This window comes from Ruegeria sp. BJ6 (assembly GCF_056537885.1).
Genome location: NZ_JBQFSG010000006.1, coordinates 54,026 through 166,093, shown reverse-complemented (window position 1 = coordinate 166,093; position 112,068 = coordinate 54,026). Strand labels below are relative to the sequence as shown.

Genomic DNA, 112,068 nt, shown 5'->3' with positions numbered 1-112,068 from the left:
ACCAGATCGGCCAGATCGAGCAGATGCTCGACAGATTCGGCCGGGGTGCCGGGGTTCAGTGCTACACCGGCTTTCATTCCGGCTGCCCGGATCGCCTGCAAGGTGCGATGGGTGTGCGGCCCGGCCTCGATATGCGCTGTCAGGATATCGGCGCCTGCATCAGCATAGGCCTGAATATATGGATCGACCGGCGTGATCATCAGGTGCACATCCATCACGGTTTTCACGTGCGGGCGGAATGCTTTGACCGCAGGGGGACCAAAGGTGAGGTTGGGAACGAAGTGCCCGTCCATCACATCGACATGGACCCAGTCGGCGCCCTGCGCCTCGATGGCCTGAATCTCCTGCCCGAAATTGGCGAAATCGGCGGAGAGGATCGAAGGGGCGATCTTGATCTTGCGGTCAAAGCTCATGGTGGCCTCGTAACATGAATGAGTCGGAGGCGCGTATACCTCTGTTCCGGCAAAAGGGACAGGGCTAGGCCGCGATTGAAGGCAGCCCAGCTTTGCGGCGCCCCTCCTCGGTCTTGAGTGAGAAGTCCGCGCCCAGATATGCGTCACCGCCCGGACCGCAAAGGAAGGCGAGCGCTTTGGCGACCCAATGTGGTGGTATGTGGGCGTCAGGATCCAGTTGGCTGACGGGATTTATCCCGGAGGCCCGGATCGACTTTTGCATCGACGTTGCCACAGTTCCAGGACTCAACCCGATGACCCGGACGCCGTGTGCCCGATACTCCCGATCCGCGCAACGCGTGAGCGACAGGACGGCGGCCTTGGTCGCGCAATAATGGCTCCAGCCTTCGAGCGCGCTGGTGGCTGCCCCGGAAGACAGGTTCAGGATGGTGCCGCCGCCCGCCGATTGCATCATGGGAATAGCGGCGCGCAGCCCGTGATAGACGCCCATTAGGTTGACATCGACGACCTGCCGCCAGTCGTCCGGTTCGCTTTCTGTCAGCCGGGCTATCGGATCGATCATACCGGCGTTGTTGATCAAGACGTCGATTCCGCCGAATTCCAGGCTCGTCTGAGCTATCAGGTTTTCAACTTCAGCCCGGTTTCGGACATCGCAGGATATGGCAATCGCCTGATCGCCTATCTCGCGGGCAAGCTGGTCGATTGCCCTGGTGCTTCGAGCGGCGAGAACGACGTTCGCTCCGAGTTCGGCAAAGTGGAGGGCGGTTGCTGCGCCGATGCCGCGGCTCGCGCCTGTTATCACGGTGGTCTTTCCCTGAAGATGGGTCATGTGCTTCTCCGATTTTCGACAGCCGCAATCTAGAGCTGGCTAATCATGCAGAAAAAGACGTTGAGTAGTATTATTCTCGTGCGTATTTTGCATGAATGGAGTTGAGCGCCCTCAAAACGGTTACGCTGGTCGCACGGCTTGGCAGTTTTGCATCCGCCGCGCGGGTGCTTGATGTTGACCCATCTTCGGTGTCCCGGCTGGTCTCGGGAGTGGAGGGTGAGCTGGGCTTTCGAGTGTTCCAGCGAAGTACCCGGCATTTGTCTCTGACTGATGCGGGTGAAAGTTATCTGAGGCGGATTGAGCCATTGCTGGAAGAACTGGATGCGGCGCAGGATCTGGCGGCAGAAGGAGCGATGCAGCCGAAGGGGCGGCTGCGCCTGACCACATCTGTTGCGTTCGGACAGGTTTGTTTGGTTCCGCTGCTTGAACAGTTTCGCACCACGTTGCCAGAAGTAGAGCTGGAGTTGATCCTGACGGACGAGAATGTGGATTTGATCTCTGACCAGATTGATCTGGCGATCCGGCTTGCCCCCGCGCCGGGTGGAAACCTGATCAGCAGTCGCCTGATCACAACGCGATATCGCGTCTGCGCATCGTCATCCTATATTAGGGCGCATGGCCGGCCGGAAACTCCGGACGAACTGTCAAAGCGGGATTGTCTGGGGCTGGCTTTGCCGAACCACCGAGAGCGCTGGCTGTTTCGTGATGCCGCCGGTTTGGATAGTGATGTTTTCGTTTCCGGGCCGGTAATGATCTCGAACCCGCTGGCACTGCGTGAGGCGGCGTTGTTCGGGTTGGGGCCGGCGTTGCTCGCGGACTGGCTGGTCCGGGACAGTCTGCAACGCGGCGAACTGATCGATCTGTTCCCGGATAGGCAGGTCACCGCAACGACCTTCGATACAGCCGCATGGATGTTGTATCCCAGCAAGGCACATCTGCCCGCGAAGACCCGTGCAGCCGTGGATTTTCTGCGCAAGCATCTTCGGTAGCTTGCGGAGCACCGTTACAAAACTTTCACCCCACTGACACATAGCCGTTGAGTCCAGTCTGTAGCTGACCGCCCAACATGAACTGGGGGTGGCACGTGCTGCGCATAGAAAAACTGACCAAGCGTTTCGGCGAAAATGTTGCCGTGGAGTCTGCGACGCTGGATGTCGACAAGCCATGCATGATCGGGATCATCGGGCGCTCAGGCGCGGGCAAGTCGACGCTGTTGCGGATGATCAACCGGCTTACGGACGCAAGCGATGGTCAGATCCTGTTCGAAGGTCGCGACGTGACCCGGCTGAAGGGTCGGGACAAGCGCGCGTGGCAGGCGGAATGCGCGATGATCTTTCAGCAGTTCAATCTGGTGCCGCGCCTTGATGTCGTCTCCAACGTGCTGCACGGCACGCTGAACCGCCACTCGACGCTGGCCACGATGTTCAACCTGTTCCCGATGGAAGACATCCACCGGGCCATCGACATTCTGGATCGTCTGGGCATTGCCGAACACGCGCCCAAACGGGCCGAGGCCCTGTCGGGTGGTCAGCAGCAGCGCGTCGCCATCGCGCGGGCGCTGATGCAGGACCCAAAGATCATTCTGGCGGACGAACCCATCGCCTCGCTGGACCCGATGAATGCGCAGGTGGTGATGCAGGCGCTGCGCCGCATCCACGAAGAGGATGGCCGCACCGTTATTGCCAACCTGCACACGCTGGACACTGCGCGCCGCTATTGCGACCGCGTTGTTGGTATGCGCGACGGGCGCATCGTGTTCGACGGTCTGCCGGAACAACTGACCACCGGTGTTGCCCGCGAGATTTACGGCGCCGATGCCAGCTTCTCGGAAGAGGCGACCTCGACCGAGATCGAGACGCTGGATGCGACCCAGAAGGCCCTGATGGAAGCCGAGGCCACCATCTGAGCCACCCCAACCCCTTTCATCGCCCGGCCCGATGAGAGGCCGGGGTAATCAAACTGGAGAGAGACAGATGAAAAAACTGATTGCCGCCCTTGTTGCGACAACTGCCATTGCCGCCCCGGCCATGGCCCAAGAGATCAGCGAGTTCCGCATTGGTATTCTGGGCGGCGAAAACGCTCAGGACCGTCTGAACAACAACGAGTGCCTGCGCGTGTACACCGAAGAGGCGCTGGGCGTGCCGACCAAACTGTTCGCCCCGGCCGACTATAACGGTGTGATCCAGGGTCTTCTGGGCGGTACCATCGACGTGGCATGGTTGGGCGCTTCGGGTTACGCCAAGACCTATCTGTCCGATCCCGATGCAGTTGAGCCGGTTCTGGTCAAGGTCAACACCGATGGCGGCTATGGCTATTACTCGGTTGGCTTTGCCCGCAAGGACAGCGGCATCACCTCGCTGGAAGACATGAAGGGCAAGACCTTTGGTTTCGGCGATCCGAATTCGACCTCGGGTTACCTGATCCCGTCCATCGAAATTCCTCAGGCCACCGGCGCGACCATGGACTCGGGCGACTATTTTGGTGAAGTGAAATTCACCGGCGGTCACGAGCAAACCATCGTTGCCGTTAACAATGGCGACGTACACGCCGGTGTGACTTGGGCCGATGGTCTGGGTGAATGGGAAGATGGCTATCAGTCGGGCGCGCTGCGCCGTGCGGTGGATGCCGGTCTGGTCGACATGAATGACATGGTCGAAATCTGGAAATCCAAGCCGATCCCGGAAGGCCCCGTCGTTGTCCGCTCGGAGTTGCCTGACGAAGTAAAAGCCAAGGTAACCGCTCTTTGGGATACCCTGGACGAGAAGGACCGCGAATGCTTCTACGGTGTGGCTGCGGGTGAAGCCAAGAGCTTTGATCCGATCTCCCATGACGCCTACGAAGTCATCATCGAAGCCCGCAAGCTGAAGTCCAACTAAGCTTTCACTCTATGCGGGGTCCGGTGCAAAAAACCGGACCCCGTTTTTCCACTCAGGAGCATTCCATGACAGACCTGACTGCCGGGTCCCCGGGCGTCGATCAGATCCGCGACGAATACACTGCGATGACCCGACGCAAGAGGGTCTATGGTGGTATCCTTCTGATCCTGTTTGTGGCCTTGATGGCCGCCGGTTTCCGCACCGCCGACAGCCGCAACGCCGGAAGCTTTAGCGATGGCTGGCATCGCGTGCTGGATTACCCTTCCGAGGTGCTTGCCGAGGCGTGGGAAAAGATCGGTGAGATGCCCGCGCATCTCGTCACCTTCTTTCCGGCGCTGGTCGAGACCCTGAATATCGCCGCCGCGGCGACGTTGATCGGCACGATCGGGGGTACCTTTCTGGCGCTGATGGCGACACGCGGAATGGCGCTGTGGCCCTCTCTGATCCCGCTGTTCCGGCGCATTTCGGACATTTGCCGGGCCATCCCGGAAATCGTGATCGCGCTGGTCCTGATTTTTGTGCTTGGGGGCGGCCCTGTTCCGGCAATGATCGCCATCGCGATTCACACGGCAGGCGCACTGGGAAAACTGTATTCGGAGGTGAACGAAAACGCCTCACTCAAGCCGGTCGAGGGGTTGCAGTCGGTCGGCGCAAGCTGGGCGCAGCGGATGTATCTGGGCGTGATCCCGCAAGTCGGCCCGAACTATGTCAGCTATGCCCTGTTGCGGTTCGAGATCAACATTCGCGCCTCGGCCATTCTGGGTTTCGTCGGTGCGGGCGGTCTGGGCTATGAGCTGCGCAACGCCATGTCCTGGGGTCAGGGCAAATACGATGAGGCTGCGGCCATTTTCATTCTTCTGTTCGTGACGATCGTGGTCGTGGACCAGATCTCGGGCCTTTTGCGTGATCGCCTGACCCACGGAACCAATGCTGGAGTACGGGCATGAGCACCTTTGCCACCGATCTGCCTGCCGGAACCCTCAAGGACGAGGCCGGGCGCTTGTTCCGGCGCAAACGGGTTGTGAATTTTGGATTGCCTGCGCTAGTTCTGGTGTATCTTGTCTATGTTTTCTTTGCCTTCGACATTCCCGGTCTGGCCGGGCGCGCGAACTGGGAAAACGGCCGGATTCTGGTTTCTGACAGCTACAGCTACAAAACGCATGTGACGCGCGACAACCGCAACGGCGCGGTGTCCGTTGCCATTGAGGGCGAGCGCAAGGGTGCCTATCCCGACGGTCAGTCACCGGATTGGGTTGCGCTGGGTGAAACCACCGTCATCGATCTGGAAGACGGCCATGTCGTGCGGTTCGGGCCGGAAACGGTGGAATATGACATCCCCGGATATGGCACCATCCGGGCCACGCCCAGCCGCTCAGCGGGTGTGCAGGCGGAACTGCCCTCGGGCGATGTGCCGGACTGGATCAACATGTCGAAAAACCGGTTGGCGGTCACCACGGACGCGGGCCGTCTGACAGTAACCCGCAACCGGTCCGAGGTTTTTCGGTATTTCAACGGGTGGGAGCTGTTCTGGTTCACGCTTGACAGCCCCTATTATGGCAAATCTCTCCCCGAACTGATGACGCTGGCCGTAACGGGCGAGGCCGGGGCGATCCTGAATGATTTCTGGACCAACAAGATGTGGCGGCATCAGGATGTGGCCTGGGCGATATTCGAGACCATTCTGATGGCCTTTCTCGGGACCCTCGGGGCCGGAATGGTGGCGCTGCCGCTGGCCTTCATGGCGACGCGGAACTTTAACCCGCTGCGGTCGGTGCGTTTTGTAACTCGCCGGGTATTCGATTTCGTGCGTGGGGTCGATGCGCTGATCTGGACCGTGGTTCTGGCCCGCGCCTTTGGTCCCGGCCCGCTGACCGGCGCGCTGGCGATACTGGTGACGGATACGGGTACTTTCGGCAAGATCTTCTCGGAAGCGCTGGAAAACGTGGACCAGAAGCAGATCGAAGGGGTGCAATCCACCGGGGCCAACGCGCCGCAGCGCTATCGCTTTGGGGTGATCCCGCAGATCACGCCGGTGCTGCTGAGCCAGCTTTTGTACTTCCTCGAATCCAACACGCGCAGCGCGACCGTGATCGGGGCAATCACCGGCGGTGGGATTGGTCTGCTGTTGACGCAGGCAATCATCACGCAGAAGGACTGGGAAGAGGTGGCCTATTACATCGTCCTGATCATCCTGATGGTGATGCTGATGGACTGGTTCTCGGGTTGGCTGCGGAAGCGTCTGATTCAGGGCGAGACCGGCAAAAAGCGCAAACCGCGCGCGGCCAGAGGCAAAGTCTTTCACCTGCCGTGATCTGCAATAAAGGACGACACTGATGGCGCGACTGCGTTCGGACCAGCCTTTCATACATCCCGACTGTCAGATTACCGACAGCCGTTTCGGGGAATATGTCGAGATCGGCGCAGGCAGCCGTATCGCAAATTCGGTGATCGGGGATTATTCCTATTGCGACCGGACGTGCGATATCGCCAATGCCGAGATCGGGAAATTCTCGAATATCGCCAGTTTCACCCGGATTGGCGCGACGGATCACCCGATGGAAAAGGCATCGCTGCACCATTTTCACTATCGTTCGGGGGATTACTGGGACGATGCTGAACATGACGCTGAGTGGTTTGCGCATCGGGCTGGTCGGACGGCCCGGATCGGGCATGACACGTGGATCGGGCATGCGGCGATCATCAAACCCGAGGTCACGATCGGACATGGGGCTGTCGTGGCATCGGGTGCCGTCGTCACCAAGGATGTCGCGCCCTATTCCATCGTTGCAGGCGTTACGGCGAAACCGATCCGTCGCCGGTTCCCGGAACATGTCGCGGACCGGATGATGGAACTGGCCTGGTGGGACTGGGACAACGCGCGTCTGCGCGCAGCCGTGCCGGATTTCCGGGCTTTGCGGGCCGAGGCGTTTCTGGAGAAATACAAGTGACGACCTGACCGGGTCCGCCTGATCGCTTAATCGTCCGCGATGGTCAGCGTGACCCTTTCGCCGGCGAACACGGTCCTGCCGTATTCAACCGGGCGCCCGTCCGGATCGACGTTGACGCCGACCGAAAACAGGACCGGCGCGCCTTCGCTCAGTTGCAGGTGCAGGGCCTGCGTGGCGCTGGCCTGTCTGGCGGTCAGTCGTGTCGAAATGCGGGTGTAGTCCGCGATGCCGTTCAGCTGCAGGGCCTTGGTGACGGATTGCGTCTCTTCCAGTGTGCCCGGCAAATCCGGAAACCGCGACGCCGGGAACACGCTTTGAAAGACTGCGATGGGCTGCCCGTCGGCAAGCGACAGCCCGTCATAGACATGGACGGGATCACCGGTTTGCAATCCCAGTGCTTCTGCCTCGGCCTCGTCGGCCGCGCGGGTGTTGAGTGCCAGTATCTTCTTGCCCGGGATTTTGCCGCTGGCCGAGATGTTCCGGTGATACCGGACCCGTTTGCCAATCGGGTAATCCGTCGGGCGCGCCGCGACAAACACTCCGGCGCCGCGGCGCGCGTGAACCAGCCCTTGTTCGGCCATTTCAGACAGCGCGCGCCGGACCGTGTGGCGGTTGACCCCGTGGGTCGCGGCCAATTGTGCTTCGGTCGGCAGGCGGTCGCCTGTGTCATACCGCCCTTCGGCGATGTCCGAGGTCAGGCTGAGGGCAATGCTTTTCCAGACGGGTGTTCGGCTCATGTCATCAAAACTTCACAAGGTTGAGGATTGCGAGTCGCACCCTCAGGAGTTAATATTTGTCTAGTTGTATAGTAAATGTAGACAACCCGGCCAAGAGGCTTTGATGGCAAAACAGACAGAAATTGCGGCTGAGACGCGTAAGGAGTGGATGGGGCTGCTGGCCCGGGCTCCGGACGGTGCGGTGATGGCAGTGTGGGATCGCATTACGGATCGCCCCACCTTTGAGTGGCTACGCGCGCCCGAGGTGGGTGGCGTGATGGTCCGTGGACGGACCGGCGGCACCGGCGCCCCGTTCAATCTGGGGGAAATGACGGTGACGCGCTGTTCGCTGGTGCTGGAGGATGGCACGGTCGGGCACGGTTATGTGCAGGGCCGTTCCAAGCCGAAGGCCGAGGTCGCGGCCATTGTCGACGCGCTGATGCAGACTTCGGCGGCGGAAAAGGTGCGGGCCGAAGTGCTCGACCCCCTGAAGCGGCAGATGCAGGCGGCAAGAACCAAGCGCGCTGCCAAGGCGGCTGCGACCAAAGTCGAATTTTTCACAATGGTTCGGGGGGAAGACCAGTGAACGCCCAGACGCAATTCTCAGGCGGATTTAGAAACGCGCCCATTGATGCGGCCCATGCGTTTCGCGCTGTCATGACCGTGATGGCGCGACCGGGTGAGATCCGCGCGCTTTCCGGGGCTGAGCCACCTGCGCCGTTGTCCGTGGCGGCCGGTACGCTGTTGTTGACGCTGTGCGATCCGGACACGCCTGCGCATCTTGCAGGACGCGTGAATACGGATGCGGTTCGTCAGTGGCTGACCTTTCATACGGGTGCGCCGCTGGTTGGACCAGCCGAGGCGGATTTTGCCGTGGGGAGCTGGGCTGAGCTTGGTTCTCTGTCCGCATACCGGGTGGGAACGCCGGAATATCCGGACCGATCCGCGACACTGATTATCGAATGCGATGAACTGGGCCAGAGCGGTGCTGTTCTGCGCGGGCCGGGCATCAGGGAAGCCGCATATCTGTCTCTGCCCGATATTCCCGCGATGCAGGCCAACGCGGCGTTGTATCCGCTGGGCTGCGACTTTTTCCTGACCTGTCGGGATCAGGTGGCGGGCCTGCCGCGCAGCACTCAGATCGAGGCGGAGGGATAAGCCATGTATGTAGCCGTCAAAGGGGGCGAAAAGGCCATTGAAAACGCCCATGCGTGGCTGGCCGAAGAACGCCGGGGATCGACCGATGTAGCTGAGCTGAGCCTTGCCCAGATCCGCGAGCAGTTGAGCCTTGCGGTGAACCGGGTCATGGCCGAAGGCTCGCTGTACGATCCGGATCTGGCCGCGCTGGCGATCAAGCAGGCGCGCGGCGATCTGATCGAGGCCATTTTCCTGATCCGCGCCTATCGGACGACATTGCCGCGGTTCGGATACTCGGACCCTGTTGAAACCGGCGAAATGGCCTGTGATCGCCGTATCTCGGCCACGTTCAAGGATGCGCCGGGCGGGCAGGTTCTTGGACCGACTTTCGACTACACCCACCGTTTGCTGGATTTCAAACTGGCTGCGGATGGTGAAGTTCCGGCGGCGCCCGAAGGGATAGCGCGGCAGGAGCCAACGCCCCATATCACCGAATTCCTGAAGGTTGAGGATATCATTCAGGATGAACCCGCCAGCGAGGATGTGCCGGGCGACCTGACGCGCGAACCGATGGAGTTTCCGTCGAACCGCCCGCTGCGCCTGCAATCTCTTACGCGCGGGGACGAAGGGTTCGTGCTGGGCATGGCTTATTCGACCCAGCGGGGATACGCCCGCAACCACGCCTTTGTCGGCGAGTTGCGCATCGGCAAGGTCGCGGTCGAGATGGAAATTCCCGAGCTGGGCTTTGCCATCGAAATCGGCGAGGTCGAACTGACCGAATGCGAGACGGTGAACCAGTTCAAGGGGTCCAAAACCGAGCCGCCTCAGTTCACGCGCGGTTATGGTCTGGTCTTTGGTCAGTCCGAACGCAAATCCATCGCCATGGCGCTGGTGGATCGGGCGCTGCGGTGGAAGGAACTGGGCGAGGACAATCTGGGCGCCCCGGCGCAGGATGAGGAATTTGTTCTAAGCCACGCCGACAACATTCAGGCCACCGGGTTTCTGGAGCATATCAAGCTGCCCCATTACGTGGATTTTCAGTCCGAACTGGAGTTGGTGCGTAAGCTGCGCCGTGAGGCCGAGGAACGGATCGCGCCACGGGAGGCTGCGGAATGAGTTCAGTCCCCGTCGCCGCTGCAATCGCCACCTCCGGCATCACCGCTATCGCCGAACCAACCGCTTGCCGCGTTGCCGCCGGAGCTGTGACGTGGGCGAGGTTGCCGCTTTTGCGTCGGCAGTCGCCATATGTAAGCCGCGAAGGCCATGCCCCCCACGATGAGGGCAATTTCGGTGAAAGAAATGTCCGGCAAAATCAGTCCTCCGCTCCGCTTCTCAAAAGGATTTTGTCGTGAACGGATACAACTTTTCATATCTGGGTAAGCAAGCCAAGCGGGTGCCCCATCAATCTGCACTTAAAAAGTTGGCGGATTTTCGTCGGCGGTTGGATGTTGGTGCGCACCGATCGCGCTCCACTCACCGGATGCATCGCGGCGCATGGCGCGCCGTCGCCGTCTGGCGTGACGCTTATGCCAAAGCAAATAGATCACCATGATCAATAAAAATGAACCAACAACCCAAACGTCCACAAAAACACCAAAAAACAAAGTGATACATCAAATGAACGAGTATAACTTCGCATATTTGGACGAACAAACCAAGAGAATGATCCGCCGCGCCATTCTGAAAGGTTTGGCTGTGCCCGGCTATCAGGTGCCCTTTGCAAGCCGCGAGATGCCGATGCCCTATGGCTGGGGCACCGGCGGCGTACAGGTTTCGGCCGCCACGCTGACGCCCGATGATACGTTCAAGGTGATCGATCAGGGCGCCGATGACACGACCAACGCAGTCTCGATCCGCAAGTTCTTTGAGAACACGGCAGGCGTCGAGACCACCGAGGAAACCGAACAGGCCACGGTCATTCAAACCCGCCACCGCATCCCCGAGGCGAAGCTGCGCGAGGATCAGATCATCGTCTATCAGGTGCCGATCCCCGAGCCGTTGCGCTTTTTGGAGCCGCGCGAGACCGAAACGCGCAAAATGCACAGTCTTGAGGAATACGGGCTGATGCATGTGAAACTCTATGAAGATATCAGCCAGCATGGCGCGATTTCGACCGCTTATGCCTATCCTGTGAAGGTCTCGGGCCGCTATGTGATGGACCCGTCGCCGATCCCGAAGTTCGACAACCCCAAGCTGGAAATGGACGCGATTCAGCTGTTCGGCGCAGGACGCGAGCAGCGGATTTACGCGGTACCGCCGCATACCAAGGTGGTGAGCCTTGATTTCGAGGATTACCCGTTCGAGGCCACCAAGGCCGACCATCCCTGCGATCTGTGTGGGGCCGAAGACAGCTATCTGGACGAGGTGATCATGGATGATGCGGGCAACCGGATGTTTGTCTGCTCGGACACTGATTATTGCCGGTCGCGCCGCGAGGCGGGCCATGTGGGCCGACTGGCCGAGGAGAATGCGGCATGACCCCTCTGTTGCAGGTTAAAAGCATCGAGAAACGCTATGGCGCGCGGATCGGATGCACGGATGTGAGTTTCGATCTCTACCCCGGTGAGGTGATGGGGATCGTGGGCGAAAGCGGGTCGGGCAAGTCGACCCTGCTGAATTGTCTGGCGGGGCATCTGGAGCCCGATGCGGGTCAGGTTGTCTTTGACACCCGTGTCGACGGTCCGGTGGATACGGTGACGATGTCCGAACCTCAGCGCAGGATGCTGGGCCGGACGGACTGGGCCTTTGTGCATCAGCATGCCCGCGACGGGTTGCGCATGTCGGTCAGTGCGGGCGGCAATATCGGTGAGCGTCTGATGGCCGTGGGTGATCGTCACTATGGCGATATACGCGACAAGGCCATCGACTGGCTGGGCCGGGTCGAGATTGACGAAGCACGTGTCGATGACCGCCCCACCGCGTTTTCGGGCGGGATGCAGCAGCGGTTGCAGATCGCGCGCAATCTGGTGACGGGTCCGCGGCTTGTGTTCATGGATGAACCGACCGGCGGGCTGGATGTCTCGGTTCAGGCGCGTCTGCTGGATCTGCTGCGCGGGCTGGTGCGCGAGATGGGGCTGAGCGCCATCATCGTCACCCACGATCTGGCCGTGGTGCGCCTGCTGGCGGACCGGCTGATGGTGATGAAGGACGGCCACGTGGTCGAGGCCGGATTGACCGATCAGGTGCTGGACGATCCGCAACACGCCTATACGCAGTTGCTTGTGTCCAGCGTTCTGCAGGTTTGAGTATTTGGAAAAAGATGAAGTGCGATGATTGAGCTGATCGATGTGAGCAAAAGCTTTACCCTGCACAACCAGGGCGGCGCAGTAATTCCGGTGATGGAGGGTGCTTCGGTGAAGGTCGCACCCGGTGAGTGTGTGGCCCTGACCGGAGCCTCGGGCGCGGGCAAGTCGACGCTGATGCGGGTGATCTACGGCAACTATCTGGCGGCCTCGGGGCAGGTTATGGTCGGTGGTCTGGATGTGGCACGGGCCGAACCGCGCGAGATTCTGGCGCTGCGCCGCGAGACGCTGGGCTATGTCAGCCAGTTTCTACGCGTCGTACCGCGCGTGCCGACGCTTGAGGTGGTGGCCGAGCCATTGCTGGCCATCGGATGCGACCGGCAGGTGGCGCTGGACAAGGCGGCAGAATTGCTTGCGCGGCTGAATATCCCCGAGCGGCTGTGGTCGCTGAGCCCGACAACCTTCTCGGGCGGAGAGCAGCAGAGGGTGAACATCGCGCGCGGTTTTGCGCATGACTATCCGGCGATGTTGCTGGACGAACCGACGGCCAGTCTGGATGCGCGGAACCGGGAAACGGTGTTGTCGCTGATCGAAGAGGCCAAGGCGCGCGGTGCGGCGATTGTCGGTATCTTTCACGATGTCGAGGCGCGGGAACGGGTGTGCGATCGCGAAGTTGATGTTTCGGAGTTCACGCCGGGGATGGCGGCATGAGCCTTGCGCCCGTCATAGCCGTTGTTGGCCCCTCGGGGGTCGGCAAGGACAGCGTGATGGAGGCGCTTGAGGCGCGTGCGGATGGCATTCAGCGGGTGCGGCGGGTTATTACGCGGCCCGCGGGGGAAGAAGGCGAAGACTTTGACCGGGTTTCGGTCGATCTGTTCCAGCAGATGGCACGGGACGGTGCATTTGCACTGTACTGGCCTGCGCACGGTTTGTTTTATGGTGTTCCGAAAGAGATTGAGGATCAGCGGCGAAACGCCAGAGCTGTTTTGGTCAACTTATCCCGGGCCGTGCTGTTGCAGGCGCAAGAGGTATTTGGCGATCTGATCGTGATCTCACTGACTGCGGACGCTGAGGTTCTGGCGCGCCGATTGTCGGCACGTGGGCGGGAAAGCGCGGCAGAGCAGGGCCGGCGTCTGGGCCGGGCCAAGGCACCACTGCCCGAAGGTTTGAGCCGGGTTATCGAGATTGATAACTCCGGCCCTCTGGCGGCGACAGTGGATGAAATCATGGCGCGTCTTCAGCCGGAGAGGGCATAGCGATGGATCAGGTGAAACCGACCATCTTCAGCCTCGCCCATCAGGGCCAGATCATCTATCCGGAACGGGGCGGGCAGCAGGGGGCCGAGATGGGTGCCCAGCGCCGATTGCACGCTTGCCAGTGTTGGTTTGTCCAGTTTGCCGCTGAGCGTGATGTGAAAGCGAAAGGCGTCCAGCACAAAGGGATAGCCCCAGTCTGTCAGGTTGGCATCCTGTTCCGGCGTCAGGCCACTTGCGCGTCGACGGGCCAGTTCAGCTTCGGGTGCGGGCGCGCGGAACCTGTCAAGATCACGGACACAGGCGGCGGCCAGCGTATTCAGGGCCTGGGTATCACCCAGCGGGCGCAAGGCGAGAAACCGGCCAAGCCGCGCGATGTCCAAACCATCCAGCAGGACCGGCGCATGAGACTTCGCGAGGTGCGCGCAGGCGTCCTGCAACGCTGCCAGCGATTGCCCCTCGGACAGGCGGAACGGCGGTTTCATGGTCGCGTGCAGGCCGTACTTACGCGGCACTTCGGTGACTGCGGCAACGTCGATGCCGTTCACAACGGGATGCGCGACCTCGGCCCCGGTTTCCATATCCCAGCCCAGCCAGTTGGTTGCGAATTTCGTCCATTCCGCGTCAGCGGGTGGCGCAAAATAGATCGCGTATCGCGTGAATGTCACATTGGCCTCCTACCTGTGTGGCCGATCCATAGCTCAAACTGTGTGAAGTTCAGATGACAGAAGAATTGATCCTTGCCAATGCCACGCTTGTGCTGCCCGATGAAACCGTCACCGGCAGTGTTCGGATCGTGGGTGAGACCATTGAAGCGGTCGATACCGGCGCGGCTGTTCCCCCCGGCGCAATTGATTGTGAGGGCGATTATGTCAGCCCCGGCCTGATCGAGTTGCATACCGATAATCTGGAACGCCATATCCAGCCACGCCCAAAGGTGGACTGGCCCCATGCGGCAGCCATCATCGCCCATGATGCCGAACTGGCCAGCACTGGCATCACCACCGTGTTTGACGCGATGCGCGTGGGATCGATCCCGTCCGGCGCAGCGCGGTATCTAAAATACGCGCGCGGGCTGTCGCAGGAATTATGGCAGCTGCGCGAGCAGGACGCGCTGAAGATCAGCCACTTTCTGCACCTGCGGGCCGAGGTTTGCTCGGAAACGCTGTTGGAAGAACTGGACGAGTTCGGGGCCGAGGACCGTGTGGGTCTCGTGTCCCTGATGGATCATACTCCGGGGCAGCGGCAGTTTCGCGATATGTCCAAGCTGGAAGCTTATCTGAAAGGAAAGCTTGCGATGGACGATGACACGTTCCTGCAGCATGTGGCCCAGTTGAAAGAGCTGCGGGACCGCCACGGTGACACGCACGAGATCGAAACGGTAAAGGCGGCGCGGCGTTTCGGGGCCGTACTGGCCAGCCATGACGACACCACCGCCGAGCAGGTGCGCGTGTCGGCGGATCATGGCATTCGCCTGGCCGAGTTTCCGACTACCGTCGAGGCCGCCCGTGCCTGTCACGATCACGGTATCAAGGTGATCATGGGTGCGCCAAACCTGATCCGCGGTGGGTCACATTCCGGCAACGTTGCCGCGCATGAACTGGCCGAGCTGGGCCATCTTGATATCCTGTCCTCGGATTATGTTCCTTCGGCGCTGCTTTTGTCAGCGGCCAGACTGGGGGAGGTGTGGGGCGACATGGCGCGTGGGATGAAAACCGTGACCCAGACCCCCGCCCACGCTGCGGGGCTCGAGGATCGCGGGGAAATTCAGGCCGGGACACGTGCCGATCTGATCCGGTTCAGAATGCGCGCGGGGGTGCCCGCGCTCAACGCTGTATGGTCGCGGGGTCGGCGCGTCGCGTGATCAGGTGCGATAGAACAGATACCGGTCCGGGGCGATGGTTTCGGGGCCGGATACCTGTTCGAATCCGACCAGAGGCTGACCCGAAATCAGCAACCCGCCGGGCAGCATGACCCGGGCGATCAGCGGGCTGAGGCGTGCGGCCTCGGCCACGTCTTCTTCTTTGATGCCGCGCCCGAAATCGTAATGCGCCAGAATTACACGGGGGCCACCAGCCGCCAGTTTTTCCAGCATCGGCTCGGCCTCGCCCATCAGGAAATCCTGTTCCGGTGGAGTGCTGGAGGGGTGGCATTGCAGAACCCGGTCCATGACCCAGATTCTCCGCTGGACCAGAATCTCGCGCAGATGGTCGTATGTGCGGCCGTTGCCAAGACCCATATCAAGGACGTCGCCATCCTTGCCGGTTATTTGCATCGCCGCCCAGTTCAGCCCGTCCCGTTGGGCGGTCAGGCGGCGCAGCATTGAATCCAGTCGGCTCATCGACAACTCCTGATTTCAGTCTTTGGGTGCCGTCCACAGGCTGACCGGGCCGGTCAGGAACCTGTGCAGCAATTCCCGGGTAAAGGTCCAGATGTCGTCATCATGGACAAGGTGGTGGGTCAGCAGGCCAAAGGGTTCTGCATTATCCGCTTGCCCCTCGCGGCGATCTCGCAGCAGGGCTGTTGCTTGCATGATCAGTTTGTCCGGCGATACCAGACCGCGCGTACCGCGCCAGTCGATCGGATCGAGATGCGTATTGACCTGTTCTAGCCCCGGCGTGGCAAAGCGCGATTTGCGCGGGGTTGCCGTGGACAGGATGCGAAACCCAAGTCCGGGCAGTTCCTGCGCGATCTCAGGCGCGATCCGGTTCCATGGAGGAACGAACATCGGTCTGAGCTGTCCGCCGAACAACTCTTGCAGGCGGGTCATCCCGGTCTGTGCGTCGGCAATCATCTCCTGTATTGGTCGATGCAGGCGAAACTCGGATTTCTTTTCCGTAGCGGGCGCGTGATTGGCGTGGGCCCATCCGTGAACCACCGGTATCAGCCGTGTCTGGGGCAGATACGCAGCAAGGCTGTCATCCGCGCCCTTCGGGATAATGGCGAGGTGCACCGGGACGCCGGATTGTGCAGATAGGTCAGCCAGTTGCTCAAGCAGGGGCGTGACCGTCACCGCATCATCGTCGCGCCACCAAAAGGGCAGGCGCAGGTCCTGCTTTTCCCACAGGGCGAATTCCTGCTGAAGAGGTGTCCAGTCCGGGTTCATCTTTGTGCCTCAAGCAGCTGTTTCGCGATGTCAACCGAACGATCTGCGCCGTCGAAGGACAGACCAGAGGCGTCCCTTGCGCTGTCTGACACGACTTGTCCGACGGCCTGAACCAGATTTGCACCGGTCAGCCGGGCGCTGGTGACGACATCGATGCCGGGCATGTGGCTCAGGCTGCGTGCGCGCAGTCCCTGTTCGACCTCTTGACCGTCATCGAACGGGATGAAAACAGCCGGGGCGCCGCTTTGCAGGATATCCAGAACCGTATTGTAGCCGCACATGCTGATGGACGCGGCCGCGTGATACAGCATTTGCCGAAAATCCGGGCGGACGGGTTCGATGATTACCGGTGCGCCCTTGGCCATCGCCTGGAACCTTGTGATGCGCGCCTTTGCATCCTGCCCGCCCACCAGCAGGCGCCAACGGCTGCTGGTCATCTTACGGGCGGCCTCGATGGCCGCGTGGAAGATCGGATCGCCAACCGAACCGCCACCAGCGCTGACCAGAATCTCGCCTTCGCCCAGCTTGTCCGGATGGTGTCCCGCAGGGTCGGGCGCAACGTACCCGGTATAGTGGAGTTTTTCGGCCAGACGGTCCGATACCGGCCAGCTTGCATCCAGCGTCGTAGTTCCGGGATCGGAATGCACCAGAACACCATCATAGTAGCGTTCCAGTATTTCGTCGGCGCGCGTTACTTTTGCGGGCTTGGAAGGTGGCGCGAGGATATCGCGGATCGAACTCAGAACAACCGGGCGGCGCGGAAGGGAATGGGCCGTCTCGAGAAGGCTTTCGAACTCCTCAGCCAGCACCCGGCGACCAAACGGGAAAAGCTCGGTGATCAGGACATCAGGTGCAAAATCACGAACCGCAGCCCCAAGCGCAACCGCGCGGGCCTGCAGGTATCCGGCATCCGCAACTTCTCCGCCCTCGGTCAGAAGGCGGGTGAAGTTGGTTCCGTCCGATCGTAGCGGTGGCAGTCCAAGGAGTTCGATCCCGTTACTGTTCAGCTGTGGCGCGGGCATGCCGCCCGAAACGACGAACACAGTGTGCCCGTCGCGGCGAAACGCATGGCCCAAAGTCAGGGCACGGCTCAGGTGGCCGGTGCCCAAAAGATGGGTGACCGCGATCATCACCTTCATGCCGCGCCCTCTGCCGGGATCAGCCGGATTGGTTCGGGTTCCGGGTTCATTGTCGTCAGGTCGATCACAAACAGGCGGTTGCGTTTTATTTTGAACGGGGCGGGGCCGCTGAAATCCCATCCGCATGCCTTGGCCAGAATGATGCGCATGATCCCGATGTGGCAGACGGCAACGGTGTCGCCGTGCAGATCATCGAGCCAGGGTTGAAGGCGCTGCCAGATCTCGGCAGGGCTTTCGCCGCCGGGGGGGCGATAGGACCAGCCCCAGTCTTCAATATGACGATAGCCGCTATCGGGGTCTTCGATCAGGTCAGCGCCGCGCAGCCCTTCCCAGTCGCCCCAGTCCATTTCGATCAGAGCGTCGGAGATCAACGGCTCGTGCCCGGTGACCAGTTTCGCCGTCTCCCGGGCCCGGGCAAGGGGGCTGGACCACAGGTTCGCCTTGTCCCAGGGCGTTGGCAGGCGCAGGCCGGCAAGACCGGTGCTGGCTTCGTCGTCCAGCGGAATATCGGTGCGGCCCTGAATGCGGCCCGCGCGGTTCCATTCGGTATGTCCGTGGCGCAGAAGTGCGAGGCGTTTCAAGTTTCTGCCTCCAGCAATGGGTTGACGGTGGACCAGAAAATCCCCGAGGAGGCAGGCATCAGGTGTCGTTCCCTTACATAGTCGCGGGCCTTTTGCCCAATGTCATGGCGCATCGGAACATTGTTCCAAAGCTGCGTCAATTGGTGGGCCAATGCTTGCGGGCCATCCGTGGCGTCAGGATAGTTGCCGGGCAGAAGAACGTCGCGCACGCCGGGGCGGTCCTGCGCCACAACGGGTACACCGGCGGCCTGCGCCTCAAGATAGACCATTCCGTAGGCTTCGTTCACGCCGGGCCAGACGAACAGCGCCGCCTGTTGGTAGGCCGTCTGCAGGGCATCGCGGTCAAGCTGGCCGAGGAACCGGACCTTGTTTCCAAAGGGGGCCATCAATGCCTCGACCTGCGGGCGGGCAGGGCCATCGCCTGCAATATCCAACGCCCAATCGCCGTCCAGATGGCTGAGGGCCTGAGACAGGATGCGATACGATTGCAGCTTGTCGCCGTCCCGCATCATGCCGACCGTCAGCATCGGTCCGGCCTGTGTCGATGCGGGTGGCAATTCCGTCAGCGGCAGGAAGGGGGGAAGATTGACCAAAGCCTGCTGGCCATAGCGTTCCCGTTCCAGTGTGATGAGATCATTGGCGGTGTGATAGAAAATCACGCGGGCCGCATCGCAGGCATCATGGGCGGCCCGTGCAAAGCCAGACCACGGGCCCGAAAGGCGGCTTGTGGCGCGGGTGCTTTCAAGCTGGACATAAGGAATACCGCGCGCCGCGCTTACCGCAGGTCCGATCAGGTCGGGCGATTTGTAGTAATTGTGGTAGGTCACCCAAAGGGCAGTGTCGCCGGGCAGGGATGCTGTCAGGCGATCAACTTCCTTAGTGGCAGCCTGCCGCAGTTCTGCCTGAATCTGGCTGTCGCCGGTTTTGTCGAAGATGCGCAGTTCCGAAACCAGATCGACCTGTGCGCCCTGCGCCCCGATGGCGCGCATCAGGTTGCGGGCCATTTCCCTGTCGCCCGACGGAACCGGGCTGTTGGGGGACTTCATCGGGGCATAGAAGGCGACACGGGTCATGGGCGGGTATGGGAACACAGCGCGTTCAGCCGATCGGACAGGCGCGCGATTCCGGGGGCCATGCCAAATTCCGATACCAGCCGTTCGCGGGCGGCCTTTGCCATGCGCTCGGCACCCGCCGGGTTTTCAGCGACACTTCTGATGGCTTGCGCCAGCGCATCCGGGTCATCATCGGACAGGATGCCGTGGGTTCCGTTTTCGATGAACTCGGGGATGGCCGAGACCGGCGTCGACAGGATCGGCAGGTTCTGCGAGGCGGCCTCCATCAACACGTTGGGCAAGCCGTCACGGTCGCCGTCGGTTGCGACACGGCTGGGCAGGACAAACAAATCGGCCTGTTGCATGGCCGCGATGACCTCGGGCTGGTCGCAGGCGCCCATCCAGGTGATACGGTCGGCCACACCTGCGGCTTGAGCCTGTGCCTGCAGCATGTCCCGCATCCCGCCACCACCGATATGAACCCACTGCCAGTCAAGGGAGGGCGGCAGCAGGGCAAAGGCCGAGATCAACCGGTCGAAGCCCTTCTTTTCAACCAACCGCCCAACGGACAGCATGCGAAAACCCGCATCAGCTTGGCGGAGCGCGCGGACGGGCGGTGTTGGAAAGCGGGTCAGGTCCAGACCGTGATACACCAGATCAACACGCGCCGGGTCGTCGGCCAGCGCGCGCAGATGCTCGGCGCCAAAGGCCGTGCAGGTTGCGCCAAAGGCGGCGCCATATGTATCGGCGCGCAGTTTTTCGCGCTTTTCCCACTCGGGCGAGGTCCAGATGTCCTTGGCGTGGGCCGAAAAGCTCCACGGTAGCCCGCGCATGATCGCGGCATAGCGGGCTACGGATGAGGGGGTATGCATGAAATGCGCGTAAAGCGCGCAGGATTCCGGCGGCAGTTCGGCAGCCAGAACGCAGGCCTGTCCGAAACGGCGGATGCGGTTATGTGTCGGGTCACGCCTGAGATCGTTGCGCCAGACCTCGTAGGCCGTGTGATAGCCGGGCAGGGTTCGCGCGATTTCGCGGGCGCGCCAGACGCGCCGGGGTTCTTCGTACAGATATTCCGGCAGATAGCGGACTTCGCCGGTGAACCGGTCGTGCAAGGGGTGACGTTTGGTGTCGGTGGGGTGCCGCAGGGACCAGATATCGAAACGATGCCCGGCCTCCTGAAGGGCGACCAGTTCCTGAGCGATAAACGTCTCGGACAGGCGCGGCCAACCTTTGACCAGCACCGCCAGCTTGGGCGCGGTTGCCTTCATGCGGTGGCCTGTCTCATTTCCTGACTCAATAGCGCATCAACCCGGTGGGTGACGTAATCCAGCCCGTCCAGCAGACCGCCCTTGATGGCCTGCGACGGCAGGGATTGTTGCGGCAGAGAGCGTATGGCCTGAATCATGGCGTCGGTTGTCAGCCCGTCGCGCTTTTCGTCCAGCATCCGCACCAGTCCCAGATCCTCGGCGCGGGACGCCCGGATCCACTGTTCCAGACGCGGGGTTGTGCGTGGCACGATCAGCGCGCGTTTGTCAAAGGACAGAACTTCGCAGAACGTGTTGTAGCCACCCATGCAGACAACACCCGATGCGCCTGCAAAAAGTGTTTCGATCTGGGATTCGAAGCCAACTGCGGTAACCCGTTCGTTCAGGGCGGCAACGCGGGTTTCGAAATCCTCGCGCAGTTCACCCGACAGGAACGGCCCATAAACCAGAACCGCGCGCGGCCCCAGATCGGGGTCTTTTTCATAAGCGGACAGGACCAGATTGACCATCGCCTTGCCATCGCCGCCGCCGCCGGGCGTGATCAGGATATAGGGCTGTTCCGGCGGCTCTCCGATGGGGCCGAGATCACGGCGCAGATAACCGGTCCAGTGGATGCGGGACTGCGCATCGGCGCTGAGTGGCAGGCCAGAGGTCGGATCGTAGACCGAGCGCAGCCCATAGACCCAGATTTCGTGATAAAACCGCTCGGTCGCCGAAACGGCATCCTTGCGGTCCCATTCAGCTGCCAGCACGGCAGGTTCATCCAGCACATCGCGCAGACCCAGCACCAGCTTTGTGCGACCCGTGCGTTCAAGATGTTCCAGCGTCGGTATCAGTTCGCCGCGAAAACCGGTTGGTTCCTTGTCGACGATCAGAACGTCGGGATCGTATTGGGTGACAGCGGTCTGGATCAGGCCCGAACGCAGCTCGGTCACTTCGTCGATGCCCATGCCGATCGTCTGTGCGGCATAGGACCCGTCCGCGCGCTTGGTTACCCCCGGCAGCCTGACGTGGTCGACCCGGCGCGGAAAGGTGAAGCGGCCAGCCACCGGAGACCCCGTCAGGATCAGTGCCGATGCTGTCGGATCAGCCCCGGTTATGGCCGCTGCAAGCGCGCGGGACCGGCGCAGATGCCCCAGTCCGAACGTGTCGTGGCTGTAGAACAGGATACGCGGCTCGCGCCCGGACTTGTACGTGTTGTTGTTCTGACTCATGCTTCCGCCCGCAAGCTCGGTTTCTGTGCAGAATTCGCGCGTGAGCACCTGTTATCGTATAATTTTCTGCAGTGCTTGCCAAAGCGAAAGCCGTGAGGTCCCGCGAAGGTGAAGCATTGCGATTTCGCAACAGGGTGAAACGGTGAGATCCGATGGGATGCCCGGCGCCAGGTCCATGAACCGCGGATCGCAAAAACGGATATTGTCACATTGCTGCGGCCAATCATTGCGAGCCCTTGTACTGTCCCATGCGTGTGGTTGTTCCAACTTTGTGATAGCACAAAATTGAAAGGAAACCGGATTTCGCGATTTTCTGCCCCGGTCATATTCAAATTCCGCCGGGTTGAAAACACCAATATCCCCTGCATGACCCGAGGAACACGGTGCGACACGATCTTGCGATAGCCTGCGGGAGGTGTTTGAACAGGACAAGGGCCTCCTGTAACCTGCCCTGCATCATGTGAACTGGACGCAAAACCTTATGAAGCATACGTTTCTTGTCGGACTGGCCCTGACCTTTTGGGCTGTACTGGTGGCACTCTCTCCGGGTGCATCGGCGCAGACATCGCTTATTCCGGGATATCCGCTCGGCGGGTCGAGCGAGGCCGAGACAAAACCCGACGGGGAACTGGCCGCCGCGATCCGTGCCGCCACCGAGGCGGGCGCCAGTGTCATCGTGATCGACAACGCGGGCACTGTGGTTACCGGGGCGACCGGCGCCGGGTCCGGAGCCGGTGGCGAAGCCGCAGATCCCATGGCTGAAGGGTCGCAGCTGATGAAGGCGCAGGAGCGGTTTTCGAAATTCCGCGCATCGCTCGAATCCCGGCTTGAGGCGCTGCCATATTCCGTGTTCGAGGTGCAGTACATTCTGCGCCAGACCAGCCCCGACGGCCGTATTCAGACCTATGCCGAAGTTTTGTTCTGGAACATCCTGCTACTGTTGCTGGGGCGATGGCTATCGGTCGAGATTTACGGCAAGCGGATCGCCAAGCGCTTTGTCGTTGCCCGGATCAAGGAAAATCCGATTGGCTACCGCGAAAAGATGCCATTCCTCGTATTCCGGTTCCTGATGGGAATTGGCGGAACCGTCTTTGCGATGCTGATGGCGCTGATCGTCGGGTATCTGATCTTCGGCGAGGCGGAAGATATCTCGGTCCAGTTCACCATAACGGCGATTTTCACAGCCTATTTCCTGTCGCGCACGGTGTCCGATCTGTGGCGTATGGTCCTGTCGCCGTTCCTCAGTCAGTACCGCCTGCCGCCGTTTTCCGATCGCAATGCCAAGCGCCTTTTCCTCTGGGCATCGGCGATTGCGACATTTGATATTTCGGTTGTGCTGTTTTCGACATGGGTGGCGGACTTTGGCCTGAACTATAACGTATATGCCATGGTTTACGGCAGCCTGACGCTGGTCGGTGCGTTTGCCAACATTCTTATGATCCTGTTCAACGCCCGGGCCATTTCCAATGCGATCCGGGGTGGGCGGGCGCCCGAGCAAGTGTCATGGATTTTGCGCTTCGTGTCGTTCGGGTGGGCGCCGGCATTGGGGGTCTATATCATCTTCAGCTGGTTCCGGCTGGCGTTGGATCTGGTCCTTGAAAATCCGGCACCGGTGCCGTTGGTGGCCAGTTCCTATGCAATATTCATGTCGGTCGTAATCGCCTATGGCGCGATGAACTACATGCTGGAGCGGTATTTCGATCGCTCGCGCAGGATCGAGGAAATGAACGCCGAGGCCGTCGAACCCGGTGAGCTAGGCGAGGCCGAGGAAACACCCGAGGCCGAACAGAGAAAGCACGCGATTCTGACCTATGAGGACCTCGCAAGGCGGGTTGCGGGCATTCTGGCGTTTGTGGTGGGTATCTATGCGCTGGTCGTGATCTGGCATCCCGAAGCAGGCTGGAGCGACGACCTGCCGATTGAACGGGCGCTCGACGTCATGGTGATTATTTTCATCGGCTACATCCTGTTCAATTTCTTCCGTATCTGGATCGACAGCAAGATCGCCGAGGAAACCGACGACGGTGGCGCCGAGGCAGAGCTTGGCGATGAAGGAGGCGAGGGCGGGCAAAGCCGTCTGGCAACGCTGCTGCCACTGTTCCGGGGCGCCATTCTGGCGGTCGTGGTGGTGACCATCGTTCTGATTGTCCTGATGGAGCTTGGCATCAACGTAAGCCCGCTGTTTGCCGGTGCCGGTGTCGTCGGTCTGGCGGTTGGTTTCGGATCGCAGACGCTGGTGAGGGACATCTTTTCGGGTGCATTCTTCCTGATGGATGACGCGTTCCGGAAGGGCGAATATATCGATATCGGCGACGTGAAAGGGACGGTTGAGAAGATCTCGGTCCGTTCGATGCAGTTGCGCCACCATCTGGGCGCGCTCAACACCATTCCGTTCGGAGAGATCAAGGTTCTGACCAACTACTCACGCGACTGGGTGATCATGAAGTTGCCGCTTAGGGTCACTTATGACACGGATGTCGAGAAAGTCCGCAAGCTGATCAAGAAGCTGGGGCAGGAGCTTCTGACGGACCCTGTGATCGGCGACAACTTCATTCAGCCGCTGAAGTCGCAAGGTGTCATCGAAATGCAGGACTCGGCCATGATCATCCGGGTGAAATTTATGACCAAGCCGGGCGATCAGTGGCTGGTTCGCAAGAAGGTCTATCAGGAAATCCGCGAGTTGTTTGCACGCGAAGGTGTCCGGTTCGCGCACCGTGAAGTCACGGTTCGGTTGGCCGATGAAAAGAACCCCGCTGACCTGACGCCAAAAGAGCGTGAGGCCGTGACCGGCGCCGTGCAGGCTGCCATCGACGAGGATTATCTGGACGATATCGGCCCCGGGGGAGATGACCGGTAAATGTGGGCAGGAATACTCCCGCCCCTTTGATCCGCGTCTCTGAAGAGACACAGAACAAAGCGTTGGGCCGGGCCGCGCGTACCGCGCGGCGGTTGCGATTAGTTTGGCGTCTCGGACCAGGCGGGCTTGGCCGTGCCGAGCTTTGTGGCAGGCAGGGGCCAAGTCATTCGGGTTTGTCCCACCTGCAAGGCGGGTGCAAGGCGATGCCCCGGACCCCAGCCGGAATCTTCAGTTGCAGAGGAATAGTCCTCTGCCGCTGTCGAGCAAATCTCATCCCCTTCTTCGGATTTGCTCAACCCCGCCAAAAGCTCGGCGGTGCGGGCAAGGGACAGATGGGCCAGTGCGATCGTTTCGCCGCTGGCAGCGTTGGCCAGTGCGGACAGAACCGCCGCGGCCATCAGATATCCTGTGGCATGGTCCAGGGCCTGAACCGGCAGCGGTGTTGGTTTGTCGGCATTGGTCCAGACGCGGCCTGCATCCGCAATCCCCGCGCTCATCTGTACAAGGCTGTCAAAACCCCGGCGCGAGGACCAGGGGCCGCGCCAGCCATAGGCGTTCAGGGTAACCTCGACGCGGTTCGGTGCCAGCGTATCGCGCGTCGCTCGGTCCAGTCCCAGAGCGTCCAGAGCGCCGGGCCGGTAGCCATGGATGAAAACGTCTGCCTCGGACAGAAGCTGTTTCAGGCGGTCGAGGTTGTCCGATTTTTTGAGATCGAGAAACGCGCAGCGTTTACCCAGTGAGATGTCGGGAATCACGCCCGGCTCATCCCAGCCGGGCGGATCAATGCGCAGCACATCGGCCCCGAAAGCAGCAAGTGTGCGGGTCGAAACCGGGCCGGCGAGAACGCGGGTCAGATCAAGGACACGCAGACCGGCCAATGGGCGTTGTGCCGAAGCCTGAGGGCGGGGGCGGAGTTTGCAGTTGCGCGGATGCCGCCAGTCGATCAGGGGCGAACTGGCAACCGCCCGACCCTGCGGATGGGACAGCCACTCATCGCGGCTGCGCATGGCTGCTGCAACGCCACCCTGCGCCACGATAACGGTTTCAAGATCGTTGATGGAACGGGTCGATACCTCGTTGGCAACGGCATCGCGATCGTGCGGTACCCCCAGTACGCGCAGCGCCGCAGCGCGGTGTTGCGGCAGGTTGGTGTGCAACCTGATCCAGCCATCCGAAGCGCGGTAATCACCGGCAATTGCGTCCCATGCGCCGGGCATCTCCCAACCGTCCGGTTTGAACGACCAGCCATACCAGAGAGAGGCCAGCCGGTGATCGACACTGACCTCGGGCCTTTCGGGGACAAGGTTCAGCGCCACCATAAGCCGGGCCAGTTCCTGCCCGACGGTGGCAAAGGACGCCGATGCAAGTTCACTGACCGCAAATGCGCTGGGCCGATAACCGCCCCCCTTCAACCGATAGGTATCCGGGGCAGGAAGAGAGGACAGCAAGGTCATTGCTGATAGGGGTCCAGACTGTCGCGCAGACCGTCACCGAGGAAGTTGAAGGCCAGAACGATGATGATGATCGGCAACATCGGGATTGCCGTCCACGGATAAATCTCGATTGAGGCAAGGTTCTGAGCATCGTTCAGCATGACCCCCCAACTGACCGCAGGCGCACGCAGGCCGAGGCCAAGAAAGCTAAGCGCGGTTTCGCCCAAAATCATCGCCGGTATTGAAAGCGTGGCCGAGGCGATCAGGTGGGACATGAAGTTCGGCAGCAGGTGTTTTCGGATCACCCGACCCGAGCTTGCGCCCATCATCTCGGCGGCGCGCACATATTCCTCTTCGCGCAGGGAAAGGAACTTCGCCCGAACGGATCGGGCCAGACCCGGCCAGTCGAGAATCCCGAGGATGATCGAGATGATGAAGAACACCGCGACGGGGCTCCAGTTGGACGGCACGGCGGCGGATAGGGCCAACCACAGCGGCAGTTCCGGCAGAGAGCGCAGGATTTCGATCACCCGGTTGATAACCCAGTCGATCTTGCCACCGAAATACCCGGCCATCGAACCAAAAAGGATGCCCAGAAAGAAGGACACTGAAATGCCGATCAGACCCACTGTCAGCGACAGCTGAGCGCCATAGAGGATACGGCTGAAGACGTCCCGGCCAAGCCGGTCAGAGCCCCACAGAAACAGCGTGGCCCCTTCGGGCGCGCAGAACAGGTGCCTGTCGGTTTTGATGAGCCCGGCCAGTTTGTAGGTAGAGGCCTGGCAGAAAAAGCGGATCGGCTTCGGGTTTTCCGTGTCGGGGACGAATTTCCACTGGAAGGTTTCCAGATCGGCTTCGGCCACGATCGGATAGATATATGGACCGACGAACTCTCCTTCGTGGAACCAGTTTACCGATTGGGGCGGCGCATAGAGGTGTTCGCCATTTCTGTCGTTCGGTCCGTAGGGTGCGATGAACCCGGCGAAAGGCAGCATCAGATAGCACAGCAGAAGGAAGATGCCAGAAACCAGCCCCAGCTTGTGCGTTCTGAACTTGCGCCACACCAGCACCCAGTTCGGTGCATCCAGATCCTTACGCTCAAGCTGTTGCAGCGAAGCCTGCGGATCGAATTCGGCGTCGTCGACATAGCGACCGTCGGGGAGTTTCGTCATGCCTCGCGCCCCTCATAGCGGATGCGCGGGTCAAGCATGACCAGCAGAATATCCGAGATCATTGTGCCCACCAGCGTCAGTAGGGCCACGAACATCAAAACAAAGCCCGAAAGGAACTGGTCCTGTGTTTTCAACGCGGTCAGCAGGGTCGGGCCGATGGTCTGCAGGCCAAGCACGACCGAGACCAGAACCGAGCCCGAAACCATCGACGGGAGCAGGTTGCCGATATCCGCGACAAACGGGTTGAAGGCCACGCGCAGCGGGTATTTTGTCAGCATTCGCGACGGCGCCATCCCCTTGGCGATGGCAGTTTCCACGTAGGGTTTGCCAAGTTCATCCAGCATATTGGCGCGCAGGCGCTGCATCATGGCCGACGCGCCGGATGTGCCGATGACGAAGGTCGGTACGATCAGGTGGATCAGGATCGACTTGAGCTTTTCCCAGCTCATCGGCTGCCCCTCGAATGACGGGTCCATCAAGCCCCCGATGGGCAGGTTGAAATAGCGGTGGCCATAGTAGAACAGGATCAGCGCCAACAGAAAGTTCGGCGTTGCAAGACCAAGGTAGCCAACGAAGGCGGATGTGTAATCGACCCAGGTTCGGGACCGCGCTGCGGCCAGAACGCCCAGCGGCAGGGCAACGGCATAGACAAACAGAACGGCGGCCAGATTGACGACAACGGTCAGCCACAGGCTGTCACCGACGATTTCGGACACGGGCCGGTCGAACTCGAAGGACCATCCGTAGTTGCCCTGAATGAGCCCCGAAAACCCGTGTGGACCGGGCATGAAACCCATCCAGATCATGTATTGTTCCCACAAGGGGCGGTCGAGTGCATATTCCTTGCGCAGAAACTCGGCCTTGGCCACGCCCGCGGACTGTCCCGAGGCCTGCAACTCGGCGATCTGATTGCTCAGATAATCGCCGGGGGGCAGATTGATGATCACGAAGATCAGTGCCGATACCACCAGCAGCGTAAGCAGCATGGTGAAAAAGCGGTAGACTGCGTAGCGCAGCATTATCATTCAGCTGCTCCCGTCATTCCGCAAAAAAGAACTCATCTACGCGGTGGACTCCGAAATGCGAACCCGGATCCCAGGCCCACAGCGCTTTTTGCGGCACGTTGCGCAGCCGGTTGGAAACGACGATGGGCTGAGGTGCCCCGTTCAGAATGCCGATGCCAAACACCTCATCCGCGTGGATTTTAAGCATTTCTTCCCACGCAGCGGCGCGTTCTTCGTCTGTGGAGGCCATGTCCCAGTCATGGGCCAGCTCCATCAGCCGTTCGGCCGAGGGCATGTCCGGTTTCTCACCGACCTCACCCCCGGTCTGATGATATTGACCCCATTTTGGCCAGGCCAGAAACACCTGATCGGTGGGAGCCAGATATGCGGGCGAGGTATAGACCTGTGGAATGCCGTTGTCCCAGCCGAACCAGACCGATGCCATTGAGTTGCCGGCAAAGACCCGGTTGCGCAGGATGTCCCGGTCTAGCGGACGCATCACCAGTTTGACACCGACGTCCCGCCAGTTGTCGGTCACGATCTGCAGCGCGTTTTCAACTTCCTGACGTTCACCGGCGGTTTCAATGATCAGTTCCATCGAGCGGCCATCCGGCAGCATGCGGATGCCGTTCTTGTCCCGCTTGTCCAGACCGGCCTCGTCCAGCAACTGATTTGCCGTTTCGGGATCGAACTGGGCCCAGGCCGCCTGATTGTCCTCGTTGTAGAAGGCCGAGGCGGGCAGAACCGACATTGCCCCCGGTTTTGCCAGCTTGAAATACAGGGCCTGGTTGATGGTTTTCCGGTCAATGGCTAGAGACAAGGCGCGGCGTACCCGCACGTCGCGCAGCACTTTTTGCCAGACATCGTCGGTAAAGTTCAGGTTGGGATAAATCGCGATCTGCGAGGCTACACCGGTTTCCCAGAGGTAGGTTTTGTAACCTCCCCCATCCTCACCCTTTTTCAGGATCGAGGCGTCGCGAAAGTCCAATCCTCGCCCCTGAAGATCCGTTTCACCCGCATTGGCCTTGGCCGCGACCAGCCCGGGGGCCACGATCTCCATCTCGATGACGTCGATATAGGGCAGTTGCACGCCTTTCGCATCAACCCGGTGATAATAGGGATTGCGGACAAAGTGGTGACGGATTTTCTTGCCCGAGCTGGCGTTGACCCAAGGCTGCAATGTCGGCAGTTCGTGGTTGTCGAACTTGTACATGTTGTCCAGCTTGTTGTGCAGCGCCGCCCAGCTTTTGACCCGTGTGTCCTCGACCGCCGCTGCCAGCGCAGCCGGTTCCGCATAATCCTCGTGATACTGTTTCAGGAATTCTGCCGGGCGATAGATGAAAGGCGGTCGGGCCTGCGCCAGGCTTTGCAGAAAGTTCGGGTTCGGATCGTCCCATTCATAAACAACAGTTGTTTCGTCCGGGAAGGACACCGAGGGCGGTTTACCGTTCACAAGCAGGAAATCCGGCGGGCCGGAAGGGCTGAGAAAGTCGTTGTTGGCAACGTCCTCCCACCAGTATCGGAAGTCGTCGGAGGTGAAAGGCGAACCGTCCGACCATTTGTGTCCTTCGCGTAGGTGCAGGGTGAATTTCCGGTTGTCTTCGTTTTCGAACGACTGCAGCAGATCCGGGACAAGTTCGTAGTTTTCGTCATAGCCCACAAGCCGCGCATAGCCATAGACAACCATCTGGCGCAAATCCTTGGACCGGGTGACCATGGTCCGCAGTGTGCCGCCTTCGGTGCCGAACTCGCGCCCCTTGGCGGCAAGGTCGACGATCAGCGGTTCAGCGGGAAGTCGTTCCTGAACCGGAGGCAGATTTCCCGCGTCCACTTCGGATTTCCAGAACGTGCCTTCCTGAGCGGGGGGAACGGTTTCCGCCGCAGCCGGAAGGAGGGACGCAAATGCCAGCGCAGTGGCCAGAAGCAGTGATTTTCGAGGGGTCTTAAACATGGCAACGTACCTTATGGCCGGGCTCCATTTCCACCAGCGAGGGTATCACGGACTCGGAAAACCGAAAGGCTTCATCCCAGCTATCGGGAGAGCCCGCACCCAAAGCGACCAGATTCAGGTCGATGGGACGGTTGATATCGGGTTCCGGCTGCGCCGCGATCAGCGCTTTGGTGTATGGGTGTTTGGGGTTGTAAAACAGTGTGTCGGGCGGGGCTTGCTCGACGACCAGACCTTGGCGCATCACCGCAACTTCGTCGGCAATTCGGGCTACAACGGCAAGGTCGTGCGAAATGAAAAGGTAGGACAGGTTCAGGCTGTCCTGAAGCTGTTCCAGCAGGGTCAGGATCTGTTCCTGCACGGATACATCCAGGGCAGAAGTCGGCTCGTCGCAAACGATCAGCGACGGGTCCAGCATCATGGCGCGGGCGATAGACAGACGCTGCCGCTGGCCGCCGGAAAAGGCATGCGGATAGCGTTTCAGCATGTCGGCGTTCAGTCCCACACGTCTTAGCATCGCGGCTGCTTTCTCCCGGTGCTCGGCAGGTCCGCCGATGCCGTGGATTTCCAGCGGTTCGGTCATCGCGTCCTGAATGCGCATGCGAGGGCTAAGAGAGCTGTAGGGGTCCTGAAACACCATCTGGGCCTGCCGCTGGAACGCCGTTCGTTCAGCGCGGCTCATCTTGTGGACAGTAATCGGCTCCTGATCGGGGGTAGGGCGGAACAGAACCTCGCCGCCGGGATCGGGCAATTCGGCGCCGAGGGCGATCCGCGCGGCTGTTGTCTTGCCCGACCCGCTTTCGCCGACGATGGCCAGTGTTTTGCCGCGGGCAAGCCTGAAATCCACACCGCGGCAGGCATGTATCAGTTTTTCCGCCTTCCAGCCCTGACTGGACCGCATGGTATAGGTCTTGGAGACGCCCTTCAGTTCCAAAATCAGGTCTTCGTCGGGCATCGGCAGGCCAACCGTATCCTGATCGGGAATGGCGGGCGCCGCATTAAAAAGCTGCTGCGTGTAGGGGTGGGCCGGGGATTCGAGGATGAGGTTCGCCGCTCCGGCCTCCATCACGCGGCCTTTGTGCATGACGACGACCTGTTCGGCCATATTGGCAACAACGCCCAGATCGTGGGTGACAAGGATCAGGGCCATCCCCGTTTCTCTCTGAAGCTCCTTGATCAGCCCCAGCACCTGCGCCTGCGTGGTCACGTCCAGCGCGGTTGTCGGTTCGTCCGCGATCAGCAGGTCCGGCTTGGACACCATCGCCATCGCGATCATCGCGCGCTGGCGCATCCCGCCGGACATTTCAAACGGATACGAGTTGTAGGCCCGTTCAGGATCGGGGAACCCGACGCGTTCGAATTGTTCCAGAACCGTGCGTTTGGCCTGACGCTCGGACGCGCCGCGATGCAGCCACAGCACTTCGCTGACCTGATTGCCGATTTTGTGAAGCGGCGAGAGCGATCGCATCGGTTCCTGAAAGATCATCGAGATTCGGTCGCCGCGAATATCACGCATCCGGCGCTCGGAAATTTGTGACAGGATCGTCGGTTCTGATCCGCCGCCCAGTGTCATTGTCCCGCTGCGGATCTGGGCGGTGCGGGGCAGAATACGTAGAACCGCGCGGCAGGTGATTGTCTTGCCCGAGCCGGATTCGCCAACCAACGCAAGCGTTTGGCCCGGCTCGACGTCGAAATTGACGTCCCTGACGACCGGGTCCGCCGTGCCAAAGCCGATGCTCAGATCCCGGACAGACAACAACGGGGTCATTCGGGTTTTCCACCCGTCTTGTCGCAGATCGACATCGGCTTTTACAACTCCCTGTTTTTTTATCACAGTTTCGCGCGCTTGGACCCAACTAGTCAAACCCGTTCTTAGGCCGAAACGTCGCGGAATTGTGAAAACTTTCGCTGTGCGACTACACAAGTTCTTGAGTATTTGGCATGAAACTCATCGCCGGGCGCGATCCGGCCCGACCGTATCAGAGGAGAGCCCGCCCTTGTCCGACACCAAAAGTCGCCTTGACGTTTTCATTGATCGCATGGTGTCCCAGCGCGCCTGTCTGGATTTTGCCATCGCGCAAACGGCGCAGATGGGCGGTCCTGTCTTTGAGCTGGGATTGGGCAACGGTCGGACCTATCACCACATGCGACAGCGCATTTCGGGTCGGCCGGTTTATGTGTTCGAGCGCAACGTAGCCTCGCATCCCGATTCCACACCGCCTGACGAGATGCTGATCTTGGGCGATGTGCGTGAGACGTTGCCTGCCTCGGTTGATCGTTTCGGGGCAACGGCCAGTTTAATTCATGCCGATCTTGGCGGGCACAATCTGGAAAAGAACGATGCCTTTGCACGGTTCGTTTCCCCGTTGATCGAACCATTACTGGCAGAAGGCGGGCTGATGGTGTCGAGCGACCGGATGTATTTTGACGGGCTGACCGAAATTTCGCTGCCTGAGGGCGCAGTTGAAGGCCGGTGTTTCGTCTATCGTCGCTGACAGCTACGCAGACCCAGAAACAAGGACGTTTGGAAAGCAGGAGCTGTGATGAACGCAATTCTGACATTGAATGCAGGCAGTTCCTCGATCAAGTTTGGCGTCTACCGGGCCGAGGCTGAGCCCGCGTTGCTGTGGCATGGGCAGGTTGAAAACCTGGGCCCTGTCGCCAGTCTTGTGCTGGAGGGTGACGACGCCCGGCAGACGTTTCAGATAGGTCCGGCAAATCACGCCAACGCGGTCACCGCGATTCTGGAGGCGATTTGCCCACGGCTGGGGCAGAACCGGATTTCCGGTGTCGGGCACAGGATCGTGCATGGTGGCCGAACGTTCAGCGGCCCGACCGTTCTGACTGACCATGTGATGACGCAGCTTGACGCGTTATCCCCTCTTGCCCCGTTGCATCAGCCACACAACCTTGCCGCCGTACGTGCGGCGCAAGAGGCATTCCCCGACGCGGTGCAGGTGGGGTGTTTCGATACGTCCTTTCACTTTGGCCATCCCTTCGTGAACGACGCGTTTGCCATTCCGCGCCGGTTTTATGAAAAGGGCGTCAGGCGGTACGGGTTTCACGGTCTGTCCTATGACTACATCACCGGCAAACTACAGCAGGATTACCCCGAGCTTGCGGCCGGCAAGGTCGTGATTGCCCATCTGGGCAACGGCGCGTCGATGTGCGCGGTCGAAAACGGGCAGAGCATCGGTTCGACCATGGGTTTTTCGGCTCTGGACGGTCTGCCAATGGGTACGCGGTGCGGGCAACTTGATCCCGGCGTCCTGCTGTATCTGATGGAGCAGGGCCACAGCGTCGATGCGATCACGCATATCCTTTACAAGAAAAGCGGTCTTTTGGGGCTCAGCGAAATCAGCCACGACATGCGGACCCTGCTGGCCAGCGATGACCCACGCGCGAATGAGGCGATTGACTACTATGTCTTCCGGATCAAGCGAGAGCTTGGCGCCATGGCGGCCATTCTGGGTGGAATGGATGCGGTCGTGTTTTGCGGCGGCATAGGGGAACACGCCGCGCCGATCCGGGAACGGGTTCTGGAAGGGATGGAATTTCTGAACCTCCGCCTGAATGCCGAAGCGAATGACAGCAATTCGACGGTGATTTCGGACGGCGGCATTCCGATCCTTGTTATCCCAACGGATGAAGAACGGGTGATTGCGCGGGCGGTCTGTCAGGCGATCACCTGAAACTGCCGCAGGGTAACGGCAGGAAACCCTCGCCTTGGGGCGTGGCCTGACCATATCGTGGTGACATCCGGATCAAAGGTTGCCCACACATGATTTTCTACGACTGCTCGACCGCGCCCAATCCACGCCGTGCCCGTATGTTCATCGCCGAAAAAGGGCTTGAGATCGAAACCCGCGATGTCTCGATCGCCAAGGGCGAACAGCTGGGAGAGGAGTTCAGAGCCATCAATCCCCGGGCAACCATTCCGGTACTGGTCACTGACGAGGGCACGGTTCTGGCCGAAAACCTTGGAATCGCCGCCTATCTTGAGGCGCAATTTCCCGAACCTCCGCTGATGGGTCGGACGCCCGACGAAAAGGGGTTAGTTCTGATGTGGAATGCGATTGTCGAGCAGCAGGGCGGTTTATCCGTCGGCGAGGTGCTGCGTAACACGCATCCGGCATTCAAGGACCGGGCCATTCCGGGGCCGGTCAACTATGCGCAGATACCGGAACTGGCACAGCGCGGTTCCGATCGGCTGGCCCGGTTCTTCGATGTGCTGGAGGAGCGTCTTCAGGAAAGCCCCTTTGTTGCCTGCGATCACTTCACCCTTGCGGATATTTCCACCTTTGTTTTCGTCGACTTCGCGCGGGTGATCAAAGCGCGCATTCCCGAAGGAAACACGGCGACGCTGAATTGGTTTCAGGCCGTACAGGAGCGCCCTAGCGCTCAAATCTGAAAAATTTCCCGAATTTTGTGCATTCGAGGGTTTCGCCCAGCACTGTACAGAAATGTCTAGACAGAAGTGAACAGTACGCATAGCGTCTCTTGCGAGTCGTCCAGGGGAGGTCGGGATGAAGTCTCAGTATCGCGTTGTGGTCATCGGGGGCGGCGTCGTTGGCGCCTCGGTTCTGTATCATCTGGCCAGATTTGGCTGGAGCGATGTCGTTATGCTGGAACGGCGGCGGTTGGCCTCAGGGTCATCATGGCATGCGGCGGGGGGTATTCATGCACTGAATGCCGATCCCAACATGGCGGCGCTGCAGGCCTATACCATCGACCTGCTGAGCGAGATCGAAAAGGAATCGGGCCAGAATATCGGTCTGCACATGACCGGCGGTCTGACGCTGGCCGGTACACCCGAGCGGTGGGAATGGCTGCAGTCGAACTATCGCACCTTCCAGTCCATCGGCATTGACGATTGCGAGTTGCTGACGCCGGAAGAGGCGCAGAAACGCTGCCCGATCATGTCCACCGACGGTGTGCTGGGCGCGATGTGGGCCGATCGCGAGGGATACATCGACACAACCGGTACAGTGCAGGCCTATGCCACCGCCGCAAAAAAACGTGGCGCGGAATACTACGAGGAAACCAAGGTCGAGGAACTGATCCAGACCGAAGATGGCTGGCAGGTCGTGACCGACAAGGGCACGATCACCTGCGAACATGTGGTCAACGCGGCAGGCCTCTGGGCCAAGCAGGTAGGGCGCATGGCGGGCATCGAACTGCCGGTCTCGCCGCTCAAGCACCACTATCTGATCACCGATTCAGTCCCCGAGGTTGCAGCGGCCGATTTCGAGATGCCGATGACCGTGGATCTGGAAGGGTTCACCTATATGCGACAGGACCAGAAAGGTGTTCTGGTCGGTATCTATGAGGTCGATCACGAACACTGGGCCATGGACGGCGCGCCGTGGAACTATGGCGAGGAACTGTTTCAGGAACAGCTGGACCGGATCGAGAACGAGTTGACCCTTGGCTTTGAACGGTATCCGTCGATTCAGAATGTGGGCATCAAGACCTGGGTGAATGGGGCCTTTACCTTTTCGCCCGATGGCAACCCTCTGGTCGGTCCGGTTCCGGGCAAGCGCGGGTACTGGTCCGCCTGCGCGGTGATGGCAGGGTTCCTGCAGGGCGGCGGAGTCGGCAAAACGCTGGCCGAATGGATGATCCATGGCGAGCCCGAGGCCGATGCATGGCCGATGGACGTGGCGCGCTATGGCGATTTCGCCCAGAACAAACGTTTTATCCGTGAGACCACGGGCCAGTTCTATTCCCGCCGTTTCGTGATGACCTATCCGAACGAGCAACTGCCTGCGGGCCGTCCGCTGAAAATGGCCCCGGCACATGATGCGATGAGCGAGGCTGGGTGCAAATGGGGCGTAAGTTGGGATTTGGAAGTGCCGCTGTATTTTGCGCCAAAAGGGTTTGAGGAGACACCGACGCTCAAACGGTCCAACGCGCATGATATCGTGGCCGAAGAATGCAAGGTGATCCGTGAAGGCGTGGGTCTGATGGATATCTCGGGCTTTTCGCGGTTCGAGGTCACCGGACCAAATGCACAAGCTTGGCTCGACAAGGTCATGGCCTCGAAACTCCCTGCACCAGGTCGGGCAAAGCTGGCCCCGATGCTGGGCGAGAATGGGCGGCTCAAGGGTGATCTGACCGTGCTCAACTGGGGCGACGGGAGCTGGTGGATCATGGGCAGCTATTACCTGCGCGCGTGGCATATGCGCTGGTTCGACGATCACATGATGGATGGAGTCAAAATCCGCGATCTGGGTGAGGAATATTGCGGGTTCGCCGTGGTTGGTCCGAAATCGCAGGACGTGGTCGAAAAGCTGGCGGAACAGGATATCTCGGGGCTCAAATTCATGGGCTGCGGTGATTTTGACATCGGCCTTGTCCGCGCCCGCGTTGCGCGTATGTCGGTGACTGGCGAAAAGGGTTTTGAGATCAACTGCCGCTATGGCGATCACATCAAGCTGCGCCGCATGCTGCTGGAGGCTGGAGCCGAAGAAGGCATCCGCGAGTGTGGGTTCAACGCGATGCTCTCGACACGGCTTGAGAAAAGCTTTGGCATCTGGTCGGCGGAATTCACGCAAGCCTATACGCCGGGCATGACCGGAATGGACCGCTGGATTGACTGGGACAAGGAGTTCGTCGGCAAAGAGGCTGCGCTGGCCGAGCGTGATGGTAACGGTCCGGCACAGGTGCAGGTCACGCTGGAAATTGACGCGCTGGATGCCGATGCCAGCGGGTACGAGCCGATCTGGGCCGATGGCGAACGCGTCGGGTTCGTGACCTCGGGCGGGTATGGCCACTATACCGGCAAGTCGCTGGCAATGGCGCTGCTGGATCGCGACAGGGCTTCGCCGGGGACTGAACTTTCCGTCCATGTGGTTGGGGTCGAGCGGCCTGCCCGGGTTGTTGCCCCGTCACCTTACGACCCTCAAGGCAAGGCGATGCGGTCATGACGCGTCGGGGCCGCCGGGCGCGCGCTGACGCTGCGGATACGCCACTGCGACAGGTGGATTACCGCAATCTGCGCAATCCATTCCCGCCGATGGCGGCTTTTACAGAGGACCGTATCGAGGCGCTGCATCAGGCGTCTCTGACGGTACTGGAAGAGATCGGGATCAAAGTCCTGCTGCCCGAGGCGCGCGACCTGTTCCGGCAGGGCGGGGCGCGGGTCGAGGACGAGATGGTCTTTGTCGGTCGCGAGATGGTCGATGCGGCACTGGCCTCTGCGCCCCGCTCCTTTGTTATGAAAGGGGCGGTGCCCGAACGCGATATCACGCTGGAACTGGGGCGGCTGGTGTTTCAGCCCGGTGCGGGCGCGCCCCACGCCACCGATCTTGAGCGTGGTCGACGCCCCGGCACGTTGAGCGATTTCCGTGAGATGGTCCAGATCACCCAAGCCTTCGATGTGCTGCACATGGTGCCGCCTCTGGTCGAGGCGCAGGACATTCCGATGCATCTGCGCCACTATGCGATGACCGAGGCGGAACTGACCCTGAGCGACAAGGTGCCGTTCATCTATTCCCGCGGCACGCCGCAGGTCATGGACGGGTTCGAGATGATCCAAACCTTTCGAGGGCTGTCCGATGATGAATTTCAGGCGCAGCCATGGTGTTACACGATCATCAACACCAACTCGCCCCGCGTGATCGACATGCCGATGGCGCAGGGTCTGATCGACTTTGCGCGGGCAGGGCAGATGTCCATCGTCACCCCCTTTACCCTGATGGGTGCGATGGCACCGGTGACGGTTGCCGGGGCTATGACGCTGAGCCATGCCGAGGCGCTGGCCGCTATCACGTTGACCCAGCTTGCCAAGCCGGGCGCGCCGGTCTGTTATGGCACCTTCACCAGTAATGTGGATATGAAGTCTGGCGCGCCTGCGTTCGGGACGCCCGAACATTTCACCGCTTCGCTGGTGGCCGGTCAGCTGGCGCGCAAGGTCGGGCTGCCGTGGCGCTGTGCCGGTGGCAGCGCCGCCAACATAAACGATGCCCAGGCGGCGAATGAGACGCAGTTCGGATTGTGGGGATGCCTGATGGCCGGGGCCACGGTCGTGATCCATTCGGCGGGGTGGCTTGAAGGCGGGCTGACAGTATCGTTCGAAAAAATCATAACCGATCTGGAAGTGCTGCAGATGGTGGCCGAGCTTTGCGCCGGAACCCCCGCGACCGATGCCGACATTGCGTTGGACGCTCTGCGCGAGGTTCAGCCATCGGGCCATTTCTTTGGCGCGGCGCATACGATGGAACGATATCAGACGCAGTTCTATGAACCTCTGGTCGGGGACTGGTCGAATTTCGGTACATGGAGCGAACGCGGTGCCGTCGATGCAAACCATCGGGCCACCGGAATATGGAAGAATATCGTTGAAACGGCGCAGCCACCGATGCATGACGCCGATCGCGCCGCCGCTCTGAAGGATTTCGTCGCCCGACGCAGCGCCGAGGGCGGAGCACCACCGGAGAGTTGAGCAGATGAACACCAAACCAGTCCTTCACCGCGATGATCCCGATGCCGAGCCGTTGGTGGGCAACGTCAAGGTCACGCGCGACGATTGGCTGAACGTGGCCATGGACGTTCTGATCTCGGACGGGGTGGAGCAGGTCAAGGTGCTGAACCTTGCCGAGCGTATGGCCGTCTCGCGGTCATCCTTTTATTGGTACTTCAAGTCCCGGCAAGAGCTTCTGGATGCGCTTCTGGCGCGGTGGCAGGCCACAAATACGGCAGCGTTGATCGCGCAGGCCGAAGCGCCCGCCAAGACGATCACGGCGGCGGTCTGCAATGTGCATCGGTGCGTGGTGAACACGGCCCTGTTCGATACGGCGCTGGATTTCGCGGTTCGGGACTGGGCGCGCCGGTCCGGCAAGGTGCGCAGAATGCTGGATCAGTCCGACGCAAACCGTCTGGACGCACTGCGCGCCATGTTCGCGCGGTATGGGTATCAGGACACCGAAGCGGAAACCCGTGCGCGCGTGCTTTATTACATGCAGATCGGTTACGATCTGGCGCAGTTGAACGAACCGCTGGCCACGCGTTTGGCGCTGGTTCCGCATTACCTGTTCGTCTTTACTGGCGTTGAACCGTTGCCTGAAGAGGTCGAAGAATTCAGCGCCTATGCCCGGCAATACTGGGAAGGGGAACCCGTCTGATCCGGCCGAAATTCTGTTGATCCGGGCTATTGTAAGTCACTTTCCACAGTGACACGCGCCTTGACAAAGCTGTCTTCACGGACCGGACCATAGCCCCGAATGTCATCTGCTGCGGCCAAGGCCTGACGCCATGCTTCCCCGGTTTCGGGATCATAATCCTGCAGCAGGCGATCCAGCAAAGCGTTGTACCAGTCGCGGATATCACGGTGCAGGCGGGCTTCGGCATGATAACCGAAGGGGTTCAATCCGGATCCGCGCAGAGATTTGGCCCGTGCAAGAACTCCAAGAACAGGGCGCAGCCACGGGCCGATAGCGCGTTTTGCCGGGCGGCCACGTGCATCGCGGCGTCCGTTCAGAATAGGTGGTGCCATGTGGTATCTGACCTTGTAATCTCCCTGGAAATGTTGCGCCAGTTCCTGCGCGAAACTGTCCCCGGTCATGAGGCGTGCCACTTCGAATTCGTCCTTTACAGCCATGAATCTGAACAGGTTGCGGGCGATGGAACGCAGCATATCTTCGGGGACATCAGGCAATGCCGTCCGGATTTTGGCCATGCGATCCGTATAGCGTTTTGCATAGCGGGCGTTCTGATGGCCGGTCAGATAGTCAACACGGCGCATGATCATCTGATCCAGCGTTTCGGTTTCAGGCGTCGGGTCTGAATAACCTTGCAACTTTGCCGGATCGGCAGCCATGCAGCGACCGATAGCAAAGGCGAGCCGGTTGGCTTCGACTGCTACACCGTTCAGCAGGATGGCCTGTCCCAAAGCGGTGGCGGATACCGGCACCAGACCTTTTTGCCACGCATAGCCCAGCATCATGACATTGGCGAAAACCGCGTCGCCCAGCAGGGTTTCAGCGGCGGCGTTGGCGTCAAAGCCCGCGAGGTTTTGCGCGCCCACCACGTGTGAGATTGCCTCTTCCCGTGCATCGGTCCGAAGCTGCGCGTCGCGTCGTAGCACCAGATCACCGGTCGGCATTTCAGCCCGGTTCAGCACCACCTGCGTGCCCTTCCGATAATGCGCCGAAGCCTTTGGGGCCGAACTGACGACGATATCGCACCCGATCACCGCATCTGCGGTTCCCTGATCGATGCGGACCTGATTTAGCGCCTCGGGGTTGTCGCCCAGTCGGATGTAGCTGAGGACAGTTCCAAATTTCTGCGCAAAGCCGGTAAAGTCCAGAACGGACGTACCGCGGCCCTCAAGATGCGCGGCCATCGTGATCAGGGCGCCCACCGTGACCACGCCGGTGCCGCCAACCCCCGTCACCAGCAGGTCGAAAGGCTTGTCCAGTATCGGCAGTTTCGGGTCAGGCAGACCGCTTTCAAGTGTGCTCAGGTCCAGTTTGGCAGCTTGCTTGCGCCGGGTTGCGCCTTCGACCGTGACGAAGCTGGGACAAAAGCCGTTCAGACAGGAAAAATCCTTGTTGCAGGTCGACAGATTGATTTTGCGTTTCCGACCCAGCGGCGTTTCGCGCGGTTCGACACTCAGGCAATTGGATTCGACCGAGCAATCGCCGCAGCCTTCGCAGACCAGATCGTTGATCCAGACAAAACGGTTCGGGTCCTCCATCGTGCCCCGCTTGCGGCGGCGGCGCTTTTCGGTGGCGCAGGTCTGTTCGTAGATCAGAACCGTAACGCCCGGGATGTCGCGCAATTCACGTTGCAGCAGGTCCATTTCCGAGCGGTCGTGAAATGAGGTCTGCGCCGGGAAATCCGCGTGATGGAACTTGGAGATGTCGTCCGAGATGATAGCGATCCTCTCGACCCCTTCGGCGCGGCAGGTCTGGGCGATGCCCGCCACGCTGATCGGGCCGTCGACGGGTTGCCCGCCGGTCATCGCCACGGCGTCGTTGTAGAGAATCTTGTAGGTGATGTTGGTTCCCGCAGCGACCGCCTGGCGAATGGCCAGCGAGCCTGAATGATACCATGTGCCTTCGCCAAGGTTCTGAAAGATGTGCTTGCCGCCATTGTATTTCGAAGCGACCACATGCGGCACGCCCTCTCCGCCCATCTGGGCGTAGCCGACGGTCTGGCGATCCATCCACGATGCCATGACGTGACATCCGATGCCGCTTGCCGCCGTCGAGCCTTCGGGCACTTTGGTCGAGCTGTTGTGCGGACAGCCCGAACAGAAATAGGGCGTGCGGGTTGCGCCCGGCACATTGATCAGTTGCGGCGGCGTATCGGTCAGCGCCGTGGCTTTGGCGGGCAGGCCTTCCTCGGGGAAGAACGTGTGCAGGCGCGCGGCGACGATGGGGGCCAGCATCAGGGGGCTCAACTCTCCGGTCCAGGGGAGCAGAGGCTCGCCGTGGCTGTCGTATTTACCGACCATTTTATGCGGCTTGTCGCCGGGCCAGTCATAGAAATACTCCTTGAACTGGCTTTCGATGATGCCGCGTTTTTCTTCGACGACCAGAACTTCGGCCTTGCCTTTCACGAAACGCAGGGCGTTGCGGCGGGCCAGCGGCCAGACCATGCCGACCTTGTAGATGTCGATGCCAAGCTCCCGGCATTTTGCCTCGTCCAGACCCAGAAGGCGCAGGGCCTCCATGAGGTCCAGATGCCCTTTGCCCGTTGTGACAAAACCGAATTTTGCGCCCTCGATATCGTAGATGCGCTGGTCAATTGGGTTTTCTTCGGCAAAGGCCCGCACCGCACGCAGCTTGTGTTTGATCCGGGTTTCGATCTCGGGCGAGGGCAGGTCGGCCGATCGTACGTGAAGGCCGTTGGGAGGTATGTCGATTTCAGGCAAGATGAACTGCCTGTCCGGCCGGAGTTCGACCGACCGGGCGCTTTCCACGGTTTCGGAAATGGCCTTGAACCCGACCCATGTTCCCGAAAACCGGGACAGGGCAAGCCCGTATTCGCCGAAACTCAGATATTCGTCGACCGAGGACGGATTGAGCGTTGGCATGAACCACGCCATGAAAGCCACATCAGACTGATGCGGCATCGAAGAGCTGACACAGCCATGATCGTCACCCGCCACGACCAGCACACCGCCCTTTGGGGCCGATCCATAGGCGTTGCCATGTTTCAGTGCGTCACCAGACCGGTCCACGCCCGGCCCCTTGCCGTACCACATGGAAAACACGCCCTCGACTTCGCATTGCGGGTCCAGCGATGCCTGCTGAGCGCCAAGTACTGCTGTCGCGCCGAGGTCCTCGTTCACGGCGGGCATGAAGGTGATGCGATCCTGTTTCAGACGATCCCGTGCGCGCCAAAGCTCCAGATCCAGACCGCCAAGGGGCGAACCGCGATAGCCCGAGATGAAGCCTGCAGTGTTCAGCCCGGCATCCCTGTCACGGCGCGCCTGATCCATCATGATACGCGCCAAGGCCTGTGTGCCTGTCAGGAAAACCCGGCCCTGTTCAAGTTTGTAGCGATCTTCCAACTGGTATGTCTGAAGAGATGTCTCGTGGCGGCTCATCTGGATAACCTGTTCGGTATTTCTGGTAGATGAGAAATTCTAGGTCATGTATTGTGGAAATGTGATCCAATTTTGCCGAAGTATGGGTTAACAGTCGGAAAATTGTGTCAAAAAGATAGTGGATTCTGAAAGGTCTGACCGAAATGACTGAGCTGGATGACCGCGACCGGCGGATTTTGACGATGCTGCAACGCGATTGCCGCATCTCGAACGCGGACCTTGCCGAGGCGGTGGGCATGTCCGCATCCGCCTTGTGGAGGCGCGTCAGGTCTCTGGAAGAACTTGGAGTGATCGAACGCTATGGCGCGATCGTAAATCCATCCGTCATGGGGCTGAGCTTTGAGGCGATTGTGCACGTGCATCTGACCCGGCATGACCCTGACAAAATCGTCGAGTTCATAAGGTCGGTTGAGAACAGCCCGGAGGTTCAGGAATGTTATGCAACAACAGGACAGGCGGATTACCATCTGCGGGTGCTGTGTCGAGACCTGTCGGCCTATAACCTGTTCCTTGAGGATTTTCTGTTCCGTCTGCCCGCCGTGGCAAGCGCGCAAACAAATGTAGTTTTGCGGACGATCAAGCGTAACCGACCGGTGGAACCCTGAAGCGGAACGTTACCCGACGAACTTGGCCCAGGCCCAAACCATGGCGACATAGGTCAGGTTGTGCAGGCACTGATCCAGACCAGCGGCACGCCAGTAGGCGGCTTGCGTCGGCTGAAGCTTTTTCTTGTCGGAATAGTTGGCCTTGGCGAAATCAATGTTGAAATGAATGATCCATTCCAGTGCCGCGATGATTAGCACGAAACTGAGCGGCGACCCGACGGCCAGAAAAATAACAACCGATCCAATGACATGAACGGCCGCGTGTTGCGCCCGTCCCATATGAAAATACTCGCCCCGACCGGAAAGCATCTTGGGCGTCTGTAAATAAAAATCGGCAAACATATGTTTGATCTGCAAAAGGCAGAGCAACAGAAATATGGTGCCAAGCAAAGCAGGCAAGGCGGCCCTCCCGATATCGTCCTGTTTACAAGACTAGGGTTTTAAAGTGTTTCACGCAAATGAACTCGTTCACATATGGCGCAGAATGGCAAAAAGCGCTAGCATTTGCTTCACTTGACACGAATGCGATAAATTGAACCTGTAAAAATTTGGTGGTCGACGCGAAAATTGAACCACCTGGTTAAGCCGACAGGGGCAGGTCCCATAGAACGTACGTTATTTAGGTTCATCTGGAAGTATTCGAAACGCGATCAGCTGGTTCTGCTGGCCGTGACTTCGACTCTGTTCCCGCTGCTGTATCTGACACTGGAGCTTCCCAAGCGCATCATCAATGACGCGATCGGTTCTGCCAGCCAGACGATTGAATTCTGGGGCTTTTCCTTTGAGCAGACCCAGTTTCTGGTGATCCTGTGTTTTGCATTTCTGGCCGCGGTATTGGCTCATGGCCTGATGAAAATGCGCATCAATACGATGAAAGGCGTTCTGAGCGAACGGATGCTGCGGCGGTTCCGCTATCAGCTCATCAGCCGGATATTGCGCTTTCCCCAACCCTATTTCGAACGCGTCAGTCAGGGCGAACTGGTATCGATGGTCACCGCTGAAAGCGAGCCGATGGGCGGTCTGATGGGGGATGCGATCAGCCAGCCGGTGCTGCAGGCGGGTCAGATGCTGACGATCCTGTCGTTTCTGTTCCTGCAAAGTGTCTGGTTCGGGTTGGCGGCGGTTGCCCTGATCCCTTTGCAGGCGTGGTTGATCCCGAAACTGCAGCGGCAGATCAACCTGCTGAACAAGAAACGCATTCAGGAGGTCCGGGTTTTGGCCGCCCAGATCGGCGAGAGCGCAGCAGGCGCCTCCACCCTGCGCGGCAATGGCGGCTGGCGCTATCGCCGAGCGATGGTTTCAGACCAGTTGGGGCGGCTGTTCGGTATCCGGTTCGATATCTACCAGAAAAAGTTCTTTATGAAGTTCATCAACAACTTCATCTCGCAACTGACGCCGTTCATGTTCTATCTGGTCGGCGGTTATCTGGTTCTGCGGGGCGAGGTGTCGCTGGGTGCACTGGTCGCGGCGCTGGCGGCGTATAAGGACCTCAGCTCGCCGTGGAAAGAGCTGCTGGCCTATTACAACCAGACACAGGACATGTCCCTGCGCTGGGAGGTTGTCATCGAGCGGTTTGCACCCGATGGCATGGTCGATGAGTCCCTGTTTGACGGCGACCCAGCCGAGCGTCCCAGACTGAATGGCGATATCGTTCTGGATCACGTGTCGGTGCGCGATGCCGATGGAAACCATGTTCTGGATGACCTGTACGCCACGCTTCCCGGCGGAGGGGCAATCGGGATCTCGGCGCCAAGCGAGGAAGACCGCCGCGCGCTGGGAGAGTTGTTGACGCGCGAGGTTCTGCCCGGATCAGGCAAGGTGACGGTCGGCGGTTTGAATTTGTCCGAACTGCATCAGGGGGTCGTTGCCGCGCGGATTGGATTTGCGACCTCGCGCCCGGTCATGTTTCAGGGCACGTTGGGCGACAATGTGATGATGCCGATGCGATACCAGCCGGTTGGTGACATTCCGGACGACCCCGATTTTCAGGAAACATTGCGCGCCGGAAACAGCCCCGATCCGTTCGGGGCCGAATGGCTTGACCCGTCACTTGCGGGATTTGACGATTTCGAAAGCCTTAGGGACTGGTGGCTGAAACTGATCGAAGGGATGGGATCGGGCGATACCTTGTTCCGGCGCGGCGCGGATCAGGTCTTTGACGCTGAAGAGCATCCGGAACTGGCGGCAAAGCTGGTGGAATTGCGCCCGCAGGTGCAACAGGCGATCCGGGATGCGGGGCTTGGGCATCAGGCGCTGGTCTTTGACCGCAACGCTTACAACCCCGCCTTGCCGGTGGCTGAAAACCTGTTGTTTGCGACGCCCCGCGTTCCGGTAACCCAGGACCTGCTGGCGCAGCAGACCGTGTTCCTTGGACAGTTGCGAGAACTGGGACTGGACGAGACACTGGTCAGCTTGACGCGCGATGTGATCGAGATGCTGCGCCAGATCTTTGGTCTGGACGGAACCGATCACCCGTTGTTCCGCAAGCTGGGACTCGAAGCCAAAACCTATGAGGCGGCCGTTGAGCTGGTTGAGAAAACCCGCAAGGACGGCGCATCGGGACTGAATGACGCGCAACTGGCCAACTTGCTTGCGGTGCCGTTTGTCATTTCGGCCGAACAGATTGGCCCAGCCTTTTCCGACGGGCTGAAGGGCCGTATTCTGGAACTGCGGCAAACCCATTCTGAAGAGCTTTTGGAACGTCTTCATGATGTTTTCGTTCCCCTTGACCCGGACAGCTTCGCGCCGGGATTGACGGTTCTGGAAAACGCCCTGTTCGGTAAGGTCAGTCAAGTCGGCGGCGCGCGCTCGGACGAGGTGCGCAAAATCATCGCGGACGCCTTGGCTGAAAACGGCGCTCAGTCTCTGGTCATCGAGTTGATCTATGACGTACCCGTTGCGCTGGGCGGGCAGAACCTGCCAGCGGTATTTGCCGAGCCGCTTGCGTTTACGCGGGCGACGATCAAAAAGCCGGACATCCTGATACTGGAAAATGCGCTGGCGAGCTATGACATGGCCACTCAGGTTGCCGTGTACAAAAATCTGCGCGCCCTTTTGCCGGAGACAACGGTAATCTACCTGAATGATCACTTCCAGGACCCCGATGTGTTCGATTTGCACATCGAAGTACGACAGGGCAGAATTGTGTCAGAGGAGGCCCCGATGGAAGTCGAAGAAGACGGCGCGGCATCCGCCGATCTGGTGCGCAAGCTTCGGGCGCTGGAACAGACGCCGCTGTTTTCGGAACTGGATCGTAGACAGCTGCGGCTGCTGGCGTTTGGTGCTCAGTGGTACGAGGCCAAGGCCGGCGAGACGGTGTTCCTGAAGGATGACCAGCCAAGGGACGGCGCCTATATGATCATCGACGGCGAGGCGGGCCTGTATCTGCCTCAGAAAGACGCTGCCGATCAGTTGATCACTCGAGTGGGGGCGGGGACACTGGTGGGTGAATTGGGGCTGATCCGCAAAGAGCCGCGCGCTCTGAGTATGGTCGCGGAAACCGACCTGACCTGCCTGCGCATCGGTGAAGAGGAATTCCTGGCGGTGGTTGAAAACGACGCCGCGACAGCGTTCAAGCTGTTGCAGGTCATCGCAGGATACGTTTCGAATTGACGCCCGTCAGGATTGGGGTTTGCAGAACAGCGTGTAGAGCAGACCGATCATCTGTGCCGTGTTTCCATCCGAAAGCGAATAATAGATCGCCTTGCCGTCGCGGCGCGTCGTGACCAGACCCTCTTCGCGCAGGCGGGCCAGCATCTGACTGACTGCGGCCTGACGAATATCCAGAAGTTTCTCAAGCTGACCAACCGATTTTTCACCTGCTCCAAGATGGCACAGGATCATCAGACGGCCTTCATGCGCCAGTGTTTTCAGAAAGGCGGCGGCCTGACTGGCGCTTTCCTGCATGTCGACGGGCGTTTCAGGTGTAAGGGGATCAGAAACTGTTTCCTGAATTGTCACAATCTGCTCGTGTAGTAGCTAAAAGTTGGAGCAATATGCCCCAACCCAAGCTGTCTTGTCACCCCTCGGTTGCAGGAGCGCCCCCCTGAAATGCGTTCCCGTGTACGTAATCGCAGGGGTCTTCCTGCATTTGCAGGTGCAAACCGTCGCCGGTGTAGGGGTGCGCGCGGGCCAGGTCCTCGTCAACTTCGATCCCAAGTCCGGGCGCGGTCGGAGGCGTAACAAAACCGTCTTCGATCCGGATCGATCCTTTGATCAGTTGATCGTGGAAGGGCGTTTCGATGGTTTCCAGCAGCAGAATATTCGGGATCGAGGCCGCCAGATGGATGTTGGCCGCCCATTCCACTGGTCCGGCATAAAGATGCGGGGCCATCTGGGCGTTGAAGATCTCGGCCATGGCGGCGACCTTTTTCATCTCCCAGATACCACCGGCGCGACCCAGTGCGGGCTGAAGAATCTCGGCGGCTCCGGCGCGCAGAACGGCGCCGAATTCGGCCTTGGTGGTCATGCGCTCGCCGGTCGCGACGGGGATGCGCACGTTACGGGCCACGCGCGCCATGTCGTCGATCATGTCGGGTGGGGTCGGTTCCTCGAACCACAGCGGGGAATAGGGCTCCAACGCCTGGCCCAGCCGGATGGCACCGGCGGTGTTGAACTGACCATGGGTGCCGAACAGCAGATCGGCCTTGTCGCCGACGGCCTCGCGGATGGCTTTGCAAAAGGCTACTGACATCGAGATGTCGGACATTGCAGGCATATGCCCACCGCGCAGTGTGTAAGGCCCCGCCGGGTCGAATTTCACGGCGGTATAGCCCCGCCGCACCATCTCGGCCGCGCAGTCCGCAGCCTGTTCCGGTGAGGTCCAGAAATCGGTCAGATTATGCTGCGGCAGGGGGTAAAGGTACGTGTAGGCGCGTATACGTTCATTCATCCGTCCGCCAATCAGGGCATGAACGGGCCGGTCGCGATCCTTGCCCAGAATATCCCAGCAGGCGATTTCAAGCCCCGAAAACGCGCCCATAACCGTCAGATCGGGGCGCTGCGTGAAGCCGCTGGAATAGGCACGGCGGAACATCAGTTCGATGTTTTCGGGGTTCTCTCCGGCCATATGCCGTTCGAACACATCGCGGATGACATGCTTCATCGCTTCGGGTCCCACGGATGAGGCATAGCATTCGCCCCAGCCGGTTATGCCTGTATCCGTGGTGACCTTGACCAGTATCCAATACCGCCCGCCCCAGCCGGGCGGGGGTGGAGCGGTGACGATGATATCGAGGTCCTGCAGTTTCATCGGGCGTCCTTTCTGCGGCGGTATCAGCCCGCTGCGGTTTCCCGGTCGAAGATGATGACGTTGCGCTTGGCGCTGCCGGTTTTTGTATCTTCAATGGCCTCGTTGATCTGGTCCAGCGTCCAGCGACCCGAGATCAGCTCATCCAGCTTCAGGCGGCCCTGCTGGTAAAGGTCGATCATCCACGGAATATCGCGTTGAATGACCACGTCGCCCATCTTGGAACCGATCAGCCCCTGACCGATGGCGGCAAGGATCACCGGTTCATAGCTGGCCGTTGCCCCCGAATGCGGCATGCCGATCATGATCGCCTTGCCACCGCGCCCCAAATAGCGGGGCGCCTGATCATAGGCCGGGATGGCGCCGACGGTAATCAGGACGGCATCCGCCCCACGCCCGCCCAGAGCCTTGAAGGCGGCTCGCCACGGTTCTTTCAGCGTTGCCAGAACACCGTGGGTCGCGCCGAATTCCTTTGCGATTTCCAGCTTGTCCTCGGTCATGTCAACGGCGACGATGCGGCGGGCCCCGGCAATGCGCGCTCCCTGAATGGCGTTGAGGCCAACGCCACCCGCACCGATCACGACCACATCCTGTCCAGGGCGCAGATTAGCGGCGTTCACGGCTGCCCCAACGCCGGTGATCACGCCGCAGGACAGCAGGCTGGCCACATCCTTGTCCATCGTAGGCGGGATCTTCACGATCTGCCGGTGGTTCACGACGACCTTTTCCGCAAAAGCGCCACATGCCATCGCCTGTTCCAGCGGGCCGCCATCGCCGGTCCGCAGCGGGCCTTTCACCGTGTCATAGGGCGTTTCGCAGATAGTTGGTTTGCCACCGGCGCAGGACGGGCATGACCCACAGGCGCGGATCAGGGTGACCACGACCGAGTCACCCGGTTCAAAGCCACCGGCGGATTCACCAACGGCCGTGACGATCCCGGCGGCCTCGTGCCCGTAGACCGACGGCAAAAAGCCGCCCCATGCGCCGCTGGCATAGGTGATGTCGGAATGGCAGATGGCAACGGCGTCCAGCGTGACCTCGACCTCGCCCATGCCGGGTGGGGCGAGTTGAACCTCTTCGATGGTCAGAGGTTTTCCGAACTCCCTGCAGACGGCTGCTTTGATGGTTTGCATGGCTCTCCCCCATTTGCTCAGAGGCCACGGTGGCGCGTGGTTGAGCGGTCTGCAAGGTGGAAACCGTCATGGACGTGTCGTTGTTACGCCACGACGGGCCGGGCGCGCACAAAAATCACGCAACCGACCAGCATCAATACCAGTGCAAGCAGGAACGGTGCGCCGGGCAGATAGATTGGTGCGTCTTCGCGGATGAACTGGGCGAAGACTGCCGTCATGAATAGGGGCGAGATGACCATCGAAAGCGCGTGGAGGGCCGCAAGCACGCCCTGTAACTCACCTTGCTGCGAATCGGGCACGGATTTCGACATCATCGCCTGCAGGGCCGGGGTGACGACCGCACCCAAAGCCGTGACCGGGATCATCAGCAGGGCAATGAAGCCGTTTGTCAGAAACGCAAGTATGCCAAAGCCGACGATATCGAATATCTGCCCGTATATCACGGTTCCGCGCTCGCCCAGGTAGCGGGTGGCGGGGCGGATCAGCCCGCCCTGAACCATGGCCATGCCGATCCCGTAGATGCCCAGCGACAGGCCGATGATCTGTGGGGACCAGCCGAAGCGCTCCTGCGTGAAATAGGCCCAGATCGCGGGATAGACATATATCGAGACAGAATAGAGGAAATAGACCCAGAGCAGGGGCTTGATGCCGGGAAGTGCTGCAATCGCCCGGATTGCGCCAAACAGGTTGGCGCGCCGCCAATGAAAGGCGCGCCGGTTGGCCTCAGTCACGGTTTCGGTCATCACGAACATGCCGATCAGAAAGTTCAGACCGGCTAGTCCGGCGGCGGCCCAGAACGGGGCGCGGGTGCCATATTCGCCCAGCAGGCCGCCCATCGTCGGGCCCAGAACAAAGCCAACGCCGAAGGCCGCGCCCAGCATGCCGAATTTGGCGGCCTTTTCATGGGGTTTGGAAATGTCGGCCATGAATGCGGCGGCTGTGGAATGGGTTGCGGCGGTGATGCCGCCAACGATGCGGCCCACCAGCAACAGCCAGATACTGCCCGCAATAGCCATGACGATATAATCCAGCGCCATGACGAACAGCGAAACCAGCAGGACCGGACGGCGGCCATAGGCGTCGGACAGGCTGCCCAGAACGGGGCCAAACAGGAACTGCATCGCTGCAAAGGCAGTGCTGAGCACACCGCCCCAGATCGCGGCATCGGCCAGTGTGCCGCCCTGAACCTCAACGATGAGGTCCGGCATGATGGGCATGATCAGACCGATGCCCATTGCATCGATCATCACCGTGCTCAGCACAAAGAAATATGGCAGCCGCATGAAAGCCCGTCCCCAATTCGGTCGGGCTGACCCTAGCGATGCTTGGACCGGTGGGAAAGAACTCTGCCGGGATCAGTCGCGCAGACGTTCCGTCACTTGTGCCGCAAACTGCCGGGCCTCATCCGGGGCGAGGCCAAGTTGCTGGGCGGCGTCGAATATCCGGCTGATATCTAATTGCGGCCATTGACGCGCGACAATATCGCTGAGCGGCGTGCCGGTCTCAGTCGCTTCGCGGCATAGGGCCTTGGTGGCGGCCTGCGCGTCGGGGCGGGGCATGTGATCGGCCAGCGCAAAGCTCAGCGCTTCAGCGTGGATCATTCCCTTGCTTTGGTCCAGCGACGCCTGCATGGCACCTGCGTTCGGAGTGATGCCTGAACTCAACGACAGTGCGGTTTGCGCCGATGCGGCGGCGCCCAGAACGATCTGGGGCAGGCACATCCATTCGCTGAACCATGCGGCCCCGTCGCGTTGATGGCGGTGCAGGGACGCGTTGTGCAGGGTATTCATCAGGCCGGTTTGCTGTTGTGCCAGTGCCACCAGCACCGAGGCCGATACCGGGTTTTGCTTTTGCGGCATGGTCGAGGATGCGCCGCCACTGACGGAAACCTCGGCAATGCCGGTCTGCGCAAGCTCGATCGCATCCTCACCAAATTTGCCAAGGGTCAGAACAGCCCTGGTTAGCCAGTCGCAAATGCGCAGAACTGGTGAGCGGTCCGTATGCCAGCTGCGCCCGGGGTCCTGAAGGTTGAGCAGATCGGCCAGCGCCTTGCGCATGTCCTTGGCTTTTGGTCCCAGCGCATTGCTGGTTCCTGCCGCGCCGGACAGCGAGACCAGCAGACACGTGCGCCGTAACTCAGGCACTTCGTCCAGTAAGGCCAACAGCGGTGCGCCCCAGCTTGCGACAACCGCGCCGAAACTGGTCGGGGTGGCGTGCTGACCATAGGTGCGCGCCGGCATCGGCAGGGTTGCGTTTGCGTCGGCCAGTTGCGCCAGTCGGCGCAGGACGGTTTTGAGATCAGCTTCGATCAGCCCCAATGCTTGCCGCAGCCGAAGCATCAGTCCGGTGTCGATGATGTCTTGAGAGGTCGCGCCCCAATGCACAAAAGCTGCGTGTTCAGGTGCCTGCATTTCGGAACGAAAAGCGGCGACAAGTGCGGGAACGCTTACGCCGTTCTGGCCGGTTGCCTCGGCCAGCGCGCCGGGATCAAGCTGTACCTCCATTGCGGCACGGGTAATGGCCTGAGCGCTGAGTTCGGGGATAACGCCCAGATCGCCCTGAACCTTGGCCAGCATCCCCTCGACCAGAAGCATGGCACGCAACTCGGCGCTGTCGGTGAAAAGGCGGCCCACTTCGCCGGTTGGGAAAAGACGCGCAAACAGGGCGCTGTCAAAGACGGAACCCGCCATCAGATACCCTCCGCAATTCGGTTCAGGACCTGAGCCAGATCCTTGGGGTGTGAGAAAAACGGGGAATGCGAGCTGAAGATTTCTTGGCGCATGTTATCGGGGGCTATTAGGCTCATTTCCTGCTGATATTCGGTGGGAACGCATCTGTCGTCCAGCGTTCGGACATAGGCTTTGGGAACACCGGCGAACCGATCTGTCAACGTCAGAGGGGTCTCCTGCGGTCGGATAGCTTGCGGGCACAGCCGGGGCAGGGCGTAGGACACGGTTTCTTTCGGGCAGTCGTGATAGAACAGCGCCTTTATCTTGTCGGGGCGTGCCATATAGGACAGCCCGTCCGCCGATTTTATGACGGCATCAAGGATCGGTTGGCGCGGTGCCTGCCTGCGCATTTCGACCATCGACGTATCCGGTTTCGGGACGTAGGCGCACAGGTATATCAGGCCGCGCATGGCATCGGGATCGACCTCGGCAGCGGCGCTTGCGGGGTATCCGCCCCAGGAATGGGCCACGATGATGGTTTCGGGTGTCGAGGCCGCAAGAATGGCGTCGCGACTGTTCTCCATGGTCACATCCGCGATCGGGGTCGGGTCCGAGCCGTGACTGGGCAGGTCGATTGCATGGGCCGAATGGCCCAATGCGGTCAGTTCTGGGATCAGGTCACGCCAGCACCATGCGCCGTGGCAGGACCCATGTATCAGAAGAAATTCCGCCAACCCTATCTCCCTCAGATATGGCCAATTTCATGCAGGAACTGCCGCAGCAATTCCGCGTATTCTTCGGGGCGTTCGACGCAAGGCAGGTGCCCGGCCTTGCGGATCAGTTCGAATCGTGAGCCGGGGATCAGATCGACGGTTTCGCGGACCAGATCAGGTGGGGTCGATTTGTCTTCGGTCCCGGCGATACCCAACGTCGGCAGCCGCAATCCGCTGGTCGGGGTGTAGAAATCGGTGCCCGATATGGCGGCAGAGCAGCCGACATACCCTTCGTCCGGTTGCCGGACCAGCATGTTGCGCCAAAGCTCAAGTTCCGGTCCGTTCCTGAAGGGTTTCGAGAACCAACGCTCCATGATCGGGTCGGCGAGGGCCTCGATGCCGCCCGCCCGTACCGCCTCGATTCGATCCTGCCACATGTTGGCGGTTCCGATCTTGGCCGCCGTGTTTGACAGCACCAGCGCACGAATCTGATCCAGCCGTTTGACCGCCAGCCCCTGGGCGATCATCCCGCCGATGGACAGGCCGACAAATAAGCAGTCGCGGACGGCAAGATGGTCCAGCAGGGCCTCGGCATCGCGGACAAGGGCACCCATGGAATAAGGCGCCGGAGGTTGCGACGACAGGCCGTGTCCGCGCTTGTCATACCGGATGATCCGCAGCCCCTTGGGCAAAAGGGGAAGCAGATCGTCCCACAGGCGCAGATCGGTTCCCAGCGAATTGGCGAACACGATCGGCGCGCCGTCCGGGTCCCCGTCGATCCGGTAGTGCAGATTTACATCCCCGAGATTGGCGATCTTCATCGCTTGAGCCTTGTCATTTTGCAGTTCCGGAACTGAGATGTGTTGAGTGTTTGGTATTGGTATACGGCAGCAGCTTACGCCGGTCCAATTTTCAGATCACGTCAGGAATTCCAGCGCTTTTTGGAAAATTTGAGCGTCCACATTGCCACCCGATGCAACCACGATCACCGTGTCGCTTTCGATTTCATCTGGTCGGAACAGGGCCGAGGCCAGGGAAACCGCCCCACCCGGTTCCAGCACGATTTTTAGCCGCAGAAAGGCAAGGGCCATGGCGCGCAGAGCTTCGTCCTCGGTGACGCTCAGACCCGGCCCGCACAGGCGGTGGAGGATCGGAAAGGTGATGTCGCCGGGTTGCGGAGTCAGGATGGCGTCGCAGATATTGCCCGAGGTCGCGTCGTTGTTCAGGATCCGCCCCGCCGCCAACGAGCGTTTGACGTCGTCGAACCCCAGCGGCTCGCACGGGCGAACGCGCATGTCCGGCGCGTGCGCTTCAAGGGCCAGCGCAATGCCCGAGGACAGGCCTCCACCGCCGCAGCACACCAGAACATCAGCGTTGCCCACGTCCATTTCGGCAGTTTGCTGTGCGATCTCCAGCCCGGTGGTGCCTTGCCCGGCGATCACCTGTGGTTCGTCATAGGGGCGGATCAGGGTCAGGCCGCGTTCGGATGCCAAAGCCTTACCTATCTTTTCGCGGGACTCGCTGGACCGATCATACAGAACAACTTCGGCCCCCAGTGCGCGGGTGTTGTCGATCTTCAACTGCGGGGCGTCAGACGGCATGACGATCACCGAGGTAATCCCGTGCCTTGAGGCCGCCAGCGCAACGCCCTGCGCGTGGTTGCCCGAGGAATAGGCGATCACGCCCCGCTGACGCGTTTCCACGTCCAGAGCGGAAATTGCAGACCATGCCCCGCGAAACTTGAAGCTGCCGGTATGTTGCAGGCATTCGGGTTTCACCAACACCCGACGGCCTGCGATTTCGTCCAGAAAGGGCGAGTTCAGGATGGGCGTACGTCTGACGTGGCCGTCCAGCCGCGCGGCTGCGGATTCGATCATTTCCAAGGTGCTCATGCGGTTTTCACTATCCTTCGAATAACGTCCAGGGACTGAGGTTCGTCCAGAAACGGCACATGGCCCCGGTCCGGGACCTCGGCCAGTATCAGATCAGGTTTTCGGGTTTTCATCTCGCTGACGGTTCCGACTCCCAGAACATCTGAATTCGCACCCCGGATGAGGCCGGTGGGGATTGGGGCCAGCGCGTCGAATAGAGCCCAAAGATCAGGTGTCGCGCCGGTCGTGGCCTGTTCGATCAGTGCGGTTCGCAAGGCCGGGTCATACCGCAGATCCAGACCATCGGGTGTTTCGGAATACTGATATTCGGCCTGTCTGCGCCAGGTCTTAAGCGAAACACCGGGGAATTGTGGCTCCATGGCGCTTTGCAGGGCTGCGGCGGACTGGTCCAGCGTTTTTGACGTCGGCTTGTTGCCAACGAAATCCATGATGCGCGCAATCCCGGCGGGTTCAATGACAGGTCCTACGTCATTCAGGATCACGCCGGACAAACGTTCAGGATTGCTGGCGGCCAGCGCCATCGCGATCAATCCGCCCCGTGAGGTGCCGAGTATGGTAACCTTGCCCAGCCCCAGATGGTCCAGCAGTTCGATCACGTCCTGCGCTTCGCGCACGATACTATAGTTCATGTAATCGGGGTCGAAATCCGACCTGCCGCGACCACGGTAGTCCATCGCGATCATGCGCAGGTCGGTCACATGTGGCGCGAGAAAGGAAAAATCCTTGCTGTTTCGGGTCAAACCCGACAGGCACAGCAAAGGCTGGCCAGTTCCTGCGTCTTCAAAATACAGGCGTTTGCCATCGGACGAGTTGAAAAAGCCCATCAGGCGCCTGCCAGTTGCGGGATCGAGGTCAGGTCCGACAATACGTGATCGGGTTTCCACGGCAACCGGTCCATCGGCTCTCCCGACCGATTGACCCAGGCGGTGACAAAGCCATAGCCGCTGGCCCCGGCCGCATCCCAGCCGTTGGAACTGACGAACAACACTTCGTCACGGGCACAGCCGAACCGGCTCTGAACCAGATCATAGACACGGGCATGGGGTTTGAAGACGCCGACGCTTTCTACCGACAGCACATCGTCCAGTACCCCTCCGATACCCGCCGACTGCACAGCGCCATCCAGCATCGGCGGCGAGCCGTTCGACAGTATCGCCGTCTGTTTGCCGGACGCTTTCAGGGCTGCAAGCATGTCCGGAACCTCGGGATAGGCCTGAAGTTCCCAGTAAAGGTCCAGCAGGCGCTGGCGTAGCGTGGCATCGCCGTCCAACCCTGTGGCCTCCAGTGCCCAGTCCAGCCCATCCTGCGTCACGTCCCAGAAGTCGGCATGTGCATCTGCGACAGCCCTGAGCCATGTGTATTGCAACTGTTTGAGGCGCCAGTGATTTGCAAGCTCGGGCCATTTGTCCTTCAGCGCGTCAAATCCCGGTTCCGCGGCGGCCTGACGGGCAGCGGCGGCCACGTCGAACAGCGTGCCATAGGCGTCGAATATGCAAGTTGTGATTGGCATCTGATCCTCCCCTGATCGGGCGCAGGTTGGCACAGGAGAAATCTGTGTGAAAGGGGGGCGGGTTTACATTGGCGTGACAGGCCCTAGGGTGGGGCGTTTATGCCCAGACAAAGGACCGGAGACCCAAGATGAGTGAAATCAAACAAGGCGACACGGTTCGCATTCACTACACAGGCACATTGCTGGACGGAAATGTTTTTGACAGTTCCGAAGGCCGCGAACCGCTGGAGTTTGTCGTGGGGTCGGGGCAGATCATTCCCGGACTGGATTCCGCCATGCCCGGAATGACGACGGGCGAGAAAAAGCGGGTCGAGATCGCCTGTGTCGACGCTTATGGACCGATCAATCCGGCCATGCGGCAGGCCATCCCGCGCGAAGGCATTCCCGATGACATCCCGCTGGACATCGGAACGCAATTGCAGATGCAGGCACCTGATGGACAGGCGTTGCCGGTCACAGTGGTCGAAGTCGATGAGGCAACGGTCACGCTGGACGGCAATCACCCGCTGGCCGGACAGGACCTGATTTTTGATATCGAGGTTGTTTCGATCGCCTGAACCCGCATTCCCGGACGCAGGGATTTCACCCTGCGTTTAGGGAAGCAGTGAGGTGACGGCGTCGCGCACCTGCGGCTGAGTGAGAAAGACGAAGGCGACCAACAATGTGGTCAGCGTCAGCAACATCACACGCGCCCGATTGTTGAGCAGCCCTGATTTTCGACGGGGCTGCCCGCGGTGGGCGGAGTTTTCAAGGATCAGATCGACTTTACTCATGTGGCAATCCCTGCCTGCCAAAGATGGTCAAATCTTGGCGGGGGCAGGGAAAGATAGAGTCACATGGATTCTGGTTGCGGCATGCCCAGTACGTGAAAGCCGCCATCGACGCGGATGATCTCGCCCGAGGTGCAGGCGCCCGCATCGGATGTCAGATAGACAGCGGTTCCACCAACGGCTTCCAGTGTGGCGTTCGAACGCATGGGCGCATTCTGGTCGCAGAACTTGTAGGTCCTGCGCGCCCCGCCGATCGCGGCACCGGCCAGAGTTTTCATTGGACCGGGCGAGATGGCGTTTACGCGAATGCCGTCCGGGCCAAGATCGTTGGCCAGATAACGTGTCGCAGATTCCAGCGCCGCCTTGGCAACACCCATCACATTGTAGTTCGGAACGACCCGGTTGGACCCCTGATAGGTCAGGGTCAGCAGCGTGCCGCCATTTTCTGCCATCATCGGGTAGGCGCGGCGCGCGACTTCGATAAAGGAATAGGCTGACACATCCATCGAATGCTTGAAATTCGCGCGGGTGGTGTTCAGGAACCGCCCTGCCAGTTCGGACTTGTCCGAATAGGCGATGGCGTGAACCACAAAGTCGATGGTCGGCCACCGGGCGGCAAGTTCTTCGAACGCGCGGTCCAGAGACGCATCATCCGTAACATCCGCGTCCACCATGAAATCGCTTCCGACGCTTTGCGCCAGCGGTTCCAGTCGTTTGCCAAATGCCTCACCCTGATAGGTGAATGCCAGTTCTGCGCCCGCCTCGTGCATGGCCTTGGCGATACCCCATGCGATGGAACGGTCATTGGCGACACCCATGATCAGGCCGCGCTTGCCTTTGAGTACTTCTGACATTCTTATCACCCGTGAAACTTGGAAAGGACCATGGAACCATTTGTGCCGCCAAAGCCGAAGCTATTGGTCATGACACTGTCCAGTCCCGCGTTTTCAATGACTTTGGTTGCGATTTCACCCGGCTCAATGCCTTCGGCAAGTGTGTCGACGTTAATGGAAGGGGTGATGAAATCGTTGTCCAGCATAAGCAGACAGAATATGGCTTCCAGAGCACCGGCCGCGCCCTGCGCGTGCCCGGTCATAGACTTCGTAGAAGAAATGGGTGGTACGTTGCCTTGGCCGAAAATGCGGCGCACCGCCTCGACCTCGCCCACGTCGCCGACCGGTGTCGACGTGCCGTGCGCGTTGATATAAGACACTTTGCGGTCTTCAGGCAGGGTGGCCAGAGCCAACCGCATCGCCCTTTCGCCGCCCTCACCCGACGGAGCAACCATGTCGTGCCCGTCCGAGGTTGCGGCAAAGCCTGTGACTTCCGCGTAGATTTTTGCGCCGCGCGCCTGGGCGTGTTCCAGATCTTCCAGCACGACCATGCCGCCGCCGCCCGAGATCACGAATCCGTCGCGATCCTGATCGAACGCGCGCGAGGCTTTTTCCGGCGCGTCATTGTACTTCGATGACATCGCGCCCATCGCGTCGAACAGGCAGGACAGGGTCCAGTCCAGTTCCTCGCCGCCACCGGCGAACATGACGTCCTGTTTGCCCATCATGATCTGCTCGGCTGCGTTGCCGATGCAGTGCAGAGAGGTCGAGCAGGCCGAGGTGATCGAATAGTTGATGCCCTTGATTTTAAACGCTGTCGCCAGGTTGGCCGAGATGGTCGAGCACATGCATTTCGGTACCGCAAACGGCCCGATCCGCTTGGTGGCGCCGGTCTTGAGGACGGTTTGATGGGCCGTCAGCATCGCGCTGGTCGACGGGCCGCCGGACCCTGCGACCAGTCCGGTGCGCGGGTTAACCACCTGATCTTCGGTCAGCCCGGCATCTTCGATCGCCTGCCGCATGGCAATATGGGCATAGGCTGCGCCCGGTCCCATGAACCGCAGCGTGCGCTTGTCCACGTGTTCCGAGACGTCGATGCGCAAAGGGCCTGCAATCTGGCTGCGAAAGCCATGCTCGATCATTTGTTCGTTGGTCTCGATGCCGGATTTGCCAGCTTTCAAAGAGGCCAGAACCTCTTCGGCATTGTTCCCGATGGAGGAAACAACCCCCAGGCCGGTGACAACTACTCGACGCATGTGCGTGCTCCTTATTTCGGGCCGGTCAGGCTCAGGCTTCTGAAAGAACGACTCTCATGTCTTTTACGTCGTAAATCATTTCGCCGTCAGCCTCGACGATACCATCCGCCACACCCATGGTCAGGCGGCGCGTCTGAATAGCCTTTTTGAAGTCAACCTTGTAAGTCAACATCTTGCGGTCGGGGCGCACCATGCCGGTCAGCCTGACTTCGCCAACGCCCACGGCCATTCCACGCCCCTGCCAGCCGCGCCAGCCCAGATTGAATCCGGTCAGTTGCCAAAGGCCATCCAGCCCAAGACAGCCAGGCATGATTGGGTTGCCGGGGAAGTGGCAGTCAAAGAACCAGAGATCGGGAGTGATGTCGAATTCAGCCAGAATATGACCCTTGCCATGCGCACCGCCATCCGCAGAAACTTCGGTGATCCGGTCCATCATCAGCATCGGCGGAGCAGGCAATTGCGCGTTGCCGGGGCCGAATAGCTCGCCTCGGGCGCATTTCAGCAGATCGTCCTTGTCAAAACTGCTTGGGAATTGGGCCATTCTGCCGCCTCTTCTGCCAGGGTCTGTTCGTCTTATCTGGCCTCGTCTAGCACCCGTTTGCAAGGTCCTGCAAGAGCGGGTGCGCCACATCCTTCTGCAGACACGGCATTCTTGCGAATGAATTTCATTTGAAATTCCGGTTCCACAGCCCTTATATAGCGTTAGCAAGTACGGGTATCGGATCAATGACACCGCAAAGCCAAAGAATCGCAACCAACTGGCTGGCTGATGCCGGGCTGCGGCCAACGCGTCAGCGTGTGGCCCTGGCCGAGTTGCTGGTGGGCGACGGACGGCATCGCCATGTTACAGCGGAAAGCCTGTTTGAAGCGGCGAAGAAAACCGGCGCCGCCGTATCGTTGGCCACGGTCTATAATACGCTGCGGGCGTTCTGCGAGGCCGGTGTTCTGCAGGAGATCACGGTGGATGGATCGAAAAGCTATTTCGACACCAATACACATGACCATCCGCATTTCTTCTGGGAAGACGAAGGCCGTCTGAGTGATGCGCCTTCGGAGCAGCTGGTCATTCAGCGCCTGCCGGACGCACCTGACGGTGTCGAGATCGCATCGGTTGATGTTGTGATCCGGCTGCGCCGCAAGCCATAATCATTCCGTTTTGAAAATCCGGATCAGTGCGGCTTCGGCTGCTGCGATCTCTGCTGTCACGGGGCCGGTTCCGTGCCGGGCCAGTACCACGGCCTCGGACGCCTCAGGGTCGGAAACCGGCAGGCTGACAATCGGCTTGCCATCATAACTGTGTCTGGCGGGGGGATCGGCGTAGCTGAGACCGACACCTTCGTTATGCGCCGCAAGACTTCGGAGAATTTCCAGCGACGCGGCACGGTGATTCACCTGCGGGGTCAGCCCGCTGCGCCGAAACAGACCAAGGATATGCTGTGCAGACAGGCCCTCTTCGGACAGGATCAGCGGGTATTCGGTCAGGTCCGCCAGTGAAACCTGACCGGCGCGAGACAGGGGGTGGTCGGGCGACATGATCGCATTTGGCCTGCTTTCGAACAGGGGGCGACGCGTGAACCCCGCGTCCATTCCCAGATCATATGTGATCGCAAGGTCGATCTGCCCTTTGATTAGCGCCGTCAGCAGTGCCTCGAACCTGTCGGCGCGATAGCTGACGGTCACATTCGGTATCACCTTGCGCAACTGGTGCAGGGCGGGTGCCAAAAGAAACGGCGCAAGATCGACGAAACATCCCAGTTGCAGCCTTTCCGTGCCCAGATGGGGGCGATCCGAGTTTTCCAGTTGCGCGGCACTGGCCAACAATAGCTCGGCCTGTTCGATGAACTGGCGTCCCTGCGGTGTCACGGCCATCGCCGAGCCGCGCCTGCGCGAAAACAATGGATGGCCCAGATGCTCTTCGATCCGGGTCAGCGCAGTGGACAGAGCGGGTTGCGAAACGTTTAGGTGCTGAGCCGCGGTAGACAGGCTGCCATACCGGCCAATGGCGCAGACGTATTCGTATTGGCGGAGCGAGATATATAACATGAAATTATTTATAGCTTTAAAAGATATTATTTGAACAGAGGCTGCAAACATGCGCAGATCGGTCAGGTTTAAAAGCGGAGTTCGAAATGCCTCATCCCCTCGTCACGCAGGACATGATCGATACGTACAGACAGGACGGTGTCGTTCTGGTTAAAGGGCTGTTTGCAGAGCAGGTGGAAAAACTGCGCGACGGCGTCGCCGCGAATATGGCCGATCCCGGCCCGTATGCGTCGGAGAACAAGAAGGACGGCGAATCCGGGCGGTTCTTTGACGACTACTGCAACTGGACACGCATCCCGCAATTCCGCGATGTGATCGAATCCTCGCCCGCGGCTGAAGTAGCGGCGGATCTGATGCAATCCGACAGCGTGCAGATGTTCCACGATCACGTACTGGTGAAAGAGCCGGGCACGTCGATGGCGACTCCATGGCATCAGGACGGGCCATATTATTTTGTTGAAGGTCAGCAGACCGTCAGCTTCTGGTCGCCGCTTGATCCGGTGAAAGAGGCAACCCTGCGCTGTGTCGCCGGTTCACATCGCTGGGAAAAAGAAGTGCTGCCGACCCGCTGGGTTTCCGAGGAAGGTTTCTTTGCGGATGAAGGCCAGTACATGCCGATACCCGATCCCGATGCCGAAGGCATGAAGGTGGTGGAGTTCGAGATGGAGCCCGGCGACGCAGTGGCGTTCAACTATCGGGTTCTGCATGGGGCGCGCGGCAATACCTCGGCCACGCGCCGGCGGGCGTTTTCCTTGCGTCTGGTCGGGGATGACGCGCGCTACGTCGAAAGGCCGGGCCCCACATCGCCGCCTTATCCGGGACACGACATGCAGCCGGGTCAGAGACTGCGCGAAGATTGGTTCCCGGTGTTGTTCCGCCGCTGATGGTACTGCGATCCGGGGCGGTCAGAACCACTGCCCCGGTTCCATCAGGCCGAGATCAAGCAGTTGTTGCGAGTGCCATTCGAACGGCACCGAATTGCGCCAGTGAAAGCTGGAGATGGCATTGCGCGACCCCGGATTCCGCCTGAGCGCCTTTGCGGCGCGGAATGAACAGATCGAAGCCGTCAGATTGTGGTGCCAGGGACAGGAATAGGTGTTGTATTCCTGATCGTTGAACGTGTGATTGGGCCTGATCCGAAGGCCTGGTTTCGATTTGAATATCGCAATCCGGTCGATGCGGCGGCGCTCATAAGGCACGTGTTCCTCAAAGCGCCAGCGCAAGCCGCCCGAAAAGTCCAGTTGCCGGTCAAAAGGGCGTTTGTTTTCGGCGTCATAGCGTGACTGCGCATAATAGCCGGTCCTGTCCAGCATCGCCTGATCAAGCGAAACCGCGCCGGGGCAGGCATCCAGATCACCGGCATAAAGATCGATGACATATGAGAGCATGGCGTCGCGCCGCTCTTCCCCGTGAAAGGCCAGCATCTCGCCAATGGTTCTGGATTCGCAGAAAGGGTAATAGAGGTATTCCGCGTTGAAGCAGTAGTACATCCATACGCCCGGCGCGGCGTCGATGATCCGGTTGATCGTGTCGAAAACATTGGCGCCCTGAGCGTAATTGCCCGTAACGTGGTGAATACGTTCCGAGAGCTGAGGTTCCGGTGCAATGTCCTGCGGCGTGAATGCGATCACCGATCTGAACCCGATGTCCAGATGATGGCGCAACGTGCTGTCCACTTCGACTTCGTCCTCGACGAAGACAAGCGCGACCGGCCCACGGGCAAGTGCCGCTGAACCCTGTTTCAGAAATTCGTCTAGGGTTTCGTACTGCATGGTCCGGCCTTTGCCTGCATTGCTGGAATTCCGGGTCAAATTCGGGTAATTGCGCCTGCATTGCAAGCGGCGTCCGATCCGTATAGATGACGCCGGTCCAGCGAATGCAAAGGCCAGCCCCATGTCCGAACCCAAGAAGCTTTATATCAAGACCTATGGCTGTCAGATGAACGTCTATGACAGCGAGCGCATGGCCGAGGCGCTGGGCGGGCAGGGCTATGTCGAGACCAAAAGCCCCGATGACGCGGACATGATCCTGCTGAACACCTGTCATATCCGGGAAAAGGCGGCTGAAAAGGTTTATTCCGAACTTGGTCGTTTCAAGGGACTGAAAGCGGACAAGCCCGACCTCAAGATCGGCGTCGCCGGATGTGTCGCACAGGCCGAGGGCGAAGAGATCATGCGCCGTCAGCCGCTTGTCGATCTGGTGGTGGGACCGCAGAGCTATCACCGCTTGCCCGAGATGGAAGCAAAGACACAGGCCGGGGAAAAGGCGCTGGATACCGACTTCCCCGAGGAAGACAAGTTCGAGAAGCTGAAGAATCGCCCCAAGGCCAAGCGTGGTCCGACGGCGTTTCTGACCGTACAGGAAGGTTGCGACAAGTTCTGTGCCTTCTGCGTTGTGCCCTATACCCGCGGGGCCGAGGTCAGCCGACCAGCGGACCGCATTCTGCGTGAGGCGCAGGATCTGGTCGAACGGGGCGTGCGCGAAATCACTCTGCTGGGTCAGAACGTCAACGCCTATCATGGTGCCGGTCCGAATGGTGACATGACACTGGCCGGTCTGATCTGGGAACTGAACAAGGTCGACGGGTTGGAGCGTATCCGTTTCACCACCTCGCATCCCAACGACATGGCGGACGATCTGATCGAAGCGCACGGGACCTGCGAAAAACTGATGCCCTATCTGCATCTGCCGGTGCAATCAGGGTCGGACAAGATACTCAAACGGATGAACCGCAGCCACACGGCGGAAAGCTATCTGCGGCTGATCGAACGCATTCGCGCCGCGCGTCCGGATATCCTGATGTCTGGTGACTTTATCGTGGGCTTCCCGGAAGAGACCGAAGAGGATTTTCAGGCGACACTCGATCTCGTGGAAGAGGTGAAATACGGCTATGCCTATTCCTTCAAGTATTCCACACGCCCCGGCACCCCGGCGGCAGAGCGCCCGCAGGTGGACGCGGCAGAGGCGGATGACCGCCTACAGCGCCTTCAGGGGCTGATCACCCGCCACCAGCGCGAAATTCAGGACGGCATGGTCGGCCGCGAGGTGAGCGTGCTGTTCGAAAAGCCGGGGCGGCTTGACGGGCAGATGGTTGGAAAATCCGAGTATCTTCACGCAGTTCACGTCGCAGGCGCGGATGTGCAGGCCGGTGATCTGCGCCGCGTTCGGGTCAAATCCTCGGGTGCGAATTCGCTGGCCGGTGAGTTGATCTGACCTGACCTGTATCGCAGTCAGACACCATATTTGGCGTTTGTTTCCAAAATTTACCCTTGATTTATGCTTCGGAACCATGTTCCGAGGATAGATGGATCATGCCCTGTCAGTGTATCAGGGGGTTGGACAAAGGGGTCCGGAGAGTTGGTTATCAGGTTGCCGAAGGTCAGGAGGGTGCGAGTGACATACAAAGCAGGGCTCGCGAAATTGGGTGCCGGATGTCTTCGCGCTCTGGCAGTTGTGTCGTTGATTTCGGTTGCCGGTACCCCATCACAGGCGGGCACCTTGTCTGAAGCCCCGATAGAACCTCCGGTTATCAGTCCGACACCTGTCTCAAGCGGCCTCAGCCATTTTTACGGCGGGTTCAGTCTTGGCTATGGCTGGGGCAAATCCGACCGTTTTGGCGTGCGCAATGGCGGAACAACCGTCGACATCGGGGATCTGAAGATCGACGGCGCCTTTGGCGGCATCCGTGGTGGATGGCGCGCGAACCTGCCCATCGGCGAAGGCCGCAGCTATGTCTATGGTTTTGAGCTGGGCTTTGATCTTGCGGGGCTTGAGGATTCGACAACCGGGCCCGCATTCGGTCGGACGCTTGGTGGCAAGTCCGAAGTCACCGACATTTTCAGCCTGCGGTTTCGCAGCGGCATAACGAATCGCAGCGGAAAAACCCTGTATTTCGGCTCAGTCGGCTATGTGAACGGCGGTGTGGAGACGACACTTTTGGGTGCCGGATCGGGAAGCAACAGTTCGATGGAAGAATCTGATCGTCGCAACGGTTTTCTGCTGAGTCTCGGTGCCGAGCACCAACTGTCCGACAAGTGGTCGCTGACGGGGGAATATGAATACGTGCAGTTCCAGTCCAAAGTGATTGATTTCTCGTCTTCACTGTCGACGAAATCGACCCCGACCTATGGTGGCGTGCGGTTCGGGCTGAACTACAAATTCTGAATTTGGCTGATCTGTGGACCGTGTTGGCAGGCCAAGTACGGTGTCTGCCGCAACGGTTTTGGTTCACCCGAAATAAATTTTGAAACTGTGGCTTGCACCCGGCGAGAAATGTTGTCTACGCTCGGGGGGACACGCCAAGACAGGAGAACGGATTGGCCATCGGTGCCCTGAACCCACCGCAGGATGACATGCCCCCGCCAGAGGTGCTTGTTGAATTTCCAGACAACCGGCTGTTGATAGATTTGTGCGGCGAATACGACCGCAATCTTGCCGATATTGAGCAAAAACTGACGGTGCAGATTCTGCGGCGTGGCAATCAGCTGGCGATCATCGGCGACGAGGACGCGCAAAAGCAGGCGGTCGAGATTTTGCAGGCGCTGTACGAACGCCTTGAAGGTGGTCGACCGGTCGAATCGGCCGATGTGGATCGCGAATTGCGGATGGGCGGTTCTGAACAGGATACCGGTGTGCGCGACGGCGATCAGCTTGAGATGTTCAAGGGCGGCACGGTCGAGATCAAGACCCGCAAAAAGCTGGTGGAACCGCGTACGGATGCCCAGAAGGCCTATGTCCAGTCGTTGTTCAGCAACGAACTGGCCTTTGGCATCGGCCCTGCTGGTACCGGCAAGACCTATCTGGCCGTAGCGGTCGGAGTTTCGATGTTCATCGGCGGCCATGTCGACCGTATCATCCTCAGCCGCCCGGCAGTCGAGGCCGGGGAAAAGCTGGGATATCTGCCAGGCGACATGAAGGACAAGGTCGATCCGTACATGCAGCCGCTTTATGATGCGCTGAATGATTTCCTGCCCGGAAAACAGCTTGCCAAACTGATCGAGGAAAAGCGGATCGAAATCGCACCGCTGGCATTTATGCGCGGGCGAACGCTGGCCAACGCCTTTGTGGTGCTGGACGAGGCGCAGAACGCGACCACCATGCAGATGAAGATGTTCCTGACCCGGCTGGGCGAGGGCAGCCGCATGGTGATCACCGGCGACCGTTCTCAGGTCGACCTGCCGCGCGGTGTGCAGTCAGGGTTGGCGGATGCCGAAAGGCTGTTGAAGACGATTCCGAATATCAGCTTCAATTATTTCACCTCGAAGGATGTCGTGCGTCATCCGCTTGTCGCGGCGATCATCGAGGCGTATGAGGCCGACGCTGGCCGGCCATCGACCGGCTGAACCTGATCGGGATCGCTGATGAACCTGGAAATGACAGTTGAGGACGCCCGCTGGCGGGACCTTGAGCCGTTGGCGCGCATTGCTGTTAGGGCGACCCTCGAGCATTGCGGTCTTGATCCGGAATTGTGCGAGGTCAGCCTGCTGGCCTGTGACGATGCCCGCATTTCCGAACTGAACGCCGAATTTCGCGGAAAGCCTACGCCGACAAATGTTCTGAGCTGGCCTGCCGAGGATCTGGCGCCTGCCGGGGCAGGGGATATTCCGCCTGTTCCGCAGCCCGATTTCACCGGGGAAATTGCGCTGGGCGACATCGCGATTTCTTACGATACCTGCGCTCGCGAGGCCGAAAATGAGGGTAAATCCGTGAACGATCACGTCACTCATCTGATTGTGCACGGTGTTTTGCATCTTTTGGGGTATGATCACATTCGTGACCCTGACGCCACTTTGATGGAACGCGTCGAGGTCGAAATACTTGGCAAGATGGGTATCGATGACCCATATAATGGGTAATTGGGGTCATCCGACCCGATCATTTGGAACAGGAAAATGGGCGAAACAGACGGCAGTTCTATGGCGGCGCATGGCGCGCAACCCCGGAACGACGATACCCAACTCGAAGAGAGAAGCGGACTTTTTTCCCGTATTCTGGACGCGTTCTCTTCTCATGATGACAACGAAACTGCCCCGGAAAACGGGCAAGAGGTCTTGGCCGCGCAACCGCGCGGTATGATCAACCTGCGTCGGATGCGGGTCGAAGACGTGGCGATTCCGACGGCCGAGATCATCTCGGTTCCGGCCACGATTCCGAAAGATGAACTGGCGCAGGTGTTTCGTGACAGCGGCATGTCCCGTATCCCGGTCTATGAGGGTACGCTGGATACTCCGCTTGGATTTGTGCACCTCAAGGATTTTGCGCTGACCCACGGCTTTAACGGAGAGTCGGCGGAATTCGATCTCATATCCATGCTGAGAACCTTGCTGTTTGTACCGCCATCCATGCCGATCGGCGTTCTGCTGACCAAGATGCAGACCGAGCGGCGCCATATGGCCCTTGTGATCGACGAATATGGCGGCGTTGATGGTCTGGTGACGATCGAAGACCTGATTGAACAGGTTGTGGGCGAAATTGCCGACGAACATGACGCGGATGAAGACAAGCTGTGGATCAAGGACAAACCCGGTTGTTACACGGTTCAGGCTCGCGTGCCGCTTGAGGATTTCGAGGCCGAGATTGGGCAATCGCTGACGAGTCACGAGGATGTGGACGAGGAAGAGATAGATACGCTGGGTGGTCTGGTCTTTATGCTGTCCGGGCGTGTACCTGCGCGCGGAGAGGTTGTGATCCACCCCGAAGGTCCTGAATTCGAGGTCATCGACGCCGATCCCCGCCGCATCAAGCGTCTGCGAGTGATGCTTCCGGGCGTTACTGCATGAACCCTGCCACACGCTGGCCGTTCTGGCTACGGCTTATATTGACGTTCCAGTTTGGCTGTGTCGCGGCCTTTGGATTGGAGCCAACAGGTTGGTGGCCGGCAACCTTGATGTTTTTTTTCGCGTTGCCTGTTCTGTTTCTGTCCTGTGAAACCAAAATGCGGGCGGTCTTGCTGGGCTGGCTGTTTGCCACCGGCTATTTCGTCCGTGCGCTGAACTGGATCGTCGAGCCCTTTTTGGTAGACGCCGAACGTCATGCCTGGATGGCGCCGTTTGCGCTGATCTTCATGGCGGGCGGAATGGCGTTGTTCTGGGCTCCGGCGTTCTGGTTTGCGCGGCGACCCGATGCGACCCCTGTCGTTCAGGGTGTGTTGCTGGCCCTGTTTCTGTCACTGGGCGAGGTTGCCCGAGGATATCTGTTCACCGGTTTCCCGTGGGCAGGCGTTGCGCAGATCTGGGTAAATACCCCCGTTGCACAGATGTTGTCGCTGATTGGTCCCTACGGTCTGGGCGCCCTGACATTCGCCGTTACGCTGCCACTGGGAGCCGCCTTGTCTACTAGGCGGGTGAACCGGACTCTGCTGTGGCCGGTTGTGGCGGCCGTTGGTTTCGTGGTTGTGGCATTGGGATATGGGCTGACCCGCCCCGAAGCAGAGCTTTCGGGCGATGTTGTCCGACTGGTGCAGCCGAACGCCCCGCAGAGTCAGAAATGGGACCCGCAATACGCACCCCTGTTTTTCAATCGCCAGATTGACTCTACCGCCGCTGGTCCGCGTCCGGATTTGATCGTCTGGCCGGAAACCGCGATTCCGGTCTGGCTGGAAAATGCTGGGCCTGCTCTTGATGCGATTGCGCAGGCTGCGCAGGGCGTTCCGGTCATCCTTGGCGCGCAGCGCAGCGAGGGTGCCCGTATCTATAACTCGATGGTGTATCTGGACGAGACCGGCCAGCAGGCCGGGTTGTACGACAAACACCACCTGGTTCCGTTTGGTGAGTATGTGCCTTTGGGGAACCTCATGTCCCGAATAGGCATTCACGGATTTGCCACCACCGCAGGGCAGGGATTCAGCGCCGGGCCGGGGGCGTCCGTGCTGAACCTTGGCGGGCTGGGTCTGGCCCTGCCGCTTATCTGCTATGAGGCAGTATTCACTCAGGACGTCCTGTCTGCGCCCGAACGTCCCGCGTTCCTGCTGCAGATCACCAATGATGCATGGTTTGGCACCCGGTCCGGTCCATATCAGCATCTGGCGCAGGCTCAGATGCGGGCGATCGAACACGGGGTGCCAATGTTGAGATCAGCAAATACCGGTGTTTCCGCCGTCATCGATCCGCTTGGACGCATCACCGGTTCGCTGGCCTTGGGTGAGGCCGGTTACATCGATGCCGAGATACCCCGGCCCTTGCCCCCGACATTTTATAGCCGTTTGGGCGACGGTCCTGTCTTTTTCGCGTTATTGGGGCTGGTTGCGTTACTTTTGCGCAGCGTTCGCCGGGGTAAGCGGTAATTTCCAATTGACCCCCGGTGTCCCTGCGCGTATCCCGATCTTCGCCTGTCACAACGGCTTCCTGGCGTGGTGGGCTTGACCCCAATGGAGCACTATTTATGTCCCGTCAGAATTATACTTTCACTTCGGAGTCCGTTTCCGAAGGGCACCCCGACAAGGTCTGCGACCGGATTTCGGACGCCGTGCTTGATGCATTCCTGAACGAAGAACCCGAAGCGCGCGTCGCGTGCGAGACTTTCGCAACGACTGATCGCGTGGTGATCGGGGGCGAGGTTGGTCTGTCGGATCAGGACAAACTGCACGACTATATGGGGCGCATCGATGAAATCGCACGCGCCTGTGTCAAGGATATCGGCTACGAGCAGGACAAGTTTCACCACCAAACCGTCGAGGTGACGAACCTGCTGCACGAACAGTCGGCCCATATCGCCCAAGGTGTGGATGCATCCGAAGATAAGGACGAGGGTGCGGGCGATCAGGGTATCATGTTCGGCTACGCTACGACCGAAACCCCTGCGCTGATGCCTGCTCCGATCCAATATTCGCACGCAATCCTGCGCCGTCTGGCCGAAGTGCGCAAAAACGGGACCGAACCGGCTCTGGGTCCGGATGCGAAATCGCAGCTGTCCGTCGTTTATCGCGATGGCAAGCCGGTTGGCGTCAGCTCGGTTGTTCTGTCGACACAGCATCTGGACGAGGCGCTGAGCTCGGATGACATCCGCCAGATCGTCGAACCCTATATTCGCGAAACCCTGCCCGAGGGCTGGCTGAACGGCGAAACAGAATGGCATGTGAACCCGACCGGCAAGTTCGTCATCGGCGGACCGGACGGGGATGCGGGCCTGACGGGGCGCAAGATCATCGTGGATACTTATGGCGGTGCCGCGCCGCACGGCGGCGGTGCCTTTTCGGGCAAGGACCCGACCAAGGTTGACCGCTCGGCGGCCTATGCCGCCCGCTATCTGGCCAAGAATGTGGTTGCGGCGGGTATGGCCGAACGCTGCACCATTCAGCTGAGCTATGCCATTGGCGTCTCGAAACCTCTGTCCATTTATGCGGATACCCACGGCACCAGTCAGGTGTCGGATGCCGAGATCGAAAAGGCCGTAGGTCAGGTCATGGACCTCACACCGCGCGGCATCCGCAAGCATCTCGAGCTGAACAAACCGATCTACCAGCGCACGGCGGCCTATGGTCACTTTGGCCGTGAGCCCGATGCAGATGGCGGATTCAGCTGGGAACGCACCGATCTGGCTGACGCCCTGAAACGGGCTGTCTAACAAAAAACGAGGGTTCGGCGCATCCCACCGTCTGCGCCCCCTCCTTTTGCTTGAAATACCCCGGGGTTTGGGGTTGGCCTCCACGTCCACCTGCCGAACGGCCCCTCTTGCAACGGGCAAGCCTCCGCAGTATGGCCACCGCCATGAGCACCGAGACCCCGCAACGCCCCCGCAGAAACTTCTATGGCCGCTTCAAGGGAAAAACCCTGAAGCCCAGTCAAAAGACGTATCTGAGCGAAGACCTCGCGGCACTGTCACCCGGTGCCGTGGACTGGGACAGCAACCCTCAGCGCGCGCCCATTGATCTGGATGGGCTGTTTGGCGGCAAATCAGTCTGGCTGGAAATCGGCTTTGGCGGTGGCGAACATCTTGTGCATCAGGCCGGGCAAAACCCGGATATCGGCATCATCGGTGCAGAGCCCTTCATCAACGGTGTTGCGATGCTGCTGGGTAAAATCCGTCGTGCAGGCGTCGATAACCTTGCTGTACACCCGGGTGACGCCCGCGATCTGTTTGATGTGCTGCCCGAAAAAAGCATCTCGCGCGCTTTTCTGCTCTATCCCGATCCATGGCCCAAGAAACGCCACCATCGCCGTCGTTTCGTCACGCCTGAACATCTTGAACCGCTGGCGCGTGTCCTGAAACCGGGATCGATCTTTCGTGTGGCAACTGACATCCCCGACTATGTGAGGCAAACGTTGGAGGAAGTGCCGCGCGCCGGTTTCGAATGGCTGGCCGAAGGCCCCGCCGACTGGCGCGAGCCATGGGATGACTGGATATCGACCCGTTACGAACAAAAGGCCCTGCGCGAGGGGCGGGTGCCGCACTATCTGACGTTCCGCCGGACAGGCGACTAATTCGCATCACGATCCCGCAAGACCTGAGAGCTGTGTTAGAATGGGGTGCAGATTGCACATCCCTTTCCAGACGTTCTTTCAGGAATTGCCATGTCCGACATTCAGATTACCAATTGCCATACGCACCTGTTTCACGGGCAGCACGTGCCCGAGGATTATCCCTATCCGGCTCTGAAGCCGTTCAAACGAATGCCCTGGATCATAAAAGTGCTGGCATTTGGTGCACGCATGATCGGGCAACATCCGGTCGCCGACAAACTTGACCGGTTATATCGCTTTCAAAAGGAAACGGCGGCAGACAGTCAGCGGTCCATTCTGGACAACATGCGACGTCATTATCCCGACAGCACCCGCTTCGTCGTTCTGCCGATGGAACTGTCCGCTTTTGGATTTGGCGCGCCAGCCGTATCATTGCGCGCCCAACATGATGAACTGGCCGAGCTTGCGCGGAATCCCGAAGTTGGCAGATCGGTCATTCCGTTTGCGACGATTGACCCGCGCGCGGATCCGCAGGCAACGGAGCTTTGGCGCGCGATAGACACGCTTGGCTTTCGCGGCGTGAAGATCTATCCGCGTCTGGGATTTGCACCGGATGATCCGGTGTTGATGGAACGTGTCTACCCGAAGATGGAGCGCAAGGGGCTGCCGCTGATGACCCATTGTTCGCGTGGTGGGGTTCAGGGGCGGGACTTGTCGGATCACTGGGCAGATCGGTATACCGAACCCGAGGCCTATATCCCGGTCATGCGCGCATTTCCCGGGTTGAGGATATGTCTTGCGCATTTCGGCGGGCAGCGCGACTGGGAGGCATACGTTAATCCGGAACGGAATGATCCGCTTGATGATGCTTACAGCCGAAACTGGCAGGTGGCGATCCGCCGAATGATTGGCAGTGGTGACTATCCGGGCTTGTGGACCGACATATCCTATACCCTGTTTCAATTCGAAGATTTCGTGCCCTTCCTGCGTATATTCCTGATGGGAGAGGACGAAGAAGGCGCGCGCCTGCGATCACGGGTTCTGTTTGGTTCAGACTATTACATGACCCGTCAGGAAAAGCTGTCCGAGCGGTCTGTGTGTTTCCGCCTGAGGAACGCCCTGGGTGAAGAAGTGTTCCGTCAGATCGCGGAAGAAAACCCAGCCAGATGGCTGGGCGAGACCTGAGAACAAGGGCCAAAGCAACGCGACCTGGTATTGCCGCTGGACGCTGCGGCGCCAATTCGCTAATCGGCAGTGACTGATAGCGCAAAAGGAGCCCCCATGTCCGGACACGGCACGCCCATCCCGATGACGTCTCATCCCTGCGGCCCGCTGACGGGTACGGCTGAGGTTCCGGGCGATAAATCGATCTCGCACCGGTCGCTGATCCTTGGGGCAATGGCGGTAGGTGAAACGAAGATTTCCGGTTTGCTGGAAGGCGAGGATGTTCTGGATACCGCTAAGGCGATGCGTGCCCTTGGGGCCGAAGTGATCGATCACGGGGGCGGCAACTGGTCGGTCCACGGTGTTGGCGTTGGTGGATTTGCCGAACCCGATCAGGTGATCGATTGCGGCAATTCCGGCACCGGTGTGCGTTTGATCATGGGCGCGATGGCCACATCTGCAATTTCGGCAACGTTTACCGGGGATGCCAGTCTGAACAAGCGGCCGATGGCGCGCGTTACCGACCCGCTGGCATTGTTCGGAACAAAATCGGTCGGACGTTCCGGTGGGCGTTTGCCGATGACAATCGTGGGCGCAGCCGATCCAGTCCCGGTGCGCTACGAGGTGCCGGTTCCCTCGGCGCAGGTGAAATCCGCAGTGTTGCTGGCGGGACTGAATGCACCGGGCAAAACGGTTGTGATCGAACAGGAGGCGACCCGCGATCACTCCGAACGAATGCTGGCAGGATTTGGTGCCGAAATCACGGTCGAAGATACCGATGAGGGGCGCGTGATCACCCTGACCGGGCGGCCTGAGCTGAAACCGCAGGTCATTGCCGTTCCGCGCGATCCGTCCAGCGCGGCCTTTCCTGTTTGTGCCGCTCTGATCACGCCGGGTTCGGACGTACTAGTGCCGGGGATCGGGTTGAACCCAACCCGCGCGGGTCTGTTCACCACCCTGCGGGAAATGGGGGCCGACCTGAGCTATGAAAATGAGCGCGAAGAAGGTGGCGAGCCGGTTGCCGACCTGCGAGCCCGTTATTCGCCGGACATGAAAGGGATCACCGTTCCGCCCGAGCGTGCAGCGTCAATGATTGACGAATACCCCGTCCTGTCGGTTGTCGCGGCCAATGCCACGGGCACCACGATGATGGGCGGCGTCAAGGAATTGCGCGTCAAGGAAAGCGACCGCATCGACGCCATGGCGCGCGGATTGCGCGCCAATGGGGTCACGGTTGAAGAAGGTGACGACTGGTGGACCGTCGAGGGGCTGGGCATCGGTGGCGTTCCCGGCGGCGGCACCTGCGAAAGTTATCTGGACCATCGCATTGCCATGTCTTTCATGGTGATGGGCATGGGCGCGCAAAGCTCTGTTTCGGTGGATGACGGTGGCCCGATTGCCACGTCCTTTCCTATATTCGAACCGCTGATGGGCGGGCTTGGGGCCAAACTGGCACGCGGCTGATCTGATCAACTGCGGTCTGGTTTCGGGACATTGCGGCTCCAAGTGAAACTCGGCTTCCGACTGCGGTTCGGGGTGGACGCCTCCGGGCAAGGCGCATTTCAGGTTCCTTTTTCGAGATCCTGTTGCTAAGGCCGTGGGGTGCAGATTTTCCGGAGAAGATGATGAGTTTCACCGTAGCCATCGATGGTCCAGCCGCCGCCGGAAAGGGGACGATCTCGAAAGCGGTTGCTGCCCATTTCGGGTTTGCCCATCTGGATACGGGCCTGCTGTATCGCGCCGTTGGACGCAGGGTGCTGAACGGTGAAGACCCGGTTGCGGCGGCTCAGACGTTGACTGCGGAGGAACTGGATCAGGGTGATTTACGCACGGCTGATGTGGCGCAGGCTGCATCGAAGGTTGCGGTGAATACCGAGGTCCGCACCGCTTTGGTGGATTTTCAGCGCGCCTTTGCCCGGCGTGATGGCGGTGCGGTGTTGGATGGTCGGGATATCGGGACGGTTATCTGCCCGGAAGCTGAAGTAAAGCTGTATGTCACCGCCAGCCCCGAAGTGCGCGCCGAACGCCGCTTTCTAGAACTCAGCGCCAAAGGTGAAGACGTCACGCGTGATGGCGTTCTTGCAGACGTGCGCGAAAGGGATGCGCGTGATGCGGGGCGCAGCGCTGCGCCCATGAAACCCGCCGAGGATGCGGTTTTGCTTGATACATCGAATTTGTCGGTGGAAGAGGCTTTGGATCGTGCCATCGCTCAGGTCCGGTCAAAACTGCCCGCGAAGGCATAAGCGACGCGGGCAGAGTTGCAGGCAACCTGGCCCGCCAGATCAGGCCGGGTTACAGTTCACCGACCGCAATGTTTCGGATTTTCGACCATTGACCATCTGCGGTTTGAGCCGTGCCACTCACGTCTTCCAGAAACTTGGCACGGGTCGCCGCATTCAGGAACAGGAACAGCTTTCCGTCGGCGACGACATACTGATCGGGATCGCCGTCAAACTTTTTGCCCACAGAAACTCCGTAAGAGCAAAAACCACCGTGCTGCGGCAGATAGGCGGCCGGATTTGCCACGAATGCGTCGTGGTTTTCTTCGGTGGTAAAGTAATAGGACGCGCCGTCATAGGTGGCTGAGTGAGTGGCAAAACCCTCGACCGGGTTGCCGTCATTGACCAGCGCCACAAGGTCGACCCCGTGCGCGGCCAGCGGCGCGCCCCCCGCTGAGATGCCGTTTGAAACATTGATTTCGTCTGCAGCAAAGGCGGGCGCCGCGGCCAGAGGCAAAGCGGCAATCAGGGCGGTCAGAACAAGGGATTTCATCGGTTTTTCCTTCCTTTTTTCGGATCAGTTTCCGCACCGTTTCCGGCCGGTGCTGCAAAGGTAGGAACAGAGGTTTGAACGCGTTATCGCAGAGCGGTCGCAAAACATTGCAGATCGTTCGGAAATTCGGAGCGGTACCAAAATTCCGTTCACCAAGCTTTGTTTAGCCAGTGTCCGGATCGCCCCCTATGGTTGGCGGGATAACCGCAGGAGTACCGTGATGATCCGACTTGTTGTTGCCCTGATCCTTTTTGCCGGCAGCCTGTCCGCCCAGGAGGCGGAACCGCCCATGACATACGAGCGGCTGGGTAAGATCATCTTTGTTCTCGACCCTGATGCGCAGCCCCGTGGCCCGGGTTTCGAACTGACCGTGTCGGACGTTCCTGTACTGGTCATCACCGATCCGACAGCCGACCGAATGCGCGCAATGGTTCCGATCCGCAGCGCGCAGGAGCTGACTACCGAGGATATGCGCCGAATGATGCAGGCCAATTTCGACAGCGCACTGGATGCGCGCTATGCCATCGCGAACGACACGCTGTGGGCCGTGTTCATCCACCCGCTATCGCCCCTGGAAAAGGATCAGTTCATCTCGGGCGTGGCGCAGACCGTGAACGTGGCCAAGACCTATGGCACGCTTTACACCGGCGGCGCGGCGCAGTTTGGCGGTGGCGACAGCAACAACCTGCAGCGCGCGCTGATCGACGAGTTGCTAAAAAAGGGCGAGGAACTGTGATCTAAAGCGGCGAGCCCTCGCGCATCTTATCCTGTTCGGATGGCGTTGGCGTGTGGTTGAAGACGAACGCCGTGCGGCACGCCTCTTCCCCTCCCAGTTCCTCGATCTTTTTGCGCTGATCGGCAAAGGCTCGGGCATTGACCTGATCGGGGTCGCATATTTCGCGCAGGCGCCGTTCACCCTCGGCCAGTGCTGCACTGATCCGCGGGTCGTTAACACCTTCGATGGCGCGGTTAACCTGCTCGTGCGGGTCAGCAGTCAGATCGAACAGTTGCGGCGGATGGCCGACATAGTGGACATATTTCCAGTTTCCCCACCGGACCATGAAGCTGCCAGTTTTGGATCCTCCATCGTGATACTCACTGAACCCCGTTCTGTCCGGGTCGTCAGGCGCGTTGGCGATGGTTCGCAAAGACTGGCCGGGCTGACCTGCATTGCCTGCATCCTCGGCCACACCACACACATCGCGAGCGGTGGCGGCAATATCCGTCAGGTTGGTGCAGGTGGTAACCCGATGGCCTTCGGGAAGACCGGGACCAGCGGCGATCATCGGTACGCCCGCGCTGGCCTCGTACATTACCTGTTTGGTCCAGAATCCCTGATCGCCCATCATGTCCCCGTGGTCCGAGACATAGATAACCACGGTATTTTCAGCCTGCCCGCTGGCCTCTAGGGCGCGCAACACGCGGCCGACGCAATCGTCCATCAATGACGTCAGGCCATAATACGCGGCCTTGGCCTCGCGCATTTTCTGTTCGTCGAAATAGTCGTCATAGTTGAAGAACTCGGCGATGTTCTTCAGTTCCTCATGGTCGGGCAGGCCCTGCCCATACCCAACCGGCAGGTCCATGTCCGCAGGATCATAAAGTGCGTACCATTCTTCGGGGCAGGTCAACGGGTAATGCGGGCTGACCAGCGAGACAAAGGCGGCCCAGGGCTGTTCGCTCCGCTTGGGATCGGCCAGCCATTCTTCGGCTGCCTGCGTGATATCGAGGTCATAGTCGGTATAGGTGCTGGAGCCCACGCCGACATCTCCAGCCAGTTCCGCCGCCGAATCATATTCCGGTGGGTTTTCGCGCAGCAACCCGACGGCCCATCCGACGCCGCCAACCACGTGCATCGGCAGGATTTCCTGGCTGAATCCGTTGTCGTCCTCGGTGGTCCGAAAATGCAGCTTGCCGATGGAAACCACTTCGCGCCCGACGTCGCGCAACTGGCGCATCCAACTGCGTGGCTCTCCTGAATAAGGTGTGGCGCTGTCCCAGTGGCCGGTTTTGTGGACCCAGTCGCCGGTTGCCAAAGCCGCCCGGGTGGGAACGCACATGGGCGACGGAGTATAGGCGGCGTCGAACATGGTGCCACGTTTGGCCAGCGCGTCCAGATTCGGTGTTTTCACGATTGGGTGCCCTGCGCATCCCATGGCGTCCTTGCGGTGTTCGTCTGAAATGATGACCAGAAAGTTCAGTTTGTCCGACATGCGCCGCTCCTGTGCAGTTCACGACAGTCCTAGCAGACAAGACCGCATGTTGAGCGACCGCTTGCGACATTCCTTGCGTTTAACGCGCGGGGCTTGCGGCGACCCGGCGAACTGGGTATAGAGCGCGCGTCGACAAGGCGATTTGAGCCATAAAAGAAAGAGACGAGCAGGGTCGGACAAGAACCGGCCCTCTTTGTTTTGTGGCGAAAAAGTCAGATTGCCTGACCAATCCTTAAGACCGGCGGAGACAACCGCTCGGCCAGAAAAAACGTATGTAAAGGAAAACAACGCCACATGGCTAACGCATCCATGGAGGAATTCGAAGCCCTCCTGAATGAAAGCTTCGAAATGGACACACCCGAAGAGGGTTCTGTTGTCAAAGGCAAGGTTCTGGCGATCGAAGCCGGCCAAGCCATCATCGACGTAGGCTACAAAATGGAAGGCCGCGTTGATCTGAAAGAATTCGCAAATCCCGGCGAAGCTCCTGAAATCGCTGTTGGTGACGAGGTAGAAGTTTACCTGCGCGCCGCAGAAAACGCCCGTGGCGAAGCCGTCATCTCGCGCGAGATGGCCCGCCGTGAAGAGGCATGGGACCGTCTGGAAAAAGCATATGCCGACGACCAGCGCGTCGAAGGTGCAATCTTTGGTCGCGTCAAAGGTGGCTTCACCGTCGATCTGGGTGGCGCAGTTGCGTTCCTGCCCGGCTCGCAGGTTGACGTCCGCCCCGTGCGTGACGCTGGCCCGCTGATGGGTCTGAAGCAGCCGTTCCAAATTCTGAAAATGGACCGCCGCCGTGGCAACATCGTTGTTTCGCGCCGCGCAATCCTGGAAGAATCGCGTGCCGAACAGCGTGCCGAAGTCATCGGCAACCTGTCCGAAGGTCAGACCGTCGAGGGTGTCGTCAAGAACATCACCGAATACGGTGCATTTGTTGACCTGGGCGGCGTTGACGGCCTGTTGCACGTCACCGACATGGCATGGCGCCGTGTGAACCACCCGTCCGAGATCCTGACGATCGGCGAGACCATCAACGTTCAGGTCATCAAGATCAACAAGGAAACCCACCGCATCAGCCTGGGTATGAAGCAGCTGCAGGACGATCCGTGGGATCTGGTCGGCGCCAAGTACCCGCTGGGTTCGGTGCACAAGGGCCGCGTCACCAACATCACCGACTACGGTGCGTTCGTCGAGCTGGAAGCCGGTGTCGAAGGACTGGTGCACGTTTCCGAGATGTCCTGGACCAAGAAAAACGTCCACCCCGGCAAGATCGTTTCGACCAGCCAGGAAGTCGACGTCATGGTTCTGGAAATCGACGGCGCCAAGCGTCGCGTATCCCTGGGCCTGAAGCAGACTCAGCGCAACCCATGGGAAGTGTTTGCAGAAACACACCCCGAGGGCACCGAGGTCGAAGGCGAAGTCAAGAACATCACCGAATTCGGTCTGTTCATTGGCCTCGAAGGCGACATCGACGGCATGGTTCACCTCAGCGACCTGTCCTGGGACGAGCGTGGCGAGGATGCTATCCAGAACTACCGCAAAGGCGACATGGTTTCGGCCGTCGTCTCGGAAGTTGACGTCGAGAAAGAGCGTATCTCGCTGTCGATCAAAGCCCTGGGCGGTGACAAGTTCGCCGAAGCCGTGGGCGGCGTGAAGCGTGGTTCGATCGTGACCGTCGAAGTGACCGCAATCGAAGATGGCGGCATCGAGGTGGAATACGAAGGCATGAAGTCCTTCATCCGCCGTTCGGACCTGAGCCGCGACCGTGCCGAACAGCGCCCCGAGCGTTTCTCGGTCGGTGACAAGATCGACGTTCGCGTCACCAACGTCGACAGCAAGACCCGCCGTCTGGGTCTGTCGATCAAGGCGCGCGAAATCGCCGAAGAGAAAGAGGCCGTGGAACAGTACGGTTCTTCCGACTCGGGCGCGTCGCTGGGCGATATCCTTGGTGCAGCGCTGAAATCCGGCGACTAAGCCGACACGCCATCAAGGTGCAGAATTACGGCCCCGTGCGATTGCACGGGGCCGTTTTTGTTGCGAATCAATAAGTTCCAAATTTGAGGGCAAATTCCCCTATTGCGTGTGCAATTGGCTCGGAAACGCGGGTTGAACCTAAAAAATCTTCTGTATTGCCGAAAAATGGACCCAAAGCACACAGAGTTTACGTTCCCCCGATCCGGGTTTTTTTCTATACTACCAGAGCAGTAGACGACACGAACCGGTGGCCTGGGAGGGAAGAGCGCATGATCCGTTCAGAATTGATTCAGAAAATCGCCGATGAGAATCCGCATCTTTATCAGCGCGATGTCGAGCGGATCGTGAACACCGTGTTCGAAGAGGTGACCGATGCGATGGCACGCGGTGACCGGGTCGAGCTGCGCGGTTTCGGGGCATTTTCGGTCAAACAGCGTGACGCGCGGATTGGTCGCAATCCCAGAACCGGCGAAACAGTGCAAGTAGAAGAAAAGCATGTGCCGTTTTTCAAGACCGGCAAATTGCTCAGGGATCGTTTAAACGGAAAAGCCTGAACTCATGATGCGTTATCTTCGCTATGCCTTTCTGGCGGCGTTGGGGATCATTCTGGTCTCCGTCTCTTTGGCCAACCGCGCGGCGGTGGAACTGAAACTGATGCCGGATGCTCTGGCTGAATTTCTGGGGTTCAACTTCTCGGCGTCGCTGCCTTTGTTCCTTGTGGTTCTGGGGGGGGTCGTGGCCGGCCTGATCATCGGTTTCATCTGGGAATGGCTGCGCGAGCATAAGCACCGCAAGGACGCCGTTGTAAAGAAAAGCGAAGTTCGCAAACTTGAGCGTGAAGTGAACAAGCTCAAGAAAAAGCAGAACGAAGGTAAGGACGAGGTGCTTGCGCTGCTGGATGAGGCAAGCTGAGGCGATCCTATGTCCGATGATGTCAGCATCAAGATCTGCGGTCTGACCGCAAAGGAACAGGTGCGCGCCGCCGCGGATGCGGGCGCACGTTATGTTGGGTTTGTTTTCTTTCCCAAATCGCCGCGCAACATCAGTGTATCGACTGCCAGCCAGTTGGCGCAAGACGTGCCGACCGGGATCGCCAAAGTGGCCCTGACCGTCAACGCGACGGATGAGGATTTGCAGACCATTCTGTCTGATGTTCCGCTGGACATGTTGCAGTTACATGGCAAAGAAAGCCCTGAACGTGTGCAGGAGGTCAAAGACCGGTTCGGTCTGCCTGTGATGAAGGCCATTGGAATCGCCGATGCCGAGGATCTGGCGCAGATCGACCTGTACTCGGATGTGGCGGATCAGTTGCTGATTGATGCCAAGCCTCCGCGAAATGCTGAATTGCCCGGTGGAAATGGTTTGGCTTTTGACTGGCGCCTACTTGCCGGGCGCAAGTACTGGCGCAAGCCCTGGATGCTGGCCGGTGGTCTGACGCCAGACAACGTTGCCGAGGCCATTCGAATGACCGGCGCCCGTCAGGTTGACGTATCGTCCGGGGTGGAAAGTGCGCCCGGCGTCAAGGATGCGATGTTGATTCAGGCCTTTATCAACGCGGCCCGGTGATCTGATAGACCTGTCTTTGCGTACCCCTTGTTCAGGAGGGTGCAAAGATGTTGGCAGCGATTGGCGGGTTTCGTCCGCAATACCGGGTTTGGAATTCGGAACTCCGCTGGCGTTCGGATCAGGCATTGAGACAAGCGCAGGATGACCCGCTTTGTTTTCATGCAGACCTGTTCCCTCGCGATGGGTTCTTGTTCTCCCTCAGCGTCTGGCAGGATGCCGAGGCGATGCTGACATTCGCCCATTCCGGGCCTCACCGCCGCATAATCCAGACTGCTTCGCGTATGGCGATCACCTATAGGTCGTGCTGTTTTCCCTGCATCGGGGTTCCAACCCGTGATCAGGCATACCGGTTTTGGCGGCAGACTCCGATTGCGTCAGGATAGTACGTTTTGCCATGGAAAATCCCTGCGCCACCACCTATGAACGACGGGTACGACGATGGAGACACCCATGGCCAACGATCTTTTCAATTCCTTCATGTCCGGCCCCGATGAACAGGGCCGATTTGGTATCTTTGGCGGACGGTTCGTCAGCGAAACTCTGATGCCGCTGATCCTGTCGCTGGAGGAGGAGTATGAAAAGGCCAAGGACGATCCGACCTTCTGGGCCGAGATGGATGATCTGTGGGCCAACTACGTGGGCCGCCCCTCGCCGCTATATTTCGCTGAACGTCTGACAGAGCATCTGGGCGGGGCGAAAATCTATCTCAAGCGGGACGAGTTGAATCATACTGGCGCGCACAAGATCAACAACGTGCTGGGTCAGATCATTCTGGCACGCCGCATGGGCAAGACCCGGATCATTGCCGAGACCGGCGCCGGGCAACATGGCGTGGCGACCGCAACCGTCTGCGCTAAATTTGGCCTGAAATGCGTGGTTTATATGGGTGCGCATGACGTTCAGCGTCAGGCTCCGAATGTGTTCCGCATGCGCCTGTTGGGCGCTGAGGTGATTCCGGTGACCTCTGGCCGTGGTACGCTGAAAGACGCCATGAACGACGCGCTGCGTGACTGGGTGACCAACGTGCGCGACACGTTCTACTGCATCGGTACCGTGGCCGGGCCGCATCCCTATCCGGCAATGGTTCGCGATTTCCAGTCGATCATCGGCAAGGAAGCCAAAGAACAGATGCATAAGGCCGAAGGCCGTCTGCCCGATACCATCATTGCCGCCATCGGTGGTGGCTCGAACGCGATGGGCCTGTTTTATCCGTTCCTCGACGACAAGTCGGTCAACATCATTGGTGTCGAAGCTGGTGGCAAGGGTGTCGACGAAAAGATGGAACACTGTGCCTCGCTGACTGGTGGCCGACCCGGTGTTCTGCATGGCAACCGCACCTATCTGCTGCAGGACGATGACGGGCAGATTCTGGAAGGATATTCGATTTCCGCAGGTTTGGATTATCCGGGTATCGGGCCCGAGCATTCCTGGCTGCACGAGGTGGGGCGTGCCCAGTATGTGTCGATCACCGATATGGAGGCGCTTGAGGCGTTTCAGCTGTGTTGTTCGACCGAGGGGATCATCCCGGCGCTTGAGCCTTGCCACGCACTTGCCCATGTCATGAAGATTGCGCCTGACCTGCCCAAAGATCACCTGATTTGCATGAACATGTGCGGACGCGGGGATAAGGACGTTCAGACTGTTGCCAATTTCCTTGGGTTCGATATGTCCGACACCGAAGGGCGTCAGGCCGGGTAAAGTCGGGAACAACCTGGATTTGATTCCTGACACGGAAAACGGTAGCCCGGTCGATTCGACCGGGCCTTACTATCAGGGCCGTTGGCAATGTTTCAAATACTTGCGAATTGCTGTCAATTTGTTGGGATTGTATCTTGTTTTGCAGCAAAAACTCATTGTTCGGCGTTGTTGCGATGTACCAGCCCCGTAGGAGTCCTGGCTGGCAAAGATCCGGGATTTGTTAATCATTCGTGACTGTTACTGTATTTCGCTCGGGGTGGCTGCCTATAGAACCAGCAGGGTGCCAATCCGGGCGGGCTCGACTGAACGGGTCGTGAAATTCCGGCAGCTATACAACTCTTAAGATTTGATTTAACTTTCACTTCGACTTGCAATTTCAGGTTGTCAGTCTTGGGGAGTCCCGAATGTAGCGGGAGTAGAATTGGTACGCAGGGAAAGGCAGTTTCCTTTTTCGCGTGCGTGTGTTTGCGCCTCGATGGCGCTGTAGGAGGTCGGGATGGTTTGGTCCCTTGTACGCAGAATTGTGTGCCTGTGTTTGTTGGCCGTAATATTTTTGGCGGGAACCAGTCGGGAAGGTGCGGCGCTTGGCCCTCCGTTTATTACAACATCTGCTTCGTCTCCAAATGGGCAACAGGTTACCGTCGTCAATATTCCAGTGAGTCCCAGTACGACCGCCTTTCTTTCCTTTGGAATTGTAGGAGAAGTGCCGGGCGGCATGATCTTTTCCGGAGGTTCAATCGTGCCTCAGGCAGCGATCACCCCGGCTGGACTTGCCAGTATGGGCTGGCTGGACGTCACCATCATCAGTCAGGACGGTGCTCAGGGGACGTATGCCACGGATGACTATATGGGCGTCGTTTTCACGGCGCGCGAAGCGCCGGGCGGTACGCTTTATAGGTACGAAATGGCCTTGTCCGGTGCAACAACCACTCAGTTCATCAATACGCGCACCGCAGCGGACGTAACCCGGCCAACGGCGACCATTGCGCCTTTGACATCGACGGGGAGCGGAACGTTTACTGCGCAGATTACTCTAAGTGAACCCAGCACCGACTTCGTCGTGAGTGATCTGGCGTTGGTCAACGCGACTGCAACAATGACCGGATCGGGTCAGAATTATACCGCGACACTGACGCCTCAGGCAAACGGGCTGGTTGAGTTGTCGATCCCGGCAGGGGTGTTTACCGATGCGGCGGGAAATACCAATTTGGCCTCGAATACGGTGACGGTTAACTATGACTCATCCGGGCCGACGGTGACCATTTCTGGTCTTCCTTCGAACTTCAACAGCCTTGATCCCATCCGGGTCACCTTCACATTTTCCGAAGCTGTCCAAAATTTCAGTACGTCAGGTATCTCGGTCACCAACGGGACAGTTGGCGCGCTTTCCGGTGGGCCGCAATCCTATTCCGCGATGATTACACCATCGGGGGGCGGAGACCTTGCTGTCGTGGTCGAAGCAGGCGCAGCCGAAGATCTGGCGGGCAACCCCAGCGTTGCCTCGAACCAGGTGACCGTTGCCAACCGGATTGTCGAGGACACTCAGCGACAGATTCAGGCGTTTCAATATGCGCGCGCAAACAGTCTGGCGACCAACCAGCCCAAGCTGACGCAGTTTTTGCAGAGAACCGGAGCAGGTGTGCTGGATACGTCTGTCACCCGCGGTGTTGGGTATCTGGAGTTTGCCAGCGATCCGTCCCTGCCGGTCTGGTTTAATGTAACCGGCAACTGGAGCTCGCAGGATAACGTAGACAGTGCATATGCGCTGGCTGTTCTGGGGGCGCATCGGCGGATCAACCAGAACCTGCTGGTCGGGGCCATGCTGCAGTTCGATTACGCCAAAAGCGAAAACGGGTCGTCCGAAGTTGACGGCACCGGCTGGCTGATCGGTCCATATCTGGTGGCGAAACTGCCCGACCACCCGGTTTATTTCGAAGGCCGCGCCCTTTACGGGCAAACCAGCAACGAAATCTCACCGCTGGGCACCTATCGTGACAAGTTCGACAGTGATCGCTGGTTGCTGCAATCCCGGGTAACCGGTGAAATGCTGCGCGGTCAGACAACCCTCATGCCGCATCTGGACGTGAGCTATGTCAGCGATGATCAGGACGCCTATATCGACAGTCTGGGCAATCTGATCCCTCAGCAGGATTTCAGCCTGACCACGGCCAAGTTGGGACTGGATTTCAGCCGTCCGCTTCCAGTCAAGCGCGGGCAGATGACCCTGACCGGTGGTCTGTCCGGAGTGTGGAGCACCACGTCCGGTACGGGCGTCGCGCCGGGTGTATCACCGATCGGAGATACCGCGCGCGGACGCGCTGATCTGGGCTTTGACTATCTGCTTGAAAACAGCAGCGTGCTGTCGGCCAACATGTTCTATGACGGGATCGGCGAAAGCGGGTTTGAAAGCTATAGCGTCAGCCTGACCTGGCAGATGGCGTTCTGATCTGGGCTGATCCGGATCAGCTATCAATTCGGTGTTCGACCAGAAGTTTGATTGGCACGATATCCAGCGCGCGCCTGTGGGTTGCTTCCAGATTCACCTTTGGGGCGCAGCCCTCGTCATGGGCCTGAAGAAAGCGGGCAGCGCATAGGCACCAGTGGTCACCGGGTTTCAGTCCCTGAAAATCGAACTCCGGGCGCGGTGTGCTCAGATCGTTGCCGACGTATTTCGAAAAGGCCAGAAATTCTGCGGTCATTACTGCACAGACCGTATGGCTGCCCCTGTCTTCGAGGCAGGTATTGCAGGCGCCATCCCGAAAGAATCCGGTTAGCGGATTTCGCGAGCATGGGGACAGGACGCCGCCCAGTACGTTTATGCTGTCTTCTTTCTGCATGAATCCATCTTACAGGCTTTGTGCGATTTTGCGGAACATTTCGATATTCGCCTCATTCACGCCCGGTTCGCGGAACTTTCTGTCCGCGCCTGTGGTCACGATCAGAACGTTACGGGCCTGATCAAAATACAGATACTGCCCATACACGCCGCGCCCCATGAACTCGCCCTCATGCGCGCCGACGGGTATCCACCATTGATACCCATAGCCGATCTTGCCCGAAGCGGTTGGGGCGCTGGGCCAAGTGGATTCCGATATCCACTCGGCGGGGACGATCTGTTGGCCGTTGTACATCCCGTCTTCAAGGATCATCTGCCCGAACCGCGCGAAATCCCGCGTTGTGAAGTTCAGCCCGCCTAGCACAAACGCAACCCCTGCGCCGTCCGTGATGTAGTATCCATCCCTCTCAAGTCCCAGTGGGTGGATGATTTTCTCGGTTATCAACTCGGTGACACCGCGCCCGGTGGCTCCGCGGACGACCATGCCAATCACATGGGTATCAATCGAGACATACTGCCAGGTCTCTCCGGGAGCGGCGAAACTGTCTGTCAGGGAGGCCGCGAAATCGTCCAGCTCTCCGCCAAGCGCTACGACGCGGCCCATGCGGTTAATATCCGAGTTATAGTCGAGGTAGTCTTCGTTAAAGGTCACCCCGCTGGCCATATTGAGGACATTTCGGATGGTCGCAGCCTCGTAAGCGCTACCTTTGAGCTTGGGTGCGTATTTCGTCACCGGATCGTCCAAGGAGTCTATTGCGCCTTCGGCCAGAAGGATGCCGAACTGGGCCGAGAGATAGCTTTTGGCGATGGACCACGAAATCCGGCGGTCCTCGGGGGTGGTGCCCAGAAAATACTCCTCGAACCTGATTTCACCGTTCTGCATGACTAGCAGAGAGGTCACGGCCCGGTCCTCGATCCAACCGGCGGCGTCTTCCGGCAGGGTGTATTCGGCGCCATAGGCAAGCTCGCTTGTTGGCCCGTCGCCGCGCGGCAAGGGGGCCGTCAGGAAAGCGGCGTCCATGTTGGAGAAGTTGTGGACAATATTTTCTTCGGAAAACAACGAATTCACCGCCATGAGGCGTTTGATTTCTTCGCGCTTCCAGAATCCGACAACGGCTGCTGCCAGAATCAGTGCCAACAGAATACGGCCGAGCCATTTCAGGATTGTTCGCATTACACCCCTCCATCTACATGAGTATTGGAGCGCGTGTCTGCGGTTTGCGCAATCTCTACGTGGCGGCAATTTTGGGTGTGGTTTGCGGCCCTATTTGAACTTATCCAAGAGTTTCTGCATCGGAGACCGCGTGTCAGGTGCCGGTTCCGCAGGCGCGGTGGTGCGATTGGCTGCGTTGTCCTGTGCCTCGGGCTTTGTGGTTTTGGACGAGCGCGCAGGTGCCGTGCGCAGGGACACGGCGTTCATGAACTTCCCGCCTTCGTCCGCCGCCAGATTTGGCGCGCCATCGGATACGCCCCGCAAAACGTTATCCAGCCACTCACCATCGGCTTTTGCGAAATCGCTCAGGACATAGGGCGAGACTTTGTCCTTGCTGCCGGGATGTCCAATGCCCAACCGCACCCTGTCATAGGCCGCGCCGATATGATCATGGATCGAGCGCAGGCCATTATGTCCGGCATGGCCCCCACCTGCCTTTACCCGCACCTTGCCGGGGGCAAGGTCCAGTTCGTCGTGAAAGACGGTGACATCCGTCGAGTCGAGTTTGAAAAACCGCATCGCCTCACCGACCGACTGCCCGGACCGGTTCATGAAGGTCATCGGCTTCAGCAGCAAGATCTTTTCGGTGCCAAGCCGCCCTTCGGCAATCTCGCTCTGAAACTTGGATTTCCATGGGCCAAATGCGTGATCACTGGCGATCTGGTCCAACGCCATGAACCCGATGTTATGTCGGTTGCGGGCGTATTTCTGGCCCGGATTTCCCAATCCGACAAAGAGTTTCATGGCATCGCCCCGTACTGCATTTCATTTGGCCGCAGTCATGCCCTGAATTGATGGAAAAATCCAGACGGGCCGCAAAGGGAAATCGCGGCCCGATCCTGACGCCTCATCCTTTTGGGGTAAACCAGATCGGCGAGGTATAGGCCCGCTCGGTTGTGGTCATGGGAACGTCCGGGTCCATTTGAACGTCAAAGCGTTTCGCCTCGTACGCAGTCCACCTTGGTGTGGGAATTTCAATGACGCGCACATAATAGAATGCCTTCTGAGACGGATCGAAGTCGGGGTCTTCCCAAAAGGTGATCAGTTCCGGTGAGCCTATCGTGTTGGTCCAGGTCGCGTTTTCAACATCGACCGTGCTGCCGACTGATGGCAGGTTTCCATCATCGCCCGGTTGACGGTTGCCACTCCACGCCACGTCATAGACCTTTTCGCCTCGTGTGCCATCGGCGTTCAGCCAGCCCTTTATGACCTGAACGCGATCCAGATTTCCACTGAACGGATCCTTGAGGGCCGCGATCAGGAAATTGGGGGCACCATCGCCACTTTGGGGTGGCAGATCAGCGCCCATCGGAACGCCCTTGGCATATCCCAGATCCGCAGGCAGGCGGGACAGGGCGTCATCAGGGGTGAAGTCCCAGCCACCAAAGAACCTGACCATGATGCGGGACCCGGTGGTTCCATAAACCTCGCGTCTCTCCAACGCATCAAAGATTGCTTCGCGGGTATTTTCTGGGGCCCAAACGGCGGCATATCCGCCTGATGCCTGTTTCCATCCGTAAATCGAAAATTCCGGATCAGGCGCTTCGATCACCAGATGTTCCCAGCGGTTGGGTTCGGGTTCAACGCCCGAATGTTTGCCAAAGAAGTTGTCTTCTTCGACCGCTGCCATCCCGGTATGCGCGTCGGTTGAACCGATCTGACCGACCTTGAAGGGATTGATGCCCAGCGTCTCTTCCAGCATCAGACCGGTTTTGTAAGCCTCGCGCGAGTATTCGTATTGCAGCATGTCCTCGGTCTTGGCTTCGGTCCCATTCAGGTTTGATGCGTCCCAGGTGTCGAAATCGGCGAATTCGTCGTCGGGGCTGAGGAACGGATGTGCTTCGCTGTCGCCTTTGATCTGTGTGGTTTCGATGACCGGTTCGAAACGGGTACGCAGGCGGGCCATGTCTTCGGTCAGAGGTGAACCGTCGAAGTTCGAGACCGAAAACAGCCGGCCATTGGATAGGTTTCCGTTGTGGGGGATGGCAAGGACATCGCCGCCGGTCCGGTCTTCATAATCGGCCAGATGAGCCCAAAGGTCTTCGGGATTCTTGCTGTCGAATTGCGAGAACGGCAGAACCTGATTGGCCATCTCCGCCCCATCGCGGAAAATGACATTGCGGTGGATGTTGTCACCGCCCTCGGACGTCCATTCATAGCCGATAAGGGCAGAGAAAACGCCCGGTTCGTTGTACTGGTCCGCAAGTGCGGTGTAGTGTTGCCAGGCTTTTTTGGTGGCCTTGGGATTGTCTATCGGGGGCTCGTCGCCCGACAGCGATGCCACGATCTGCATCGCCGTGTTAAATACCACGTCATTGTCCCCGCTGGTCAGGGCATCGTACCAGAGCCTGCCTTGCTCCGTTGCCAGAATTTCCTGATCGCCACCCAGCAGTTGTGGCATCAGGCCGTACATTTCGGCGTGGTCGGATACCACAAGCCAGTCCAACGGTCTTGCCAGCTTGGCTTGCAACCCGTGTGTCGTCGTAACCTCGTGGCCGCGCGCGAATCTGAATGCATCTTCCTGACTGAGGCGCGTCATTGTCCCGGCATCTACCGAAACATCGGTGTGCAGGTGCGTGTCACCCCAAAGAAGTTGCGTCGGAAAATTGCGCCCCGCATAGGGTGAGAAATGGTCCGAGGTGAAACGTTCTGCGACGTCGTCCTTGCTGGGCAAGGTATCCTGTACCTGCGCAGCTGCCGGAGTGCAGATGAAGCCCAGCAGTGATGCCCCCAGAACGGCGGCTGAAACATGAAACGTATTGGTCATAATCGCTCTCCCTTTGGACAAGGATTTCTTGCCAAAACGGCCCGAAATGTCGGCCTGCGAGTGACTATAGCGCCATTTCTGAATAAATGTTGTTAATTGAATGTTTGAAGAAAAAACAGGGCCCCGAAGGACCCTGTTTCAAACTTGCATTGCTGTCGCGTGGCTTATTCTTCGCCGACGACTTCAACTTCATCGGGTGCCACTTCGGCTTCGCCCTCTTCCTCGTCGTCCGAGGTGGCCAGGCCGGTCGGTGCCGAAACGTTGGCGATCACGAAGTCGCGGTCGATGGTCGGTTTGGTGCCTGCGGGCAGTTCGACCGACGAGATGGTGACGACGTCGTTGATGTTCATTCCGGTCAGATCAACAGTGATCTTTTCAGGGATGTCACCCGCGGTGCAGACCAGTTCGACCTCGGGACGGACAACAGTCAGAACGCCGCCCTTCTTGATGCCGGGGGCTTCTTCCTCGTTGATGAACTCAACCGGGATGAACAGCGCGATCTTGGTGGTCCGGCGCAGGCGCATCAGGTCCAGGTGGGTCGGCAGGTCCTTGACGACGTCACGCTGAACGTCGCGGCAGATGACGCGGACGTCCTCGTGGCCTTCAACCTTCAGGTTCCACAGGGTCGACTTGAACCGGCCAGCTTTCAGACGCTTGAACAGTTCGTTGAACGGAATCTGAATCGCCAGCGGGTCTTTGTCGCCACCGAATACAACGCCCGGAACCATGCCGTCGCGGCGTGCCTGACGAGCGGCGCCCTTGCCTGTCCCCGTCCGTTCCAGAGCTACGAGATCAGGAATCTCTCCAGCCATGATAATTCTCCAATGTTAGGGCGGGCATCCTCCAAGGCTGTATGCCCGCGTGAAGCCGCGCATATAGCCTGTTTCATTTGGCTTGGAAAGTGCTTTTACGGCCTTTGATCAGAACCGGTTTTCAAGGTGCCCGCCAGCCTCCATGAGCATGTCATAAAGCACGTATTCACTCTGTCTTGCGCGTCGCAGTTTTTGCCTCGTTTTCTCTGAAAGGGGTGCATCCACCGGGGGCGAAACGTTGACGGATTTCAACCTGATTTCTGTGCCGAACCGTTCATTGAGAAAACCGCGCAGGTGTTTTGGCGTTTCATATGCAAAAAGGTGATGAACCAAAAGCTCATCCCCTCCCGTCAGCATGCGCCACTGTGTTCCGATTCGGGCATGGGATGGCGGATCGTCCGACAGAGCGTCCAGAACGAACTGGTCGAAATCCATGCCGGTGGTGCTGGTCGGCCCGTCCGAATTGCTTTCACGCATACGATACCGATACCAGCTGCGAATCTGTTCTTCCGGTTCGCGCATGACCGCAAAACGATCCGGGTACAGGCCGAGCGACTCTTTCAGAAAGGGGGCAACCTGACTGCCAAATTTATGCGCGGACATGTGCCTGCGCCATCTGGCGAACATGATGTCGGCGTAGGGACGCAGCGCCATCCTGATCGCCGTGCTCCCTGTCTTGGGAACGGAAACAAAGGCCAGATTCTGAGCGCTGCATATGAACATGCGCGGGAGATTATCCAGTTCCCGTCAGGGTTGCCAGACGCCACCAAAATCTTTGGGTACCAGCAGGTTATGCGACCCAAGATCGGATGCGCTGCGTTCGCCGCACAGGGCCATGGTGGTGTCCAGTTCCTTTTGAATGACCTCAAGGGCGGTGGTGACGCCTTTCTGACCCATGGCGCCCAACCCATAGACAAAGGCGCGCCCGATATAGGTCCCCTTGGCACCCAGTGCCAAAGCTTTCAGCACGTCCTGGCCGGACCGGATGCCACTATCCAGATGCACTTCGATGTCACTGCCGACCGCATCCATGATTTCGGGTAGCATACGGATCGAACTGAGTGCGCCATCCAGCTGACGGCCGCCGTGATTGGACACGACGATGGCGTCTGCGCCTAGTTTTGCTGCCATTTTGGCATCTTCAGCGTCGAGAATGCCCTTGAGAATTACCTTGCCGCCCCATTTCTCCATCAGCTTTTCAATCTTGCCCCAGTCCAGACTGGGATCGAACTGCTCGGCAGTCCAAGCGCCAAGCGAAGATGCGTCCGAAATACCTTCGACATGGCCCACGATATTGCCGAACTCGCGCCGATGTGCGCCCAGCATTTCGATGCCCCAGGCCCATTTCGTCATCAGATTGGCGATTGTTTTTGCGGTCAACTTTGGTGGGGCGGACAGGCCATTCTTAAGGTCCTTGTGCCTCTGGCCAAGGATTTGCAAGTCAAGCGTGATTACCAGCGCTGAACAGTTCGCGTCCTTGGCGCGCTGGATCAGACGGCCGACGTAATCCTCGTCTTTCATCGTGTAGAGCTGAAACCAGAAGGGTTTGGAGGTGTTCTCGGCCACATCTTCGATCGAGTTGATCGACATTGTGGACAGGGTAAAGGGCACCCCGAACTCCTCGGCGGCTTTTGCGGCCTTCATCTCACCATCGGCGTGCTGCATACCCGTCAACCCAACGGGGGCAAGCGCAACCGGCATGGAGACATCCTGACCAATCATTTGGGATGAGGTCGAACGTCCGGTCATATCCACGGCCACGCGTTGACGCAGACGGATTTTCTCAAAATCCGAGCTGTTCTCGCGGAAGGTTTGCTCGGTCCAGCTGCCGCTTTCCGCATAGTCGTAGAACATGCGCGGCACTCGGCGTTCGTAGATCCGTTTCAGGTCTTCGATGTTGGTGATGACTGGCATGATTTCCGGGCCCTCAGAGGATTGGTTAAGTTTCTTTACCAATTTTTCAATCAGATCGCAACAAAACAGATTGCGGGTATGTGCCGCACCCGACACTTCGGGTTTCCAGCAGCTTTTTCAAAGTGTTAGGACGCAAAAAGAAAACCGCAACCGGCTTTTGACCGGTTGCGGCGCTTCAGAATTGTATTGTGCGGTACGGCAGTTCAGGCGGCGTGGGCACCGTCCGAAAGTGTTTTGACAAAGTCGAGAACCTCGTTCACCGGCTTGCCTGCAGCGATCTGGCTGACAATAGCCGAGCCGACAACCGCGCCGTCAGAAACGCTTGCGATGTTGCGCGACTTTTCCGGAGTATTGATGCCAAATCCGACAATCACCGGAAGGTCGGTTGCAGCCTTGATCCGCGCCACCTCTGGGCCGACATCCGTGGCCTGCGCTTCGGCGGCCCCGGTGATGCCGGTGATCGAGACGTAGTAAACGAACCCCGAAGTATTCTGCAAAACGCGGGGCAGGCGTTTGTTGTCGGTAGTCGGAGTTGCCAGACGGATAAAGTTCAGTCCGGCCGCCTGCGCCGGAAGGCACAGTTCTTCGTCCTCTTCCGGCGGCAGGTCCACGACGATCAGGCCGTCGATGCCCGCGGCCTTTGCATCTGACAGAAACTGCTCAACGCCACGGCTGTAGATCGGGTTGTAATACCCCATCAGCACGATGGGCGTCGTGTCATCGGTTTCACGAAAGGCGCGCGCAAGGTCCAGCGTCCGCTGCAGGGTCATGCCTCCGTCCAGTGCCCGCTGACCTGCGGCCTGAATGGTGGGTCCATCTGCCATCGGGTCGGTAAAGGGCAAACCCAGTTCGATGACGTCTACACCGGCGCCCGGCAAACCCTTTACGACCTCAAGCGAGGTGTCATAGTCGGGATCGCCAGCCATGATGTAGGCGACAAAGGCTTTCTTCCCTTCGGCTTTCAGGGCGGCGAACTTGGCGTCGATACGGGTCATCGGATGTCCTTGCAGTCAGGTTTGAACCTGATGTGCAGAAACTTTGACGGAAAATCAATCCCGGCTTGTCGACAAGGTATCAGAACGCCTTGTGGAATCGCAGGAAGACTGCGTTCAAACCCGGGTTTTCGTCCTGCGTGCTGGCATTCGATTTATGCGTGATTGCTAGCGACAGCTTGTTGCCGCTGTTCAATGTGTATCCCACGCCCAGCAGGCTGCGAATCTGAAAGCTGCCGCCAAGATCGTTCAGTTCGTCGGCCTCAGAGAAGTATCCTGGCATCACGCTGCCTTCAACAAACCACCGGTCTGCAAACGTGTAGATACCGATCAGACCGACGCCGATATGTGTATCGCCTGATTGGTCGACGGTCAGCGCACCACCCCATGTCGCACTAAACCGTGTTGCCTCGTGAAACGGTCTGTGCTGATATTCCAACGAAAATATGGCTTGATCTTCGGACTGACTGTCTGAGAAATCGGCGTATCCCGCCCCAAATACAAGAGATTGAGCCTGCGCGGTTGATGCAACGGCGGCGAGAGCAACGGAAGCAATCAGGTATTTCATTGTTTTTCTTCGATATAATTTCACTGATAACTGGTTAAGTGGTTATTCTAATGTCTCTTTTTCAATGCTCACAAGTACACAACATCTCAACAGTTTTGTGATGTGTCCAAACGGACTCATTTTGTCGGTATTCCCGGCTCTGCTTGCGCATTTTCGCGGACCTGCATAGAAGCAGCCGCGAATGGCATCAGGAGACCGTCATGGGCTTTAAAATGGGAATCGTGGGTTTGCCGAACGTGGGCAAGTCGACCCTCTTCAATGCGCTGACCAAAACCGCGGCTGCGCAGGCGGCAAATTTCCCGTTCTGCACGATCGAACCGAATGTGGGCGATGTGGCGGTACCCGATGATCGTCTGGATAAATTGGCGGGGATTGCGAAATCCCGACAGATCATTCCGACGCGCATCACGTTTGTGGATATTGCAGGTCTGGTCAAAGGGGCCTCGAAGGGCGAGGGCTTGGGCAACCAGTTTCTGGCCAACATCCGCGAAGTTGATGCGATTGCACATGTCCTGCGGTGTTTCGAGGATGGGGATGTCACCCATGTGGAAGGGTGCGTTGATCCGGTTGCCGATGCCGAAACCATTGAGACTGAGCTGATGCTTGCCGATATGGAAAGCATCGAAAAGCGCCGTGCCAATCTGGTGCGCAAGCTGAAAGGCAACGACAAGGAAGCGCAGCAGCAGGATCGCTTGTTGGCCGCGGCGCAGGAAATGCTTGAAGACGGCAAGCCCGCGCGTCTGGTCGAGGTCAGTGAAGAAGACTCCAAGGCTTGGAACACACTGCAGTTGCTGACGACCAAGCCAGTCCTTTATGTGTGCAACGTTTCCGAGGAAGAAGCGGCCACCGGCAACGAACATTCCGCGCGGGTTGCTGAAATGGCGGCTAATCAAGGTAATGCCCATGTCATCATCAGCGCCAAAATCGAGGAAGAGATCAGCCTGCTCGAAACCGAAGAGGCGCAAATGTTTCTCGAGGAAATGGGCCTCAGCGAGCCCGGTCTCGATCGACTGATCCGCGCAGGATACGACCTGCTGAAGCTTGAAACCTATTTCACCGTCGGCCCGAAAGAGGCCCGCGCCTGGACTATCCGCGAAGGAACCGCCGCACCACAGGCGGCGGGTGTCATTCACGGCGATTTCGAAAAGGGGTTCATCCGCGCTGAAACGATTGCCTATGACGACTACATCTCATGCAGTGGTGAACAGGGTGCTAAAGAGTCCGGCAAGATGCGGGCTGAAGGGAAGAGCTATGTCGTCAAGGACGGCGACGTGATGCACTTCCTCTTCAACACCTGAACCGGACTACCGGCGGCCGGATTCGAAATTACGCTCGACCGGGCCGCCATATTCGATGCGGGTTCTTTTGCTGTACGCGCTTCCGCCCTGCCGCTCAGGCAGGTGCGGCCAGTTCGACCACTTTGGGTCATTGTCCAGTTTGTGGTCGCTGGTGACCTGATCCTTGGTTTTCTTGTCGGTGTCGTTACCTGCGGACGCTGCCAGCGGAACGGCGATCACAATCGCGGCCAGTATGGAAATTTCCTTCAGTCTGTTCATGTCACTCTCCAGCCCCGCCATTGGGGCGCAATACCAAATGCATTTGACGTGAGTGACGTCAGCGTCTGCGGATGCAGTGATTTGAGCAAGTGAACTTCGATCACTGTTTGGTGAAACATCCGATCTCTGCCGGTGGCTGAACCGGGAAGATCGTCGTAATGGAATGGGAAAGGCGTTCGATTTTCTTAGCCTTTCCCGTCTTGTTCAAAGGCTTTGAAGGCATCGGCATAATCCGGGTGCCAGCGCGACAAGGCCGGGCGGTTTTCGACGATATCGCCAATGGCCCATTCCGCGCGCCGCCTGTCCGTGACTTCGTCGACGTCATTGTCGGGGCACAGGATGTAAAAATCGCCGTCAGACATTTTCCCCAAAAAATAGTCCACGGTCTGCTCGCTTGACCATGCAGCATCAGGTTTTTCGGGAATGTGGGCGGCAACCATACCGGTATAAGTAAACCCCGGAACAAACAGGTGCACGGAAATCGGCGCATCTTCTTTCCGCAGGTCGTGCGACAGTTGCTCACTAAGGACTTTCACGGCGGCCTTCGTTGCATTGTAGCCCGGATTGCCCGGCGGAGTGGTTATCCCCTGCTTGGATCCCGTGTTGATCACCACAGCCGGGCGGCCGGCCTGTATCATGCGGGGCAGAAAGGCATGAACCCCTCGCATCACACCAAAGAAATTCACATCGAACATCTTTTGCCAGTTGGCGCTGTTCTGCCAGCTGCCGGTCCGCATTCCGACCCCGGCATTGTTCATCAGGACGGCGACGGGGCCTGTGGTAAACGCCGTGTCTGCCAAAGCCTGAACATCGTCATCGACACTGACGTCGGTCGGGACGGCAATCACCTTTGCCCCCGGGGCCGCGGCAGCGCGTACCTCGCCAGCAGCTTCTTCAAGTTGCGCGCCAGGAAGATCGGCCAGAATTACGCCAAGGCCGGCCTGCGCAAAGCGCAACGCCGCAACACGCCCAACACCGCTTGCGGCCCCTGTGACGACAGCAATTCCACCCGCGTCCAAAGCTTCTTTGTACATGTCTCTGCATCCCGTTTGAAATCTCTGCACCTTCATCTTACCTGACGGCGCAGAGCATTGTACATCAGGCGAAGTTCACGCAATTTTTTCGGTTGCTGATGCATTGCTGCGCAAATGGGACAGTGTCGTTCAGACAGGGTTTCGAAAGACTTGTCTTCCGTTGCGAGTGCTAATTCATGGCGGTTCGTACACTGCCGCTTGCCTTCGTGCCTTGAAACACAGACCTCAGAACACAACCCGTGTTCGCAAACCGAACAGCGTAATATTTTTCTGGTTTGGGTTTAGCAGCGGATTGGAAATGAACTGTATAGATGGCGTGATCTGCAGGCCCGGTGACACCGAAAAACGATAGAAAGCCTCGACCGTGAACTGATCTTCGTCGATGCCTCGCGCTTCGGCCCAATTGAGGCCCAGCCCGGCAAGATCGGTGTTTCGGCCATAATACCCCACACCGGTAGACACAGACCGTTTATAAAGCGCGGCCGTCCCTTTAGCGGCACCGGCGCGAAAGAACGGCATCCACTTGTTGTTCACAAACCACGCGGCCGAGAACGCTCCGCCATAGTCTTCAGGTCGGCTGCCGTCGTCGGCTGCATCCGCATGCCAGAGGGTCAGATGAATATTGTCAAAGTAGATGCGGTCAAAACCGGAAGTATATCCAAGCTCGAGCGACTTAAAGAGATTACCGTCACTGAAAACGTCAAAGTTCGGATCGGACGGGTCAGCGTTGGCATCGGCAATACTGGCTACGGCGTACAGATTGCTGTTGAGTTTTATGCCTCCTGCAATTCCCAATCCTGGGTTTGGGGCGTTGATAGTCGGGTTGGTATTGAAGGCGAGATTCTGAAACCCGGAGTAAGGGCTGACAAGCCCATAGACATCAACAAAGTCAGTCACATCAATCTGACCAAACTGAAGGGTCCAAGCTCCATCATCGGCCCTCTGTGTCCAGAACAGGTTGGTTAGCAGCAAGCCGGAGTCGTTGAATGCCGTTCCTGTGATCGACAGGGCACCACCATTCAGGCCGAGAAACTGCGGGGCAACATCCGTATAGCTGTGCCGGTGTTCGATCTTGAATGTCAAAGATCCGCGTTCGGCTGCCTGCCAGCTACCATAAAAGCGAGCAATACCGCTGGCGGCTTCGCCACTGCCCTGATCTGCATTCGTGGATTGGCCCAGTGCCAGATAATCAATATTGAACCGAAATCCGTCCTCGGCCAGCCGGTCCTTCCAGTCGAACCAACGCGGCGCGATATTGCGTGGGAAGTCTGAACGGAGTTGTGGATCGGTCAGCCCATCACCTGGTTCAAGATCAGCCTCGACGGAAGACGGGCCAGACAAACCCTGAGCCGAGGCTGCATCGACGGATGCAATCGCCAGAAGGGCGGCGATCAGAAGTCTTATCATTCGGAAACCTTCGCGCCGCCTGTCTTGCGGCTGCCGGCCGCACGAAGGCGTTCGGCAATACTTTGCGTCCACTCAAGCCGCTCGCCTTGCGTTTCAAGTGTCTCGACACTGTCGGTGTCCAGCTGGAAGGTTGCGCGCATGGGCATAAGGCCATCAACGACCATCATATTGTGATCCGAAGGTTCGATGGACAGCGTTCCCGTTAGCCGTACGGGCTCGTGAAAATAGCTGGGTGCCCAATCATCGTTCAGCCGCACCCGGATCATCTGATTGGGTGGCGGTGGCGGCATGTGACTGCACATACCACGCTCGGGCACCAGATAGGCCACGGGCCGACCATCGGCGTCAGGTGGCGCCGGAATGGCAAAACCAGCCACCGTCACCATCTGGCCGTCAAACAGCGGGTTACCCGCGGTACCGGCGCGTCTTCGGCGTTCGGTCACGACCTGTCGCTGCTCCAGCAGCCAGTCGACATCAATACCATCGGCCGCCAGGGCGTCCAGTGTCTCGGTCAAAAGCTTTTGCCATTTCTGACGCTCTTCGACGGTGCCTGTGTCTTGCTGCAGCCTGCCACGCAAGCGAACGACAAAGATCACGTCATCGAATTGCTCGGGGGTAAGGTCGCGATAAGGATCATCAAAGACCTGAACGGACGGGTCCGGCAAGTCGGACCAATTAAGAATCTGACCCCTCGCGGCCATGGCTGACTGTCCGCACAAAGCCAGTACTACGATCATTGCTAAACGAAACTTTCGGCGTATCAACGCGTCTCACCTTCTTTGTCCGGATCAATCCAGTGTGTTTTTGTATATCCCACCATCTTTCATGATCAGCCTAATCGTTTCGGGACTCTCCGGTCTTGGATCAGCACCGAACCACTGATCCCCCGTACCGACCACCGAGAAATCCTCGAGAGGGTTTCCGTCGATCAAAAGGATATCCGCATAGGCGCCTTCCTCGATCACTCCAAGCTTACCGGCGCTATAAGGGTTCATGAAATCGCCCGACAGTGCAACAGCTTCGCCGCCTGTCGACGTCAGTGTCACCATTGATGTGTATGGCCCGAAGAACTCGTTGTTCAGGTGCTTCTCATAGGCGATCTGGATGTTGCATGCCTCAACCGAACCGACGCAGTCGGTCTGAAAGCCCCGCTTTACCGGGCATTCTTTCATGTTGTCGATGTAGCCTGCGAATGTGGCCGAGGCCGATTTCGCCTTGGCGAGGCTGGAAGGCACGTTGGCGACTGCAGGAATATCCAACAGGCCCGGGTCAAAAGCCGTGAGGTTCGTTGTGATGTAGGCCCCTTTCTCATTCATGACCTCGGCGATTTCGCAGTCAAACGAGAACCCGTGTTCGATCGACATCACCCCGGCATCCAAGGCGTTCAGGATCGCTTCTTTCCGGTAGGAGTGCGCCATGACATAACTGCCATATTCGTTCGCCACTTGCACAGCGGCCTCAATCTCTGCAGGAGATCCTGCAAGCAACTGCCATGGGTCGAATGCCGAAACGACACCGCCGGATTGCATGAATTTCAACTGCGTCGCGCCCATCCGGAAGTTATTGCGGGCGAACTTGTAGACGTCGTCAACACCGCTGACTTCCTGCGCCAAGTTCAGGCGGCTCATATTTGTTTGAGAACCCGGCGGCGCGGTGAAGTTGGCGAAATCTGCGTGGCCACCACGCGTTCCGATAAACGCACCCGACGGATAATAACGCGGGCCGACGATCTGTCCTGCATCAATTGCGCGGCGAAGCCCGCCATTGGCTCCGCCTGCATCCCGCACAGTGGTGAAACCCTGCATGAGATACATCTCGGCCATTCGTGCGCCATGGATAGCAAAGTCTTCCCATGTCGTGTTGGCCTCCATTGCCGGTAGGGTCGGCCCCATCAGCATCAGATGGGCATGCAGCTCAATGAAGCCGGGGGTCAGCGTTCGACCCCCGCCATCAATCACAGTCGCATTGGGGGCATCGATGGCATCGGTTGAAACGGACTTGATCAGGTTCCCCTCGACCAGAACGCTGGCATTCTCTATACGCTGTTCATTCAAGCCATCAAAGACATGCACATTGGTAAAAAGCGTTTGAGGGGGTTCTTCATCTTGCGCCAGAGCAGGGCAGGCACAAGAACAAGCCACTGAAACGAAGGCCGCGGACAAAAGGGAGTTTCGCAAGTCGGACATCAGTTACCTCGACACATTCAAATATCTTTAATGCTAGCCCGAAAAAATGTGACATGGTTGCCAGTTTCTAATTAGGATGGCTGAATGTGACGTAAAAAGTGGCAACACACCTTTGGTGTGCCGCTTGAAACGAAGGCGGACAACCGTGCCATTCAATTCCTCCACTCAAGACCATAGCGAGGGCTTTATCAGGCTGGCTTTGGCTGCGCCGTTTCTGCAGTACCTCACTGATCGCAAGATCGACCCGCGACCAGCCCTGGATCAGGTTGGGTTGAAAGCTGAACTGTTGGGTGACCCATCAGTCTATGTACATTCAGAATTGGTTTACGGACTTTTGAATGCCTTTGCGGAACTGGCGGGCGACCGGTACCTCGGGCTTCATGTTGGGGAAACATTCGATCTGGAGGGCTGGCCGCCTTTTGCGCAGGCCCGGCAATCCTCAAAGACGCTCTTTGAGTTCTTTGCCAGCTTTGTTCGGCTTGTACCTCAAGAGTCCAGCTCAGTTCGGCATCGGCTTATCATTGATGCTGACAAAGCGACCTATTGGATCGAGCGGCAACAGGAACCCGCCGTCTTGCCGGTACAGGTTACGGGTTTCGGAGCCGCAATTTACATGAGGCTTCTGCAATCCGTGGTCGGTAGTGCATGGGACCCGTCCGTTGTGCGATGGGAAAGCCGGTACATCAATGGCTTGCCGATTGACTACAAGGGGATTGAGGTTGGTCTTGGGACCGATCCCGGAATGCGGTTCAGCTTCCCTGTTGAATGGTTGAGCCTAGATCAGATGTCAGCGGTTGAACCCAGGCACCAGGCCAGCGCCAGCCACGACGAGGAGGTAACCGTCGTTGCCGCAATGAGGTCCGTGTTACGCGACAAACTGGACGAGGCGGATTTGGGGTCGCACTCCGTGGCCGGTTTGCTCGGCATACAACCGGATCGGTTGCTTAAGGCATTGCAGCAACAGGGCACAACACTACCCCGCGAGATCAAACGGCTGCGGGTCGATATTGCCAAGGAACATCTAAAAGAGCGCCGAATGACAATCTCTGAAATCGGCCTCATGCTGGGCTATTCAGACAAGTCCCACTTCTCTCGTTTCTTTCGAGGTCAGACCGGTATGACACCGACAATGTTCCGGCAGCGGTCCTAATCGTACGAAAGCACCGGGTTCGGCGATGCAGGATAATTCGAGTTGGTGTGGGGAGTATCGCCGCACAACCTTAACACTTCTGATCTCATTCACCTCCAAAAGAAAAAGGCCGCCCATCTGGGCGGCCTTCTCTGAAACCAGAAGGGGACAGGATCAGAAACCCAGACCTTCGTATTTCTTCTTGAACTTGGATACGCGACCACCGGTGTCCATCAGACGCGCGCCGCCGCCGGTCCATGCCGGGTGCGAAGACGGGTCGATTTCCAGGGAAAGCGTGTCGCCCTCGGCGCCCCAGGTGGATTTCATCTGAATCACGGTGCCATCGGTCAGCTTGACGTCGATGAGGTGGTAATCGGGATGGATGTCGTTTTTCATGGATCCGCTCCTTACGCCTCGGCGCCAGCCTTGGGCTTGTAGTTGGTGACTTCTGCGATACGGGCGGATTTACCGCGGCGCGAGCGCAGGTAGTACAGTTTGGCGCGGCGAACGCGGCCACGGCGAACAACAGTGATGCTGTCAATGTTGGTCGAGTACAGCGGGAACACACGCTCCACGCCTTCGCCAAACGAAATCTTGCGGACGGTGAACGAACCGGCGATGCCGCTGCCGTTCTTGCGCGAGATGCAGACGCCTTCATAGTTCTGCACACGGCTGCGCGTGCCTTCGGTCACTTTGTAACCGACGCGGATGGTGTCACCCGCTTTGAAATCGGGGATGTCTTTCCCCAGGGCGGCAATCTGTTCCGCCTCAAGCTGTGCGATCAGGTCCATCGCAGTTTCTCCTATCTGCTCGTGGTTGGTCCACGAAGTTGGCACGGCCTGAGAGCTCTTGGTCTTCACCGGGTCCTGCATGCAGCCCGCCAGAGGTCAGATCGAATGTTCCTTTGGTCCGGTTTTTTCCGCAACGCATCCATGGCCGAAGAAAGCCGGGCGTGTCGCCGCGAAACAAACCAAAACACCGGAGTCGCATAAAACGATTCCGGATTGCGCCCGTTTAAGAAAAAAGGGGGCAGAGATCAACCCCGGAATCCGTTCCTTTGCAGGCGCGGCGCGAAGCAGCCGGAAATTCGTGCTGATAGGTTCTGCCGTTGCCTTCTGCGACAGAAACAGCATTCTGGTCGTCAGAGCAGATTTGAATATAAAAATTGAGGTGGAGCGGTTCAATGCGTTTTGCGCTGTTATTTCTTGTGACTTTGGCCGTGCTGGTTTCCTGTGGAAGGCGTGTGCCGGAACCCCGGCCCGAACCGCAGTCCGGCTATGTTGCGGCAGCGGCCAGTCTTGTCACCTATCCCAAGTTCGATGACGCCGACCCGCATGAATGGGAAGGGCGCGGACCGCGGTCCTATCCTATCCACGGCCTCGATATTTCCCGCTGGCAAGAGCCGGTGGATTGGCCGGTGGCAAAAGCGGCAGGCGTGAACTTTGTGTTCATCAAGGCGACTGAAGGCGGGGATTTTGCTGATCCGAAATTCGACTTGCATCGTCGTGGGGCGCAGGCTGCCGGAGTGCCGTGGGGCGCCTATCACTATTACTATTTCTGCCGACCGGCAGAGGAGCAGGCGCGGTGGTTCATCCGCAACGTTCCGAAAGGCGCCGACCTTCCGCATGTGCTGGACATGGAATGGACGCCCCACTCCAGAACCTGCACGCTGCGCCCCGAAGGGTCCAAGGTGCGGTCCGAGGCCAAAAAGTTCCTCGATATTCTTGAGGCGCACTATGGGCGCAGGCCGGTTGTCTATTCGACTGTGGATTTCTACCGCGATACCGAAATCGGTCGTCTGAGAGGAACCGAATTCTGGCTGCGTTCCGTGGCCGGTCACCCCCGAAAGGTCTATCCGGGGGCACGCTGGAGGTTCTGGCAGTACACCGGCACCGGACTGGTGCCCGGTGTGAGTGGGCCGGTCGATATCAACGTGTTCCACGACTCGCCGGAAACCTGGCTGCGCTGGAAGGCGGGTGTAATTGCGCGCTGATGCTCAGCGCGCTGCCCCACCATCAAGCGGATGGCCGGCCAAAGGTTTCAAGGGTACCGCCACCGATCAGGTGATCCAGCTTCTGTTCGCGTTCTGACGGGTAGCTGTTGTTGAGCCAGAAGATTTCGCCCTCGGTCAGATCCCGGCGCTGGAACCCGCGTTTGGAGAGGCAGCGATCAACCGAGTCCACTTCGCCGCTGGCGCGAATATCGTCTTCGGTCGACGCGACGACCAGTGGGCCGACGATGACACCTGCCAGAATAATGCCGGTTACGTAGCCACCGGCCACCGCCACGTTACCGCCCCGATAGGCATTGGTCGAACAGGCCTGAACGGCAGAGCGGGCGGAGTGCAGATTGTGACCGGCCTGCATGGGAACGGACGGTCCGGGCACCTGCCCGCAGGCCGCCATTGCCATCATTGCGGCCAAAGCAACTTTTTTCATTATTTCCTCTGGAACTTTCCTGCAGCTTCAGCGGGATTAGAGGACACCAAGCGCAGCTTCAAACCGAAGTCGGCACTTGAATCCGCCGGTGCGGCACTGCGGCAACAGCAGGGTCAGTTTTCCTGTTTCCGCACCACTTCATCACTTGGGTTCGCAATAAGAGTTCGGGCGGAATACCGTCTATTCGGAAGTGGTCTTTGCCTCTTCGTAGCATTGCCACAAGTCGGGCCTGCGCTCTTTGGTGAGCTTTTCCGATTGCTCGTGGCGCCATTCCGCGATGCGCCCATGATGTCCTGACATCAGAATTTCAGGAATCGGTTTCCCTTTCCATTCAGCGGGCCGGGTATATTGCGGGTGTTCCAGCAAGCCGGATGAAAAACTTTCCTCTTCCGCCGACGCCTGATTGCCAAGAACGCCGGGGATCAACCGGACAGTTGCATCTATCAACGCCTGCGCCGCTATCTCTCCGCCGGTCATGACGAAATCGCCCAGCGACACCTCCTGAATGCCGTACTGTTCGATCACCCTCTCGTCGACGCCTTCGAAACGTCCGCACAACATGGTCACACCGTCGCATCGGGCCAGATTGCGCATCATCGTCTGGTCCATTCTGCGCCCGCGCGGGCTGAGATAGATCAGCGGCCAGTTGCCCCGAATGCCCGACATTGCATGATCGATCGCCGGACCCAGAACATCCGCGCGCAAAACCATTCCGGCCCCGCCTCCGGCGGGGGTGTCATCCACGTTGCGGTGTTTGCCGATGCCGAATTGCCGAAGGTCGATCGTTTCAAGTTGCCAAAGACCTTCATGCAGGGCTTTGCCCGTCAGGCTTTCGCCCAACACGCCCGGAAAGGCCGAGGGGAACAGGGTTATGATCTTTGCCTTCCATACGCCGTGAAGGTCCGGCGTTGGCGTCATCAACTCGCGTGGCTTTATCGTCGGGCGGATGGCCTTTCGACCGTGGGATTTGCTGGGTGGCTGCGTCATGACAATCTGTTCCGGGCTTTGGAGATCTGCGATGCTGCTGTTTCAGAACAGGCCTTCTGGCGGATCAGCGACGATGCGACCTGCGTCAAGGTCCACGGTTGGGACGACCGCGAGGGTGAAGGGCAGCAGCACAGTGGATTTCATCCCTTGCCCGTGGATTTCAAGAAGATCCGACGCGCCGTGGTTTTGTACTGATTTGACGCGCCCCAGCAAGGCCCCCCCTGTGTCGTAGACTTCCAGACCGATCAGGTCCGCGTGATAGAATTCATCGTCGGGTAACGACGGCAGTTGATCCCGACGCGCATAAAGTCGCAGACCCTTGATTTCATCGGCCTGCTCCTTGGTCTCGATACCGCCGATGCGCGCGGCAAACCCGTTTTTGATGGCTCGGGTAATGATCAGCGGGTAACGCTCTGCTCCGGTTTCGTCGGTCAGCGGGGAAAATTCCTCAATATCCTCGGGCACGGCGCAATAGCTTTTGAGGCGGACCTCGCCGCGCACTCCGAACGAACCGGCAACGGTTCCGACACAGATCAGATCAGTCATTTGGCAATTCCGTCGTCAGGCACACGCCATCCTGCCAGTCGCCGGTCGGCAGGCAGGCTTCGCGCTGATTGTTGCGCTCAAAGAACACGCCTGCAATGAATGCGATCAGCAATAGGACAGGCAATCGTATCAATCCGAACATGGTGCCTCAGCGCGTTTCGACCGGCAGCGCGTCCAGTCGGGTTTCCCAGCCGACGCGCTCCAGCTCAGGGGTGTCTGATACATCTTCGGGCCAGCCAACACAAAAGTAACCGATCAGACGCCATTCGCCAGGTACATCCAGATCACGGTGCAATTGTTCGGGATTCAGGATCGAAACCCAGCCGAGCCCCAATCCTTCGGCCCTCAGTCGCAGCCAGAATAAGGCGATTGCAGTCACGACCGAATATCGGCGCATCTCGGGCATGGTGCCCGCGCCCAGTCCCAGCCCCTTATCCGTGGCGTCATCGCAAAACACCGCCAGTTGAACCGGCGCTTCCTGCATCCCCGACAGTTTCAGGCGACTGTAAAGCAGGGCTTTGTCGCCGGAATAGCCCGAAAGGGCCTCGGAATTTGCGGACTGGAAATTCTTTAGCGCAGCGGCCCGGGCCGCCGGGCTTTCGACGCGGATTACGCGCCAAGGCTCGCTAAGGCCCACGGAAGGGGCCAAGCGAAAGGCTTCGAGGCAGCGCATCAGCACTGCCTCGTCCACCGGATCGGCGCGGAACCGACGCACATCGCGCCGGAGCCGCATCAGCAGATCGAACTGCGTGCGGAAATCTTCGCTGAAGGTCTGATCCTGCACGCGCCCGCCTTGCTTATTCTTCAGCAGCTTCTTCTGCCGGAGCGGCAGCGGCTTCTGCAGCTTCTGCGGCCTTGGCGGCTTTTTCTTCAGCGCGTTCCTGAGCTTTCTTGCCCGGGGTACCCTTGTTGGGGTTGTTGCGCTCGGCCTTTTCACGGGTGCCGGCTGCTTCCAGCATACGTGCGATACGGTCGGTCGGCTGTGCGCCCTGATCCAGCCAGTACTGGATGCGCTCCATGTTCATTTTCACGCGCTCTTCGCTGTCTTTCGGCAGCAGCGGGTTGTAGGTGCCCAGTTTCTCGATGAAACGGCCGTCGCGCGGCATGCGGCTGTCGGCAGCCACGATGCGGTAAAAGGGACGCTTTTTCGAGCCGCCGCGGGCGAGACGAATTTTCATTGCCATGGTGGTATCTCCTTTGAATGGCATCACGCCAGAGGCGTGTCTTTGTTAGAACCGGGATGTGCCCGGTTTAGTTCTGGTGTTTCTTGTGGTGTCGGATGACTTCCTGAATGATGAAATTCAGGAAAGCCTTGGCGAAGTCGGGGTCCAGATCGGCCTCTTTCGCCAGGTCTTCTAACCGTGCGATCTGCGCTGCCTCGCGCGAGGGATCGGACGGGGGAAGGTCGTGTGCCGCTTTCAGCTTGCCAACGGCTTGTGTGTGTTTGAACCGCTCGCCCAGCGTATAGACAAGGATCGCGTCCAGCCGGTCGATGCTTTCGCGATGCTCTTTCAACAGCGCGGCAGCCTGTGTCACGGGGTTGGTCATTGGCCGGTCCTCTTGTCGGTCGTTATGTCGATCAGCGGGTGGCGCCAAATCTGGGCGCGTTTGCCCAACAGCTCGGCATTCTCAAGCTCCAGAGCGGCGCCAAGGCGTTCAGCCAAAGCGCGCGATCGGTCATTTGCGTGGGCGATGTATGAGATCACTCCATTCAGTCCCTGACGCCGTGCCGCATAGTCGCGCGCCGCCTGTGCGGCTTCAAAGCCCAGCCCTTTGCCTTCGGCCTCAGCCATCAGGGTCCAGCCCAACTCGGGTTCCGCCCATCCGGGAGCGTCGATCATGCCCGCCCAGCCAACGAATGCGCCGCTGGCTTTCTCGGTCAGGTGCCACAGGCCAAAGCCCTTCAGCGCCCAATGTCCAAGGCGGCTGGCAAGCGAACTCCAGCTGCCCAATTCGTCCTTGGGCCCGCCCACCATGTGGCTGCGCTCGGTCGCAAAGAATGCGGTCATTGCAGGCAGGTCGTCCAGATGCGGGGCCCGCAGGATCAGACGATCTGTCTCGACGGTGGGGATGGTGAAGGAGGTCATGCGTAGGCCTCCATCCCGCCATTCACCAGATCAGCGGGGGCAGGGTGACGCCAGATTTCGGTGGTGCCGAACTTGGGGTGCTCGTAATGGTAGTCGAACTCTGCACCCAGCCGTTTGGCCACGGCCTTGCTGGCGTGATTATCCGGGTCGATCAGAGAGATCGCCGTGTCCCAGCCCAGTATGTCATAGGCATGGGTCCGCGCGGCCAGTGCAGCCTCGGTCGCATAACCTTTGCCGGTCGCGTTGTTCATAAGGGTCCAGCCAATTTCCGGCTCGGGCCAACCATGCGGGAACCAAAGGCCGACATGACCGACATACGTGCCGGTGTCTTTCTCCTCGACACCCCAGAACCCATATCCGCGCAACTCCCAATGCCCCAACAGCATGGCAATCGAGCGCCATGTTTCGTCGGGGCGCAGTGGCCCGCCGACATATTTCGAGGCATCGGAGGCGAAGAATTCAGCCTCAGCCTCGAAATCAGCCTCGGACGGCGCGCGCAGGATCAGGCGCTCGGTCTCAAGCCGTGGGATATGATGCGCAAGGGCGGTCACTTACTTTTTCTTCCCGAAACCGCTCAGACCCGGGGGCAGGGCCATGCCGCCGCCCATTCCGGGCAGACCACCAGGCATCTTGCCGCCCATCGCTTTGGCCGCCTGTTCCAGCGCCTTGGGGTCCATGCCTGCAGCCATTTCCTCGGGGCTGGGGCCGCCTTTGCCGAACATGCCTTTCATGGCCTGTTTCAGCATCTTGCCTTTGCCCATCTTGCCCATCTTCTTCATCATGTCCGACATCTGCCGGTGCATCTTGAGCAGCTTGTTGAGGTCGCTGACCTCCATCCCCGAACCGGCGGCGATGCGTTTCTTGCGGCTTGCCTGCAGCAGTTGCGGGTTGGCGCGCTCGCGTTTGGTCATGGATTGGATCAAGGCGATCTGCTGGCGCAGGATCTTGTCGTCAAGGCCGGCCTGATCCATCTGCTTGGCCATTTTGCCCATGCCCGGCATCATGCCCATCATGCCCTGCATGCCGCCCATCTGTATCATCTGTTCCAGCTGCATTTTCAGGTCGTTCATGTTGAACTGACCTTTGACCATGCGCTTCATCATGCGCTCGGTCTGCTCCATCTCCATCGTTTCCTGGGCTTTTTCGACCAGAGCAACGATGTCGCCCATGCCCAGAATACGACCTGCGATCCGGTCCGGCTCGAAGGTCTCCAGCGCGTCCATCTTCTCGCCCAGACCGACAAAGCGGATCGGCTTGCCGGTAACCGCGCGCATCGACAGTGCCGCACCACCGCGTCCGTCACCGTCCATCCGGGTCAGGACCACGCCCGAGATGCCGACCTTGGCGTCGAATTCCTCGGCCACCTCGACGGCAACCTGACCGGTCAGGCCATCTACGACCAGCAGTGTTTCGCGCGGGTCAACCGCGTTGCGGACCTGCTCGACCTCGTCCATCAGCACTTCGTCGATGTGCAGACGGCCCGCTGTGTCGAGCATGTAAACGTCGTAACCACCCAGTGTTGCCTGCTGCTTGGCGCGCTTGGCAATATCGACAGGCTTCTGGCCCGGTACGATCGGCAGCGTATCCACGCCGACCTGCGTCCCCAGAACCGCCAACTGATCCATAGCCGCCGGGCGATAAACGTCCAGCGAGGCCATCAGGACCTTCTTGCCTTCTTTTTCTTTCAGGCGCTTGGCCAGTTTCCCGGTGGTGGTCGTCTTGCCCGAGCCCTGCAGACCGACCATCAGGATCGGCGCGGGCGGATTGTCGATCTTCAGCTTGCCGGGGTCTTCTTCGCCACGCAGCACGTCGACCAGCGCGTCATGCACGATCTTGACGACCTGCTGGCCCGGTGTGATCGACTTGGTTACTGCCTGACCAGTTGCCTGATCCTGTACCTTCTTGACGAATTCGCGGGCCACCGGCAACGAGACGTCGGCCTCAAGCAGGGCCACGCGCACTTCGCGCAGGGCGGTCTTGACGTCTTCTTCGGACAGGGCGCCCTGTTTGGTCAGCCGGTCAAAGACGCCAGAGAGGCGTTCGGATAGATTTTCAAACATGCCTTCGGCCTCCTTCGCCGGTTATCTGGTGGCGCCCTTTATCTAAGGGCAGACGGTTCAATGCACAAACGCCCCCACGGGCGTAACACGCTGGTGGGGGGCGATCCCTGAATGACTCAAGGGACCGGAAGGATCGTCTCTTCCGGATGTTGGCAGGGTCTTTATGTCCGTTTTTGTCCGTAGTCAAGGCAGACACAGCAAACACGTCTTGAACCTGATGACCGTTCGCTGCAAGAGCGGGTCGTGGTATCAGGAGGTTTCAATGGACGCATCATCGGCATTTCAGGACACATTGCCGCTCAGTTCTGACGCGCTGTTGGCGCAGATGGACGATTGGGGGCTGACCTATCGCCTGCATACGCATGTGCCGCTGCGCACGGTAGAAGAGGCCAAAGCGGTCGAAGATCAGTTCATTGTTTCCGGCGAAAACGCGTTGAGGGTGAAGAATCTGTATCTGCGCGACAAGAAGAAACGGAACTATCTGGTCACGCTGGAACAAAGCCGTGAGATTGACCTCAAGGCGCTGGGCGCGGAACTTGGCGTCGGGACCCTGTCCTTTGGCTCGGCAGATCGTCTGTTTCAGAACCTTGGTATTCGCCCCGGTGCGGTCAGTCCGCTGGCGATGATCAACGGGGTTGGGAATAATGTGCGGTTTTTCATGGATGCAGCAGCCAAAGAGGCGGATGTCATTTACGTGCACCCGTTGGTCAATGACCGGACCGTTGCGCTGAGCCGATCCGATCTATTAGCGTTTTTTGATCGGATCGGATGTGAGGTAAGCTGGATGCCTTGAGGGAACGCGCCTTGCGGCGCGTACCCGTGGCGGAAGGTATTTTGAACAGAAGTAGGCAGCCGGGATTAGGCGGCCAGTTCTGTTACGGCGTTGCGCGCAGTGGTCAATGCGGCCTCAGGATCTATTGCCATCTGGTCAGCGGCAACAACGTCGACATTCCGGATGCCAACAAAGCCCAGCACGTGGCGAACGTAGCCGGTTGCGAAGTCGATTTCCGAGTCGACGGCGGTTCCGCCCGAAGCGATGGCAAGAATCGCCCGCTTATCTTCCAGCAGGCCCGCCGGCCCGTTTTCGGTATACGCGAAAGTCAGGCCCACGCGGGCGACAAGGTCAATCCACGCCTTGAACGCGGCTGGAACCGAGAAGTTGTAGATCGGCAGGCCGATTACAACGGTGTCCGCCTGCTGCAGCTCATTGACCAGTTCATCCGAAAGGGCCAGCTGATCACGCTGCACTTCATCGCGCTGATCGGCAGGGGTGAAGTTCGCGTTGATCCAGTCTTCGGTCAGCAGTGGCAATGGCGAGGCCAGATCACGGCGGATAATGCGACCTGCGCCCAGATGTTTCACAATGCTGTCGGACAGTTCGCGCGTTGCAGACCCTGCGCGACGGGCAGAGGCATCGATGTGGAGTATCGTCTTGGTCATGTTTCAGGGTCCTTTGATCGGAGGGAATCTGTTGGTGCTGTCAATATGAATGTTGCGCCTGCGAACAAAACTCGGATATATCAACACTGATTGTTGGAATTTGCACAGCGGTGACTTTCACATGGACAACTGGGACGAAGTAAGGACGGCATATCAGGTTGCCCGAATGGGTACCGTCAGCGGTGCCGCCGAAGTTCTGGGTGTGCACCACGCCACAGTGATCCGGCATATCGACGCGATCGAAATGCGGCTGGGGGTCAAATTGTTCCAGCGCCACGCCCGGGGCTATACGCCGACTGAGGCGGGAGAGGATCTCTTGCGGGTTGCGCAGGCCACTGAGGATCAGTTCAATCAACTGGTCGGGCGTATGAAAGGCCGTGGCGATGACGTATCCGGCGAATTGGTCGTAACATCGCTGGCGTCAGTGGCACCCCTGGTTGTGCCCACATTAAGTGAGTTCCAGCGCATGCATCCCGATCTGATCGTGCGTTACCTGACCGGGGATCGGTTGTTCCGGCTGGAATATGGTGAGGCACATGTGGCCATTCGGGCCGGTGCGGCACCGGATCAGCCGGACAACGTGGTCCAGCCATTCGTCGCGCAGGAAGTCGGGCTATACGCCAGCAAGGAATATGTCGCCCGCCATGGCAAGCCAAAGGGTGTCGATGACTTTGCCAATCACCTCTTTGTTGGCAATGACGATGAAAATAGTCGTGCGCCTTTTGCCCAGTGGTTGCGTGCAAACGCGCCGTCCGAGGCCATTACGTTTCGGTGCACCAACAACTTTACGATGCGCGAAGCGGTGCTGGCGGGCGCCGGTATCGGCTTTATGGCGCGATGGGAAGCGGCGCGTCAGCCCGAGCTTACAGAGGTCATGGAGCCCTTACCCGAATGGTCGG

At 59.2% G+C, this 112,068-nt stretch carries 114 protein-coding genes and 1 riboswitch (2 of these 115 only partly in view); of the genes, 50 read left to right on the top strand and 64 right to left on the bottom strand.

Features of this window, described 5'->3' with window-relative positions; all coding sequences use genetic code 11:
* On the bottom strand, window positions 1-413 hold the 5' portion of the coding sequence (rpe, locus tag ACR0D6_RS14285; protein ID WP_170654294.1) for a ribulose-phosphate 3-epimerase. 274 nt of this gene lie to the left of the window's left edge; 413 of the gene's 687 nt are visible here — the first part of the coding sequence; it begins with the start codon at window positions 411-413; the stop codon falls past the left edge of the window.
* Window positions 414-477: 64 nt separating this feature from the next.
* On the bottom strand, window positions 478-1,242 hold the full coding sequence (locus ACR0D6_RS14280) for an SDR family oxidoreductase (RefSeq protein ID WP_480765960.1): 765 nt from the start codon (window positions 1,240-1,242) through the stop codon (window positions 478-480).
* A 95-nt stretch (window positions 1,243-1,337) separates the two neighbouring features.
* On the opposite strand from ACR0D6_RS14280, the gene ACR0D6_RS14275 reads away from it, so the two are divergent.
* From ACR0D6_RS14275 to ACR0D6_RS14250, 6 genes are all read left to right on the top strand, one after another.
* Entirely contained in the window at window positions 1,338-2,231 is an 894-nt protein-coding gene (locus ACR0D6_RS14275) for a LysR family transcriptional regulator (RefSeq protein WP_480765959.1), read from the top strand.
* Between the two features lie 95 nt (window positions 2,232-2,326).
* Window positions 2,327-3,148 (top strand): phosphonate ABC transporter ATP-binding protein, encoded by an 822-nt coding sequence (gene phnC / locus ACR0D6_RS14270; RefSeq protein WP_480451789.1) that lies wholly within the window; start codon window positions 2,327-2,329, stop codon window positions 3,146-3,148.
* A gap of 67 nt (window positions 3,149-3,215) precedes the next feature.
* On the top strand, window positions 3,216-4,118 hold the full coding sequence (gene phnD / locus ACR0D6_RS14265) for a phosphonate ABC transporter substrate-binding protein (protein WP_480765958.1): 903 nt from the start codon (window positions 3,216-3,218) through the stop codon (window positions 4,116-4,118).
* Between the two features lie 65 nt (window positions 4,119-4,183).
* Entirely contained in the window at window positions 4,184-5,065 is an 882-nt protein-coding gene (gene phnE, locus ACR0D6_RS14260; protein ID WP_170654284.1) for a phosphonate ABC transporter, permease protein PhnE, read from the top strand.
* On the top strand, window positions 5,062-6,429 hold the full coding sequence (phnE, locus tag ACR0D6_RS14255) for a phosphonate ABC transporter, permease protein PhnE (RefSeq protein WP_480765957.1): 1,368 nt from the start codon (window positions 5,062-5,064) through the stop codon (window positions 6,427-6,429). Before phnE (ACR0D6_RS14260) ends, phnE (ACR0D6_RS14255) begins: the two co-directional genes overlap by 4 nt.
* Before the next feature lie 22 nt (window positions 6,430-6,451).
* A complete protein-coding gene (locus tag ACR0D6_RS14250) occupies window positions 6,452-7,066 on the top strand; it encodes an LbetaH domain-containing protein (RefSeq protein ID WP_480765956.1) in 615 nt (204 codons plus the stop codon).
* A 26-nt stretch (window positions 7,067-7,092) separates the two neighbouring features.
* Here the strand turns inward: ACR0D6_RS14250 and phnF are convergent, their stop codons facing one another.
* Window positions 7,093-7,803, bottom strand: coding sequence for a phosphonate metabolism transcriptional regulator PhnF (phnF, locus tag ACR0D6_RS14245; RefSeq protein ID WP_480765955.1), 711 nt, complete (start codon window positions 7,801-7,803; stop codon window positions 7,093-7,095).
* Window positions 7,804-7,906: 103 nt separating this feature from the next.
* Between phnF and phnG the strand changes: the two genes are divergently transcribed.
* From phnG to ACR0D6_RS14230, 3 genes are read left to right on the top strand one after another with little or no spacing between them, the layout of a single operon-like run.
* Entirely contained in the window at window positions 7,907-8,368 is a 462-nt protein-coding gene (phnG, locus tag ACR0D6_RS14240; RefSeq protein WP_480765954.1) for a phosphonate C-P lyase system protein PhnG, read from the top strand.
* The gene (gene phnH / locus ACR0D6_RS14235; RefSeq protein ID WP_480765953.1) at window positions 8,365-8,940 is read left to right on the top strand and encodes a phosphonate C-P lyase system protein PhnH; all 576 of its coding nucleotides are present in this window, start codon (window positions 8,365-8,367) and stop codon (window positions 8,938-8,940) included. The genes phnG and phnH overlap by 4 nt, the downstream gene beginning before the upstream one ends.
* Before the next feature lie 3 nt (window positions 8,941-8,943).
* Window positions 8,944-10,035: a carbon-phosphorus lyase complex subunit gene (locus ACR0D6_RS14230; RefSeq protein WP_480765952.1), complete on the top strand. Its 1,092-nt coding sequence runs from the start codon at window positions 8,944-8,946 to the stop codon at window positions 10,033-10,035.
* Window positions 10,036-10,037: 2 nt separating this feature from the next.
* Here ACR0D6_RS14230 and ACR0D6_RS14225 read toward each other — a convergent pair whose 3' ends face one another.
* Window positions 10,038-10,229: a hypothetical protein gene (locus ACR0D6_RS14225; protein WP_480765951.1), complete on the bottom strand. Its 192-nt coding sequence runs from the start codon at window positions 10,227-10,229 to the stop codon at window positions 10,038-10,040.
* 307 nt (window positions 10,230-10,536) lie between these two features.
* Here ACR0D6_RS14225 and ACR0D6_RS14220 point away from each other — a divergent pair, with 307 nt between their 5' ends.
* The 4 genes from ACR0D6_RS14220 to phnN are packed head-to-tail and all read left to right on the top strand — an operon-like array spanning window position 10,537 to window position 13,417.
* The gene (locus ACR0D6_RS14220; protein ID WP_480765950.1) at window positions 10,537-11,397 is read left to right on the top strand and encodes an alpha-D-ribose 1-methylphosphonate 5-phosphate C-P-lyase PhnJ; all 861 of its coding nucleotides are present in this window, start codon (window positions 10,537-10,539) and stop codon (window positions 11,395-11,397) included.
* Window positions 11,394-12,164, top strand: coding sequence for a phosphonate C-P lyase system protein PhnK (gene phnK / locus ACR0D6_RS14215; protein WP_480765949.1), 771 nt, complete (start codon window positions 11,394-11,396; stop codon window positions 12,162-12,164). The genes ACR0D6_RS14220 and phnK overlap by 4 nt, the downstream gene beginning before the upstream one ends.
* A gap of 24 nt (window positions 12,165-12,188) precedes the next feature.
* On the top strand, window positions 12,189-12,872 hold the full coding sequence (phnL, locus tag ACR0D6_RS14210; protein WP_480765948.1) for a phosphonate C-P lyase system protein PhnL: 684 nt from the start codon (window positions 12,189-12,191) through the stop codon (window positions 12,870-12,872).
* On the top strand, window positions 12,869-13,417 hold the full coding sequence (gene phnN, locus ACR0D6_RS14205) for a phosphonate metabolism protein/1,5-bisphosphokinase (PRPP-forming) PhnN (RefSeq protein WP_480765947.1): 549 nt from the start codon (window positions 12,869-12,871) through the stop codon (window positions 13,415-13,417). Before phnL ends, phnN begins: the two co-directional genes overlap by 4 nt.
* On the opposite strand, the gene ACR0D6_RS14200 is transcribed toward phnN, so the two are convergent.
* Window positions 13,399-14,082: a DUF1045 domain-containing protein gene (locus tag ACR0D6_RS14200; protein ID WP_480765946.1), complete on the bottom strand. Its 684-nt coding sequence runs from the start codon at window positions 14,080-14,082 to the stop codon at window positions 13,399-13,401. The genes phnN and ACR0D6_RS14200 overlap by 19 nt on opposite strands.
* Window positions 14,083-14,135: 53 nt before the next feature.
* On the opposite strand from ACR0D6_RS14200, the gene ACR0D6_RS14195 reads away from it, so the two are divergent.
* The gene (locus tag ACR0D6_RS14195; RefSeq protein ID WP_480765945.1) at window positions 14,136-15,278 is read left to right on the top strand and encodes an alpha-D-ribose 1-methylphosphonate 5-triphosphate diphosphatase; all 1,143 of its coding nucleotides are present in this window, start codon (window positions 14,136-14,138) and stop codon (window positions 15,276-15,278) included.
* Here ACR0D6_RS14195 and ACR0D6_RS14190 read toward each other — a convergent pair whose 3' ends face one another.
* Genes ACR0D6_RS14190 through ACR0D6_RS14160 form a run of 7 tightly spaced genes read right to left on the bottom strand, consistent with a single transcriptional unit; the run spans window position 15,279 to window position 21,771 of the window.
* Complete coding sequence (locus ACR0D6_RS14190; RefSeq protein WP_480765944.1) at window positions 15,279-15,755, bottom strand: class I SAM-dependent methyltransferase; 477 nt, start codon at window positions 15,753-15,755, stop codon at window positions 15,279-15,281.
* Window positions 15,756-15,770: 15 nt separating this feature from the next.
* Complete coding sequence (locus ACR0D6_RS14185; RefSeq protein WP_480765943.1) at window positions 15,771-16,520, bottom strand: polysaccharide deacetylase family protein; 750 nt, start codon at window positions 16,518-16,520, stop codon at window positions 15,771-15,773.
* Window positions 16,517-17,659, bottom strand: coding sequence for a glycosyltransferase family protein (locus tag ACR0D6_RS14180; RefSeq protein WP_480765942.1), 1,143 nt, complete (start codon window positions 17,657-17,659; stop codon window positions 16,517-16,519). The genes ACR0D6_RS14185 and ACR0D6_RS14180 overlap by 4 nt, the downstream gene beginning before the upstream one ends.
* Window positions 17,656-18,240, bottom strand: a complete 585-nt coding sequence (locus ACR0D6_RS14175) for a histidine phosphatase family protein (RefSeq protein WP_480765941.1) — start codon at window positions 18,238-18,240, stop codon at window positions 17,656-17,658. The genes ACR0D6_RS14180 and ACR0D6_RS14175 overlap by 4 nt, the downstream gene beginning before the upstream one ends.
* The gene (locus tag ACR0D6_RS14170) at window positions 18,237-19,313 is read right to left on the bottom strand and encodes a glycosyltransferase family 4 protein (protein WP_480765940.1); all 1,077 of its coding nucleotides are present in this window, start codon (window positions 19,311-19,313) and stop codon (window positions 18,237-18,239) included. The genes ACR0D6_RS14175 and ACR0D6_RS14170 overlap by 4 nt, the downstream gene beginning before the upstream one ends.
* Window positions 19,310-20,560: a glycosyltransferase family 4 protein gene (locus tag ACR0D6_RS14165; protein WP_480765939.1), complete on the bottom strand. Its 1,251-nt coding sequence runs from the start codon at window positions 20,558-20,560 to the stop codon at window positions 19,310-19,312. The genes ACR0D6_RS14170 and ACR0D6_RS14165 overlap by 4 nt, the downstream gene beginning before the upstream one ends.
* Entirely contained in the window at window positions 20,557-21,771 is a 1,215-nt protein-coding gene (locus tag ACR0D6_RS14160; protein WP_480765938.1) for a glycosyltransferase family protein, read from the bottom strand. Before ACR0D6_RS14160 ends, ACR0D6_RS14165 begins: the two co-directional genes overlap by 4 nt.
* 481 nt (window positions 21,772-22,252) lie before the next feature.
* Here ACR0D6_RS14160 and ACR0D6_RS14155 point away from each other — a divergent pair, with 481 nt between their 5' ends.
* Entirely contained in the window at window positions 22,253-24,628 is a 2,376-nt protein-coding gene (locus ACR0D6_RS14155) for a mechanosensitive ion channel family protein (protein ID WP_480765937.1), read from the top strand.
* A 98-nt stretch (window positions 24,629-24,726) separates the two neighbouring features.
* On the opposite strand, the gene ACR0D6_RS14150 is transcribed toward ACR0D6_RS14155, so the two are convergent.
* The 5 genes from ACR0D6_RS14150 to ACR0D6_RS14130 are packed head-to-tail and all read right to left on the bottom strand — an operon-like array spanning window position 24,727 to window position 31,953.
* Entirely contained in the window at window positions 24,727-26,082 is a 1,356-nt protein-coding gene (locus ACR0D6_RS14150) for a CoA transferase (protein ID WP_480765936.1), read from the bottom strand.
* Entirely contained in the window at window positions 26,079-27,233 is a 1,155-nt protein-coding gene (locus ACR0D6_RS14145; RefSeq protein ID WP_170654240.1) for an ABC transporter permease, read from the bottom strand. The genes ACR0D6_RS14150 and ACR0D6_RS14145 overlap by 4 nt, the downstream gene beginning before the upstream one ends.
* A complete protein-coding gene (locus ACR0D6_RS14140) occupies window positions 27,230-28,258 on the bottom strand; it encodes an ABC transporter permease (protein WP_170654238.1) in 1,029 nt (342 codons plus the stop codon). The genes ACR0D6_RS14145 and ACR0D6_RS14140 overlap by 4 nt, the downstream gene beginning before the upstream one ends.
* 13 nt (window positions 28,259-28,271) lie before the next feature.
* On the bottom strand, window positions 28,272-30,188 hold the full coding sequence (locus ACR0D6_RS14135; RefSeq protein ID WP_480765935.1) for an ABC transporter substrate-binding protein: 1,917 nt from the start codon (window positions 30,186-30,188) through the stop codon (window positions 28,272-28,274).
* Window positions 30,181-31,953 carry an ABC transporter ATP-binding protein gene (locus ACR0D6_RS14130; protein ID WP_480765934.1) on the bottom strand — a complete coding sequence of 591 codons (1,773 nt, stop codon included), beginning with the start codon at window positions 31,951-31,953 and terminating at the stop codon, window positions 30,181-30,183. Before ACR0D6_RS14130 ends, ACR0D6_RS14135 begins: the two co-directional genes overlap by 8 nt.
* A gap of 229 nt (window positions 31,954-32,182) precedes the next feature.
* Here ACR0D6_RS14130 and ACR0D6_RS14125 point away from each other — a divergent pair, with 229 nt between their 5' ends.
* From ACR0D6_RS14125 to ACR0D6_RS14100, 6 genes are all read left to right on the top strand, one after another.
* Window positions 32,183-32,680, top strand: a complete 498-nt coding sequence (locus ACR0D6_RS14125; protein WP_480765933.1) for a class I SAM-dependent methyltransferase — start codon at window positions 32,183-32,185, stop codon at window positions 32,678-32,680.
* Between the two features lie 48 nt (window positions 32,681-32,728).
* On the top strand, window positions 32,729-33,877 hold the full coding sequence (locus tag ACR0D6_RS14120; RefSeq protein WP_480765932.1) for an acetate/propionate family kinase: 1,149 nt from the start codon (window positions 32,729-32,731) through the stop codon (window positions 33,875-33,877).
* Window positions 33,878-33,966: 89 nt separating this feature from the next.
* Window positions 33,967-34,596 carry a glutathione S-transferase family protein gene (locus tag ACR0D6_RS14115; protein WP_480765931.1) on the top strand — a complete coding sequence of 210 codons (630 nt, stop codon included), beginning with the start codon at window positions 33,967-33,969 and terminating at the stop codon, window positions 34,594-34,596.
* A 115-nt stretch (window positions 34,597-34,711) separates the two neighbouring features.
* Window positions 34,712-37,114 (top strand): GcvT family protein, encoded by a 2,403-nt coding sequence (locus ACR0D6_RS14110; protein ID WP_480765930.1) that lies wholly within the window; start codon window positions 34,712-34,714, stop codon window positions 37,112-37,114.
* On the top strand, window positions 37,111-38,631 hold the full coding sequence (locus tag ACR0D6_RS14105) for a trimethylamine methyltransferase family protein (protein WP_480765929.1): 1,521 nt from the start codon (window positions 37,111-37,113) through the stop codon (window positions 38,629-38,631). Before ACR0D6_RS14110 ends, ACR0D6_RS14105 begins: the two co-directional genes overlap by 4 nt.
* A 4-nt stretch (window positions 38,632-38,635) precedes the next feature.
* A complete protein-coding gene (locus tag ACR0D6_RS14100) occupies window positions 38,636-39,310 on the top strand; it encodes a TetR/AcrR family transcriptional regulator (protein ID WP_480765928.1) in 675 nt (224 codons plus the stop codon).
* A gap of 26 nt (window positions 39,311-39,336) precedes the next feature.
* On the opposite strand, the gene ACR0D6_RS14095 is transcribed toward ACR0D6_RS14100, so the two are convergent.
* Window positions 39,337-42,744 (bottom strand): indolepyruvate ferredoxin oxidoreductase family protein, encoded by a 3,408-nt coding sequence (locus ACR0D6_RS14095; protein WP_480765927.1) that lies wholly within the window; start codon window positions 42,742-42,744, stop codon window positions 39,337-39,339.
* 143 nt (window positions 42,745-42,887) lie between these two features.
* On the opposite strand from ACR0D6_RS14095, the gene ACR0D6_RS14090 reads away from it, so the two are divergent.
* Entirely contained in the window at window positions 42,888-43,349 is a 462-nt protein-coding gene (locus ACR0D6_RS14090) for an Lrp/AsnC family transcriptional regulator (protein ID WP_170654219.1), read from the top strand.
* 9 nt (window positions 43,350-43,358) lie between these two features.
* On the opposite strand, the gene ACR0D6_RS14085 is transcribed toward ACR0D6_RS14090, so the two are convergent.
* Entirely contained in the window at window positions 43,359-43,748 is a 390-nt protein-coding gene (locus ACR0D6_RS14085) for a DUF3307 domain-containing protein (RefSeq protein WP_170654217.1), read from the bottom strand.
* Between the two features lie 168 nt (window positions 43,749-43,916).
* On the opposite strand from ACR0D6_RS14085, the gene ACR0D6_RS14080 reads away from it, so the two are divergent.
* Complete coding sequence (locus ACR0D6_RS14080; protein ID WP_480765926.1) at window positions 43,917-46,961, top strand: ABC transporter transmembrane domain-containing protein; 3,045 nt, start codon at window positions 43,917-43,919, stop codon at window positions 46,959-46,961.
* Window positions 46,962-46,967: 6 nt separating this feature from the next.
* On the opposite strand, the gene ACR0D6_RS14075 is transcribed toward ACR0D6_RS14080, so the two are convergent.
* From ACR0D6_RS14075 to ACR0D6_RS14030, 10 genes are all read right to left on the bottom strand, one after another.
* Entirely contained in the window at window positions 46,968-47,255 is a 288-nt protein-coding gene (locus tag ACR0D6_RS14075) for a metalloregulator ArsR/SmtB family transcription factor (protein WP_170654433.1), read from the bottom strand.
* 112 nt (window positions 47,256-47,367) lie between these two features.
* The gene (locus ACR0D6_RS14070; protein WP_480765925.1) at window positions 47,368-48,600 is read right to left on the bottom strand and encodes a mandelate racemase/muconate lactonizing enzyme family protein; all 1,233 of its coding nucleotides are present in this window, start codon (window positions 48,598-48,600) and stop codon (window positions 47,368-47,370) included.
* Between the two features lie 23 nt (window positions 48,601-48,623).
* Window positions 48,624-49,730 (bottom strand): Zn-dependent alcohol dehydrogenase, encoded by a 1,107-nt coding sequence (locus ACR0D6_RS14065; RefSeq protein WP_480451846.1) that lies wholly within the window; start codon window positions 49,728-49,730, stop codon window positions 48,624-48,626.
* Between the two features lie 83 nt (window positions 49,731-49,813).
* Window positions 49,814-51,013, bottom strand: coding sequence for a TCR/Tet family MFS transporter (locus ACR0D6_RS14060; RefSeq protein ID WP_480765924.1), 1,200 nt, complete (start codon window positions 51,011-51,013; stop codon window positions 49,814-49,816).
* 72 nt (window positions 51,014-51,085) lie between these two features.
* A complete protein-coding gene (locus ACR0D6_RS14055; protein ID WP_480765923.1) occupies window positions 51,086-52,420 on the bottom strand; it encodes a class-II fumarase/aspartase family protein in 1,335 nt (444 codons plus the stop codon).
* A complete protein-coding gene (locus ACR0D6_RS14050; RefSeq protein ID WP_480765922.1) occupies window positions 52,420-53,133 on the bottom strand; it encodes an alpha/beta fold hydrolase in 714 nt (237 codons plus the stop codon). Before ACR0D6_RS14050 ends, ACR0D6_RS14055 begins: the two co-directional genes overlap by 1 nt.
* Before the next feature lie 11 nt (window positions 53,134-53,144).
* Window positions 53,145-53,933 (bottom strand): 3-oxoadipate enol-lactonase, encoded by a 789-nt coding sequence (gene pcaD, locus ACR0D6_RS14045; protein ID WP_480765921.1) that lies wholly within the window; start codon window positions 53,931-53,933, stop codon window positions 53,145-53,147.
* Window positions 53,934-54,029: 96 nt separating this feature from the next.
* A complete protein-coding gene (locus ACR0D6_RS14040) occupies window positions 54,030-55,004 on the bottom strand; it encodes a threonine ammonia-lyase (RefSeq protein WP_480765920.1) in 975 nt (324 codons plus the stop codon).
* Window positions 55,001-55,828 (bottom strand): alpha/beta fold hydrolase, encoded by an 828-nt coding sequence (locus tag ACR0D6_RS14035; RefSeq protein WP_480765919.1) that lies wholly within the window; start codon window positions 55,826-55,828, stop codon window positions 55,001-55,003. Before ACR0D6_RS14035 ends, ACR0D6_RS14040 begins: the two co-directional genes overlap by 4 nt.
* Window positions 55,828-56,514 carry a haloacid dehalogenase type II gene (locus tag ACR0D6_RS14030; protein WP_480765918.1) on the bottom strand — a complete coding sequence of 229 codons (687 nt, stop codon included), beginning with the start codon at window positions 56,512-56,514 and terminating at the stop codon, window positions 55,828-55,830. Before ACR0D6_RS14030 ends, ACR0D6_RS14035 begins: the two co-directional genes overlap by 1 nt.
* A 128-nt stretch (window positions 56,515-56,642) precedes the next feature.
* Here ACR0D6_RS14030 and ACR0D6_RS14025 point away from each other — a divergent pair, with 128 nt between their 5' ends.
* A complete protein-coding gene (locus ACR0D6_RS14025) occupies window positions 56,643-57,071 on the top strand; it encodes an FKBP-type peptidyl-prolyl cis-trans isomerase (RefSeq protein ID WP_480765917.1) in 429 nt (142 codons plus the stop codon).
* Between the two features lie 36 nt (window positions 57,072-57,107).
* Here the strand turns inward: ACR0D6_RS14025 and ACR0D6_RS14020 are convergent, their stop codons facing one another.
* Genes ACR0D6_RS14020 through fabA form a run of 4 tightly spaced genes read right to left on the bottom strand, consistent with a single transcriptional unit; the run spans window position 57,108 to window position 59,914 of the window.
* Window positions 57,108-57,287, bottom strand: a complete 180-nt coding sequence (locus tag ACR0D6_RS14020) for a hypothetical protein (RefSeq protein WP_170654195.1) — start codon at window positions 57,285-57,287, stop codon at window positions 57,108-57,110.
* Window positions 57,288-57,346: 59 nt separating this feature from the next.
* Window positions 57,347-58,138, bottom strand: coding sequence for an enoyl-ACP reductase FabI (locus ACR0D6_RS14015; protein ID WP_170654193.1), 792 nt, complete (start codon window positions 58,136-58,138; stop codon window positions 57,347-57,349).
* A gap of 5 nt (window positions 58,139-58,143) precedes the next feature.
* Window positions 58,144-59,373, bottom strand: coding sequence for a beta-ketoacyl-ACP synthase I (gene fabB / locus ACR0D6_RS14010; protein ID WP_170654191.1), 1,230 nt, complete (start codon window positions 59,371-59,373; stop codon window positions 58,144-58,146).
* Window positions 59,374-59,404: 31 nt separating this feature from the next.
* Window positions 59,405-59,914, bottom strand: a complete 510-nt coding sequence (fabA, locus tag ACR0D6_RS14005) for a bifunctional 3-hydroxydecanoyl-ACP dehydratase/trans-2-decenoyl-ACP isomerase (RefSeq protein ID WP_170654189.1) — start codon at window positions 59,912-59,914, stop codon at window positions 59,405-59,407.
* A 185-nt stretch (window positions 59,915-60,099) separates the two neighbouring features.
* Between fabA and irrA the strand changes: the two genes are divergently transcribed.
* Complete coding sequence (gene irrA, locus ACR0D6_RS14000; RefSeq protein ID WP_170654187.1) at window positions 60,100-60,519, top strand: iron response transcriptional regulator IrrA; 420 nt, start codon at window positions 60,100-60,102, stop codon at window positions 60,517-60,519.
* Here the strand turns inward: irrA and ACR0D6_RS13995 are convergent, their stop codons facing one another.
* Entirely contained in the window at window positions 60,520-61,416 is an 897-nt protein-coding gene (locus ACR0D6_RS13995) for a LysR family transcriptional regulator (RefSeq protein WP_480765916.1), read from the bottom strand.
* 86 nt (window positions 61,417-61,502) lie between these two features.
* Here ACR0D6_RS13995 and ACR0D6_RS13990 point away from each other — a divergent pair, with 86 nt between their 5' ends.
* Window positions 61,503-62,300 carry a phytanoyl-CoA dioxygenase family protein gene (locus ACR0D6_RS13990; RefSeq protein WP_480765915.1) on the top strand — a complete coding sequence of 266 codons (798 nt, stop codon included), beginning with the start codon at window positions 61,503-61,505 and terminating at the stop codon, window positions 62,298-62,300.
* Between the two features lie 21 nt (window positions 62,301-62,321).
* On the opposite strand, the gene ACR0D6_RS13985 is transcribed toward ACR0D6_RS13990, so the two are convergent.
* Entirely contained in the window at window positions 62,322-63,188 is an 867-nt protein-coding gene (locus ACR0D6_RS13985; RefSeq protein ID WP_480766016.1) for a glycosyltransferase family protein, read from the bottom strand.
* 121 nt (window positions 63,189-63,309) lie between these two features.
* Between ACR0D6_RS13985 and miaB the strand changes: the two genes are divergently transcribed.
* The 11 genes from miaB to ACR0D6_RS13930 all read left to right on the top strand — a co-directional run bounded on the left by miaB (window position 63,310) and on the right by ACR0D6_RS13930 (window position 75,220).
* A complete protein-coding gene (gene miaB, locus ACR0D6_RS13980) occupies window positions 63,310-64,629 on the top strand; it encodes a tRNA (N6-isopentenyl adenosine(37)-C2)-methylthiotransferase MiaB (protein ID WP_480451869.1) in 1,320 nt (439 codons plus the stop codon).
* Between the two features lie 180 nt (window positions 64,630-64,809).
* Window positions 64,810-65,580, top strand: a complete 771-nt coding sequence (locus tag ACR0D6_RS13975; protein ID WP_480765914.1) for an outer membrane protein — start codon at window positions 64,810-64,812, stop codon at window positions 65,578-65,580.
* A gap of 152 nt (window positions 65,581-65,732) precedes the next feature.
* A complete protein-coding gene (locus tag ACR0D6_RS13970) occupies window positions 65,733-66,758 on the top strand; it encodes a PhoH family protein (RefSeq protein ID WP_170654175.1) in 1,026 nt (341 codons plus the stop codon).
* An 18-nt stretch (window positions 66,759-66,776) separates the two neighbouring features.
* Window positions 66,777-67,271 (top strand): rRNA maturation RNase YbeY, encoded by a 495-nt coding sequence (ybeY, locus tag ACR0D6_RS13965; protein ID WP_480765913.1) that lies wholly within the window; start codon window positions 66,777-66,779, stop codon window positions 67,269-67,271.
* 36 nt (window positions 67,272-67,307) lie between these two features.
* On the top strand, window positions 67,308-68,195 hold the full coding sequence (locus tag ACR0D6_RS13960) for a hemolysin family protein (RefSeq protein ID WP_480765912.1): 888 nt from the start codon (window positions 67,308-67,310) through the stop codon (window positions 68,193-68,195).
* Window positions 68,192-69,697 carry an apolipoprotein N-acyltransferase gene (gene lnt, locus ACR0D6_RS13955; RefSeq protein ID WP_480765911.1) on the top strand — a complete coding sequence of 502 codons (1,506 nt, stop codon included), beginning with the start codon at window positions 68,192-68,194 and terminating at the stop codon, window positions 69,695-69,697. The genes ACR0D6_RS13960 and lnt overlap by 4 nt, the downstream gene beginning before the upstream one ends.
* 42 nt (window positions 69,698-69,739) lie before the next feature.
* Window positions 69,740-69,789: riboswitch (SAM-SAH riboswitch) on the top strand.
* A gap of 6 nt (window positions 69,790-69,795) precedes the next feature.
* Window positions 69,796-70,977, top strand: coding sequence for a methionine adenosyltransferase (gene metK / locus ACR0D6_RS13950; protein ID WP_480765910.1), 1,182 nt, complete (start codon window positions 69,796-69,798; stop codon window positions 70,975-70,977).
* A gap of 143 nt (window positions 70,978-71,120) precedes the next feature.
* Window positions 71,121-71,834, top strand: a complete 714-nt coding sequence (gene trmB / locus ACR0D6_RS13945; RefSeq protein ID WP_480765909.1) for a tRNA (guanosine(46)-N7)-methyltransferase TrmB — start codon at window positions 71,121-71,123, stop codon at window positions 71,832-71,834.
* A 90-nt stretch (window positions 71,835-71,924) separates the two neighbouring features.
* A complete protein-coding gene (locus ACR0D6_RS13940; protein WP_480765908.1) occupies window positions 71,925-72,998 on the top strand; it encodes an amidohydrolase family protein in 1,074 nt (357 codons plus the stop codon).
* Window positions 72,999-73,094: 96 nt separating this feature from the next.
* Window positions 73,095-74,441, top strand: a complete 1,347-nt coding sequence (gene aroA / locus ACR0D6_RS13935; RefSeq protein WP_480765907.1) for a 3-phosphoshikimate 1-carboxyvinyltransferase — start codon at window positions 73,095-73,097, stop codon at window positions 74,439-74,441.
* Between the two features lie 161 nt (window positions 74,442-74,602).
* On the top strand, window positions 74,603-75,220 hold the full coding sequence (locus ACR0D6_RS13930) for a (d)CMP kinase (protein ID WP_480765906.1): 618 nt from the start codon (window positions 74,603-74,605) through the stop codon (window positions 75,218-75,220).
* A 49-nt stretch (window positions 75,221-75,269) separates the two neighbouring features.
* On the opposite strand, the gene ACR0D6_RS13925 is transcribed toward ACR0D6_RS13930, so the two are convergent.
* A complete protein-coding gene (locus ACR0D6_RS13925) occupies window positions 75,270-75,749 on the bottom strand; it encodes a YHS domain-containing (seleno)protein (RefSeq protein ID WP_480765905.1) in 480 nt (159 codons plus the stop codon).
* A 220-nt stretch (window positions 75,750-75,969) separates the two neighbouring features.
* Here ACR0D6_RS13925 and ACR0D6_RS13920 point away from each other — a divergent pair, with 220 nt between their 5' ends.
* Complete coding sequence (locus ACR0D6_RS13920) at window positions 75,970-76,485, top strand: hypothetical protein (protein WP_480765904.1); 516 nt, start codon at window positions 75,970-75,972, stop codon at window positions 76,483-76,485.
* Window position 76,486: 1 nt separating this feature from the next.
* On the opposite strand, the gene ACR0D6_RS13915 is transcribed toward ACR0D6_RS13920, so the two are convergent.
* On the bottom strand, window positions 76,487-77,962 hold the full coding sequence (locus ACR0D6_RS13915; RefSeq protein ID WP_480765903.1) for a sulfatase-like hydrolase/transferase: 1,476 nt from the start codon (window positions 77,960-77,962) through the stop codon (window positions 76,487-76,489).
* A 294-nt stretch (window positions 77,963-78,256) separates the two neighbouring features.
* Between ACR0D6_RS13915 and rpsA the strand changes: the two genes are divergently transcribed.
* The 7 genes from rpsA to ACR0D6_RS13880 all read left to right on the top strand — a co-directional run bounded on the left by rpsA (window position 78,257) and on the right by ACR0D6_RS13880 (window position 85,643).
* Entirely contained in the window at window positions 78,257-79,933 is a 1,677-nt protein-coding gene (rpsA, locus tag ACR0D6_RS13910) for a 30S ribosomal protein S1 (RefSeq protein WP_170654152.1), read from the top strand.
* 269 nt (window positions 79,934-80,202) lie between these two features.
* Entirely contained in the window at window positions 80,203-80,487 is a 285-nt protein-coding gene (ihfB, locus tag ACR0D6_RS13905; protein ID WP_170654150.1) for an integration host factor subunit beta, read from the top strand.
* 7 nt (window positions 80,488-80,494) lie between these two features.
* Window positions 80,495-80,845 carry a lipopolysaccharide assembly protein LapA domain-containing protein gene (locus ACR0D6_RS13900; RefSeq protein ID WP_480766015.1) on the top strand — a complete coding sequence of 117 codons (351 nt, stop codon included), beginning with the start codon at window positions 80,495-80,497 and terminating at the stop codon, window positions 80,843-80,845.
* Window positions 80,846-80,854: 9 nt separating this feature from the next.
* A complete protein-coding gene (locus tag ACR0D6_RS13895; protein ID WP_480765902.1) occupies window positions 80,855-81,499 on the top strand; it encodes a phosphoribosylanthranilate isomerase in 645 nt (214 codons plus the stop codon).
* Between the two features lie 47 nt (window positions 81,500-81,546).
* Window positions 81,547-81,882, top strand: coding sequence for a hypothetical protein (locus ACR0D6_RS13890; protein WP_170654146.1), 336 nt, complete (start codon window positions 81,547-81,549; stop codon window positions 81,880-81,882).
* A gap of 67 nt (window positions 81,883-81,949) precedes the next feature.
* Entirely contained in the window at window positions 81,950-83,197 is a 1,248-nt protein-coding gene (gene trpB, locus ACR0D6_RS13885; protein ID WP_170654144.1) for a tryptophan synthase subunit beta, read from the top strand.
* A 715-nt stretch (window positions 83,198-83,912) separates the two neighbouring features.
* Window positions 83,913-85,643, top strand: coding sequence for an Ig-like domain-containing protein (locus tag ACR0D6_RS13880; RefSeq protein WP_480765901.1), 1,731 nt, complete (start codon window positions 83,913-83,915; stop codon window positions 85,641-85,643).
* 16 nt (window positions 85,644-85,659) lie between these two features.
* Here the strand turns inward: ACR0D6_RS13880 and ACR0D6_RS13875 are convergent, their stop codons facing one another.
* The 9 genes from ACR0D6_RS13875 to ACR0D6_RS13835 form a co-directional block, all read right to left on the bottom strand.
* On the bottom strand, window positions 85,660-86,034 hold the full coding sequence (locus ACR0D6_RS13875; protein WP_170654140.1) for a DUF2237 domain-containing protein: 375 nt from the start codon (window positions 86,032-86,034) through the stop codon (window positions 85,660-85,662).
* Window positions 86,035-86,043: 9 nt separating this feature from the next.
* A complete protein-coding gene (locus ACR0D6_RS13870; RefSeq protein WP_480765900.1) occupies window positions 86,044-87,207 on the bottom strand; it encodes a serine hydrolase domain-containing protein in 1,164 nt (387 codons plus the stop codon).
* 90 nt (window positions 87,208-87,297) lie between these two features.
* A complete protein-coding gene (pth, locus tag ACR0D6_RS13865) occupies window positions 87,298-87,990 on the bottom strand; it encodes an aminoacyl-tRNA hydrolase (RefSeq protein WP_480765899.1) in 693 nt (230 codons plus the stop codon).
* Window positions 87,991-88,093: 103 nt separating this feature from the next.
* A complete protein-coding gene (locus ACR0D6_RS13860) occupies window positions 88,094-90,013 on the bottom strand; it encodes a DUF3604 domain-containing protein (protein ID WP_480765898.1) in 1,920 nt (639 codons plus the stop codon).
* A gap of 164 nt (window positions 90,014-90,177) precedes the next feature.
* Complete coding sequence (locus ACR0D6_RS13855) at window positions 90,178-90,825, bottom strand: 50S ribosomal protein L25/general stress protein Ctc (protein ID WP_170654132.1); 648 nt, start codon at window positions 90,823-90,825, stop codon at window positions 90,178-90,180.
* Between the two features lie 108 nt (window positions 90,826-90,933).
* Window positions 90,934-91,548, bottom strand: coding sequence for a hypothetical protein (locus tag ACR0D6_RS13850; RefSeq protein ID WP_480765897.1), 615 nt, complete (start codon window positions 91,546-91,548; stop codon window positions 90,934-90,936).
* A 24-nt stretch (window positions 91,549-91,572) separates the two neighbouring features.
* The gene (locus ACR0D6_RS13845) at window positions 91,573-92,739 is read right to left on the bottom strand and encodes an alpha-hydroxy acid oxidase (RefSeq protein WP_480765896.1); all 1,167 of its coding nucleotides are present in this window, start codon (window positions 92,737-92,739) and stop codon (window positions 91,573-91,575) included.
* Window positions 92,740-92,942: 203 nt separating this feature from the next.
* On the bottom strand, window positions 92,943-93,734 hold the full coding sequence (trpA, locus tag ACR0D6_RS13840) for a tryptophan synthase subunit alpha (RefSeq protein ID WP_170654126.1): 792 nt from the start codon (window positions 93,732-93,734) through the stop codon (window positions 92,943-92,945).
* 79 nt (window positions 93,735-93,813) lie between these two features.
* The gene (locus ACR0D6_RS13835; protein WP_170654125.1) at window positions 93,814-94,299 is read right to left on the bottom strand and encodes an acyloxyacyl hydrolase; all 486 of its coding nucleotides are present in this window, start codon (window positions 94,297-94,299) and stop codon (window positions 93,814-93,816) included.
* Between the two features lie 200 nt (window positions 94,300-94,499).
* Between ACR0D6_RS13835 and ychF the strand changes: the two genes are divergently transcribed.
* A complete protein-coding gene (gene ychF, locus ACR0D6_RS13830) occupies window positions 94,500-95,597 on the top strand; it encodes a redox-regulated ATPase YchF (protein ID WP_480451906.1) in 1,098 nt (365 codons plus the stop codon).
* A gap of 6 nt (window positions 95,598-95,603) precedes the next feature.
* On the opposite strand, the gene ACR0D6_RS13825 is transcribed toward ychF, so the two are convergent.
* The 5 genes from ACR0D6_RS13825 to ACR0D6_RS13805 form a co-directional block, all read right to left on the bottom strand.
* Window positions 95,604-95,855, bottom strand: a complete 252-nt coding sequence (locus ACR0D6_RS13825) for a hypothetical protein (RefSeq protein WP_170654121.1) — start codon at window positions 95,853-95,855, stop codon at window positions 95,604-95,606.
* 185 nt (window positions 95,856-96,040) lie between these two features.
* Window positions 96,041-96,889, bottom strand: a complete 849-nt coding sequence (locus ACR0D6_RS13820; RefSeq protein WP_480765895.1) for an SDR family NAD(P)-dependent oxidoreductase — start codon at window positions 96,887-96,889, stop codon at window positions 96,041-96,043.
* 225 nt (window positions 96,890-97,114) lie between these two features.
* On the bottom strand, window positions 97,115-98,296 hold the full coding sequence (locus tag ACR0D6_RS13815) for a carbohydrate porin (RefSeq protein ID WP_480765894.1): 1,182 nt from the start codon (window positions 98,294-98,296) through the stop codon (window positions 97,115-97,117).
* Complete coding sequence (locus ACR0D6_RS13810; protein ID WP_480765893.1) at window positions 98,293-98,997, bottom strand: DUF3299 domain-containing protein; 705 nt, start codon at window positions 98,995-98,997, stop codon at window positions 98,293-98,295. The genes ACR0D6_RS13815 and ACR0D6_RS13810 overlap by 4 nt, the downstream gene beginning before the upstream one ends.
* 87 nt (window positions 98,998-99,084) lie before the next feature.
* A complete protein-coding gene (locus ACR0D6_RS13805) occupies window positions 99,085-100,350 on the bottom strand; it encodes a metal-dependent hydrolase family protein (protein ID WP_480765892.1) in 1,266 nt (421 codons plus the stop codon).
* 277 nt (window positions 100,351-100,627) lie between these two features.
* Between ACR0D6_RS13805 and ACR0D6_RS13800 the strand changes: the two genes are divergently transcribed.
* A complete protein-coding gene (locus ACR0D6_RS13800; protein ID WP_480765891.1) occupies window positions 100,628-101,632 on the top strand; it encodes a helix-turn-helix domain-containing protein in 1,005 nt (334 codons plus the stop codon).
* 153 nt (window positions 101,633-101,785) lie between these two features.
* On the opposite strand, the gene rpmE is transcribed toward ACR0D6_RS13800, so the two are convergent.
* Together rpmE and rplS are read right to left on the bottom strand one after the other, a co-directional pair.
* The gene (gene rpmE / locus ACR0D6_RS13795; RefSeq protein ID WP_170654111.1) at window positions 101,786-102,007 is read right to left on the bottom strand and encodes a 50S ribosomal protein L31; all 222 of its coding nucleotides are present in this window, start codon (window positions 102,005-102,007) and stop codon (window positions 101,786-101,788) included.
* Between the two features lie 11 nt (window positions 102,008-102,018).
* Window positions 102,019-102,402 carry a 50S ribosomal protein L19 gene (gene rplS / locus ACR0D6_RS13790; RefSeq protein WP_170654109.1) on the bottom strand — a complete coding sequence of 128 codons (384 nt, stop codon included), beginning with the start codon at window positions 102,400-102,402 and terminating at the stop codon, window positions 102,019-102,021.
* A gap of 392 nt (window positions 102,403-102,794) precedes the next feature.
* Between rplS and ACR0D6_RS13785 the strand changes: the two genes are divergently transcribed.
* Complete coding sequence (locus ACR0D6_RS13785) at window positions 102,795-103,604, top strand: glycoside hydrolase family 25 protein (protein WP_480765890.1); 810 nt, start codon at window positions 102,795-102,797, stop codon at window positions 103,602-103,604.
* A 22-nt stretch (window positions 103,605-103,626) separates the two neighbouring features.
* Here ACR0D6_RS13785 and ACR0D6_RS13780 read toward each other — a convergent pair whose 3' ends face one another.
* The 10 genes from ACR0D6_RS13780 to ffh form a co-directional block, all read right to left on the bottom strand.
* On the bottom strand, window positions 103,627-104,049 hold the full coding sequence (locus ACR0D6_RS13780; protein ID WP_170654103.1) for a hypothetical protein: 423 nt from the start codon (window positions 104,047-104,049) through the stop codon (window positions 103,627-103,629).
* Between the two features lie 180 nt (window positions 104,050-104,229).
* The gene (gene trmD, locus ACR0D6_RS13775; protein ID WP_480765889.1) at window positions 104,230-105,036 is read right to left on the bottom strand and encodes a tRNA (guanosine(37)-N1)-methyltransferase TrmD; all 807 of its coding nucleotides are present in this window, start codon (window positions 105,034-105,036) and stop codon (window positions 104,230-104,232) included.
* A 42-nt stretch (window positions 105,037-105,078) separates the two neighbouring features.
* Entirely contained in the window at window positions 105,079-105,582 is a 504-nt protein-coding gene (rimM, locus tag ACR0D6_RS13770) for a ribosome maturation factor RimM (protein WP_480765888.1), read from the bottom strand.
* Window positions 105,575-105,724: a hypothetical protein gene (locus ACR0D6_RS13765; RefSeq protein ID WP_480765887.1), complete on the bottom strand. Its 150-nt coding sequence runs from the start codon at window positions 105,722-105,724 to the stop codon at window positions 105,575-105,577. Before ACR0D6_RS13765 ends, rimM begins: the two co-directional genes overlap by 8 nt.
* A 6-nt stretch (window positions 105,725-105,730) precedes the next feature.
* On the bottom strand, window positions 105,731-106,366 hold the full coding sequence (bluB, locus tag ACR0D6_RS13760; RefSeq protein ID WP_480765886.1) for a 5,6-dimethylbenzimidazole synthase: 636 nt from the start codon (window positions 106,364-106,366) through the stop codon (window positions 105,731-105,733).
* Window positions 106,367-106,379: 13 nt separating this feature from the next.
* Window positions 106,380-106,766 carry a 30S ribosomal protein S16 gene (gene rpsP / locus ACR0D6_RS13755; protein ID WP_170654093.1) on the bottom strand — a complete coding sequence of 129 codons (387 nt, stop codon included), beginning with the start codon at window positions 106,764-106,766 and terminating at the stop codon, window positions 106,380-106,382.
* Window positions 106,767-106,833: 67 nt separating this feature from the next.
* On the bottom strand, window positions 106,834-107,130 hold the full coding sequence (locus ACR0D6_RS13750) for a chorismate mutase (RefSeq protein ID WP_170350324.1): 297 nt from the start codon (window positions 107,128-107,130) through the stop codon (window positions 106,834-106,836).
* Complete coding sequence (locus ACR0D6_RS13745) at window positions 107,127-107,669, bottom strand: GNAT family N-acetyltransferase (protein WP_480765885.1); 543 nt, start codon at window positions 107,667-107,669, stop codon at window positions 107,127-107,129. The genes ACR0D6_RS13750 and ACR0D6_RS13745 overlap by 4 nt, the downstream gene beginning before the upstream one ends.
* Window positions 107,666-108,220: a GNAT family N-acetyltransferase gene (locus ACR0D6_RS13740; RefSeq protein WP_480765884.1), complete on the bottom strand. Its 555-nt coding sequence runs from the start codon at window positions 108,218-108,220 to the stop codon at window positions 107,666-107,668. Before ACR0D6_RS13740 ends, ACR0D6_RS13745 begins: the two co-directional genes overlap by 4 nt.
* Complete coding sequence (ffh, locus tag ACR0D6_RS13735; RefSeq protein ID WP_170654087.1) at window positions 108,221-109,729, bottom strand: signal recognition particle protein; 1,509 nt, start codon at window positions 109,727-109,729, stop codon at window positions 108,221-108,223. It abuts the gene before it with no gap.
* 262 nt (window positions 109,730-109,991) lie between these two features.
* Between ffh and ACR0D6_RS13730 the strand changes: the two genes are divergently transcribed.
* Window positions 109,992-110,522, top strand: a complete 531-nt coding sequence (locus ACR0D6_RS13730; RefSeq protein ID WP_480765883.1) for a prolyl-tRNA synthetase associated domain-containing protein — start codon at window positions 109,992-109,994, stop codon at window positions 110,520-110,522.
* Between the two features lie 65 nt (window positions 110,523-110,587).
* Here ACR0D6_RS13730 and ACR0D6_RS13725 read toward each other — a convergent pair whose 3' ends face one another.
* On the bottom strand, window positions 110,588-111,169 hold the full coding sequence (locus ACR0D6_RS13725; protein WP_480729921.1) for an FMN-dependent NADH-azoreductase: 582 nt from the start codon (window positions 111,167-111,169) through the stop codon (window positions 110,588-110,590).
* Window positions 111,170-111,290: 121 nt separating this feature from the next.
* Here ACR0D6_RS13725 and ACR0D6_RS13720 point away from each other — a divergent pair, with 121 nt between their 5' ends.
* On the top strand, window positions 111,291-112,068 hold the 5' portion of the coding sequence (locus ACR0D6_RS13720) for a LysR family transcriptional regulator (RefSeq protein WP_480729923.1). It continues 101 nt past the right edge of the window; only the first 778 of its 879 coding nucleotides appear in the window; the start codon lies at window positions 111,291-111,293; the stop codon falls past the right edge of the window.

Bases quoted from the DNA above. Each gene is read 5' to 3' on its own strand.
- ACR0D6_RS14280 (WP_480765960.1), bottom strand. From the start codon at position 1,242: ATGACCCATCTTCAGGGAAAGACCACCGTGATAACAGGCGCGAGCCGC.
- ACR0D6_RS14275 (WP_480765959.1), top strand. From the start codon at position 1,338: ATGGAGTTGAGCGCCCTCAAAACGGTTACGCTGGTCGCACGGCTTGGC.
- phnD (WP_480765958.1), top strand. From the start codon at position 3,216: ATGAAAAAACTGATTGCCGCCCTTGTTGCGACAACTGCCATTGCCGCC.
- phnE (WP_170654284.1), top strand. From the start codon at position 4,184: ATGACAGACCTGACTGCCGGGTCCCCGGGCGTCGATCAGATCCGCGAC.
- phnE (WP_480765957.1), top strand. From the start codon at position 5,062: ATGAGCACCTTTGCCACCGATCTGCCTGCCGGAACCCTCAAGGACGAG.
- ACR0D6_RS14250 (WP_480765956.1), top strand. From the start codon at position 6,452: ATGGCGCGACTGCGTTCGGACCAGCCTTTCATACATCCCGACTGTCAG.
- phnF (WP_480765955.1), bottom strand. From the start codon at position 7,803: ATGAGCCGAACACCCGTCTGGAAAAGCATTGCCCTCAGCCTGACCTCG.
- phnG (WP_480765954.1), top strand. From the start codon at position 7,907: ATGGCAAAACAGACAGAAATTGCGGCTGAGACGCGTAAGGAGTGGATG.
- ACR0D6_RS14230 (WP_480765952.1), top strand. From the start codon at position 8,944: ATGTATGTAGCCGTCAAAGGGGGCGAAAAGGCCATTGAAAACGCCCAT.
- ACR0D6_RS14220 (WP_480765950.1), top strand. From the start codon at position 10,537: ATGAACGAGTATAACTTCGCATATTTGGACGAACAAACCAAGAGAATG.
- phnK (WP_480765949.1), top strand. From the start codon at position 11,394: ATGACCCCTCTGTTGCAGGTTAAAAGCATCGAGAAACGCTATGGCGCG.
- phnL (WP_480765948.1), top strand. From the start codon at position 12,189: ATGATTGAGCTGATCGATGTGAGCAAAAGCTTTACCCTGCACAACCAG.
- phnN (WP_480765947.1), top strand. From the start codon at position 12,869: ATGAGCCTTGCGCCCGTCATAGCCGTTGTTGGCCCCTCGGGGGTCGGC.
- ACR0D6_RS14195 (WP_480765945.1), top strand. From the start codon at position 14,136: ATGACAGAAGAATTGATCCTTGCCAATGCCACGCTTGTGCTGCCCGAT.
- ACR0D6_RS14190 (WP_480765944.1), bottom strand. From the start codon at position 15,755: ATGAGCCGACTGGATTCAATGCTGCGCCGCCTGACCGCCCAACGGGAC.
- ACR0D6_RS14185 (WP_480765943.1), bottom strand. From the start codon at position 16,520: ATGAACCCGGACTGGACACCTCTTCAGCAGGAATTCGCCCTGTGGGAA.
- ACR0D6_RS14180 (WP_480765942.1), bottom strand. From the start codon at position 17,659: ATGAAGGTGATGATCGCGGTCACCCATCTTTTGGGCACCGGCCACCTG.
- ACR0D6_RS14170 (WP_480765940.1), bottom strand. From the start codon at position 19,313: ATGACCCGTGTCGCCTTCTATGCCCCGATGAAGTCCCCCAACAGCCCG.
- ACR0D6_RS14165 (WP_480765939.1), bottom strand. From the start codon at position 20,560: ATGAAGGCAACCGCGCCCAAGCTGGCGGTGCTGGTCAAAGGTTGGCCG.
- ACR0D6_RS14160 (WP_480765938.1), bottom strand. From the start codon at position 21,771: ATGAGTCAGAACAACAACACGTACAAGTCCGGGCGCGAGCCGCGTATC.
- ACR0D6_RS14155 (WP_480765937.1), top strand. From the start codon at position 22,253: ATGAAGCATACGTTTCTTGTCGGACTGGCCCTGACCTTTTGGGCTGTA.
- ACR0D6_RS14150 (WP_480765936.1), bottom strand. From the start codon at position 26,082: ATGACCTTGCTGTCCTCTCTTCCTGCCCCGGATACCTATCGGTTGAAG.
- ACR0D6_RS14145 (WP_170654240.1), bottom strand. From the start codon at position 27,233: ATGACGAAACTCCCCGACGGTCGCTATGTCGACGACGCCGAATTCGAT.
- ACR0D6_RS14140 (WP_170654238.1), bottom strand. From the start codon at position 28,258: ATGATAATGCTGCGCTACGCAGTCTACCGCTTTTTCACCATGCTGCTT.
- ACR0D6_RS14135 (WP_480765935.1), bottom strand. From the start codon at position 30,188: ATGTTTAAGACCCCTCGAAAATCACTGCTTCTGGCCACTGCGCTGGCA.
- ACR0D6_RS14130 (WP_480765934.1), bottom strand. From the start codon at position 31,953: ATGACCCCGTTGTTGTCTGTCCGGGATCTGAGCATCGGCTTTGGCACG.
- ACR0D6_RS14120 (WP_480765932.1), top strand. From the start codon at position 32,729: ATGAACGCAATTCTGACATTGAATGCAGGCAGTTCCTCGATCAAGTTT.
- ACR0D6_RS14115 (WP_480765931.1), top strand. From the start codon at position 33,967: ATGATTTTCTACGACTGCTCGACCGCGCCCAATCCACGCCGTGCCCGT.
- ACR0D6_RS14110 (WP_480765930.1), top strand. From the start codon at position 34,712: ATGAAGTCTCAGTATCGCGTTGTGGTCATCGGGGGCGGCGTCGTTGGC.
- ACR0D6_RS14105 (WP_480765929.1), top strand. From the start codon at position 37,111: ATGACGCGTCGGGGCCGCCGGGCGCGCGCTGACGCTGCGGATACGCCA.
- ACR0D6_RS14100 (WP_480765928.1), top strand. From the start codon at position 38,636: ATGAACACCAAACCAGTCCTTCACCGCGATGATCCCGATGCCGAGCCG.
- ACR0D6_RS14095 (WP_480765927.1), bottom strand. From the start codon at position 42,744: ATGAGCCGCCACGAGACATCTCTTCAGACATACCAGTTGGAAGATCGC.
- ACR0D6_RS14090 (WP_170654219.1), top strand. From the start codon at position 42,888: ATGACTGAGCTGGATGACCGCGACCGGCGGATTTTGACGATGCTGCAA.
- ACR0D6_RS14075 (WP_170654433.1), bottom strand. From the start codon at position 47,255: ATGCAGGAAAGCGCCAGTCAGGCCGCCGCCTTTCTGAAAACACTGGCG.
- ACR0D6_RS14070 (WP_480765925.1), bottom strand. From the start codon at position 48,600: ATGAAACTGCAGGACCTCGATATCATCGTCACCGCTCCACCCCCGCCC.
- ACR0D6_RS14065 (WP_480451846.1), bottom strand. From the start codon at position 49,730: ATGCAAACCATCAAAGCAGCCGTCTGCAGGGAGTTCGGAAAACCTCTG.
- ACR0D6_RS14060 (WP_480765924.1), bottom strand. From the start codon at position 51,013: ATGCGGCTGCCATATTTCTTTGTGCTGAGCACGGTGATGATCGATGCA.
- ACR0D6_RS14055 (WP_480765923.1), bottom strand. From the start codon at position 52,420: ATGGCGGGTTCCGTCTTTGACAGCGCCCTGTTTGCGCGTCTTTTCCCA.
- pcaD (WP_480765921.1), bottom strand. From the start codon at position 53,933: ATGAAGATCGCCAATCTCGGGGATGTAAATCTGCACTACCGGATCGAC.
- ACR0D6_RS14040 (WP_480765920.1), bottom strand. From the start codon at position 55,004: ATGAGCACCTTGGAAATGATCGAATCCGCAGCCGCGCGGCTGGACGGC.
- ACR0D6_RS14035 (WP_480765919.1), bottom strand. From the start codon at position 55,828: ATGGGCTTTTTCAACTCGTCCGATGGCAAACGCCTGTATTTTGAAGAC.
- ACR0D6_RS14030 (WP_480765918.1), bottom strand. From the start codon at position 56,514: ATGCCAATCACAACTTGCATATTCGACGCCTATGGCACGCTGTTCGAC.
- ACR0D6_RS14025 (WP_480765917.1), top strand. From the start codon at position 56,643: ATGAGTGAAATCAAACAAGGCGACACGGTTCGCATTCACTACACAGGC.
- ACR0D6_RS14020 (WP_170654195.1), bottom strand. From the start codon at position 57,287: ATGAGTAAAGTCGATCTGATCCTTGAAAACTCCGCCCACCGCGGGCAG.
- ACR0D6_RS14015 (WP_170654193.1), bottom strand. From the start codon at position 58,138: ATGTCAGAAGTACTCAAAGGCAAGCGCGGCCTGATCATGGGTGTCGCC.
- fabB (WP_170654191.1), bottom strand. From the start codon at position 59,373: ATGCGTCGAGTAGTTGTCACCGGCCTGGGGGTTGTTTCCTCCATCGGG.
- fabA (WP_170654189.1), bottom strand. From the start codon at position 59,914: ATGGCCCAATTCCCAAGCAGTTTTGACAAGGACGATCTGCTGAAATGC.
- irrA (WP_170654187.1), top strand. From the start codon at position 60,100: ATGACACCGCAAAGCCAAAGAATCGCAACCAACTGGCTGGCTGATGCC.
- ACR0D6_RS13995 (WP_480765916.1), bottom strand. From the start codon at position 61,416: ATGTTATATATCTCGCTCCGCCAATACGAATACGTCTGCGCCATTGGC.
- ACR0D6_RS13990 (WP_480765915.1), top strand. From the start codon at position 61,503: ATGCCTCATCCCCTCGTCACGCAGGACATGATCGATACGTACAGACAG.
- ACR0D6_RS13985 (WP_480766016.1), bottom strand. From the start codon at position 63,188: ATGCAGTACGAAACCCTAGACGAATTTCTGAAACAGGGTTCAGCGGCA.
- miaB (WP_480451869.1), top strand. From the start codon at position 63,310: ATGTCCGAACCCAAGAAGCTTTATATCAAGACCTATGGCTGTCAGATG.
- ybeY (WP_480765913.1), top strand. From the start codon at position 66,777: ATGAACCTGGAAATGACAGTTGAGGACGCCCGCTGGCGGGACCTTGAG.
- ACR0D6_RS13960 (WP_480765912.1), top strand. From the start codon at position 67,308: ATGGGCGAAACAGACGGCAGTTCTATGGCGGCGCATGGCGCGCAACCC.
- lnt (WP_480765911.1), top strand. From the start codon at position 68,192: ATGAACCCTGCCACACGCTGGCCGTTCTGGCTACGGCTTATATTGACG.
- metK (WP_480765910.1), top strand. From the start codon at position 69,796: ATGTCCCGTCAGAATTATACTTTCACTTCGGAGTCCGTTTCCGAAGGG.
- trmB (WP_480765909.1), top strand. From the start codon at position 71,121: ATGAGCACCGAGACCCCGCAACGCCCCCGCAGAAACTTCTATGGCCGC.
- ACR0D6_RS13940 (WP_480765908.1), top strand. From the start codon at position 71,925: ATGTCCGACATTCAGATTACCAATTGCCATACGCACCTGTTTCACGGG.
- aroA (WP_480765907.1), top strand. From the start codon at position 73,095: ATGTCCGGACACGGCACGCCCATCCCGATGACGTCTCATCCCTGCGGC.
- ACR0D6_RS13930 (WP_480765906.1), top strand. From the start codon at position 74,603: ATGAGTTTCACCGTAGCCATCGATGGTCCAGCCGCCGCCGGAAAGGGG.
- ACR0D6_RS13925 (WP_480765905.1), bottom strand. From the start codon at position 75,749: ATGAAATCCCTTGTTCTGACCGCCCTGATTGCCGCTTTGCCTCTGGCC.
- ACR0D6_RS13920 (WP_480765904.1), top strand. From the start codon at position 75,970: ATGATCCGACTTGTTGTTGCCCTGATCCTTTTTGCCGGCAGCCTGTCC.
- ACR0D6_RS13915 (WP_480765903.1), bottom strand. From the start codon at position 77,962: ATGTCGGACAAACTGAACTTTCTGGTCATCATTTCAGACGAACACCGC.
- rpsA (WP_170654152.1), top strand. From the start codon at position 78,257: ATGGCTAACGCATCCATGGAGGAATTCGAAGCCCTCCTGAATGAAAGC.
- ihfB (WP_170654150.1), top strand. From the start codon at position 80,203: ATGATCCGTTCAGAATTGATTCAGAAAATCGCCGATGAGAATCCGCAT.
- ACR0D6_RS13900 (WP_480766015.1), top strand. From the start codon at position 80,495: ATGCGTTATCTTCGCTATGCCTTTCTGGCGGCGTTGGGGATCATTCTG.
- ACR0D6_RS13895 (WP_480765902.1), top strand. From the start codon at position 80,855: ATGTCCGATGATGTCAGCATCAAGATCTGCGGTCTGACCGCAAAGGAA.
- ACR0D6_RS13890 (WP_170654146.1), top strand. From the start codon at position 81,547: ATGTTGGCAGCGATTGGCGGGTTTCGTCCGCAATACCGGGTTTGGAAT.
- trpB (WP_170654144.1), top strand. From the start codon at position 81,950: ATGGCCAACGATCTTTTCAATTCCTTCATGTCCGGCCCCGATGAACAG.
- ACR0D6_RS13880 (WP_480765901.1), top strand. From the start codon at position 83,913: ATGATCTTTTCCGGAGGTTCAATCGTGCCTCAGGCAGCGATCACCCCG.
- ACR0D6_RS13875 (WP_170654140.1), bottom strand. From the start codon at position 86,034: ATGCAGAAAGAAGACAGCATAAACGTACTGGGCGGCGTCCTGTCCCCA.
- ACR0D6_RS13870 (WP_480765900.1), bottom strand. From the start codon at position 87,207: ATGCGAACAATCCTGAAATGGCTCGGCCGTATTCTGTTGGCACTGATT.
- pth (WP_480765899.1), bottom strand. From the start codon at position 87,990: ATGAAACTCTTTGTCGGATTGGGAAATCCGGGCCAGAAATACGCCCGC.
- ACR0D6_RS13860 (WP_480765898.1), bottom strand. From the start codon at position 90,013: ATGACCAATACGTTTCATGTTTCAGCCGCCGTTCTGGGGGCATCACTG.
- ACR0D6_RS13855 (WP_170654132.1), bottom strand. From the start codon at position 90,825: ATGGCTGGAGAGATTCCTGATCTCGTAGCTCTGGAACGGACGGGGACA.
- ACR0D6_RS13850 (WP_480765897.1), bottom strand. From the start codon at position 91,548: ATGTTCATATGCAGCGCTCAGAATCTGGCCTTTGTTTCCGTTCCCAAG.
- ACR0D6_RS13845 (WP_480765896.1), bottom strand. From the start codon at position 92,739: ATGCCAGTCATCACCAACATCGAAGACCTGAAACGGATCTACGAACGC.
- trpA (WP_170654126.1), bottom strand. From the start codon at position 93,734: ATGACCCGTATCGACGCCAAGTTCGCCGCCCTGAAAGCCGAAGGGAAG.
- ACR0D6_RS13835 (WP_170654125.1), bottom strand. From the start codon at position 94,299: ATGAAATACCTGATTGCTTCCGTTGCTCTCGCCGCCGTTGCATCAACC.
- ychF (WP_480451906.1), top strand. From the start codon at position 94,500: ATGGGCTTTAAAATGGGAATCGTGGGTTTGCCGAACGTGGGCAAGTCG.
- ACR0D6_RS13825 (WP_170654121.1), bottom strand. From the start codon at position 95,855: ATGAACAGACTGAAGGAAATTTCCATACTGGCCGCGATTGTGATCGCC.
- ACR0D6_RS13820 (WP_480765895.1), bottom strand. From the start codon at position 96,889: ATGTACAAAGAAGCTTTGGACGCGGGTGGAATTGCTGTCGTCACAGGG.
- ACR0D6_RS13815 (WP_480765894.1), bottom strand. From the start codon at position 98,296: ATGATAAGACTTCTGATCGCCGCCCTTCTGGCGATTGCATCCGTCGAT.
- ACR0D6_RS13810 (WP_480765893.1), bottom strand. From the start codon at position 98,997: ATGGCCGCGAGGGGTCAGATTCTTAATTGGTCCGACTTGCCGGACCCG.
- rpmE (WP_170654111.1), bottom strand. From the start codon at position 102,007: ATGAAAAACGACATCCATCCCGATTACCACCTCATCGACGTCAAGCTG.
- rplS (WP_170654109.1), bottom strand. From the start codon at position 102,402: ATGGACCTGATCGCACAGCTTGAGGCGGAACAGATTGCCGCCCTGGGG.
- ACR0D6_RS13785 (WP_480765890.1), top strand. From the start codon at position 102,795: ATGCGTTTTGCGCTGTTATTTCTTGTGACTTTGGCCGTGCTGGTTTCC.
- ACR0D6_RS13780 (WP_170654103.1), bottom strand. From the start codon at position 104,049: ATGAAAAAAGTTGCTTTGGCCGCAATGATGGCAATGGCGGCCTGCGGG.
- trmD (WP_480765889.1), bottom strand. From the start codon at position 105,036: ATGACGCAGCCACCCAGCAAATCCCACGGTCGAAAGGCCATCCGCCCG.
- rimM (WP_480765888.1), bottom strand. From the start codon at position 105,582: ATGACTGATCTGATCTGTGTCGGAACCGTTGCCGGTTCGTTCGGAGTG.
- ACR0D6_RS13765 (WP_480765887.1), bottom strand. From the start codon at position 105,724: ATGTTCGGATTGATACGATTGCCTGTCCTATTGCTGATCGCATTCATT.
- rpsP (WP_170654093.1), bottom strand. From the start codon at position 106,766: ATGGCAATGAAAATTCGTCTCGCCCGCGGCGGCTCGAAAAAGCGTCCC.
- ACR0D6_RS13750 (WP_170350324.1), bottom strand. From the start codon at position 107,130: ATGACCAACCCCGTGACACAGGCTGCCGCGCTGTTGAAAGAGCATCGC.
- ACR0D6_RS13745 (WP_480765885.1), bottom strand. From the start codon at position 107,669: ATGACCTCCTTCACCATCCCCACCGTCGAGACAGATCGTCTGATCCTG.
- ffh (WP_170654087.1), bottom strand. From the start codon at position 109,729: ATGTTTGAAAATCTATCCGAACGCCTCTCTGGCGTCTTTGACCGGCTG.
- ACR0D6_RS13730 (WP_480765883.1), top strand. From the start codon at position 109,992: ATGGACGCATCATCGGCATTTCAGGACACATTGCCGCTCAGTTCTGAC.
- ACR0D6_RS13725 (WP_480729921.1), bottom strand. From the start codon at position 111,169: ATGACCAAGACGATACTCCACATCGATGCCTCTGCCCGTCGCGCAGGG.